The organism is Aeromicrobium changchenzhani (assembly GCF_057586615.1).
On the sequence record NZ_CM172480.1, the window covers coordinates 1,415,792 to 1,530,536 of the forward strand.

General features: G+C 61.0%; 112 protein-coding genes and 1 pseudogene (2 of these 113 cut by a window edge). 84 read left to right on the plus strand and 29 right to left on the minus strand.

Translation table 11 applies throughout. The annotated features are described in order from the left end of the window. Together gatA and gatB are read left to right on the plus strand one after the other, a co-directional pair. A protein-coding gene (gene gatA, locus AC2YB9_RS07180) for an Asp-tRNA(Asn)/Glu-tRNA(Gln) amidotransferase subunit GatA (RefSeq protein ID WP_487268090.1) crosses the window boundary here: on the plus strand, positions 1-1,322 show its 3' portion. The gene continues 190 nt to the left of window position 1, outside the view; 1,322 of the gene's 1,512 nt are visible here — the last part of the coding sequence; its start codon lies beyond the left edge, outside the window; its stop codon occupies positions 1,320-1,322. Continuing rightward, the gene (gene gatB, locus AC2YB9_RS07185; RefSeq protein ID WP_487268091.1) at positions 1,319-2,818 is read left to right on the plus strand and encodes an Asp-tRNA(Asn)/Glu-tRNA(Gln) amidotransferase subunit GatB; all 1,500 of its coding nucleotides are present in this window, start codon (positions 1,319-1,321) and stop codon (positions 2,816-2,818) included. The genes gatA and gatB overlap by 4 nt, the downstream gene beginning before the upstream one ends. 131 nt (positions 2,819-2,949) lie before the next feature. Here the strand turns inward: gatB and AC2YB9_RS07190 are convergent, their stop codons facing one another. Together AC2YB9_RS07190 and AC2YB9_RS07195 are read right to left on the minus strand one after the other, a co-directional pair. Beyond that, complete coding sequence (locus AC2YB9_RS07190) at positions 2,950-3,858, minus strand: alpha/beta fold hydrolase (RefSeq protein ID WP_487268093.1); 909 nt, start codon at positions 3,856-3,858, stop codon at positions 2,950-2,952. An 88-nt stretch (positions 3,859-3,946) separates the two neighbouring features. After that, complete coding sequence (locus tag AC2YB9_RS07195) at positions 3,947-4,792, minus strand: ATP-grasp domain-containing protein (protein WP_487268094.1); 846 nt, start codon at positions 4,790-4,792, stop codon at positions 3,947-3,949. A 76-nt stretch (positions 4,793-4,868) separates the two neighbouring features. Here AC2YB9_RS07195 and AC2YB9_RS07200 point away from each other — a divergent pair, with 76 nt between their 5' ends. From AC2YB9_RS07200 to AC2YB9_RS07220, 5 genes are all read left to right on the plus strand, one after another. Further along, on the plus strand, positions 4,869-5,519 hold the full coding sequence (locus AC2YB9_RS07200) for a SatD family protein (protein ID WP_487268095.1): 651 nt from the start codon (positions 4,869-4,871) through the stop codon (positions 5,517-5,519). Beyond that, positions 5,516-6,223 (plus strand): hypothetical protein, encoded by a 708-nt coding sequence (locus AC2YB9_RS07205; RefSeq protein ID WP_487268096.1) that lies wholly within the window; start codon positions 5,516-5,518, stop codon positions 6,221-6,223. Before AC2YB9_RS07200 ends, AC2YB9_RS07205 begins: the two co-directional genes overlap by 4 nt. A 58-nt stretch (positions 6,224-6,281) precedes the next feature. After that, positions 6,282-7,955: a dihydroxy-acid dehydratase gene (gene ilvD, locus AC2YB9_RS07210; RefSeq protein ID WP_487268097.1), complete on the plus strand. Its 1,674-nt coding sequence runs from the start codon at positions 6,282-6,284 to the stop codon at positions 7,953-7,955. Positions 7,956-8,097: 142 nt separating this feature from the next. Beyond that, on the plus strand, positions 8,098-9,480 hold the full coding sequence (locus tag AC2YB9_RS07215; protein ID WP_487268099.1) for an SDR family NAD(P)-dependent oxidoreductase: 1,383 nt from the start codon (positions 8,098-8,100) through the stop codon (positions 9,478-9,480). Positions 9,481-9,499: 19 nt separating this feature from the next. After that, a complete protein-coding gene (locus AC2YB9_RS07220; RefSeq protein ID WP_487268100.1) occupies positions 9,500-10,822 on the plus strand; it encodes a M15 family metallopeptidase in 1,323 nt (440 codons plus the stop codon). Positions 10,823-10,900: 78 nt separating this feature from the next. On the opposite strand, the gene AC2YB9_RS07225 is transcribed toward AC2YB9_RS07220, so the two are convergent. Then, entirely contained in the window at positions 10,901-11,206 is a 306-nt protein-coding gene (locus AC2YB9_RS07225) for a hypothetical protein (RefSeq protein ID WP_487268102.1), read from the minus strand. 273 nt (positions 11,207-11,479) lie between these two features. Between AC2YB9_RS07225 and AC2YB9_RS07230 the strand changes: the two genes are divergently transcribed. From AC2YB9_RS07230 to ilvC, 3 genes are read left to right on the plus strand one after another with little or no spacing between them, the layout of a single operon-like run. Next, positions 11,480-13,309, plus strand: a complete 1,830-nt coding sequence (locus AC2YB9_RS07230; RefSeq protein ID WP_487268103.1) for an acetolactate synthase large subunit — start codon at positions 11,480-11,482, stop codon at positions 13,307-13,309. Between the two features lie 43 nt (positions 13,310-13,352). Further along, on the plus strand, positions 13,353-13,880 hold the full coding sequence (ilvN, locus tag AC2YB9_RS07235) for an acetolactate synthase small subunit (protein WP_487268105.1): 528 nt from the start codon (positions 13,353-13,355) through the stop codon (positions 13,878-13,880). Positions 13,881-13,929: 49 nt separating this feature from the next. Further along, complete coding sequence (gene ilvC, locus AC2YB9_RS07240; protein WP_487268106.1) at positions 13,930-14,958, plus strand: ketol-acid reductoisomerase; 1,029 nt, start codon at positions 13,930-13,932, stop codon at positions 14,956-14,958. A 51-nt stretch (positions 14,959-15,009) separates the two neighbouring features. Here the strand turns inward: ilvC and yczR are convergent, their stop codons facing one another. Further along, positions 15,010-16,452, minus strand: a complete 1,443-nt coding sequence (gene yczR, locus AC2YB9_RS07245; RefSeq protein ID WP_487268107.1) for a MocR-like transcription factor YczR — start codon at positions 16,450-16,452, stop codon at positions 15,010-15,012. A 60-nt stretch (positions 16,453-16,512) separates the two neighbouring features. On the opposite strand from yczR, the gene yczE reads away from it, so the two are divergent. Further along, on the plus strand, positions 16,513-17,157 hold the full coding sequence (yczE, locus tag AC2YB9_RS07250) for a membrane protein YczE (RefSeq protein WP_487268108.1): 645 nt from the start codon (positions 16,513-16,515) through the stop codon (positions 17,155-17,157). Positions 17,158-17,162: 5 nt separating this feature from the next. Here the strand turns inward: yczE and AC2YB9_RS07255 are convergent, their stop codons facing one another. Further along, positions 17,163-17,726 (minus strand): O-methyltransferase, encoded by a 564-nt coding sequence (locus AC2YB9_RS07255; RefSeq protein WP_487268109.1) that lies wholly within the window; start codon positions 17,724-17,726, stop codon positions 17,163-17,165. Positions 17,727-18,239: 513 nt separating this feature from the next. Between AC2YB9_RS07255 and AC2YB9_RS07260 the strand changes: the two genes are divergently transcribed. From AC2YB9_RS07260 to moaA, 6 genes are all read left to right on the plus strand, one after another. Further along, positions 18,240-19,304, plus strand: coding sequence for a 3-isopropylmalate dehydrogenase (locus AC2YB9_RS07260; RefSeq protein ID WP_487268111.1), 1,065 nt, complete (start codon positions 18,240-18,242; stop codon positions 19,302-19,304). Positions 19,305-19,347: 43 nt separating this feature from the next. Beyond that, positions 19,348-20,442 carry a branched-chain amino acid aminotransferase gene (locus tag AC2YB9_RS07265; RefSeq protein ID WP_487268112.1) on the plus strand — a complete coding sequence of 365 codons (1,095 nt, stop codon included), beginning with the start codon at positions 19,348-19,350 and terminating at the stop codon, positions 20,440-20,442. A gap of 112 nt (positions 20,443-20,554) precedes the next feature. Continuing rightward, positions 20,555-21,991 carry an aspartate ammonia-lyase gene (locus tag AC2YB9_RS07270; protein ID WP_487268113.1) on the plus strand — a complete coding sequence of 479 codons (1,437 nt, stop codon included), beginning with the start codon at positions 20,555-20,557 and terminating at the stop codon, positions 21,989-21,991. 63 nt (positions 21,992-22,054) lie between these two features. Continuing rightward, on the plus strand, positions 22,055-22,912 hold the full coding sequence (fdhD, locus tag AC2YB9_RS07275) for a formate dehydrogenase accessory sulfurtransferase FdhD (protein ID WP_487268115.1): 858 nt from the start codon (positions 22,055-22,057) through the stop codon (positions 22,910-22,912). Continuing rightward, complete coding sequence (locus AC2YB9_RS07280) at positions 22,909-25,230, plus strand: FdhF/YdeP family oxidoreductase (RefSeq protein WP_487268116.1); 2,322 nt, start codon at positions 22,909-22,911, stop codon at positions 25,228-25,230. Before fdhD ends, AC2YB9_RS07280 begins: the two co-directional genes overlap by 4 nt. Before the next feature lie 4 nt (positions 25,231-25,234). After that, complete coding sequence (moaA, locus tag AC2YB9_RS07285) at positions 25,235-26,281, plus strand: GTP 3',8-cyclase MoaA (protein ID WP_487268118.1); 1,047 nt, start codon at positions 25,235-25,237, stop codon at positions 26,279-26,281. Between the two features lie 21 nt (positions 26,282-26,302). On the opposite strand, the gene AC2YB9_RS07290 is transcribed toward moaA, so the two are convergent. Genes AC2YB9_RS07290 through AC2YB9_RS07310 form a run of 5 tightly spaced genes read right to left on the minus strand, consistent with a single transcriptional unit; the run spans position 26,303 to position 30,204 of the window. Further along, the gene (locus AC2YB9_RS07290) at positions 26,303-27,496 is read right to left on the minus strand and encodes a molybdopterin molybdotransferase MoeA (protein WP_487268119.1); all 1,194 of its coding nucleotides are present in this window, start codon (positions 27,494-27,496) and stop codon (positions 26,303-26,305) included. Next, positions 27,489-27,803 carry a DUF6457 domain-containing protein gene (locus AC2YB9_RS07295; protein ID WP_487268120.1) on the minus strand — a complete coding sequence of 105 codons (315 nt, stop codon included), beginning with the start codon at positions 27,801-27,803 and terminating at the stop codon, positions 27,489-27,491. The genes AC2YB9_RS07290 and AC2YB9_RS07295 overlap by 8 nt, the downstream gene beginning before the upstream one ends. Continuing rightward, entirely contained in the window at positions 27,803-28,420 is a 618-nt protein-coding gene (gene mobA, locus AC2YB9_RS07300) for a molybdenum cofactor guanylyltransferase (RefSeq protein WP_487268121.1), read from the minus strand. The genes AC2YB9_RS07295 and mobA overlap by 1 nt, the downstream gene beginning before the upstream one ends. Before the next feature lie 57 nt (positions 28,421-28,477). Continuing rightward, the gene (locus AC2YB9_RS07305) at positions 28,478-29,167 is read right to left on the minus strand and encodes a hypothetical protein (RefSeq protein ID WP_487268122.1); all 690 of its coding nucleotides are present in this window, start codon (positions 29,165-29,167) and stop codon (positions 28,478-28,480) included. Next, the gene (locus AC2YB9_RS07310; protein WP_487268124.1) at positions 29,164-30,204 is read right to left on the minus strand and encodes an NADP-dependent oxidoreductase; all 1,041 of its coding nucleotides are present in this window, start codon (positions 30,202-30,204) and stop codon (positions 29,164-29,166) included. The genes AC2YB9_RS07305 and AC2YB9_RS07310 overlap by 4 nt, the downstream gene beginning before the upstream one ends. Positions 30,205-30,351: 147 nt before the next feature. Here AC2YB9_RS07310 and cimA point away from each other — a divergent pair, with 147 nt between their 5' ends. The 5 genes from cimA to AC2YB9_RS07335 all read left to right on the plus strand — a co-directional run bounded on the left by cimA (position 30,352) and on the right by AC2YB9_RS07335 (position 34,886). Then, entirely contained in the window at positions 30,352-31,938 is a 1,587-nt protein-coding gene (gene cimA, locus AC2YB9_RS07315; RefSeq protein ID WP_487268126.1) for a citramalate synthase, read from the plus strand. A 42-nt stretch (positions 31,939-31,980) separates the two neighbouring features. Then, positions 31,981-32,751 (plus strand): hypothetical protein, encoded by a 771-nt coding sequence (locus tag AC2YB9_RS07320; protein WP_487268127.1) that lies wholly within the window; start codon positions 31,981-31,983, stop codon positions 32,749-32,751. Between the two features lie 102 nt (positions 32,752-32,853). Continuing rightward, a complete protein-coding gene (locus tag AC2YB9_RS07325; RefSeq protein WP_487268129.1) occupies positions 32,854-33,531 on the plus strand; it encodes a TetR/AcrR family transcriptional regulator in 678 nt (225 codons plus the stop codon). Then, positions 33,528-34,457, plus strand: a complete 930-nt coding sequence (locus tag AC2YB9_RS07330; RefSeq protein WP_487268131.1) for a TIGR01777 family oxidoreductase — start codon at positions 33,528-33,530, stop codon at positions 34,455-34,457. The genes AC2YB9_RS07325 and AC2YB9_RS07330 overlap by 4 nt, the downstream gene beginning before the upstream one ends. A 90-nt stretch (positions 34,458-34,547) precedes the next feature. Beyond that, the gene (locus AC2YB9_RS07335) at positions 34,548-34,886 is read left to right on the plus strand and encodes a hypothetical protein (protein ID WP_487268133.1); all 339 of its coding nucleotides are present in this window, start codon (positions 34,548-34,550) and stop codon (positions 34,884-34,886) included. A 37-nt stretch (positions 34,887-34,923) separates the two neighbouring features. Here the strand turns inward: AC2YB9_RS07335 and AC2YB9_RS07340 are convergent, their stop codons facing one another. Continuing rightward, complete coding sequence (locus AC2YB9_RS07340) at positions 34,924-35,310, minus strand: hypothetical protein (RefSeq protein WP_487268134.1); 387 nt, start codon at positions 35,308-35,310, stop codon at positions 34,924-34,926. Between the two features lie 409 nt (positions 35,311-35,719). On the opposite strand from AC2YB9_RS07340, the gene AC2YB9_RS07345 reads away from it, so the two are divergent. From AC2YB9_RS07345 to AC2YB9_RS07355, 3 genes are read left to right on the plus strand one after another with little or no spacing between them, the layout of a single operon-like run. Then, positions 35,720-36,013 carry a hypothetical protein gene (locus tag AC2YB9_RS07345; RefSeq protein WP_487268135.1) on the plus strand — a complete coding sequence of 98 codons (294 nt, stop codon included), beginning with the start codon at positions 35,720-35,722 and terminating at the stop codon, positions 36,011-36,013. Further along, positions 35,985-36,293 (plus strand): hypothetical protein, encoded by a 309-nt coding sequence (locus tag AC2YB9_RS07350; protein ID WP_487268136.1) that lies wholly within the window; start codon positions 35,985-35,987, stop codon positions 36,291-36,293. The genes AC2YB9_RS07345 and AC2YB9_RS07350 overlap by 29 nt, the downstream gene beginning before the upstream one ends. A 13-nt stretch (positions 36,294-36,306) precedes the next feature. Beyond that, positions 36,307-36,813: an HNH endonuclease signature motif containing protein gene (locus AC2YB9_RS07355; protein WP_487268138.1), complete on the plus strand. Its 507-nt coding sequence runs from the start codon at positions 36,307-36,309 to the stop codon at positions 36,811-36,813. Positions 36,814-36,821: 8 nt separating this feature from the next. Here AC2YB9_RS07355 and AC2YB9_RS07360 read toward each other — a convergent pair whose 3' ends face one another. From AC2YB9_RS07360 to AC2YB9_RS07380, 5 genes are read right to left on the minus strand one after another with little or no spacing between them, the layout of a single operon-like run. After that, on the minus strand, positions 36,822-37,289 hold the full coding sequence (locus AC2YB9_RS07360; RefSeq protein WP_487268140.1) for a GNAT family N-acetyltransferase: 468 nt from the start codon (positions 37,287-37,289) through the stop codon (positions 36,822-36,824). Continuing rightward, positions 37,286-37,681: a Fur family transcriptional regulator gene (locus AC2YB9_RS07365; protein WP_487268141.1), complete on the minus strand. Its 396-nt coding sequence runs from the start codon at positions 37,679-37,681 to the stop codon at positions 37,286-37,288. The genes AC2YB9_RS07360 and AC2YB9_RS07365 overlap by 4 nt, the downstream gene beginning before the upstream one ends. Further along, positions 37,674-38,549 (minus strand): metal ABC transporter permease, encoded by an 876-nt coding sequence (locus AC2YB9_RS07370; RefSeq protein WP_487268142.1) that lies wholly within the window; start codon positions 38,547-38,549, stop codon positions 37,674-37,676. The genes AC2YB9_RS07365 and AC2YB9_RS07370 overlap by 8 nt, the downstream gene beginning before the upstream one ends. Beyond that, complete coding sequence (locus AC2YB9_RS07375; RefSeq protein ID WP_487268143.1) at positions 38,549-39,313, minus strand: metal ABC transporter ATP-binding protein; 765 nt, start codon at positions 39,311-39,313, stop codon at positions 38,549-38,551. Before AC2YB9_RS07375 ends, AC2YB9_RS07370 begins: the two co-directional genes overlap by 1 nt. Then, on the minus strand, positions 39,310-40,209 hold the full coding sequence (locus AC2YB9_RS07380) for a metal ABC transporter substrate-binding protein (RefSeq protein WP_487268145.1): 900 nt from the start codon (positions 40,207-40,209) through the stop codon (positions 39,310-39,312). Before AC2YB9_RS07380 ends, AC2YB9_RS07375 begins: the two co-directional genes overlap by 4 nt. Positions 40,210-40,400: 191 nt before the next feature. On the opposite strand from AC2YB9_RS07380, the gene AC2YB9_RS07385 reads away from it, so the two are divergent. From AC2YB9_RS07385 to dusB, 3 genes are all read left to right on the plus strand, one after another. Continuing rightward, positions 40,401-41,789: a glycine--tRNA ligase gene (locus AC2YB9_RS07385; protein ID WP_487268147.1), complete on the plus strand. Its 1,389-nt coding sequence runs from the start codon at positions 40,401-40,403 to the stop codon at positions 41,787-41,789. A gap of 25 nt (positions 41,790-41,814) precedes the next feature. Continuing rightward, positions 41,815-42,387, plus strand: a complete 573-nt coding sequence (locus tag AC2YB9_RS07390) for a hypothetical protein (RefSeq protein WP_487268149.1) — start codon at positions 41,815-41,817, stop codon at positions 42,385-42,387. Between the two features lie 105 nt (positions 42,388-42,492). Next, the gene (gene dusB, locus AC2YB9_RS07395) at positions 42,493-43,635 is read left to right on the plus strand and encodes a tRNA dihydrouridine synthase DusB (protein WP_487268151.1); all 1,143 of its coding nucleotides are present in this window, start codon (positions 42,493-42,495) and stop codon (positions 43,633-43,635) included. A 90-nt stretch (positions 43,636-43,725) separates the two neighbouring features. Here dusB and AC2YB9_RS07400 read toward each other — a convergent pair whose 3' ends face one another. Then, positions 43,726-45,009 carry a PH domain-containing protein gene (locus tag AC2YB9_RS07400; protein WP_487268152.1) on the minus strand — a complete coding sequence of 428 codons (1,284 nt, stop codon included), beginning with the start codon at positions 45,007-45,009 and terminating at the stop codon, positions 43,726-43,728. Further along, positions 44,993-45,484 carry a PH domain-containing protein gene (locus tag AC2YB9_RS07405; RefSeq protein WP_487268154.1) on the minus strand — a complete coding sequence of 164 codons (492 nt, stop codon included), beginning with the start codon at positions 45,482-45,484 and terminating at the stop codon, positions 44,993-44,995. The genes AC2YB9_RS07400 and AC2YB9_RS07405 overlap by 17 nt, the downstream gene beginning before the upstream one ends. A 114-nt stretch (positions 45,485-45,598) precedes the next feature. Here AC2YB9_RS07405 and AC2YB9_RS07410 point away from each other — a divergent pair, with 114 nt between their 5' ends. The 3 genes from AC2YB9_RS07410 to AC2YB9_RS07420 all read left to right on the plus strand — a co-directional run bounded on the left by AC2YB9_RS07410 (position 45,599) and on the right by AC2YB9_RS07420 (position 49,920). Next, entirely contained in the window at positions 45,599-45,799 is a 201-nt protein-coding gene (locus AC2YB9_RS07410; RefSeq protein WP_487268156.1) for a hypothetical protein, read from the plus strand. Positions 45,800-45,865: 66 nt separating this feature from the next. Beyond that, on the plus strand, positions 45,866-49,471 hold the full coding sequence (gene smc, locus AC2YB9_RS07415; protein WP_487268157.1) for a chromosome segregation protein SMC: 3,606 nt from the start codon (positions 45,866-45,868) through the stop codon (positions 49,469-49,471). After that, on the plus strand, positions 49,468-49,920 hold the full coding sequence (locus AC2YB9_RS07420) for an acyl-CoA thioesterase (RefSeq protein ID WP_487268158.1): 453 nt from the start codon (positions 49,468-49,470) through the stop codon (positions 49,918-49,920). The genes smc and AC2YB9_RS07420 overlap by 4 nt, the downstream gene beginning before the upstream one ends. Positions 49,921-49,980: 60 nt before the next feature. Here AC2YB9_RS07420 and AC2YB9_RS07425 read toward each other — a convergent pair whose 3' ends face one another. Continuing rightward, positions 49,981-50,745 carry an IclR family transcriptional regulator gene (locus tag AC2YB9_RS07425; protein ID WP_487268159.1) on the minus strand — a complete coding sequence of 255 codons (765 nt, stop codon included), beginning with the start codon at positions 50,743-50,745 and terminating at the stop codon, positions 49,981-49,983. Positions 50,746-50,934: 189 nt separating this feature from the next. On the opposite strand from AC2YB9_RS07425, the gene AC2YB9_RS07430 reads away from it, so the two are divergent. Next, positions 50,935-51,651 carry a CoA transferase subunit A gene (locus AC2YB9_RS07430; protein WP_487268160.1) on the plus strand — a complete coding sequence of 239 codons (717 nt, stop codon included), beginning with the start codon at positions 50,935-50,937 and terminating at the stop codon, positions 51,649-51,651. A 3-nt stretch (positions 51,652-51,654) separates the two neighbouring features. After that, complete coding sequence (locus AC2YB9_RS07435; protein WP_487268161.1) at positions 51,655-52,293, plus strand: CoA transferase subunit B; 639 nt, start codon at positions 51,655-51,657, stop codon at positions 52,291-52,293. A gap of 62 nt (positions 52,294-52,355) precedes the next feature. Here the strand turns inward: AC2YB9_RS07435 and AC2YB9_RS07440 are convergent, their stop codons facing one another. Continuing rightward, on the minus strand, positions 52,356-54,197 hold the full coding sequence (locus AC2YB9_RS07440; protein WP_487268162.1) for a sigma-54-dependent Fis family transcriptional regulator: 1,842 nt from the start codon (positions 54,195-54,197) through the stop codon (positions 52,356-52,358). A 169-nt stretch (positions 54,198-54,366) separates the two neighbouring features. Between AC2YB9_RS07440 and AC2YB9_RS07445 the strand changes: the two genes are divergently transcribed. From AC2YB9_RS07445 to AC2YB9_RS07465, 5 genes are all read left to right on the plus strand, one after another. Then, complete coding sequence (locus AC2YB9_RS07445; protein ID WP_487268164.1) at positions 54,367-56,217, plus strand: hydantoinase/oxoprolinase family protein; 1,851 nt, start codon at positions 54,367-54,369, stop codon at positions 56,215-56,217. Positions 56,218-56,271: 54 nt separating this feature from the next. Next, positions 56,272-56,718, plus strand: coding sequence for an acetone carboxylase subunit gamma (locus tag AC2YB9_RS07450; RefSeq protein WP_487268165.1), 447 nt, complete (start codon positions 56,272-56,274; stop codon positions 56,716-56,718). A 2-nt stretch (positions 56,719-56,720) separates the two neighbouring features. Beyond that, positions 56,721-58,847, plus strand: coding sequence for a hydantoinase/oxoprolinase family protein (locus AC2YB9_RS07455; protein ID WP_487268167.1), 2,127 nt, complete (start codon positions 56,721-56,723; stop codon positions 58,845-58,847). Between the two features lie 51 nt (positions 58,848-58,898). After that, positions 58,899-61,232, plus strand: coding sequence for a hydantoinase B/oxoprolinase family protein (locus AC2YB9_RS07460; RefSeq protein ID WP_487268169.1), 2,334 nt, complete (start codon positions 58,899-58,901; stop codon positions 61,230-61,232). Positions 61,233-61,308: 76 nt separating this feature from the next. After that, positions 61,309-62,124, plus strand: coding sequence for a hypothetical protein (locus AC2YB9_RS07465; RefSeq protein WP_487268171.1), 816 nt, complete (start codon positions 61,309-61,311; stop codon positions 62,122-62,124). A gap of 35 nt (positions 62,125-62,159) precedes the next feature. Here AC2YB9_RS07465 and AC2YB9_RS07470 read toward each other — a convergent pair whose 3' ends face one another. After that, positions 62,160-63,044 carry a M56 family metallopeptidase gene (locus AC2YB9_RS07470; protein ID WP_487268173.1) on the minus strand — a complete coding sequence of 295 codons (885 nt, stop codon included), beginning with the start codon at positions 63,042-63,044 and terminating at the stop codon, positions 62,160-62,162. Beyond that, on the minus strand, positions 63,041-63,415 hold the full coding sequence (locus AC2YB9_RS07475) for a BlaI/MecI/CopY family transcriptional regulator (RefSeq protein ID WP_487268175.1): 375 nt from the start codon (positions 63,413-63,415) through the stop codon (positions 63,041-63,043). The genes AC2YB9_RS07470 and AC2YB9_RS07475 overlap by 4 nt, the downstream gene beginning before the upstream one ends. 87 nt (positions 63,416-63,502) lie before the next feature. On the opposite strand from AC2YB9_RS07475, the gene AC2YB9_RS07480 reads away from it, so the two are divergent. The 20 genes and pseudogenes from AC2YB9_RS07480 to AC2YB9_RS07575 all read left to right on the plus strand — a co-directional run bounded on the left by AC2YB9_RS07480 (position 63,503) and on the right by AC2YB9_RS07575 (position 83,406). Beyond that, on the plus strand, positions 63,503-64,918 hold the full coding sequence (locus AC2YB9_RS07480) for a cytochrome ubiquinol oxidase subunit I (RefSeq protein ID WP_487268177.1): 1,416 nt from the start codon (positions 63,503-63,505) through the stop codon (positions 64,916-64,918). 12 nt (positions 64,919-64,930) lie between these two features. Further along, positions 64,931-65,944, plus strand: coding sequence for a cytochrome d ubiquinol oxidase subunit II (gene cydB, locus AC2YB9_RS07485; RefSeq protein WP_487268179.1), 1,014 nt, complete (start codon positions 64,931-64,933; stop codon positions 65,942-65,944). A 4-nt stretch (positions 65,945-65,948) separates the two neighbouring features. After that, a complete protein-coding gene (gene cydD / locus AC2YB9_RS07490) occupies positions 65,949-67,577 on the plus strand; it encodes a thiol reductant ABC exporter subunit CydD (RefSeq protein WP_487268180.1) in 1,629 nt (542 codons plus the stop codon). Beyond that, a complete protein-coding gene (gene cydC / locus AC2YB9_RS07495; protein WP_487268181.1) occupies positions 67,574-69,169 on the plus strand; it encodes a thiol reductant ABC exporter subunit CydC in 1,596 nt (531 codons plus the stop codon). Before cydD ends, cydC begins: the two co-directional genes overlap by 4 nt. 17 nt (positions 69,170-69,186) lie before the next feature. Continuing rightward, complete coding sequence (gene ftsY, locus AC2YB9_RS07500) at positions 69,187-70,323, plus strand: signal recognition particle-docking protein FtsY (protein ID WP_487268182.1); 1,137 nt, start codon at positions 69,187-69,189, stop codon at positions 70,321-70,323. A 181-nt stretch (positions 70,324-70,504) separates the two neighbouring features. Then, on the plus strand, positions 70,505-71,791 hold the full coding sequence (locus tag AC2YB9_RS07505; protein ID WP_487268183.1) for an ammonium transporter: 1,287 nt from the start codon (positions 70,505-70,507) through the stop codon (positions 71,789-71,791). A 2-nt stretch (positions 71,792-71,793) separates the two neighbouring features. Then, positions 71,794-72,132, plus strand: coding sequence for a P-II family nitrogen regulator (locus AC2YB9_RS07510; RefSeq protein ID WP_487268184.1), 339 nt, complete (start codon positions 71,794-71,796; stop codon positions 72,130-72,132). A gap of 2 nt (positions 72,133-72,134) precedes the next feature. Continuing rightward, positions 72,135-72,581 (plus strand): DUF294 nucleotidyltransferase-like domain-containing protein, encoded by a 447-nt coding sequence (locus AC2YB9_RS07515; RefSeq protein WP_487268185.1) that lies wholly within the window; start codon positions 72,135-72,137, stop codon positions 72,579-72,581. A gap of 109 nt (positions 72,582-72,690) precedes the next feature. Then, positions 72,691-74,223, plus strand: coding sequence for a signal recognition particle protein (gene ffh, locus AC2YB9_RS07520; RefSeq protein ID WP_487268186.1), 1,533 nt, complete (start codon positions 72,691-72,693; stop codon positions 74,221-74,223). A gap of 52 nt (positions 74,224-74,275) precedes the next feature. Beyond that, positions 74,276-74,905, plus strand: coding sequence for a hypothetical protein (locus AC2YB9_RS07525; protein WP_487268188.1), 630 nt, complete (start codon positions 74,276-74,278; stop codon positions 74,903-74,905). A gap of 78 nt (positions 74,906-74,983) precedes the next feature. Next, the gene (locus AC2YB9_RS07530; RefSeq protein WP_487268189.1) at positions 74,984-76,717 is read left to right on the plus strand and encodes an ABC transporter ATP-binding protein; all 1,734 of its coding nucleotides are present in this window, start codon (positions 74,984-74,986) and stop codon (positions 76,715-76,717) included. Next, positions 76,714-78,624: an ABC transporter ATP-binding protein gene (locus AC2YB9_RS07535; RefSeq protein ID WP_487268190.1), complete on the plus strand. Its 1,911-nt coding sequence runs from the start codon at positions 76,714-76,716 to the stop codon at positions 78,622-78,624. The genes AC2YB9_RS07530 and AC2YB9_RS07535 overlap by 4 nt, the downstream gene beginning before the upstream one ends. A gap of 365 nt (positions 78,625-78,989) precedes the next feature. Then, a pseudogene (gene rpsP, locus AC2YB9_RS07540) lies at positions 78,990-79,448 on the plus strand (30S ribosomal protein S16); the annotation flags it as partial. Between the two features lie 299 nt (positions 79,449-79,747). Next, positions 79,748-79,999 carry an RNA-binding protein gene (locus AC2YB9_RS07545; RefSeq protein ID WP_487268191.1) on the plus strand — a complete coding sequence of 84 codons (252 nt, stop codon included), beginning with the start codon at positions 79,748-79,750 and terminating at the stop codon, positions 79,997-79,999. Then, positions 79,980-80,543 (plus strand): ribosome maturation factor RimM, encoded by a 564-nt coding sequence (gene rimM, locus AC2YB9_RS07550; protein ID WP_487268193.1) that lies wholly within the window; start codon positions 79,980-79,982, stop codon positions 80,541-80,543. Before AC2YB9_RS07545 ends, rimM begins: the two co-directional genes overlap by 20 nt. Then, on the plus strand, positions 80,540-81,229 hold the full coding sequence (gene trmD / locus AC2YB9_RS07555; RefSeq protein ID WP_487268194.1) for a tRNA (guanosine(37)-N1)-methyltransferase TrmD: 690 nt from the start codon (positions 80,540-80,542) through the stop codon (positions 81,227-81,229). The genes rimM and trmD overlap by 4 nt, the downstream gene beginning before the upstream one ends. Positions 81,230-81,392: 163 nt before the next feature. Next, the gene (gene rplS / locus AC2YB9_RS07560; RefSeq protein WP_487268195.1) at positions 81,393-81,743 is read left to right on the plus strand and encodes a 50S ribosomal protein L19; all 351 of its coding nucleotides are present in this window, start codon (positions 81,393-81,395) and stop codon (positions 81,741-81,743) included. Positions 81,744-81,779: 36 nt separating this feature from the next. Further along, positions 81,780-82,457, plus strand: coding sequence for a signal peptidase I (lepB, locus tag AC2YB9_RS07565; RefSeq protein ID WP_487268196.1), 678 nt, complete (start codon positions 81,780-81,782; stop codon positions 82,455-82,457). Next, positions 82,454-83,098, plus strand: coding sequence for a ribonuclease HII (locus AC2YB9_RS07570; protein WP_487268197.1), 645 nt, complete (start codon positions 82,454-82,456; stop codon positions 83,096-83,098). Before lepB ends, AC2YB9_RS07570 begins: the two co-directional genes overlap by 4 nt. Then, positions 83,095-83,406: a DUF2469 domain-containing protein gene (locus AC2YB9_RS07575; protein ID WP_487268198.1), complete on the plus strand. Its 312-nt coding sequence runs from the start codon at positions 83,095-83,097 to the stop codon at positions 83,404-83,406. Before AC2YB9_RS07570 ends, AC2YB9_RS07575 begins: the two co-directional genes overlap by 4 nt. A 43-nt stretch (positions 83,407-83,449) precedes the next feature. On the opposite strand, the gene cobS is transcribed toward AC2YB9_RS07575, so the two are convergent. Next, positions 83,450-84,175: an adenosylcobinamide-GDP ribazoletransferase gene (gene cobS / locus AC2YB9_RS07580; protein WP_487268199.1), complete on the minus strand. Its 726-nt coding sequence runs from the start codon at positions 84,173-84,175 to the stop codon at positions 83,450-83,452. Positions 84,176-84,307: 132 nt separating this feature from the next. Between cobS and AC2YB9_RS07585 the strand changes: the two genes are divergently transcribed. Genes AC2YB9_RS07585 through AC2YB9_RS07600 form a run of 4 tightly spaced genes read left to right on the plus strand, consistent with a single transcriptional unit; the run spans position 84,308 to position 88,321 of the window. Continuing rightward, complete coding sequence (locus AC2YB9_RS07585; protein ID WP_487268201.1) at positions 84,308-84,670, plus strand: YraN family protein; 363 nt, start codon at positions 84,308-84,310, stop codon at positions 84,668-84,670. Continuing rightward, the gene (locus AC2YB9_RS07590) at positions 84,670-86,250 is read left to right on the plus strand and encodes a YifB family Mg chelatase-like AAA ATPase (RefSeq protein WP_487268202.1); all 1,581 of its coding nucleotides are present in this window, start codon (positions 84,670-84,672) and stop codon (positions 86,248-86,250) included. Before AC2YB9_RS07585 ends, AC2YB9_RS07590 begins: the two co-directional genes overlap by 1 nt. After that, the gene (gene dprA / locus AC2YB9_RS07595) at positions 86,247-87,383 is read left to right on the plus strand and encodes a DNA-processing protein DprA (protein ID WP_487268203.1); all 1,137 of its coding nucleotides are present in this window, start codon (positions 86,247-86,249) and stop codon (positions 87,381-87,383) included. Before AC2YB9_RS07590 ends, dprA begins: the two co-directional genes overlap by 4 nt. 26 nt (positions 87,384-87,409) lie before the next feature. After that, positions 87,410-88,321, plus strand: a complete 912-nt coding sequence (locus AC2YB9_RS07600; RefSeq protein ID WP_487268204.1) for a tyrosine recombinase XerC — start codon at positions 87,410-87,412, stop codon at positions 88,319-88,321. Between the two features lie 8 nt (positions 88,322-88,329). Here the strand turns inward: AC2YB9_RS07600 and AC2YB9_RS07605 are convergent, their stop codons facing one another. Next, positions 88,330-89,220, minus strand: a complete 891-nt coding sequence (locus tag AC2YB9_RS07605) for a peptidoglycan DD-metalloendopeptidase family protein (protein WP_487268206.1) — start codon at positions 89,218-89,220, stop codon at positions 88,330-88,332. Positions 89,221-89,536: 316 nt separating this feature from the next. Here AC2YB9_RS07605 and rpsB point away from each other — a divergent pair, with 316 nt between their 5' ends. From rpsB to rlmN, 6 genes are all read left to right on the plus strand, one after another. After that, complete coding sequence (rpsB, locus tag AC2YB9_RS07610) at positions 89,537-90,544, plus strand: 30S ribosomal protein S2 (protein ID WP_487268208.1); 1,008 nt, start codon at positions 89,537-89,539, stop codon at positions 90,542-90,544. A gap of 61 nt (positions 90,545-90,605) precedes the next feature. Beyond that, a complete protein-coding gene (gene tsf / locus AC2YB9_RS07615) occupies positions 90,606-91,421 on the plus strand; it encodes a translation elongation factor Ts (protein WP_487268210.1) in 816 nt (271 codons plus the stop codon). Positions 91,422-91,516: 95 nt separating this feature from the next. Further along, positions 91,517-92,224, plus strand: a complete 708-nt coding sequence (gene pyrH, locus AC2YB9_RS07620) for a UMP kinase (RefSeq protein ID WP_487268211.1) — start codon at positions 91,517-91,519, stop codon at positions 92,222-92,224. 26 nt (positions 92,225-92,250) lie between these two features. Continuing rightward, positions 92,251-92,805, plus strand: a complete 555-nt coding sequence (gene frr, locus AC2YB9_RS07625; protein ID WP_487268577.1) for a ribosome recycling factor — start codon at positions 92,251-92,253, stop codon at positions 92,803-92,805. Further along, entirely contained in the window at positions 92,795-93,637 is an 843-nt protein-coding gene (locus AC2YB9_RS07630; RefSeq protein ID WP_487268212.1) for a phosphatidate cytidylyltransferase, read from the plus strand. The genes frr and AC2YB9_RS07630 overlap by 11 nt, the downstream gene beginning before the upstream one ends. A 52-nt stretch (positions 93,638-93,689) precedes the next feature. Beyond that, the gene (gene rlmN, locus AC2YB9_RS07635; RefSeq protein WP_487268213.1) at positions 93,690-94,820 is read left to right on the plus strand and encodes a dual-specificity RNA methyltransferase RlmN; all 1,131 of its coding nucleotides are present in this window, start codon (positions 93,690-93,692) and stop codon (positions 94,818-94,820) included. 15 nt (positions 94,821-94,835) lie between these two features. On the opposite strand, the gene AC2YB9_RS07640 is transcribed toward rlmN, so the two are convergent. Continuing rightward, positions 94,836-96,557: a TIGR03767 family metallophosphoesterase gene (locus AC2YB9_RS07640; RefSeq protein WP_487268214.1), complete on the minus strand. Its 1,722-nt coding sequence runs from the start codon at positions 96,555-96,557 to the stop codon at positions 94,836-94,838. 98 nt (positions 96,558-96,655) lie between these two features. On the opposite strand from AC2YB9_RS07640, the gene AC2YB9_RS07645 reads away from it, so the two are divergent. Together AC2YB9_RS07645 and AC2YB9_RS07650 are read left to right on the plus strand one after the other, a co-directional pair. Beyond that, positions 96,656-97,369, plus strand: a complete 714-nt coding sequence (locus AC2YB9_RS07645) for an enoyl-CoA hydratase (protein WP_487268216.1) — start codon at positions 96,656-96,658, stop codon at positions 97,367-97,369. Continuing rightward, positions 97,366-97,812, plus strand: coding sequence for a hypothetical protein (locus tag AC2YB9_RS07650; protein ID WP_487268217.1), 447 nt, complete (start codon positions 97,366-97,368; stop codon positions 97,810-97,812). Before AC2YB9_RS07645 ends, AC2YB9_RS07650 begins: the two co-directional genes overlap by 4 nt. 90 nt (positions 97,813-97,902) lie before the next feature. Here the strand turns inward: AC2YB9_RS07650 and AC2YB9_RS07655 are convergent, their stop codons facing one another. Continuing rightward, positions 97,903-98,556 (minus strand): response regulator transcription factor, encoded by a 654-nt coding sequence (locus tag AC2YB9_RS07655; protein ID WP_487268218.1) that lies wholly within the window; start codon positions 98,554-98,556, stop codon positions 97,903-97,905. Continuing rightward, positions 98,553-99,710: a sensor histidine kinase gene (locus AC2YB9_RS07660; RefSeq protein ID WP_487268219.1), complete on the minus strand. Its 1,158-nt coding sequence runs from the start codon at positions 99,708-99,710 to the stop codon at positions 98,553-98,555. The genes AC2YB9_RS07655 and AC2YB9_RS07660 overlap by 4 nt, the downstream gene beginning before the upstream one ends. Before the next feature lie 129 nt (positions 99,711-99,839). Between AC2YB9_RS07660 and AC2YB9_RS07665 the strand changes: the two genes are divergently transcribed. Genes AC2YB9_RS07665 through AC2YB9_RS07710 form a run of 10 tightly spaced genes read left to right on the plus strand, consistent with a single transcriptional unit; the run spans position 99,840 to position 109,288 of the window. Next, positions 99,840-100,754, plus strand: a complete 915-nt coding sequence (locus tag AC2YB9_RS07665) for an ABC transporter ATP-binding protein (protein WP_487268220.1) — start codon at positions 99,840-99,842, stop codon at positions 100,752-100,754. Continuing rightward, positions 100,751-101,548: an ABC transporter permease gene (locus AC2YB9_RS07670; RefSeq protein ID WP_487268221.1), complete on the plus strand. Its 798-nt coding sequence runs from the start codon at positions 100,751-100,753 to the stop codon at positions 101,546-101,548. Before AC2YB9_RS07665 ends, AC2YB9_RS07670 begins: the two co-directional genes overlap by 4 nt. A gap of 32 nt (positions 101,549-101,580) precedes the next feature. Next, entirely contained in the window at positions 101,581-102,792 is a 1,212-nt protein-coding gene (gene dxr / locus AC2YB9_RS07675) for a 1-deoxy-D-xylulose-5-phosphate reductoisomerase (RefSeq protein ID WP_487268223.1), read from the plus strand. Beyond that, positions 102,789-104,087, plus strand: coding sequence for a M50 family metallopeptidase (locus AC2YB9_RS07680; RefSeq protein WP_487268224.1), 1,299 nt, complete (start codon positions 102,789-102,791; stop codon positions 104,085-104,087). The genes dxr and AC2YB9_RS07680 overlap by 4 nt, the downstream gene beginning before the upstream one ends. Next, positions 104,084-105,226: a flavodoxin-dependent (E)-4-hydroxy-3-methylbut-2-enyl-diphosphate synthase gene (ispG, locus tag AC2YB9_RS07685; protein WP_487268225.1), complete on the plus strand. Its 1,143-nt coding sequence runs from the start codon at positions 104,084-104,086 to the stop codon at positions 105,224-105,226. Before AC2YB9_RS07680 ends, ispG begins: the two co-directional genes overlap by 4 nt. 11 nt (positions 105,227-105,237) lie before the next feature. Beyond that, positions 105,238-106,062 (plus strand): GNAT family N-acetyltransferase, encoded by an 825-nt coding sequence (locus AC2YB9_RS07690; RefSeq protein ID WP_487268227.1) that lies wholly within the window; start codon positions 105,238-105,240, stop codon positions 106,060-106,062. 30 nt (positions 106,063-106,092) lie between these two features. Then, positions 106,093-106,860 carry a polysaccharide deacetylase family protein gene (locus tag AC2YB9_RS07695; protein WP_487268228.1) on the plus strand — a complete coding sequence of 256 codons (768 nt, stop codon included), beginning with the start codon at positions 106,093-106,095 and terminating at the stop codon, positions 106,858-106,860. A gap of 12 nt (positions 106,861-106,872) precedes the next feature. Further along, on the plus strand, positions 106,873-107,136 hold the full coding sequence (locus AC2YB9_RS07700; RefSeq protein WP_487268229.1) for a Calx-beta domain-containing protein: 264 nt from the start codon (positions 106,873-106,875) through the stop codon (positions 107,134-107,136). A 27-nt stretch (positions 107,137-107,163) separates the two neighbouring features. Next, entirely contained in the window at positions 107,164-107,526 is a 363-nt protein-coding gene (locus AC2YB9_RS07705) for a DoxX family protein (protein WP_487268231.1), read from the plus strand. A gap of 16 nt (positions 107,527-107,542) precedes the next feature. Next, positions 107,543-109,288 carry a proline--tRNA ligase gene (locus AC2YB9_RS07710; RefSeq protein ID WP_487268232.1) on the plus strand — a complete coding sequence of 582 codons (1,746 nt, stop codon included), beginning with the start codon at positions 107,543-107,545 and terminating at the stop codon, positions 109,286-109,288. Between the two features lie 17 nt (positions 109,289-109,305). On the opposite strand, the gene AC2YB9_RS07715 is transcribed toward AC2YB9_RS07710, so the two are convergent. Beyond that, positions 109,306-109,716: a DUF4439 domain-containing protein gene (locus AC2YB9_RS07715; RefSeq protein WP_487268234.1), complete on the minus strand. Its 411-nt coding sequence runs from the start codon at positions 109,714-109,716 to the stop codon at positions 109,306-109,308. Continuing rightward, entirely contained in the window at positions 109,713-110,216 is a 504-nt protein-coding gene (locus tag AC2YB9_RS07720) for a hypothetical protein (RefSeq protein ID WP_487268236.1), read from the minus strand. The genes AC2YB9_RS07715 and AC2YB9_RS07720 overlap by 4 nt, the downstream gene beginning before the upstream one ends. Positions 110,217-110,304: 88 nt before the next feature. Between AC2YB9_RS07720 and rimP the strand changes: the two genes are divergently transcribed. The 4 genes from rimP to infB form a co-directional block, all read left to right on the plus strand. Further along, positions 110,305-110,757 carry a ribosome maturation factor RimP gene (rimP, locus tag AC2YB9_RS07725; RefSeq protein ID WP_487268237.1) on the plus strand — a complete coding sequence of 151 codons (453 nt, stop codon included), beginning with the start codon at positions 110,305-110,307 and terminating at the stop codon, positions 110,755-110,757. Position 110,758: 1 nt separating this feature from the next. Continuing rightward, on the plus strand, positions 110,759-111,781 hold the full coding sequence (gene nusA, locus AC2YB9_RS07730; RefSeq protein WP_487268239.1) for a transcription termination factor NusA: 1,023 nt from the start codon (positions 110,759-110,761) through the stop codon (positions 111,779-111,781). Positions 111,782-111,783: 2 nt separating this feature from the next. Then, entirely contained in the window at positions 111,784-112,062 is a 279-nt protein-coding gene (locus AC2YB9_RS07735) for a YlxR family protein (protein ID WP_487268240.1), read from the plus strand. A gap of 139 nt (positions 112,063-112,201) precedes the next feature. Next, positions 112,202-114,745, plus strand: the 5' portion of a protein-coding gene (gene infB, locus AC2YB9_RS07740; protein WP_487268241.1) for a translation initiation factor IF-2. It continues 222 nt past the right edge of the window; the window shows 2,544 of its 2,766 coding nt (coding positions 1-2,544); it begins with the start codon at positions 112,202-112,204; its stop codon lies off the right edge, out of view.

Here is a 114,745-nt window from a genome sequence, read left to right on the forward strand (position 1 = left end):
CCAGCGGCGAGTCGCTGCACGCGCTGGCCGGCATACCGATTGCAATCAAGGACATCGTCGCCACGAAGGGGCAACCGACGACGTGTGGTTCAAAGTTCCTTGAGGGCTGGATTCCGCCCTATGACGCAACGATTATCCAACGCATCCGTGCCGCTGGGCTGCCGATCCTTGGCAAGACCAACATGGACGAGTTCGCGATGGGTTCGTCGACCGAACACTCCGCCTACGGCCCAACTCACAACCCGTGGGATCTCGGCCGAATCCCCGGTGGCTCCGGCGGCGGTTCAGCCGCTGCCGTCGCTGCTTTCGAAGCACCGTTGGCAGTGGGCACCGACACGGGCGGATCAATCCGCCAGCCCGGCGCGATGACCGGGACGGTCGGCGTCAAGCCCACCTACGGCGGCATCAGCCGCTATGGCCTCGTGGCGATGGCCAGCAGCCTCGATCAGGCCGGGCCGGTTACCCGTACTGTCCTCGATGCCGCGCTGTTGCACGAACTTTTGGCCGGCCATGATCCGATGGACTCCACCAGCATCGACGAACCAGCACCCGATGTTGTGGCGGCCGCGCGTCGCGCCGATGTCAAGGGTCTGAAGATCGGCATCGTCAAGGAACTCGGGGGCGCAGGCTTCCAATCGGGCGTGTCCGAGCGTTTCAATGAAGCGGTTGAACTCTTGACTCAGGCCGGCGCCGAAGTCGTCGAGGTTTCCTGCCCGAGCTTCGACTATGCGCTGGCCGCCTATTACCTGGTCATGCCATCTGAGGTGAGCAGCAATCTCGCCAAGTTCGATGCGATGCGTTATGGCCTCCGTGTGGGTCCGGCCGGAGTCGCCAGCCCCGACGCCGAACAGGTCATGGCCGCCTCGCGCGACGCTGGCTTCGGCGCCGAGGTCAAGCGCCGCATCATCTTGGGCACGTATGCGCTCTCAAGCGGCTACTACGACGCCTACTACGGTTCGGCACAGAAGGTACGTACGCTGATCGCTAACGACTTCAGTGCCGCGTTCGCCAAGGCCGATGTGCTCATCTCTCCAACGTCGCCGACGACCGCATTTCCGCTCGGGGACAAGCTCGACGATCCGTTGGCGATGTATCTCCAAGACGTTGCCACCATCCCGGCCAATCTCGCCGGTGTACCCGGATTGTCGTTGCCTGCGGGTCTTGCTGCCGAGGATGGTTTACCAGTGGGATTCCAGTTCTTGGCGCCCGCGAAAGCCGACGACCGGCTCTACAACGCGGCCGCGGCGCTCGAAGCGTTGCTCGAAGATTCTTGGGGCGGCCCCTTGCTTGACCGGGCGCCAACCCTCGAGGAGGCACGATGACCAGCACCGAAACACTCGTCGATTTTGACGAAGCACTGACCCGCTATGACCCGGTCATGGGCCTGGAAGTCCACATCGAACTCAACACCGTAACCAAGATGTTCTGCGGTTGCCCGACCGTGTTCGGCGCCGAACCCAACACCCAGACCTGCCCGATCTGTTTGGGCCTGCCCGGTGCGCTTCCGGTCGTCAATGCGAAGGCCATCGAGTCGGCAATACGTATCGGTCTCGCGCTCAACTGCGAGATCGCCGAATGGTGCCGTTTCGCGCGCAAAAACTATTTTTATCCTGATCAACCGAAAAATTTCCAGACGTCGCAGTATGACGAGCCGATCGCCTTCGAGGGTTGGACCGATGTCGAGGTTGACGGCACGACCTATCGCATTGATATCGAACGTGCGCACATGGAAGAAGACACCGGCAAGTCGTTGCATGTTGGCGGCTCGACCGGCCGCATCCATGGCGCCGATCATTCGCTGGTCGACTACAACCGCGCCGGCATACCGCTGATCGAAATCGTCACCAAGACGATTGGGGTCCCCGGTGACGTCGCCCCCGCGGTGGCTCGCGCCTACGTCGCACATTTGCATGACTTGATCGGTGGGCTCGGCGTCTCCGACGTCCGTATGGATCAGGGCTCGCTGCGCGCCGATGTGAACTTGTCGCTCAAACCGAGCGGATCTGATGTTCTTGGCACCCGCAGCGAGACCAAGAATGTCAACTCGTTCCGTTCGGTCGAGCGCGCGGTTCGGTTTGAGGTTGGCCGCCACGCTGCGGTGCTCGATGCCGGCGACAAGATTGTTCAGGAAACCCGGCATTTCCATGAGGACACCGGTACTACATCCTCAGGCCGCGAGAAGTCCGACGCCGAGGATTATCGCTATTTCCCCGAGCCTGACCTGGCGCCGGTTGCGCCGTCACGTGAGTGGGTCGAGCAGATCCGCGCCACGATGCCCGAGCAGCCCGCCGTACGCCGTGCACGCCTCGCCACCGAATGGGGTTTCAACGACCTCGACATGCGTGATGTGGTCGGTGCTGGCGCGCTCGAACTCGTCGTTGAGACGGTTGAAGCCGGCTCGTCGCCGCAGGCCGCCAAGAAGTGGTGGCTCACCGAGATGGCACGCCGCTCGAATGAACAGGGTGTCGACATCACTGAGCTGGCCATCACTCCGGCCCAGGTTGCTGAGATCCAATCGTTCATCGATGCGGGTCGTATCAACGACAAGATTGCCCGCGAACTGTTCGACGGCGTCTTTGCTGGCGAAGGCACTCCCGAGGAGGTCATCACCTCGCGTGGGCTCGAGCTCGTCTCTGACGACGGTGCGCTAGGTGCCGCCGTCGATCGGGCGATCGAAGCCAATCCTGCGGTCGCGGACAAGATCCGCGACGGCAAGCAGGCCGCCGCCGGCGCGCTGATCGGCGCAGTTATGAAAGAAATGCGCGGACAAGCCGACGCCGGACGAGTACGCGAGCTGATCCTGGAGAAGCTCAGCTGAACCAGCCGCCCGCACCACGCTCCTCGCGAGTGGCGCAGATTCGGGGCTTTTGTCGTCGAAAAACCCCAAACTTGCGCCACTCGGCGACAAACTTGCGCCACTCGCGGTGGCGTGGGAGTTGTGACTCAGGCTCAGGACTTGGCGCGCTCGGCTTTGAGCTGGGCAACGCGTTCAATCAGCGCAAGCAGTTCGTCGTGGATGACACCCGGCTGTTCAAGCGGGAGAAAATGCGATCCCTTTAACTCCATATAGGTGGAATCGAGGATCCGCTCGGAGGCGCTCTTCATATCGCGGGCGCCGGTGAGGATGTCACCTCGACCGGCGATAAATGTGACTGGAATCTTGATCCCCGACAGCGGTATCCGGTCGCTTTGAGCGATGCTGAGCGCGAGATGGGCATACCAGCGCGGATTTGTCGTGCAGAATTCGCTGAGCATGACTTGCACGTCTCGCGGATCGGCGCGTTTGCCGACGAAGCCGGTCATCTGCACAGCACGCGCCGTCAGATTGGTCCACGGGATTGACTTGACGAGCGGGCCGAGCGCATTGCCGGCCAGATATCCCACTCGAGTGGTGTTGATCATGATCTGCTTCGCGATCGGCCGCGGCAGATGGAGCGGTGCCAGCATCGTCGCAAATGTGTTGCCAGGGACGCCCGCGACCGCGAGGATGCCATCGATTCGGTCGGGGTATCGGGCCGCCAGCTCGAACGCGATCGTCACGCCGTGCGACCACGAGGCGACGGCCGCCGACTCGATGCCGGCGTCGTCCATCACCGCAATGGCGTCTTCGATGTATGAGTCGATATCAGCCCGTTTGCTGGCCGGACGCTCGGAGCCGCTGACGCCACGGTGGTTCCACGAGACGATACGAACGCCACAATTGCGGTCGAGGAAGGCCGGCCAGGAATGTGGATTGGTGCCAAGCCCGTTCGACAGGAGGACAACTGGCCCATCGGCGTCGTTGGTCCAGGCGCGGAGCCGGGTCCCGTCGGGGCTGCGGACGTCGTAGTAGCGCACGTACTGGACTATCGGGGTCACGGCCTGATTGTGCCGTCGATGGCGTTGAGCTGCAACGTGATTGTGAAAATTCAGCGTATGACATTGCCGATACTCAACCGACGATCAATCACGATTCGAGTGCTCGTATGAGTCGCTCGGCGCCGCCCTCGCTGTGGATGAGGAACAGGCTCGGCTCGGTGAGTTCAAGCTCGATCACGAGTGGGTTGCCATCGGATGCGGTAACCAGGTCAACGCGGGCATACAGCAATCCTGCTGGTTGGCCGGTGATCTGGTTGGCGGCGACGAGCGCATTTGCTGCGACCTCGTGCTGAGTGGCGGTCGGAGCACGCGGCGTGATTTGTTCGTCGGTGTGTTCCACGGTAGGGACGCCCGCGCCGCTGTGTAGCAGTTGGCCCTTGCGGATGGCATGGGAGAACGCTCCACCAATGAACAGCATGGCGGTTTCGCCCTCGCTGTCGACCGACTGGATATAGGGCTGGACCATCGAGGTGCGGCCGGCCGAGGTCAGTGATTCGCTGTGCGCGTAGATATCGGTGGGCTTGCCCCAGCGGGCGGTGTCGCGCGCGCTGGCCGAGATTGACGGCTTGCAGACCCACTCGGTGTGGTTGCCGATGTCGTCACCGGCCTGGACATTCCAATAGGTCTCGATGATCGGGACTCCCGCAGCTGCGAGCTCGCGAAGGTAGGTCTTATCGGTATTCCACGCGATGACCTCGGCGGGATTCTGTAGCGACGGTACCGATTGCGTCCACGCCAGATATTCGGCCCGGCGATCGGTGTAATCCCACGTCGAACGAATGACGACGTGGTCGAAACTGGACCAGTCGACGGTGGGATCGTCCCAGTTGAGCAGCTGGGCCCGATGGCCGCGGGCGGTGGCGGCGGCCAGAAGCAGCGGCAGATCAGGGTCAAGGCTCTGGGCGGGGGCGCTGGTGGCAAAAGCTAGATACACGCGTGCCATTCTGTCAGCCGAAACTGTTTGAGCGTGGGACTTACATCTTTAGAAAGTAAGCCATATACTTACAAATATGAAAATGAAGCAGCAGGCTGGAATTGCGTTGATCGGTGATGTGGTTGGTTCACGCACCCACCGCGATCGCGAGGCCCTGCAACGCACGCTCGAAGCGGTGCTCGCCGGTCTCAATGAGCGCATCCCGGCCCGGCAGCCGCTTGCCCCGACGGTTGGCGATGAGTTCCAAGCGATGTATGACGATGTTGCCACCGCGATCGATGTGACTCTGCGGCTCCGGTTGCACCTGCCCGACGGACTGGATTGTCGTTTCGGGCTCGGCGCGGGAACCTATGCGCATGTCGGTAGCTCGTCGTACGGTGTCATGCAGGACGGTCCGGCTTGGTGGGCGGCGCGCGACGCCATCGTCATCGCCAAGGATCGCGAGCACCGCAAGAATGGCACGCTCCGCACTTGGTTCTGTGCCGAGGATCAACTGGGGGACCATGACATCGCAACAATCAACGCGCATCTATTGTGCCGCGACCAACTCGTCGGCAGCATGAGTGCGCGCCGCCGGCGTCTGTTGCTTGGCGTGATCGACGGTCGCACCCAGGCCGTGCTGGCGCAGGACGAGGGCATTTCCGCGTCGGCGGTTTCCCAAGCGCTGCATGCCTCCGGCGCGTATGCGGTCCTGTCCGCGCGTGAGCTGATCGGAGCCTCCGCATGACGCTGCTCGGACTATTCCTCACGATGATCGGTGCTGCCGATCTCGCGCGCTACGGCATATCCGGTGCCGGAATGCGCCGACGGATTGGGGCCGTGGCCGTGGCGGCCATCGTCGGTCTGTTCGGTTTCTGGGGTCTGGGTCGACCGGTCGATGACCTCGCGGTTCTGCTGCTGGGCGTCCTGCTCATCACCGTCTGGATTTTCGCCGTGAGCCTCCCATCCCATCGCAGCGAGCGCTTCGCCCTCGGTGGCCTGATCGCGGGCATCCTGGCTTTGCTCGGTTTCGGACAACACCTCGGGGTCACTGATGGCTGGCTGCAGTCTTGGTATTCCTCGCTGACGATCGACGGGCTTGTCGACGTCAGATTCGACCAATTCGCGCTCGCTTTCGGCTGCTTTCTCGTGCTGCAGAACACTGCGAATCTGATCGTTCGCTTAGTTCTCGATGGTGCGGGTCCGGGTGTCAGCGCTTCGGCCAAAACGCTTAAGGGTGGTCGAATTCTGGGCCCATTGGAGCGTTCCTTCATCTTCGCGATGGCGCTGTCGGGTCAGTTCACCGCAGTCGGCGCGGTGATCGCGGCCAAGAGCATTCTGCGATTCCCGGAGATCTCGCGCGCCGACGACGACGGTGACATGGCCGAGTACGTCTTGGTGGGCAGTTTCGCCAGTTGGGTGCTGGCCTTGGTGTTCATACCGCTGTTCTGATCGGGTCGAGCGGCATACCGCGTTAATCCACGGCGCACTGACGTCGTAATCTCATGGCATGGCCCCTGACATCAAACCCCGCAGTCGTACTGTCACCGATGGACTCGAAGCAACCGCATCACGCGGGATGCTGCGCGCGGTGGGCATGGGCGACGAAGACTGGGAGAAGCCGCAGATCGGTGTGGCTTCCAGCTGGAATGAGATCACCCCGTGCAACTTGTCGCTTGACCGGCTCGCCAAAGCGGTCAAACAAGGCGTGCATGCTGGCGGCGGCTACCCGCTTGAGTTCGGCACCATCTCGGTGTCCGACGGTATCTCGATGGGGCACGAGGGCATGCATTTCTCGCTCGTGAGCCGCGAGGTCATCGCTGACTCGGTCGAGACCGTCATGATGGCCGAACGGCTCGACGGTTCGGTGCTCCTCGCCGGTTGTGACAAGAGTCTGCCTGGCATGTTGATGGCTGCCGCCCGTCTCGATCTGGCCAGTGTCTTCCTGTATGCCGGTTCGATCATGCCCGGCAATGTCGATGGCAAAGACGTCACAATCATTGATGCCTTCGAGGCAGTCGGCGCCTGCCGCAAGGGCCTCATCACGCGTGACCAGGTCGATAAGATCGAACGCGCCATCTGCCCCGGTGAGGGTGCCTGTGGTGGCATGTACACCGCCAACACGATGGCCTCGGTCGCTGAAGCGCTTGGCATGAGCCTGCCTGGCTCGGCCGCCCCGCCAGCCGTGGATCGTCGCCGTGATGGTTTTGCCCACAAATCGGGTGAGGCCGTTGTCGAATTGCTCCGTAAGGGCATCACCGCTCGGCAGATCATGACCAAGGAAGCATTCGAGAACGCGATCACCGTCGTGATGGCGCTCGGCGGATCGACCAATGCAGTGCTGCACCTGCTGGCGATTGCCAATGAGGCCGAGGTCGATCTGACGCTCGCTGACTTCAACCGGATCGGGGACCGAACCCCACACTTGGGTGACTTCAAACCGTTCGGTCGATTTGTGATGAATGATGTCGACCGTGTCGGTGGCATCCCGGTCATCATGAAAGCACTCCTCGACGCCGGTCTTATGCACGGTGATTGCCTTACCGTGACTGGCAAGACAATGGCGGAAAACCTTGCTGAGATCGACGTCCCGGTTGACGGCAAGATCGTCCACACACTCGACAACCCAATTCACCAGACGGGTGGGCTCACAATCCTGCACGGCTCGCTCGCTCCCGATGGCGCGGTGGTCAAGAGCGCTGGCTTCGACTCCGACGTCTTTGATGGCACCGCGCGGGTCTTTGATGGCGAGCGCGCTGCACTCGACGCGCTTGCCAACGGCACCGTGGTCGCCGGCGATGTCGTCGTCATTCGCTACGAGGGCCCCAAGGGTGGTCCGGGTATGCGCGAGATGCTGGCGATCACCGGCGCAATCAAGGGCGCTGGACTGGGCAAGGACGTCCTGCTGCTCACGGACGGCCGGTTCTCTGGCGGCACCACCGGTCTGTGCGTCGGCCACATTGCGCCCGAAGCTGTCGATGCCGGACCGATTGCGTTCCTTAAGGACGGCGACCGGATCACGCTCAACATGACCGACCGCACACTTGACCTTGGCGTCGATGCGGCCGAACTCGAGGCTCGTAAGGTCGGCTGGGCGCCGCCGGAGCCCAAGTACAAGCGCGGGGTGCTCGCCAAATATGCCAAGGTCGTGCACTCGGCCGCGGTTGGTGCGGTCTGCAGCTGAGACTGTCCACAACTGACGGGGGCAATCGACCGGTATCCTGATTGCGGCACATTCCGCACTTCACGCATCCCTGGAGAGATCGATTTCTGACGCGCAGCACGAAACCATCGATCCCGATCAACTGGCGATTGCGCTGGCGGTCTTGGCCGCAGCTGAACGCCTTGATGAGAATGATCCGGACTATGTCGCACTGCGCCGGGCTTGCGGGAAGTTCTACAAGAACGTCAAGAAGTATCGCCGGTTGGCTAAGCGCGCCGAAGTTGCTGCCGCCGATCGCGCGGTGGTCTCGGCGACAGCAACCGGCTCCAACCAGCGGATCGATGATGAGACTGCCGGCATCCTGCTGACATCGAACGCCCCAGGCGCGGTCGCGGGCGAGCTTCAGGTCGCTCGGTCGTGTTATATCTGCAAGCAGAAATACACGCTGGTGGATGCGTTTTATCACCAGTTGTGTCCGGAATGTTCGGCGTTCAATCACGCAAAGCGTGATGCCACAACCGATCTGTCTGGCCGACGCGCGCTCCTGACCGGTGGCAGGGCCAAGATCGGCATGTACATCGCACTGCGATTGCTGCGCGATGGCGCCCATACGACGATCACGACCCGATTCCCGCACGACGCGGTGCGCCGATTCACGGCCCTTCCCGATAGCAGTGACTGGCTGCATCGGTTGCGGATCGTCGGTATCGACCTGCGCGATCCGGCGCAAGTGGTCGCGCTGGCCGACTCGGTCGCGGAGCAGGGACCGCTCGACATCCTGATCAACAATGCCGCCCAAACCGTACGCCGGTCGCCGGGTGCCTATGCGCCGCTGGCCGCGGCCGAGTCGGCGCCGCTGCCGACGGGCCCGCTGCCTGAGCTCTTGACCTTCGGCCACACGAGTGATGCGCATCCGGCGGCACTCGTCGGTTCGGTTGGTAACCATCCGGTACTGGCCGGCGACACCCATACCGCCGACGAATTGACTGCCCTGGCAATGACTGCGGGCAGCGCGGATCTCGACCGGATCGACGCTGGGGGGTTGGTGCCCGATGCCGTCCACAGCAACAGTTGGACTCAGCACGTTCATGAGGTCGATGCGCTTGAACTGCTGGAGGTTCAACTTTGCAATATGACCGCGCCATTCATCCTGGTTAGCCGGCTCCGACCGTCAATGGCTGCGGCCGCGGCGCGGCGAAAATATGTCGTCAATGTGTCCGCGATGGAAGGACAGTTCGCGCGCCGCTACAAGGGCCCGGGGCATCCGCATACCAATATGGCTAAGGCCGCGCTGAACATGATGACGCGGACCAGCGCGGCGGAGATGCTCGAGACTGATGGCATCTTGATGACCGCAGTTGATACCGGCTGGATCACCGATGAGCGACCCCATCATACGAAGGTGCGGCTGGCCGACGAAGGCTTCAGAGCGCCGCTAGATCTAGTTGACGGCGCTGCTCGTGTATATGATCCGATCGTGCGCGGAGAAGCGGGCGACGACATTTACGGCTGCTTTGTGAAAGACTACGCACCCTCGCCTTGGTAACCCGACCTGAAGGGCCTCTATGCGCCGCCTGTGGACAATGGTTGCTGCCCTAACACTTGTTATAGCGCTGGGGAGTGCAAGCCCGGCATTAGCTGCTGCGGATGGGTCGTCGCTCGCGGTAACTGCGCCATCGACCGCGATCGCTGGTCAGCAGGCAACGATTGAGATTCAACTCCATGATGGAACACCTCCGTACGAGATCGTCCGTTTACAAAAGCACAACGGGACCACATGGGACGATGTCGCTTCCAAGCAGGTCGATGACAATGGTCATGCCGTCGTTTCGACCGCAGTTGCGGTCGGAAACAACGCGTTTCGAGCGGTGTATGGACCACAAGATACCCAGCTGGTCAAAGAGTTCTCGATCACCGGCACGCGACCGGCCCTCGAGCGAACCGCCGCAGTCATTTCGCTGACGTTGCCGAAAACCGTCGTGGACGAGAAGACCGCAAAGCTGGTCATAACTTGGCAGAACAAAACGGCGGTCAAACAATCTGGCACCGTGAAGATCGAGCGTCATTCGAGGACCAGCAAAACCTGGCAACCGTATAAGTCGGTCAAGGTCGCCAACGGATCTGCGACGGTGACCGTTGGCCCACGGGTGTTGACCTATTACCGAGTGCTAACGCCGCAAACTGTCACTGCGCTTAAGGGCATATCGAAGACTGTTTACATCAAGAATTTACCGCCGGGCGCGGTAGTAAAATTCCCCAAAAAAGCACCCAAGCCAAAAATCAAATTGCCGGCCCAACCACGTGCAACCGCACCGGGGGCCCACGCGGTCATCCATAAACTGAGCAAGAAGGTGTTTGCGTCGATGAAGGGGCGATCGTGGCACAAAGGATGCATAAGTCCTAAAAGCCTGCGTCTGATCAACGTCAATTACTGGGGCTTTGATGGCTACCGCCGCCGCGGCGAGATCGTTGTCAACAAGTCGGTCGCGAAGAATGTCGCCGGCATCTTTACTGATCTGTACGCGAAGCGAGTTCCCATCCGCGCCATGTATCGCGTTGACAGGTTTGGTTATTCCAAGCGGGTCAAGGGCGCCAACGACTACAAATCAATGGAAGCGGACAACACATCGGCGTTCAACTGTCGCAATGTGGTTGGCCGACCGGGTGTTCGGTCGCCGCACGCCAGCGGCCGTTCAATTGACATCAACACGTGGGAAAACCCCTACAAAGTTGGTGGCAAGGTCTATCCCAACTCTTACTGGGCCAAGCATAAGTCGCCCAAATCGGTCGTATGGCGATCCAAGAAGCATCCAGTGGTCAAGATTTTCGCCAAGCATGGTTACCGGTGGCTCGGGTCTTTCGACACGCAGCATTTTCAGAAGAGGTAGCCCGCTGCTGATTTGGTGATGGCATGACAAACCGGGCTGGGGATTGATTCCTCAGCCCGGTTCACATCGATCACTGTGCTATTTGATGGCGCACTTCGTTGCGACCTTGGAGAAGGCCGTGGTCAGCGCTTTGCCTTCGCTCTTTGAGCCTTCGTAATCCTTGTCGTTCTCAGCAAGCGCCTTGAGCGTCTTGTCCGCGACCTTTGAATCGACCAGGATCTTCGAGGCGCAATCAGCCTGAGGTTTCGTGAGCGCCGTGCCAATCACGCTGTTCTTGTTGCTCAGCGCTTTCGACAGATCGTCCGCCGATGGCCGACCGGAGCCGCCACATGCGGCCGTCGACGCGAGACCGAGGGCAATCAGGGTTATCCCGAGCTTCTTCATATATTTGGTGTCCTCAAAATTTGATCAGGTTGTCGGCACCATCAAACCAGTTGACCGCCGAATGGGGCGAATTTAGGGGGCATTCGGGCCTCCAATATTTGGGATACCCGTCTCATATCGTGGGAACACTGAGGGGTAGACTTGCGTAGGTCAGGCGCGGCAGGGGACTCTGTTCATATGCAGTATGAACTCCTTGTAGTACGCAACTGACGCGTTCGCCTGAAACCGGCTCCCGCGTCTCCCTCGTTTGCCTGATGGCCGAGGGATTTTTTTGTGGGAGAACGAACAGCGCCGCGCGGCAATCGCGACAGACGACACAACCGAAGGGCAGATGCAATGACCGAACAGCTCACGGGGGCACAGTGCCTTGTTCGTGCGCTGGAGCTTGCCGGTGTGGACACCATTTTTGGTATCCCCGGTGGCGCCATCTTGCCGGCATACGATCCGCTTTTCGACTCGAAGCAGATCCGCCACATCCTCGTACGTCACGAGCAGGGCGCAGGCCATGCTGCACAAGGCTATGCGATGGTGACTGGCAAAGTCGGCGTGTGCATGGTCACATCCGGGCCCGGAGCCACGAACTTGGTGACCGCAATCGCCGACGCGCACATGGACTCGGTGCCGATCGTCGCAATCACCGGCCAGGTCGCCAGCGGCTCAATCGGTTCTGATGCATTTCAGGAAGCTGATATCCGCGGCATCACGTTGCCGATCACCAAACACAGCTATTTGGTCACCAAAGCTGAGGACATCGCACGTGTCATTGCCGAGGCGTTTCACATTTCGCTCACCGGTCGTCCCGGACCAGTGTTGGTCGACATTGCGAAGGACGCACTGCAAAATCTGACCACGTTCGAATGGCCCAATGAGTTGGCGTTGCCCGGCTACCGGCCGACGACACGTCCGCATGGCAAACAGGTTCGTGAGGCGGCGCGACTCATCGCGGAGTCGAAGCGTCCGGTTTTGTATGTCGGTGGCGGTGTGATTAAGGCTGATGCGGCAGCGGAGTTGAAGGTGCTCGCCGAACTGACCGGGATCCCGGTCGTCACGACGCTTCAAGCACGTGGTGCGTTCCCTGATTCGCATGAGTTGCACATGGGCATGCCGGGTATGCACGGCACTGTCGCGGCGGTCGGCGCGTTGCAAAAGTCGGATCTGTTGATTTCGCTCGGCGCCCGGTTCGATGATCGTGTGACCGGCGTGTTGAGTTCGTTTGCGCCCGAGGCAAAAGTCATTCATGCCGATATTGACCCGGCCGAAATTTCAAAGAATCGTGCTGCCGATGTTCCGATTGTCGGTGACTGCCGCGAGGTGATCGGCGATCTGATCCTCATGCTCAAGAAGCAGACTGACGAGGACGGAGTCACCGGCGACTATTCTGCGTGGCGTCAGCAGATGCTTGCGATCAAGGCGAAGTACCCGGTCGGCTTTGAGAAGCCCGCTAAGGGGCTCGCGCCACAGATGGTCATTCAACGCATCAGCCAGATCGCTGGCCCCGAAGCCACCTACGTATCAGGTGTCGGGCAGCACCAGATGTGGTCGGCGCATTTCATCGACTTTGAACGGCCGCGGCAGTGGCTCAACTCCGGCGGCGCCGGAACAATGGGTTATGCCGTGCCGGCAGCAATGGGCGCACAGGTTGGGCTTCCTGGCGAAGTGGTGTGGGCCGTCGATGGTGACGGCTGCTTCCAGATGACGAACCAAGAGCTCGCAACCTGTGCCATCGAGGGCATCCCGATCAAGGTAGCGATCATCAACAATCAATCGCTCGGCATGGTTCGCCAATGGCAGACCTTGTTCTATGACGGCCGTTACTCCAATACCGATCTCAATACCGGTAGCGAAGAGAGCGGTGGGCGTCGAATCCCCGATTTCGTCAAGCTTGCTGATGCCTATGGTTGTGTGGGTCTCCGCTGTGAGACCGAAGCCGATCTTGACGCAACCATCAAGCAAGCCATGGCGATCAACGATCGCCCGGTCGTGATTGATTTTACCGTCGAGCGCGATGCGATGGTGTGGCCGATGGTCGCTTCCGGCACTGGCAACGACGCGATCAAGATCGCCCGCGACATGGCACCGATCTGGGACGAGGACGAACTGTGAGTAACAAGATTCTCGTCAACATGACACGAAAGGCGGCGTAACCATGCAACATACGTTGAGCGTCCTGGTGGAGAACACCCCCGGCGTGCTGACCCGTGTCTCGAGCCTGTTCATGCGTCGTGGCTTCAATATCCATTCGTTGGCGGTCGGCCCGACTGAAATCCCCGAGATTTCGCGTATGACGATCGTCGTCGACGTCGATGACCCGTCGCTCGAGCAGGTGACCAAGCAACTCAACAAGTTGGTCCACGTACTTAAGATTGTTGAGCTCGAGCCCGAGTCCGCGGTTGAACGTGAACTCATGCTGATCAAGGTCAAGGCCGACTCACAAACGCGTAGCGATGTCCTCGAAACGGTGCAGTTGTTCCGCGCCAAGATCGTCGATGTCGCGACCGATGCGGTGACGATCGAGGCAACGGGCGACGCGCGCAAACTTGAGGCGATGCTCAACGTTCTCGAGCCCTTCGGGATCCGCGAAATCGCCCAATCGGGACGCGTGGCCATTGGCCGCGGCGCCCGTTCAATCACCGACCGCAGCCTGCGCGCCGTTCTTGGCGCCCAGGTCGGCTGAACCACATCAAACCCCAACACAAGAAACCCCAACACAAGGAGAAACACCCGTGGCCGAGTTGTTCTACGACGACGACGCAGACCTGAGCATCATCCAAGGACGCCAAGTGGCAGTCCTCGGTTATGGCAGCCAGGGTCACGCGCATGCTTTGAATCTGCGGGACTCGGGCGTCGACGTACGCGTCGGTCTGCTCGAAGGTTCCAAGAGCCGCCCCAAGGCCGAAGCGCAAGGACTTCGCGTTCTTACCCCCGCAGAAGCTGTCGAGGAAGCCGATGTCATCGTCGTCCTCGCTCCCGATCAAGTTCAGCGCACCCTGTATGCCGACTCGATCAAGGACAACCTTGTCGCCGGCGACGCCTTGGTCTTCGGCCATGGCTTCAACATTCGCTTTGGCTACATTGAGGCGCCCGAGGGCGTCGATGTGATCATGGTTGCGCCCAAGGGCCCCGGTCACTTGGTTCGCCGTGAGTTCGTTGACGGACGCGGTGTCCCCGACATCGTGGCGGTTGAGCAGGATGCCACCGGCAAGGCCTGGGATCTGGCGCTGTCATATGCCAAGGGCATTGGTGGCACGCGTGCCGGCGTTATCAAGACCACGTTCACCGAGGAGACCGAAACCGATCTCTTTGGCGAGCAGAGCGTCCTGTGTGGCGGTGTCTCGCAGCTGATTCAGTATGGTTTCGAGACCCTGACCGAGGCCGGTTACCAGCCTGAGATCGCGTACTTTGAGGTCCTCCACGAGCTCAAGTTGATCGTCGATCTGATCAATGAGGGCGGCATCGCCAAACAGCGCTGGTCGGTCTCCGACACGGCCGAATACGGCGATTACGTGTCCGGCCCGCGGGTCATCGATCCGAGTGTCAAGGAGAACATGAAGGCGGTTCTGGGCGACATTCAGAACGGTTCGTTCGCCAAGCGCTTCATCGATGATCAGGACAACGGCGCGAAAGAGTTCCTTGAACTCCGTGCCAAGGGCGCAGCCCACCCGATCGAGGCTGTCGGCAAGCAGCTTCGTGGCCTGATGTCCTGGGTTAAGACCGCGGACACCGACTACGTCGAAGGCCAAGCCGGCCGCTGACGAGTCGCTCACGTGCGCCGAGGAGTCACTCACAAGTGACTCCTCGGCGTTTTAAGCGATGAGGTTCAGTGCGGTTGGCCGAGCGTTCGTGGCTTCGGCGCCGGCGGCCTTCAGTTCGTAGGCGTCGCGGAGACGACGTACTGCTTCGCTGAGAACCTCGGTCGAATGTGTGTATGGCAGCCGGAGGTGGCGTTCGCCGACCGCCGCGTGATGAGCGAAGAACCGGGGGCCGGGCGTCAGGATCAGGTCGTGTCGAGCTGCCTCGGCGACCAAGGCAGTCGACATACGGCGGGGAAGTGTGAGCCACAGGCTCATGCCGCCGGGGGAGCGTGGCGCACGGAAATCGGGCAACTCCTGCTCGATCAGATTACGAAGGTGCGATCGTTGCCGGCGGAGGGCATCGAGTGCAGCCGCCTCGATCTCGTCCGGCGCGGCCAGAATCTCCGCGAGTACGAGTTGTTCGAAGGCAGCTGAGCCGAGGTCACTCGACATCCGCGCTTGGATCAGCGGCGTCACGAGGTCAAATGGCGCGCGAATCCAGCCGATACGAAGTCCACCCCAGTATGTTTTGGCGGCCGAGCCGACCGTTATGGCACGGTCATCGTGAGCAGCAAATGGTGGCGGCATCGCGACCCCGTCAAGATTCACCCCACTCATGGTTTCGTCGATGACCGGCACCACACCCGCCTTGCGAAGATTGCTGGCCAGTCGTTCCCGACCGGTTGTGTCGAGCAGCGCCCCAGTTGGATTGTGAAAATCAGGAATCAGGTAGGCGAAGCGATGCGCGCCACCGCGGAGAACCGCGCTGACCGGATCCTCATCCCATGGTGTGTCGCCCACCGGCAGCGGAGTAAGTCGTGCACCGGCTTGGGTCCAGGTGTCGAAGGCATGGGGATACCCGGGACTCTCGACGATCACGCGATCGCCACGATTGAGCAGCGCGCGGGCGATGAGTGACAATGCGCCCATTGCTCCGCTGGTCACAATGATTTGCTCTGGGATGGTTCGAAGCCCTCGGGCCGTGTAGTGCTCGGCGAGACGTTCGCGCAGGATCGGCAAACCATCGGGAAGGTAGCCCGTCGTGGCGAGCAGCGCCGGCAATCCGTACATAGCGGCTTCGTAGGCGCTGCCGATCCCGGCCGGCGCCACGCTGGCAGCATTTGTCAACGACACGGACGTGTTGTCCGGCCCGTGTGGAAGCAGTGAGCTCGTGCTGGACGCAACGTACGGAACACGGATTACGCTGCCGGAGCCGCGGTGTGACTCAAGGAAGCCGCTCTCACGAAGTTCGGCGTAGACTCGTGCGATCGTTGTGCGGCTGACCCCTAGGGCTGCGGTCAATTCACGTTCGCTCGGTAGCCGGGTGCCGTGCAGCAGCCGGCCATCGAGGATCAGTAGCCGGACCCGATCGGTTAGATCCCGATAGGCTGGGCCGTCGAAGTGGAGCTCACCAAGAAGATCACGCAGACGTTTGGCGGAGACGAGAACAACCACGAGGCCACCATGTCACAATTGGCTATGTATTAACAGTCCACTTTCGACGAGGATGGAGCCATGGCCCAATACCTTGATCTCGGACTCACCTCGCGTGAGCAGATCCGTGCCGGGCGGCTTGGCCGTCGTATACCGCAACTTCTCTTGGGCCTGATCCTGTTCGGTTGGTCGATGGCGATGATGGTCGAATCTAATCTCGGGCTGATGCCGTGGGACGTCTTTCATCAGGGTGTTGCGAAGCACGTGCCGTTGTCCTTCGGCGAGGTCGTGATCGTGGTTGGTGCACTGGTCCTGCTGTTGTGGATCCCGTTGCGGCAGTGGCCCGGGCTGGGCACGATCCTCAATGTAGTTCTGATCGGCATCGCCGCCGATGTCGGCCTCAACGTCATGTCTGAGCCAGGCGCATTGTGGGTGAAGGCGGCACTGCTAGTTGGTGGGATCGTCCTCAACGGGATCGCCGGCGCGCTCTACATCGGCGTGCATCTGGGGACCGGGCCGCGCGACGGATTGTCGATGGCACTCAATCGGATCACCGGTCGCAGTGTGCGGCTGATGCGTACGGGTGTGGAGATCATTGCTCTGCTGGTCGGGATCGTGCTCGGTGGAACCGTCGGGATCGGTACTGTCCTGTATGCATTCGGCGTTGGCCCCTTGCTGCAGTACTTCCTGCCCAAGGTCCAGGTGAACCTCGCAGACCGGCGTTGATTGGCCTAGCGTCGTGTGGCGATGATGACTGACGTACCGGCGTCGATCAGCATTTCGACTGCGGTGAAGCGTTCGTCGGTCAACCATTCCTCACGAACCGTGTCGACGCGACCTTCGAAGATCGGCGGCCAATAGTCCGACGGCGTGAAGTCGTCCAGCACTGCGATGCCGCCGGGCTCCATCAGATCGGCGACGATATCGACGCTCCGCTTGACGTCACGGACGTCCACGAACAGCAGCGAAAATGGTGCGTACCGCTCCAATGTCGACCAGTCACCTGAGGTCACTTCGACATTGTCGACATCTTTGAACAGGTTCTGTACGACCTCGGCAAGCTTGGGATCCAATTCGGCACTCACGATTCGTGAACCCTTGGCCGCTCCTGTCGACAACCACGCCGAGCCCACGCCGCAGCCGGTGCCGAGTTCGGCAAGAGTTCCGGTCCGTGAGGCGGCGAGCGCAGCCAGCAGTCGACCGGTCTCGTGTCGAGTAGAGGTGATGAAGCCGCGCTGGCGGGAAAGATCGAGCGCTTTTGCGACGAGGGGTGGGATTTCGGTAGGAGCGCTCACCCGGTCAGTGTTTCATGAACACGAGGTGCGCATCTCATATCCGCGCGTACGTGTCTCGGAGAATGAGACATGTGCGTGAATCTCCCACGAATTGTGAATCAGCGTATTAAGGTGGATGTGTGCGGAAGCTTGTACTCGTAATTGCTTGCCGCGGCAGGGCCTCTTAGGGCCTACACCCTGCCGCGGAGTTTGGCGTTTGGCCAAGAGTTCCGCCGCAGGGGATGTGTGGTCGCCACCGCGATCCAATCCTTCGCCGTTCATCTCGCATCGATGTGATCCATCAATTCGGAATCCCGCGGGCTGGTTGGGCTCTTGCTCCAAGCGCCGAACTCCGCGGCAACCAATCCGAAGGACAGCATCATGAATGAAGACATGTCGATCGAGTGGGGACCAGCGCATCTGCGTGAGGATGCGCCGACGGCGACGTACGAATTTACCGAACGTCCCGACGACAACTGATTCTCAATAAATCGTGAGACACCGGTTTCATATCCTGAGATCGCGCTGTCTAGAATGGCGATCATGACCCGCAATTTTTCCCTCGCAGTTGTGCCCGGAGACGGCATTGGCCCCGAGGTCACCGCGCAGGCGTTGGCTGTCCTCAACCTGGTTGCCCCCGATCACGGCCTTAGCTTTGCCGCGACCGAGTATGACCTCGGCGCACGCCGCTACCACGCGACAGGGGAGACCTTGCCGGCATCGGTGCTTGCCGAGATCAGCCAGCACGATGCGATTCTGTTGGGCGCCATCGGCGATCCGAGCGTGCCGTCGGGAGTTCTGGAGCGAGGACTCCTGTTGAGATTGCGGTTCGAACTCGATCATTACGTCAACCTCCGCCCGTCCAAACTGTTCCCCGGCGTACCCACGCCGTTGGCGAACCCTGGTGCGATCGACTTTGTCGTGGTTCGTGAGGGCACCGAAGGCCCGTATGTCGGCAACGGTGGCGCGATCCGCGTTGGGACGCCGCACGAGGTGGCTACCGAAGTCAGCCTCAATACGGCCTTCGGCGTTGAGCGGGTCGTTCGCGACGCGTTCGCTCGTGCGCAGGCTCGCCCGCGCAAGAAGTTGACGCTCGTGCACAAGAACAACGTTCTGGTGCACGCCGGCCATCTGTGGAGCCGCACAGTTGACACGGTTGCGGCGGAGTTCCCCGATATTGCGGTGGACTACCTGCACGTCGACGCGGCCACGATCTTCTTGGCGACCGATCCCTCGCGTTTCGATGTCATCGTGACAGACAACCTTTTTGGCGACATCCTCACCGATCTCGCCGCCGCCATCACCGGTGGTATTGGACTTGCTGCCAGTGGCAATATCAATCCCGACCGCACCTCGCCGAGCATGTTCGAGCCGGTTCACGGCTCTGCGCCCGACATTGCCGGTCAGAGCAAGGCTGATCCAACCGCTGCGATCCGCTCCGGCGCGATGCTGCTGGACCACCTGGGCTTCCCGGCAGCGGCGGCCTGCATCGAGGCCGCAGTTGAAGCGGACATTGCCGAGCGCAATGGCGCCAGAAGCACCGAAGCGGTCGGTGCGGCCATTTCTTCGCGGCTGGCCGAGGGTGTATCGGTCGGTTAACGACCATTTACCTTCGACCCTCGAAAGCGTTAGTGTGAGCATCATGAATTCAACACCGTTCGTCAGCCGCCTCGAAACGAATCCAAACCCGCGGTCGGCTGCGGAACGGGCCGAAATTCTTGCCAATCCCGGCTTCGGCGACTACTTCACCGATCACATGTTTATGGCCGAATGGACTCCGGCGACTGGCTGGGCAGATGCTCGCGTCGTGCCATACGGTCCGCTGTCGCTCGACCCGGCGACGGCAGTCCTGCACTATGCGCAGGAGGTCTTCGAAGGCACCAAGGCATACGTTCACGCTGATGGTTCGGTGTGGACGTTCCGGCCCCGCGCCAATGCGGCCCGTATGCAGCGGTCAGCTCATCGTCTTGCCCTGCCTGAACTGCCGATCGATTGGTTCATTGGCTCGATCGAAGCGCTGGTCAGTGCGGATCGGCAATGGGTTCCCGGTGGCGAAGAGCGAAGCCTCTACATTCGGCCGTTCATGTTCGCCTCTGAAGTGTTCCTCGGCGTGCGCCCTAGCCAGCACGTCACCTATTCAGTCATCGCATCGCCAGCGGGTGCCTACTTTAAGGGCGGACTCAAGCCGGTGTCGATTTGGCTGTCGACAGAATTTTCCCGCGCGGGAACCGGTGGCACTGGAGCGGCCAAATGCGGCGGCAACTACGCCGCAAGCCTCCTCCCGCAGCAGGCGGCCAGCGCACAGGGTTGTGACCAGGTGGTGTTCCTCGATTCGACCGAGCATAAGTGGGTCGAGGAGCTCGGCGGGATGAACCTCTATTTCGTGATGGCTGACGGCAGTATCGTGACGCCGGAGCTGTCCGGCTCAATCCTCGAAGGCATCACGCGCGACTCGATTATGAAGTTGGCTGTTGATTCAGGGCATCAGGTCATTGAACGCAAGGTTTCGATCGACGAATGGCGTGACGGCGTTGCATCGGGCACGATCGTCGAGGTCTTTGCCTGCGGAACTGCTGCGGTCGTAACGCCGGTCGGCACGCTTAAATGGGATGGCGGAGAAGTGTCGATTCCTGGGGGCGAGGCCGGCAAGGTGACATCCGAGCTTCGGACCGCACTTGTCGATATTCAGTATGGGCGCGCCGAGGACCGACACGGGTGGATGCACCGGTTGGTTTGACGGTGCGCCGTGGTTTGATTGTGAGAGTGATCCACATCACGCTCTCCGCGATCCGGGGAGTTCCTGATTCTCGGAGGACCCATCCCATGCCCTCCACACTAGGAGGCAATTGATGACGACCGCGACTCGTGTCGAGCATGATCTGATCGGTAATCGCGACGTTCCCGTCGATGCGTACTGGGGAGTGCACTCGCTTCGTGCGATGGAGAACTTCCCGATCACTGGTATTCCCATCGGCGACAGCCCGTTCCTTGCCGAGGCATTGGCATCGGTCAAGGCGGCTGCAGCGGCTGCTAATCACGAGCTCGGGCTGCTTGACGATGAACGATTCGAGGCCATTCGGGCGGCCTGCGAGGAGATTCGCACTGGTGCACTGCACGATCAGTTCGTCGTGGATGTCATCCAAGGTGGTGCAGGTACGTCGACCAATATGAACGCCAATGAAGTCATCGCGAATCGGGCGTTGGAGCTGTTGGGCCGTGACAAGGGCGATTATGCATTCATCCATCCCACTGAGCACGTCAATTTAAGCCAGTCGACCAACGACGTCTATCCGACTGCGGTCAAGATTGCTGTCATCATGGCGGCCCACTCGCTGCTCGATGCGATGGAAGTTCTCGAAGCGAGCTTTGCCGCCAAAGCCGATGAGTTCCACGACGTACTTAAGATGGGTCGGACCCAGCTTCAGGATGCCGTCCCGATGACACTCGGGCAGGAGTTCCGCACCTACAGCGTCATGATCGGCGAGGACCGCAGCCGGCTGTCCGAAGCGGTGCTGATGCTCCACGAGATCAACCTCGGCGCGACGGCGATCGGCACCCAACTCAATGCGCCTGTGGGTTACGTACCCATTGCCTGTGAGCAGCTGGCGAAATTAACTGGTCTGCCCTTAGTAAGCGCGGTTGATCTGATCGAGGCCACCCAGGACTGCGGCGCGTTCGTTCAGCTGTCTGGTGTGCTCAAGCGCGTTGCGGTCAAACTGTCCAAGATCTGCAACGATCTTCGGCTCTTGTCGTCGGGTCCGCGGGCTGGGTTCTGCGAAATCAATCTGCCGGCAGTTCAGGCCGGGTCGAGCATCATGCCGGGCAAAGTCAATCCGGTCATTCCTGAGGTCGTCAATCAGGTGGCCTTTCAGGTCATCGGCCACGATGTCACAGTCACGATGGCCGCTGAGGCAGGCCAGCTGCAGCTCAATGCATTTGAGCCGATCATCTGCTATTCGCTCTCGGCCGGTCTGGCCCGGCTCAAAGAAGCAGTCCTGACGCTCGCGACCCGCTGCGTCGACGGCATCACGGCAAATGTCGAGCTCATGCGTGCCGAGGTGGACAACTCGATCGGTCTGGTGACCGCGCTCAATCCTTACATCGGTTATCGCGCCGCCACTGAAGTCGCCAAGGAAGCACTCGCGACCGGTCGCGGGGTTGCTGAATTGGTGCTCGAGCGGGGTTTGCTGCCACCGGAGAAGCTTGAATTGATTTTGCGGCCGGAGACGCTTGCGAATCTGACGCCACGGCCCAAAAAAACGAACGTCGAGTCCGTCGGTAGTTGAGCGATTTGTCATAAGTGAGGTATGAGCCTTGTATAACCTTCAACCAACTGATAGTTCTTGTCAGTGAGCCGAATCACTTCGCGTCGCCGCATTATCCGCCTGGCCACGGGGGAGACTCGTGTGGTGCGAGAAGACGTCCTCGCAGTTGAGGAACCACTTGAGATTCGTGTCGGCGGCCGTTCGCTGGCCATCACGATGCGCACCCCTGGACACGACGTCGACCTGGCCGCAGGTTTTCTCGTGTCTGAAGGAGTGATCGCGCGATGCGACGACTTCGGTGCGGCGCGTTATTGTGCCGGTGCGACGGTCGACAACCTCAACACGTACAACGTCTTGGACATCACGCTCGGCGTCGGTGTGCCGGCGCCGGACCCCAGCCTCGAACGCGCGTTTTTCACGACCAGCTCCTGTGGACTGTGCGGCAAGGCCAGTATCGATGCCGTTCGTACGAAATCGATGTATGTGGTGGGAGCAGACGGGCTGCGAATTGATCCGGACGTTCTGGTCACGTTTCCGGGCCGACTTCGCGCAGGACAAGCGGTCTTTGAGAAGACCGGTGGGTTGCATGCGGCCGCACTCTTCGACGGCGCGAGTGGCGAGTTGCTGGTTCTGCGTGAGGACGTCGGTCGACACAATGCCGTCGACAAGGTTGTCGGCTGGGCGCTCAAGGAGGACCGGCTGCCGTTACGCGGCTGTGTCCTCATGGTGTCGGGGCGGGCCAGCTTCGAACTTACGCAAAAGGCTTCAATGGCTGGCATACCATTTCTTGCCGCGGTTTCAGCGCCGTCGTCGTTGGCGGTCGAACTGGCCGAAGAATTGGGCATGACCTTGGTCGGTTTTCTGCGTGAAAACTCCATGGTGATCTATTCCGGCGACGAGCGTGTCGCCGACAAACTAGTAGAAGACGGTAGTGCGCTATGACTCGCAAAGCACCAATCCAGGATGTCAACGACGACAAAATGTCGGTGAGCGAACCCGAAACCTGGGCCGCAGGCGTCCCGGGTGTACTGCACTCGATGGGACCGGCCTTCAAAGGCATGGGTATTCGCCGTAGCCTGCAAACGCTCACCTCGATGAACCAAAAAGATGGCTTCGACTGCATGAGTTGCGCGTGGCCCGATCCGGACCATCGCAAGACCCTGGAGTTCTGCGAAAACGGCGCGAAAGCGCTGACCTGGGAGGCCACTCAACTCACGATCCCGACGGACTTTTGGGCCGAACACTCGATCAGTGACCTGCTCACGAAGTCCGAGTATTGGCTGGGTATGCAGGGCCGTCTTGTCGAACCGGTATTCAAGCCGGCCGGCAAGGATCACTATGAGCCAATCAGTTGGGACGCGGCATTCACCAAGATTGCCGAAAAGCTCAACGGTCTCGATTCGCCGAATGAAGCGGCGTTCTACACCAGCGGTCGCACCGCCAACGAGACAGCGTTCGCCTATCAGTTGTTTGTGCGCGCCTATGGCACCAACAACCTGCCGGACTGCTCGAATATGTGCCACGAATCGACCGGCCTGGCGATGGCCGAAACAATCGGTATTGGCAAGAGCACGATTGCCTACGGCGACTTTGCCAAGGCCGATTTGATCATCGTGATGGGCCAGAACCCCGGCACCAACCACCCACGCATGCTGACTGCGCTGGAGGAGGCCAAAGAAGCCGGCGCCGAGATCGTCGCGGTCAACCCGCTGCTCGAGGCCGGACTCATCCGCTACAAGAACCCGCAGCGGGTCAAGGGCATTCTCGGCAAGGGCACGGGGTTAGCCGACCAATATTTACAGATTCGGCTTGGCGGCGATGGCTGGCTGATGAAGGCCATCTCCAAGCGTGTGCTTGATGCCGAAGCAAAGAATCCTGGCACCGTTCTCGATCACGATTTCCTCGACGCGCATTGTGAAGGCTTGGCCGAGCTCACCGAGCATCTCGCTGACCTTGACGAGCAGGGCGTACTCGACGCGACTGGGCTGACCGTCGAGGAGATCGATGAGTTGGCGGCACGCTACCTCAAAGCCGACCGGGTCATCATCACCTGGGCGATGGGGCTCACCCAACACAAAGAAGCTGTTCCCACGATCAAGGAAGTCATTAACCTGCTGCTGTTGCGCGGCAACATCGGCAAGCCCGGTGCTGGTGCGTCGCCAATCCGCGGTCACAGCAATGTTCAAGGCGACCGCACGATGGGTATCTGGGAGCAGATGCCGGCGGTATTCCTCGATGCGATCGAGAAGGAGTTCGGCTTCAATCCGCCGCGCGAGATCGGCGTTGATGCGGTCCAGGCGATCCGGGGGATGCGCGACGGCAAGATCAAGGTCTGGCTCGCGCTGGGTGGCAATATGGTCGCCGCAGTGTCGGATACCGAGGCCGCTGAGGCTGCCTTTCAGAACACCGAGATGACGGTCCAGATTTCGACCAAGTTGAACCGCAACCACATCATCATCGGCGCTGAGGCGCTCATCCTGCCGACGATGGGGCGAAGTGAGATCGACCTGCAGGCGACCGGTCCGCAGTTCCTCTCGGTCGAGGATTCAGTATGTGCGGTGCACTCGACGAAGGGCCGCATCGACCCGGTCGATCCCCGGTTGTTGTCCGAGCTGTCCATTTTGACTCGGCTCGCGCGTGCAGTGCTCGGCAACAAGAGCGACATCGACTGGGCGGCAATGGAAGCTAATTACGATGTCGTGCGAGACCACATTTCACAGGTTGTCCCGGGCTTTGACAACTTCAATCAGAAGATCCGTCAAGACGGTGGCTTTGTCCTCCCACACGGCCCACGTGACTCGCGTAAGTTCACGACGCCCAGCGGCAAAGCCATGATCACGGTTAACGAACTCAAACACATCGCCTGCCCGCCGGGCCGGCTGTTGTTGCAGACGATGCGTTCGCACGACCAATTCAACACCACGATCTACAGTCTCAACGATCGTTACCGGGGCATCAAGAAGGGACGCAAGGTGATTTTTGTTCATCCCGATGACCTTGCCGAGCTCGGTTTTGCCGATGGGGATTCAGTTGATGTGCACAGCGAGTTCGCTGACAATGTCGACCGTGTTATTCGTGCTTTTCGGATAGTGGCGTTTCCGACAACACGCGGCTGTGCGGCGGCCTATTTTCCCGAGGCAAATGCTTTGGTTCCGTTGGATTTCACCGCCGAAGGCAGTGGCACGCCGGCCTCGAAGTCGGTTGTCATACGGCTTGAGCCCGCGGGCGACGGCACCGTACTTGTTCCACAGGTACGGTAGCAGCATGACTGTCCTTGATACACGAAACCGGGCGCTGCGGGATCTGCGGATCTCGGTGACTGACCGGTGCAATTTTCGTTGTGTCTATTGCATGCCCAAGGAGATCTTCGGGCGTGACTTTGAGTTCATGCCCCGTGCCATGCTGCTGAGCTTTGAGGAGATCACCCGCATTGCTCGCATCGCAGTCGCCCACGGGGTCGAGAAGATCCGACTGACCGGCGGTGAGCCGTTGTTGCGTGCCGGGATCGAGGATCTCATTGTCATGCTGAATGAGCTTAAAACGCCTGAGGGGCATGACCTTGACCTCGCGTTGACGACGAATGGTTCGGCGCTCGCCCATAAGGCTCAGGCGCTTAAGGATGCTGGCCTCAAGCGGATCACGGTGTCGCTGGATTCGCTTGACGATGAAAAATTCAAGGCCCTCAACGGCGTTGACTTCCCGGTCGCCAAGGTCTTGCATGCGATCGATGCCGCCCATGAGGTCGGTTTGGGGCCGATCAAGGTCAACATGGTCGTCCAGAAGGGCAGCAACGATCAAGACATTGTTGCAATGGCGCGCCACTTCAAGGACACCCCCTATATTTTGCGCTTCATCGAATTCATGGATGTCGGCTCGACCAACGGCTGGGAGATGGGCGAAGTTGTCCCCTCCGCCGAGGTCATCAAGATGATCGACGCAGAGCTCCCGCTCGAGGAGGTTGCGCCCAATTACACCGGCGAGGTGTCGGCACGATGGCGTTACCGCGACGGGAGTGGTGAGATCGGCGTCATCTCGAGCGTCACGCAAAACTTCTGTTCGACCTGCAATCGCGTACGAATCTCCTCAGACGGTTCCTTGTATACGTGCCTATTCGCGACCAAAGGCCATGACCTCCGCGGCATGCTGCGTGCAGGTTGCACCGATGACGAACTCGCCACGAAAATGTCCGACATTTGGCGGGTTCGCACCGACCGCTACTCCGAGCTCCGCAGCAAGAACACCACAACGCTGTCGGACCCAACTACTGACAATGGCCCGAAGCGGGTCGAGATGCATTACATCGGCGGTTGAATAGCGCGTCGCCTCAGCGTGTCATCGCCACGGCAACGTAACCGTTTCGACCGATTCGCCGGCGCTTGCACCAACAGGCGGTATGACCAGAATGCCATCGGCTTCGGCCAGCCCACGCAGCATCCCCGAACCGGTCCACGCGCTCTTGGTTGCAAGGCCAGCGTGCAAACGGTAGGGGATCAGCAGGTCGATGCCGTGCTTACCGGCCAGATCTTGCCCGGTGACGACCGAGCCAAGCGCCGGTGCGGCAGCCCCGGAGAGCCCTGCCAACAGCGGTTCAAGCAGCGTCAGGACGCCAATCATGGCCGCCAGCGGATTGCCGGGCAGCCCGACTAGGAAGCGACCATCGGGCAATCGGGCCACCAGATTCGGTGCACCTGGTCGCATCGCCACGCCATCGATCAGGAGTTCGGCGTGTAGTTCGCGTAGCACCGCATGTAGGTGATCGACCGATGAGCCGCCGGTTCCGCCGGTGGTTACGAGCACGTCCGCATCGGTCTCGGCGACGGCGGATCGCAGCAGCGATAGGTCGTCGGGCAAATGTTGGCTCGATGTGACGGCGCCGCCCAGCATGGCTACCAAACTCGGCAATAGCGGGCCGAATGAGTCTCGAACGCGGCCGGGCGAGGGCACGCCCGCCAGGACGACTTCGTTGCCGGTGAGGATCAGGCCAACTGTCGGTCGTCGAATGACCGCAACCGAGTCGTGGCCGCAGCCGGCGGCGACAGCCGCATGCACAGGATTGAGGACCGTGCCCGCAGGAATGACGATTTCGTCCTTGGCGATCTCCTCGCCAGCGGGGCGAATGTGTTCGCCGACCTGAGGTTCACCTGCCGCGGCCTCCGAGTTCGGCGTGAGGACCGTCGAGGCGTCGGTCGTCAGGCACTGCCCGTGCTCGTGCCGCAGCACGCCCAAGGCTTGATCTGGGATTAGGCCACCGGTGACAATCTCCGTGGCCTGACCGGGCTCGAGTCGTAGTCCTGTGACAAGCAGCCAAGGCGCTGGCCCGCATACTGCCCAGCCATCCATCGCTGATGAGGCATAGTGCGGCACGTCGCAGCGAGCGGAAATATCGCTGGCAGCGGTGCGGCCGGACGCCTGCTCGAGAGGGACATCGTCGGCAGGCAGAGCGGCTGCGACGTGATGGCAGTAGCTTCGGGCAGTATGCCAATCAGGTCGCTTGCCCGGTGCAATCGGATCGGGGCGGTCAGTCATCGAGTTGCTCGCGGCACTCCCGGTCGGCAACGGCGAACGCCTCGGTGACTGCCGCTTCGTTGCTAATCGACCGGTGCGCTGCGGCCTGCCCAGCGGCGTAGCCGGCGATAAAGGTGGTCAGAGGAGCCGCGGGACGGAGCACCGAATGCGCGGCGCGGCCGGCGAGGCTCAGCACGGCGTGGATGTCGACCTCAAGGTCGTCGATCTCGTGTGCTGCGAGCAGTCGCGTGCACCAGTCGCGCAAGATTTCATCCTGGCTTGCCTCTGCACGTTGGCGATCTTCGGGTGATTGTTCGCTGTCCTTCATCAATTCTCCTTGGCGATGTCGGTGCGGGCCAGTCCGAATCGGGCAGCATCGGCCCATGTGTCGATGTCCTCGGTGGCGTGGTCAGCTACGGGCGTTTCATGCAGGTTGAGCGTGCCTATTAGAGCGAACATGGACAGGCCATCAAGACTGTCGTGATCTCTTTGTGACCTGATCGCCGCGGTCAATCCAAGCGTGGCGTAAATCGCGGCTAACGGCTGACGGTGCTGTGCCGCATCGAGCGCGATCACTCCATCGGAGTCCGGCGCGCTCGACAGCGCCGCTAGCAGTGCCACGACCGCCAGATCTATTCGCGGCATGTCGCAGGCCAGCACAACGGTGAAGTCACTGGGCGTTGCACGTATCGCGGCCAGTGCATCGAGTCCTGCTCCGATTGCGGCGGCGGGACCAGCGAAGGGCGGGTCCTCGCGTGCGAGCAGGATGTCTTCGGGCAGTGCATCGGGTTGGATCGGGCCGACGACAACGGTGCGACGAGCCATAGCGATGGCGCCAACCGTACGCGCGACAAGCGATTGTTGACGGTACTGGAGTTCAGCCTTCGCGACCGAATCGAGACGTCGCGAACGGCCGCCAGCCAGAACGATCGCATCGATGATCACGTTCACACCATACTGAGATGATTTTCCGCGGCGTGCTCGGACAGCGCGGCCAACCGATCAGTCCTGAAACAGACTGGTTGCCGGGTCGTCATGCAAGGTCACGAGCAGTTCGTGCACATCCGCGTCATACGTCAGCGTCACATCGACCGACCGGTCATTCGGCGTCGAATCCGCGGCTGGATCGCCATACCCGAAGGCGATGTCGCGCAGCGTGATGGTTGCCGGACCGGCTGGGTCATGGCTCGGCCATTCCTCAATTAGCCGATAGGCGATCCCGGTCAGGACCGCGTCATACATGGGGCGCTGGTTCTTTGAGATAGCGAAACTGTGCAACTCGGGCAGCCCAAAAATGTCGAGCCCATGCGTGAGCACATCACCTTCGGCGTCGACGTCGTATTCGAAGACGAACCACTGGGAGGCGTGGGCACGCGATGTCGCAGACGCGCCGTGCTCAATAACTCGGGGCAATAGCATATCGACGACGACCCCGTCGTTGGCTTCGGCGATTTCAAGCGCCTCAGCACGCGTGCGTACGGCCATGTCCCCCGCTCCAGCCGTGTTCGACTCGCCACGAATGAGGGCTTGGAACGGACGCTTCTTGAGCCGCTGCATGCCGACATCAGACGAGCCACGTAGCCGCAATAGGAAATCCAACGGCATCGTGACGTGATCTGCTTGTTCAAGCGGATGGGAGGTCATGACCGCGTAGATGGCCGAGCAGACCTTGGGGATCGGAACGGTGCTCATCGAGTGGGGTCCGCACCGACCTGGACGAGAAGCTTGCCGAAATTTTTGCCGGTCAACATACCGAAGAAAGCTTCGGGAGCATTCTCAAGCCCTTGGACGATGTCCTCGCGGTAGGCAAATTCATCCGCAGCGATCCAGCCCGATACATCCTTCTGGAAGGCCTTGTAATGGGTCTTGACGAACTCGTTCTGGATGAAACCTCGCATCGTGATGCTCTTGGTCAGAATCATGCGCATCAGAGCGGCGGAACGATCCGGGCCGGTCGGCGGCTCGGTGTCGTTGTAAGTCGAGACTAGGCCGCATACCGGCACGCGCGCGTAGGTATTGAGTCGCGGGCGGACCGCGTCCCAGACTGCGCCGCCGACGTTCTCGAAGTACACGTCGATGCCATCGGGCGAGGAGGCTTTGAGATCCTCACGGAAGGTGGAGGAGCGGTGGTCGAGGGCGACGTCGAAACCGAGTTCGTGGAGATAAGCCACCTTGGCCGTGCCACCCGCAATACCGATTGTGCGTGCACCCTTGATCTTCGCGATCTGTCCGACCGCTGAACCTACCGGACCGGTAGCTGCTGCGACCGCAACGGTTTCGCCTGGCTGAGGCCGTCCGATCTCAAGGAGGCCTGCGTACGCGGTGAACCCGGGCATGCCAAGCACCCCGACTGCGGTCGAGATCGGCGCACGCTGTGGATCGAGTTTGCGCACATGTGCTGCGTTTTGTACGCCGTGGGATTGCCAGCCGAGATAGGACAGGACGATGTCGCCCACCGACAACGACGGGTCGTTGGACTCGATGACCTCGGCGACTGTGCCGCCCTCCATCACGGCGCCAAGCTCGACCGGCGCGGCGTAGGACTTGGCGTCGTCCATACGACCGCGCATGTAGGGGTCTAGGGACAGGTAGATCGTGCGCAAGAGAACCTCGCCAACGCCCGGTTCCGGGATGTCGGCGGTGCGGATCGTGAAGTTATCGGCAGTGGGTTCGCCGTGCGGACGGGAGGCAAGCAGAATCTGCGTATTCAAGGTGGGGGTAGCGCTCATAAGGTGGCCAGTCTAGACTGGCAGCATGCAGAACATCGTGATCATTATTGACAGGCGCGTCTGACCTCATCCGTCAAACGCGCAGCCTCCCGATCTTTTGGGAGGCTTTTTTGTTGCCGATGATCACCCACGATTAAGGAACCGACCGTGAGCACCAGCGAATTTCACGTCTACGACACGACATTGCGCGATGGCGCCCAGCAAGAAGGGCTCAATCTGTCCGTCCAGGACAAGATGAACATTTCGCGGCATCTAGACGACCTCGGCGTGGGCTTCATTGAGGGCGGCTGGCCTGGCTCCAACCCCAAAGACACGGAGTTCTTTGCTCTGGCGGCCAAGGAACTCGAACTGAAGCATGCGACCCTCGCAGCGTTCGGCGCCACCCGGCGGGCAGGTGCGAAGGCTGCGGACGACCCGCAAGTTGCCGCGCTTCGTGATTCGGGTGCATCGGTGGTGACGCTGGTTGCCAAGAGCCACGATCGGCACGTCGAGCTTGCCCTGCATACGACGCTCGAGGAGAATCTCGCGATGGTGCGCGACACGATCGAGCATCTGCGCAGCGAAGGTAAGCGCGTATTTCTGGATTGTGAGCACTTCTTCGACGGCTACCGCGCCAACCGCGACTATGCACTGGAGGTTGTGCGTACGGCGGCCGAAGCAGGGGTCGAGGTCGCGGTCCTATGCGACACCAACGGTGGAATGCTGCCGCACTGGGTCACTGAGATCGTCCAGGATGTAGCAACGCTTGGCGTTCGGCTCGGGATTCACGCCCACAACGACACTGGCTGCGCAGTTGCCAACTCGATGGCTGCGGTTCAGGCGGGCGCCACGCACCTCCAGGGTTGTGTCAACGGCTACGGCGAACGCACTGGCAACGCCGACTTGCTGACCTGTGTTGCCAACCTCGAACTCAAACTCGGTATGCCGGTCATGCCCGCGGGCGCGTTGCGGGATTCGACTCGGATTGCGCACGTTATCTCCGAAGTCACGAACTATCCGCCGGTCGCACGGCAGCCCTACACCGGCGTTTCGGCCTTCGCGCACAAGGCCGGCCTGCATGCCAGTGCGATCCGCGTCGACGCAGGTCTTTATCAACACATCGACCCCGCGCTCGTTGGCAACGACATGCGGCTGCTCGTCTCGGAGATGGCTGGCCGCGCGACGATCGAACTCAAAGGCAAAGAGCTTGGCTATGACCTCGCCGGCGACTCTGAGCGGCTGTCACGGGTGACCGATCGGGTCAAATCGATGGAACAGTCCGGTTATACGTTTGAGGCCGCGGATGCGTCATTCGAACTCCTGCTTGCCGAGGAGATGGAGGGGAAGCGTCCCGCCTATTTCGCGATTGAATCGTGGCGCGCTATCACCGAATCCAATGCCAGCGCGGACGCGATCGCGGAGGCCGTCGTCAAAATCAGGGCTGGCGGCAAGCGCCTTGCCGTGATCGGTGAGGGCAATGGTCCGGTCAACGCGCTCGACCATGCGCTCCGCCAGGCCATTGAGCAGGTCTACCCCGAAGTTGCACAATTCCATCTGACCGATTTCCGGGTACGTATCCTCGATCAAGGACACGGAACAGATGCGGTGACACGGGTACTGATCGAGACATCGGACGGCAAGAACTCTTGGGTTACGGTCGGCGTCGGCGCCAACATCCTTGAAGCGTCCTGGGAAGCGCTCATCGATGCGGTGACATACGGTCTTCGCAGTCACGGAACCGTGTCTAGTATGTGAGCGCGTTTGACTGGCAGCCCCGCGATTTGGCACTCTATTGACATGAAATCTCGGGGATTGTTTGTCGGCATCATTGCGTCCGTCTGCACTTTGGCGCTCATCGCGGTGATTATCGTGGCCGCGATGGTCGGTACGAATCTCAGCCATTCGCATCAGGTTGATCGAGCCAATGAGGCGGCCTCGCGATTTACGGTTGCGCAGACGCGATATCAGGCCACGGTGAAAACGACGTTGGATCAGATTAGTTCACGTGACCCGAAGGCGGGATTGCGCACGCTCGAAACGGATGTTCCAAAGCCGCCGAAGCTGATCAAACTTTCTGGCTACGGGCCGAAGCATTCTCGCACCTATAAACGAGCGATGACCGGTCAGACCACGCCGAACTTCGATGCCATCCGAAGCGCGTTGAAGAATGTTCAGGTGGCGGAAACATGGTCCAAGGTCGCCGACAAGATGCTCGTGTCAGTGGACTCATACGGCGTCAATGGTCCGCAACGAAGTGGCGCCAAAACGCGCGACAAAGTCTTGAACCCGATGAAGAAGAAGTTCAGCGCTTATAAGGCGACGGCCGTGCCATCTGGTAGCGAGTCGCTCGACAAGCAAATTCGTTCGGAAGTCACCAAGGTGCTCAAGAACGTTAAGCGCGGCGCTGATCGGCTTGATTCAGGGCGTAATGCGCCAGGTTTTCGCTACCCCTTTCCACGCCTCAGGCTCTTGGTACTCGGGGAAGTGGCCAAAGCACGCTCCGCAGTGAGCACTGCTGTGGAGGCTGCGAAGGATCCGCGCAGTTCATCGGGTGACGGTTCGATCTAGGGCGGTTCTCGTGGGTTGAGGTCGATCGGGCTTTCAATTTCTTGAACGCGTTCAATAATTTCTGCTAGCCTCTATTTGAACACGTTCAAATAAGGAGCAGTCGTGAGCGCCACTAGCAATGAAACTCGAGAGCTATTGATTGAAACAGCTTTACGGCTGTTCCGCGAGCAGGGCTTCCAGGCGACGACGATGCGTCGCATCGCAAGTGAAGCGGGAGTCTCGCTCGGCAACGCGTACTACTACTTCGCCGGCAAAGATGAACTCGTACATGAGTTATATGTCGTTATCCAGCGTGAGCATCGGGACCGGGTGCTGCCGCAACTGCGCGATGATGCGCCGTTGGCGGACAATCTGCGCACCGTGCTTCACAGCGGGCTCGATGTCATGGCGGCCTATCACGGCTTCGGCACGTCATTCGTGCAGATTGCGCTGCCCGCCTCGGCCCGGACCAGTCCATTTTCGGCTGAGTCCAGTGTGGCCCGGGAGATGGCTGTCGACCTGATGCGACAGGTCGTGGAGCGGTCGCATCAGCGTCCGCCAGGTGCGCTCCGTGAGCAACTGCCTTCGCTGCTGTGGCTCGTTTATCTCGGGATCACCTTGCACTGGGTCATCGATAGTTCGCCCGATCAGCAACGCACGCGGACACTCGTCGACGGGGTGGCGCCGATCATTGCCAAGACGATCGGCCTGTCGCGCCTGCCCTTCGCCCGCAGTTTGGTCGAGGATGTGGTCACGTTGATGACGGGGCTCGGTCGGACGCCTCAGGCGGTGACACGATGAGCGCGCTTCATACGGCCGTCATTGCAGGTGCTTCGGGCTATATCGGGCAACATCTGCGTAATTCCCTTGAGGCGGATGGGGTGCGCGTTCGTACGATTGGCCGTGGGCCGTCCAGCGACGCGATGTGGGGTGACCCGAAAAGCCTCATCGACGTACTTGATGGCGCGGATCTCGTCGTCAACCTAGCCGGTCGTTCGGTCAGTTGTCGCTACAACAAGCGCAATGCCGATGCGGTCCTCTCCTCGCGAACCGAAACGACTGCGGCGCTGGGGTACGCAATTGCGGAAACGTCGGTGCCGCCTGCGTTGTGGATCAATTCGAGCACTGGGACGATCTACCGCGACGCGCGTGATCGCGCGATGGATGAGAAAAGTGGCGAGCTCGGCTCGGGATTCTCAGTGGCGGTGGCACGTGCTTGGGAGCGCGAATTGTTCGACGCACCAGCTGCCATACGGAAAGTTGCGCTGCGGATGTCGATTGTCTTGGGTGCCGGGGGTGGTGCGATCAATCCGTTCATCAACCTCGCACGGATCGGGTTTGGCGGCCGGATGGGTGACGGTGGCCAGATGTTCAGCTGGATCCATGTCGACGATGTGGCCCGCGCAGTCGTCCATCTTTTCGAGCACGATGAAATTTCTGGACCGGTGAATGTTGCGGCTCCACAGGTGCTCACGAATGCTGCGATGATGCGGGACGTGCGCGCAGCGCTAGGTCGGAACAGGGGAGTGCCGGCTCCACGGTGGGTCCTCGAGTTCGGCGCCCGCGTGATCCGTACCGAGACCGAACTTGTCCTCAAGAGTCGATGGCTCGAGTCGAAGGTTCTGGTTGACTCGGGCTTCGATTTTGCCTATCCGACCTTGCCACTCGCACTTGCTCAGATCGCCGACGAGACTCCGCGCGGATTGCTTCCCGTGGCGCTCGGCTAGCACTAGTTGAGGAGCACGAAAGCAGCCAGGCCCGGGGTGTCGCTAGTGAGATAGCGCGTGGGTCAGTCCCATGACATTAGGATCGTCGACATGATCCTCAGAGGCCTCCTGCTAGCTGCATTGGCTTCGGCAATGCTCGTGGGATGTAGTGGAAACACGGACTCGTGCGCGGAGTCGAAGCCGATGACAAGTGGGGAGTCCGCGAAGGTGTCAGTCGAGGTCGTAACGAAGCCGGGTTTGGGGGCAAACATCGTCGGAACCCTCGATGTGAACGGCGGGCTGTACACGATGCCGGTCAAGGACCTCGGGCCTGAAACAGATCTGCCGGTTGGCACCTACGACGGCGTCGTGCGCAAGCACAAGGGCGACCTGACGCTTGATATTGAAGGTGAGTCGCTTCGATTATCAGGACCGGAAGACTGCGACTGAACCAGTATTGCCGCCGCAGCAGTCTCTCCCGATACGTCTAGTGCGGAGCGATGCCCGCGCGCTCATTAGTCGACCTTCGTCGACGAACGCTGGCGAAGACAAAAGCCACCGCGAACGGGACCACCAAGCCCACACCCACGCCGGAATAGGCATAACGATCCGACTTACTAGCGCATGCTGAATCAATTTTTTCTTGGTTCGGCGGATACTCGCCGCCCATGGAGCCGTTTTGTTTTAGGAAGGTGACGTCGTACGCGGAGCCGCAGAACGAGTCAGCGGTGGAACCGTTGCCTCGGATGGGTACGTGGATATCCGCAGTGAGTAAAAGCAAGCTGCCCACAATCGCGATGGGCGCCAGTAGCAGGGCGATCAGTGCGGGCGGCGTTAACCGTCGTGCGTGGCCGGGCTCGATCATGGGCTTCACTATCCCACCGTTAATCCCAGTGGATGGCCTAACTCGCGTTCGGCTACCTACTTGGTGATAAACGTCCTACTTTTCCACTGATTGTCTGGGCCGGATTGTTGGTGTGGGTGGCTGTCAGTGGGGGCGGCTAGCGTGTAGGTATGTTCGAAATCGTGGCTTCGGGAGCGGTGCTGGACACCGTCCAGAGTCATGACTTTGATAGCCCAGATGACCCGATGGGGGCTGAGCGAATCGATGCGATTACCGCCCTCGATCGGGCGATTAGGGCAGCGCAGGCCGAGCAAGCTGTGCAGGTCGCGGCATTGCATGATTCGCGTTCTGCGGCGGCCAAGATTGCGCGTGAAGACCCATCGCTGTCGGTGGGGGCACCTCCCTGGACGCAGTCCTTGGGGGAATCGGCGAACTCGGCATGGCACGCAACATCTCACCATCAGCGGCCGCAACCCACTACGGCTTCGCAGTCGGCCTCGCACGGCTTCCCAAGATCGCTACGGTGTTCGCAGCTGGCGGGATTAGCGAGCAGGGCGCAAAGCTGGTTGTGAAAGAGTCCACCGGGCTGACCCTGGTGCAGTGCGGAATGCTCGATGAGCGTCTTGCTCCACGCCTCGCTGGTATGACGGCTCGTAAGGCTCAGAGCCTGGCCCGGTCTGGGGGCACCTCCCTGGACGAAGTCCTTGGGGGGCACGATCAGTATCGATGCTGATGCCGCCTACGAACGCGCCAAGGCCAACCGTCTGGATCGGTTCGTTTCGTTGTTCGGCGACCGTGACGGCACCGCAATCCTCCAAGTCCGTGGACCCGCAGAACAACTCGTGGCCACCTACAAGTCACTCGATGCGGCCGCAGCCTCGGCCAAAGCCGCTGGCGATCCCCGCACGCGCGGACAGGTGTGGGGGCACCTCCCTGGACGAAGTCCTCGGGGGATTCGACGAGATGGTTCTCCGCACGACTGGTCAGAAAACTGTCGACGGCGCGAACATTGAACTCGGTGTCGTCATGAGCGTGGGCACCATGTTTGGGACCGAACAACTACCCGCTATTCTCGCTGGCTATGGCCCGATCCCCGCCGACCTGGCCCACGACCTGGTCGCCGCCGGCCATCAGGCCTGGATCCGCAGACTGCTCACCGACCCGGCCACCGGGTCACTGGTTGATTGCGACCCCAAACGACGCCGCTTCACCGGCCCACTCAGGCACCTGATCTCGACCCGCGACCGCACCTGCCGCCAACCGGGCTGCACGTGTCGGATCAGTCAATATGACCACATCCGACCATTTCACGGCGACAACGGCCCCACGACCCTCGACAACGGTCAAGGCCTCTGCACCAGGTCCCACACGTTGAAACATTTGCCCGGCTGGAAGATCACCGGCAATGGCTCGGGCGACATCGTGTGGCGCACCCCAACCGGCCACAACTACACCTCAAAACCAGAACCAATCATCGAATACCAACCCCGGCCACCCAAACCACCACGCCCACCCGGCCACCTACGCCAATAGGCCAGTTTTTACGAACAGCTGGATCTTGGTGGCACACGAGTCATGGGGACATGATGGATACCGGCCTCATCGAAGTTGGGACCGGAGCGAACGTAGCCGAAACGCTCGTACCAGTGCTCGAGATAGGCCTGCGCGTTGAGTTTGAGGACACCGGCGCCAAACCGGTCCGACACCTCCTGCATCAATCGTCCTGATAGGCCCTGGCCTCGGATGTCCTTACGGGTACACACGCGACCAATTTTCAGGTAGCCATCGCCAGCGAGCATTCGCAAATAGCTGGTCGGCCCGGAATCATCACTGAGCCAGATATGGATTGTGTCGGCGCACAGATCGAGGTCGTCGACATCGACGTCCTCGACATGTTGCTCGAATGCGAAGACCGCATCACGGACCTTCCAGATCGCATAGACCTCGGCGGCGGTCAACTCATTGCCACGGCGGCAGCAGCTGGGGTCAGCGATGGGGTAGCCGTTCATGCTTTCGGGACGCAGTCCGCGCAGGTGCCAAAGACCTCGAGGGTATGGGCAACATCGACGAAGCCGTGTTCGCCAGCGATCTTGTCGGCCCAACGCTCGACCGTTGGCCCGTCAACCTCAACTGCACGCCCGCAGGAGCGGCATACTAGGTGATGATGATGGCCCGAACTGCATTGGCGATAGAGCACTTCGCCCTCGTCATTACGCAGCGCATCGACCTCAGCGGCATCGGCCATCGCCTGCAGATTCCGGTAGACGGTGGATAGCCCGATCGACTCGCCACGATGCTTGAGCGCGTCATGGATCTCCTGTGCACTGGAGAACCCTTCGAGGTCGGCAAGAATCGCGACGACAGCACGGCGCTGTCGAGTGTTGCGTGGTATTTCAACCATGACTGATCCTCCCCATCGGTGTAGCTGAGTTCAAATCTAGCCGGGCCAGCCGGCGGTGACGAACTGCACGTACGAACCCGCCAAGGGGTGTGATGACGGCGAAGACTGCGAGCGCGAGGATCACGATTGTCGGTCCGGGCTGGGTGTCGAACTGATAACTCGACATAACGCCGAAGACTGCGGCGAACAGCCCGAGAATCATGGCGAGACCGAAAGTTGTGCGAAAGCTCCGGGTCAACTGCTGGGCGGTTGCCACTGGAACGACCATGAGTGCCGACACCAGCAACAGCCCGACCGTGCGCATCGCCACCGCGATCGTAACTGCCGCCAGCACCGCGATCAGAATCCCATAGAAGCGCACCGGAAGTCCGCTGACCTTGGCGTGTTCCTCGTCCTGACACACCGCAAACAACTGGGGCGCGAGGCCGATCGTGAGCACCAGCACCACGACGCCAAGCACACCAACGATCCACAGATCGATTGGTTTGACCGTGATGACGGAGCCGAACAGGAAGTTGTTGAGGGTGGCCGCACCGCCACCGGCGAGGTTGATCAACAGAACACCGCCGGCAATACCGCCGTAGAACAACATTGCTAGGGCGACGTCGCCGCTCGTACGTCCATAGGCGCGCAGCAATTCGATGACAATTGCGCCGACCGTGGCGACGGCGACGGCCGTGAGCAGGGGTGCGACATTGGTGAGCAGGCCAAGCGCGACACCGGTCAGCGCGACGTGGCCGATGCCGTCGCCGAGCAGCGCCAACCGTCGTTGCACCAAATAGGTGCCGATCGCCGGTGCGGTCAGCCCGGTGAACAACGCGGCAAGTAGCGCGCGTCGCATGAAGTCGTGGTGGAGCAGTTCGAGCATCAGCGCCAGATCCCTTCGGGACTTAGCGTGCGGGTGGTCGGCGGCTGGCCGGTATGGGCATGGACGTGACTGTGTTCGGGGTCGTTGATGCCGCTCACCGAGCCGGAGTATTCGACCTGACCGTTGTGCAGGACAACGGCGCGATCGATCAGCTGCTCCATCGGGCCGAGTTCGTGCGCGACCAGAAGAACCGACGTGCCCGAATCGACCAGTCCGCTGAGTAGCTCAGCCAGCGACTCCTGGTTGTCGTGATCCACACCGGCAGTTGGTTCGTCCATGACCAGCAAGTCTGATTGGGCTGCCAGTGCGCGAGCGATGAGCACTCGTTGTTGCTGTCCACCAGACAGATCGGTGACCGAATCATGCAGCCGATCGGCCAGTCCCACGCGTTCGACCGCATCGAGCACGGCGTCGCGGTCGACGTCATTGCGTCGGGTGAAGAGCCTGCGCCGCGCAAGCCGCCCGCTCATGACGACTTCCTCGACCGTCGATGGGACGCCCGAGGTGGCCGCCGAGTGCTGTGGCACGTAGCCCAGCCGTTGCCATTGCGAGAACTGCGCCAGTGGAGTCCCGAACAATTCGATCGAGCCAGACGCAAGTGGCACGAGACCGATCGCCGCACGGACAAGGGTTGACTTGCCCGAGCCGTTGGTTCCGAGCAGAGCCACGAACTCGCCTGCGGCGACGTCGAGATCGACATGATGGAGCACCGGGCGCCCACCCAGGTTAACCACGGCATCACGGATCTTCAATGGCGCGCTCATCGGCAAGCCTTCTCAAGGGCGGCGAGGTTCTTGGCCATCAGCGTCAGGTAAGTCTCGTTTGCGGTTTTGTCGCTGAGCCCCTCGATCGGGTCAAGTACTGCGGTCTTTGCTCCCGTCGAGCGCGCGACCGTCTCGGCAATTGCCGGGCTGATGAGCTCCTCAGTAAAGATCGTGGTGATTTTCTCCTTACGCACGAGTTTGGTGATGTCGGCGAGTTGGGCCGGTGACGGTTCATTGCTGGGGTCGATGCCGGCAATCGGGACCTGTTCGAGTCCATAACGGGCGGTGAGGTACCCGAACGCCGCATGGGTCGTGATGATTTTACGAATCCGGCAGTTGGCCAGGCCGCTCTGAAACGAGTCGTCGAGTTGTTGGAGCTTGGTGATCAAAGCCGTGGAATTGGCGGCATACGTCGAAGCGTGTGCGGTGTCGAGCGCTGACAACTTGGCGTCGACTGCCTTCGTCACCGCGATCATGTTCTGTGGATCGAGCCAGAGGTGCGGGTCGTCGCCATGTTCACCGCTTCCGGCTGCGCCCTTCTTCAGGGGTCGCATCGTAACAAGTTTGGTGACGTCGATGGTGGTCGAGTTGGACCGATCCGCAATGTCGATCGCACTGTCGACAGCCGCCTGGAAGTGTTTCGTGTAGATCACCAGATCGGCGTTTTGCACGGCACCGACCTGCTTGGGCTTGAGTTCGAGATCATGCGGCTCGACCCCGGGAGAGGTGAGATTCTCGACGTTGACTAGCGTTCCACCGACCTGCTCGACAATGAACGCGAATGGATAGAACGAGGCGACAACCTGTGTCTTGTCACTGCTACCCGTTGGCGACGAACCACAACCTGCGACCATGAGAAGCGCGGTGGCTAGAGCCGTAAAAATCTTGATCTTCATGACAATGATTCTCATCTATATTGGGAATGATTGTCAAATGGAGGAGCAGAACATTTCTAGGATTCGCGGCTGGACAGCGCGGAGATGGGCAAATTTCGAATAGATGTGGATCACGATAGGCTGGGCAGACCTTGGGCGTACGTGGTTCCGACGACGTACTCAGGCCCACCGACACCCAGCCGGAGGAACACATGGCTCCCTCAACCGTCGATACCGTCGTCAGTCTCTGCAAGCGCAGGGGCTTCGTCTACCAATGTGGAGAGATCTACGGCGGTACCAAGTCCGCTTGGGACTACGGACCGTTGGGCGTTGAGCTCAAGGAGAACATCAAGCGCCAATGGTGGCGCTCCATGGTGCAAGGCCGCGACGATGTCGTCGGCCTCGACTCGTCAGTCATCTTGCCGACTGCAGTGTGGGAGGCCTCCGGTCACCTCGCTGCCTTCGTCGATCCACTGATCGAGTGCCAGAGCTGTCACAAGCGTTACCGCCAGGATCACCTCCAGGAAGCGTATGCAGAGAAGAAGGGCATCGCCGATCCAGACACGGTCGACGTTGCGCTGATCGCCTGCGCCAATTGCGGCACCAAAGACGCCTGGACTGAGCCGCGTATGTTCAACGGCCTGCTCAAGACCTTCCTCGGACCAGTCGAGTCGGAGGAAGGGATGCACTATCTGCGACCCGAGACAGCGCAGGGCATCTTCGTCAACTTCTCCCAAGTCATGACGAGCGCACGCAAGAAGCCGCCCTTTGGAATCGGCCAGATCGGCAAAAGCTTCCGCAACGAAATCACCCCCGGCAACTTCATCTTCCGCACCCGCGAGTTCGAGCAGATGGAAATGGAGTTTTTCGTCAAGCCCGGCACCGACGAAGAGTGGCATGACACGTGGATTCAAACCCGGATGGACTGGTACACCGATCTGGGCATCGACCCGGAAAATCTGCGCCTGTTCGAACACCCGCAGGAGAAGCTGTCGCACTACTCCAAGCGGACTGTCGACATCGAATACAAATTCCAGTTTCAGGGTTCGACCTGGGGCGAGCTCGAGGGCGTCGCTAACCGTACGGACTTTGACCTCAAGACTCACAGTGAGCATTCCGGGCGGGACCTGTCCTACTTCGATCAGGCCAACAACGAGCGCTGGACGCCATACGTCATCGAGCCGGCTGCTGGCGTCAACCGGTCGATGATGGCGTTCCTCGTGGATGCGTACGCCGAGGACGAAGCGCCCAATGCCAAGGGCGGCGTCGACAAGCGGACCGTGCTCAAACTTGATCCGCGCCTCTCGCCGGTCAAGGCGGCCATCTTGCCGCTTTCGCGCAATGAAGCGCTGTCGCCGAAGGCCCGTGACCTCGCCACCGAGCTGCGTCGCTGCTGGAATATTGATTTCGATGACGCGCAAGCGATCGGTAAACGCTACCGCCGGCAAGATGAGATCGGTACGCCGTTCTGCATCACGGTCGACTTCGACACGCTCGACGACCAGGCTGTCACGGTGCGCGAGCGCGATTCGATGACTCAGGAACGGGTCGCCCTGGATCAGATCCAGGGCTACCTAGCGGCGCGCCTCATCGGTTGTTGAGCCAAATCTGGGCGAGACTGGCAGCGTGAAAATGACACGTGTTCTGGTGCTGGTGTTGGCGGTCCTGCTGGTGGCTGGTGGCTGTTCCAAGGCCGAGAAGAAAGTCGAAACACCGGTCCCGAAGGGTTTTGAGTTGCCGAGCGGGGTCACGCTGACCAAAGGCGGCAGCGCTATGGCACCAGGCAAGCCCGCAACGGTCATCTACAAGATTGCGGACCAGACACGAAGCGTCATCACAGTCGCGGTTGATTCGATCAAAAAAGGCAAAATTAAGGACTTCAAGTTCTTCTCCCTTGATGACGACACCTTGGCCTCAACGCCCTACTACGTCACCGCATCGATCAAGAACCTAGGCCCGGCGGGTCTCGGCGGATCGCCAGTTCCGCTGTATGCCCATGATTCGACTAACTCGATTGCCCCGCCAAATCAGTTGGTCGGCGACTTTGCGCCTTGCCCGCGCGGTGCACTGCCGTCGAGTTTCTTGCCTGACGCCACCGCTAAGGTGTGCCTCGTCTACCTGATCCCCAAGGGTGCGACTCTCCAAACGATCGACTTGCAGACGGCCGACCAAAAGGATCCGATCACCTGGCAGCCATGACACCCGTTCATCGGACTGCGCATTTGGCGTCGTTGCCGGCATGACTCGGGGGTGCTGGTTGGCCGGGATTGGTGAGGACCGAGCGACACTGCGATAATTGGGGCCATGACCATATCCACGTTGCCCGGGCCGTTGCGCCTCGGCGGCCTCGAAGTCGAGACGCCCGTCGTACTCGCTCCGATGGCTGGTGTGACAAATGCGTCCTTTCGGCGGTTGTGCAATGAGCAAGGCGCGGGCCTGTATGTCTGCGAGATGATCACCTCACGTGGAATCGTCGAGGGCGATAAGACCAGCATCGCGATGTTGGCGTTCGACGCGAGTGAGAAGATCCGCTCGGTCCAGCTATATGGGATCGACCCGGTCTACATCGGCAAGGCAGTCGAAATCCTGTGCGCCGATCATGGTGTGGACCACGTCGACCTGAATTTCGGCTGTCCGGTCCCGAAGGTCACCCGTAAGGGTGGGGGAGCGGCGTTGCCGTGGAAGTCCACGTTACTCGGTGAGATTCTCGCCGCTGCAGTGTCTGCGGCCGCGCCATATGGCGTTCCGGTCACGATGAAGACGCGCAAGGGTATCGACGACGACCACCTGACCTTTCTTGACGCCGGTCACATCGCCGAGGACACCGGATGCGCGGCGATCGCGCTGCACGGTCGTACGGCGGTGCAGCATTATTCGGGGCGGGCCGACTGGTCATCGATCGCGGAACTGAAGGCCGCGGTGGGCATACCGGTGCTCGGCAACGGCGATATCTGGGAAGCTGCTGACGCGATCCGTATGGTCGAGGAGACCGGCTGCGACGGGGTTGTCGTCGGACGGGGCTGCCTTGGTCGGCCCTGGCTGTTCCGCGATCTTGCGGCCGCCTTCGCGGGCAAGGATGTGCTCGAACTGCCCGCACTCGGCGCCGTCATGACCGTCATGCGGCGGCACGCGCACCTGCTGGGGGAACTGATGGGCGAGGAACGCGGTTGCGTTGAGTTCCGCAAACACATCGCTTGGTATCTCAAGGGATTTCGCGCCGGCGGCACCGTCCGAAGCCAATTGGGGATGGTGTCCTCCTATGATGCGCTTGACGAACTTCTCGACCGGCTCGATCCGACCGAGCCGTATCCGATTGCCGAACTCGGCACCCCCCGTGGGCGCCAGGGCAGTCCCAAACGAGTCGTCGTCCCCGACCATTGGCTCGACAGCCGGGAGTTGACCGGTGCGATGGATCCTGCGGCAGAAGACGGCACGTCCGGCGGCTAACCCTCGCCATCGCCAAGATTTGGCGGATTTGAACCCGAAATCCGAAGAAAAACCCCGGAAAATGGGATAAAACCCGCCAAATCTTGGGGACTAGCGGGCGCGGGCGACTCGTGCGCGATCGAGTTGGGCGAATGTCTCATCGCGGGCGTCGGCCAGATCGAGGTGGCGGCAGCCCGCATTGACGGGGCCCTTTGGGCTGTGGACCTCAAGCGAAGCGACCCCACGCCAGCGTTGCAGTGGTCCCTGGCGGACTGCCACGGACTGTGTTTTGTGGTGCGGCACGATGTCGGTCGTACGCTGGATCCAGCCAGTGCGCGAAACAAAGTTGTCGTCATCGGCACCAACGCCACGAAAGCGCCAACCGATCGGAGCGAAGATCCACGACCGCTTCGGCACCGGTATCAGCTGAATCGTTTGTGGATCGGCACCTCGCAGCAAGCGGCCGATGACATCGACCGCGAGGGCAGGGTCGGCGATCGGCAGCAGCGTCGAATCGGCGTTCGAGCCCGAATCGCCGCTCTCATTCGCATAGCCGGCGACGTCGACCTCAAGACGTTGCCAGCCAAAGTGGCGCCAGACGAACGGCTCTTTGATTGCGATGCCTTGCACGCGCCCGGTCGGGATCGTTTGGGAAGTCCGTGAGAACAGACCGCGTTGTATTCGCAGCCCGCGCGAACTCCGGGTGAGGGTGAATCCCCACTGCTGCAGCACCCGGTGCGCAATGATCTGCAACAACCAAGATCCGAGCGGAATAATGCCGCCGAGCACGGCGAGGATCTGGCCGAACCACAGACCCAGGACGACGAGCGCGACCGCAGCGATCGTCGCGAACAAGAAATCCAGCGACAGAATCGTGCCGATCATGATCCGTTCGGGTGGGACCACCGCGATCACGTCGTGCGGCGCTACTTCTGTTGTCTCATCCGGCGCCGTGCCATGCGCGTGATCAAGCAACACAGTACGCAGTGATCGGGCATCGGCGAGTTTCAGGAAACGCAACGTCATACGCGAATCCTTGCCGCCGGCCATCTCGATACGGAGCTCGGCGAGGCCAAGAACCCGCGCGATCAATGGTTCGGCGATGTCAACCGATTGAATCCGTTCATACGGCATCCGACGTGACCGTTTGGTGAGGAAGCCCGAATTAATCCGAAGTTCCGTACCGTTGATTGTGTAGTGGGTGAACCACCAGCTGATCAGCCCTGCGCCTAATCCGAGGACGAGGCCGCCGGCAACGCCAATCAAGATGCCAAGGAATCCATTGCCATTTGTGATCGAACCGATGAGTCCGGCCGACGCGGCAACCGCCCACAGTGCGCCTTGGACGATCCCGGTCAGCGGGTGGGTCCGCAGGCCTTCAGAGTCCGGCGCCATGTGATTCACCCAGTTCGGTGAGCCGATTGCGCAGCCGGGTGGCCTCATCGGCGCTCAGGCCGGGAATGTCCGCAGCAGTCTCGCTACTCGCGGTGTGCAGAGTGACCGTCGCGATGCCGAACAGCCGATGTATCGGTCCGGCATTGACGTCGACGAACTGCATACGCCCGTAGGGCACGGCGACAAGGCGCTTGAACATGACTCCGCTGGTCACCAGCAGATCGTCATCACGTTCGGCGTAGCCCCAACGCGCGGTATTGCGCCCGGCCCAGAACCAGATCCATGCAGCAACCAGCCCAGCAAGGAGCGCAATCAGAATGACGAGCCACCACCAGCCAAGGACCACCGCGACAACGATGATTGCAACGAGGGCGACGAGCGCCAACGGAATAATGATGAGTATGCGCCGTACGGTGGCAAGTCGCGGTGAAACACGTTGCCAATTGCCGGCCGGGGGGCTGAAGAGATCATCCACGTTCCCAGCCTATGGCACGCGCTCAGTTGACCGTGACGGCCCGAAAGTGGGATATTGAGAGACGCAGAGGATCACTCTGCCCTTCCCCTTGAGCCCCATACCCGGAGGCATGTCATGGCCAAAGCCCTTGTCGGCTTCATCGGCGGACCTACGCTGGATCAAATCCGCGAGACCGCCCGTTTGCGCAACCGCATCACCGATCTCGAGACCGAGGTCCTGAGACTGAAGAATGAGAACGACGGACTGAATCGGGCCTTGGCCCAGCGCGTCGAGGAGTTCACGACAGCTGATTTGTTCGAGCCTGTCGCCCATTGACGCACTGAACCTAATAAGGTGGCTCCATAGTTCGTGCGCCGCTAAACCGCCGATCAGGAGTCAACGTTGTACCTTAAGAGCCTCACGCTGCGTGGGTTCAAGTCGTTTGCGTCCTCGACGACTTTGCAACTTGAGCCGGGCATCACCTGTGTGGTCGGCCCCAATGGCTCGGGCAAATCAAACGTCGTTGACGCGCTGTCCTGGGTCATGGGCGAGCAGGGCGCCAAATCGTTGCGCGGCGGCAAGATGGAAGACGTCATTTTCGCCGGTACGTCGGGCCGTCCGCCGCTCGGGCGGGCCGAGGTCGTTCTGACGATCGACAACGCCGATGGTGCGCTACCGATCGACTATTCCGAAGTCACAATCACTCGCACGATGTTCCGCAACGGCGGTTCGGAGTATGCGATTAACGGCAGTCATTGTCGGCTGCTTGACGTGCAGGAACTGTTGAGCGATTCAGGCATCGGTCGGGAGATGCACGTCATCGTCGGTCAAGGACAGCTTGACAGCGTGCTCCGTGCGACTCCCGAGGAACGGCGCGGTTTCATCGAGGAGGCCGCGGGGGTACTCAAACATCGCAAACGCAAGGAAAAGGCGGTCCGCAAACTCGATGCGACTGCCGGCAATCTGACCCGTCTCAACGACCTCTTGACCGAGCTTCGACGCCAGCTCAAACCACTGGGGCGTCAGGCCGAAGTGGCCCGCCGTGCCGCGGTCATTCAGGCCGATGTACGTGATTCGCGCGCACGCCTGTTGGCTGATGACCTAGCGACCGCGACCAAGGTACTGACCGAAGATCTGGCCGACGAATCGGCGCTGAAAGCGCGCCGCGCTTCGCTGGACTCCTCGATCGAGGCGGCCCGCAAGCAGGAAACCGGCTTCGAAGACCAATTGCGCACCGATTCGCCAGCGCTCTCGGCCGCCCAAGAGACCTGGTACAACCTCTCAGGACTGCGTGAACGTCTACGCGGTACCGCTGGGCTGGCCAATGAACGTGTCCGCGTTGCCGCGGTCGAGATCGATGAACGCCAGCACGGCCGCGACCCAGAGGAGCTTGAAGCCGATGCCGCGCAGGTTCAGGATCAACACCGGGCGATGACCGCGGCAGTCGCTGCTGCCACCGACGGGCTCGAGCGCGTAATCGCCGAGCGCGGCGAGGCCGAGACCGCTTACGCCGCTGAAGAACGCCGCGTGGCTGGCCTGCTGCGCGCCGCCGCGGATCGCCGTGAGGGACTTGCCCGATTGCACGGCCAGGTCAACACCCTCAAGAGCCGCGCCGAAGCCTCCGAACAAGAGATTGGCCGGTTGGATGCATCGCGCGCGGCAGCGCAAGAACGAGCGACGTCCGCGCGCAAGGAATTCACCACGCTTGAGAACAAAGTCGCCGGACTAGATGCCGGCGAAAGTGGCCTTGATGAGGAACATGAGGCTGCCGAAGACGAGCTCGCCAATATTTCAGCTCAGTTGTCGGCGATCAGCGTGAGGACCCAGGAAGCCGAGCGTGCCAATGCCGCGCTAGGCGCACGCAAGGATGCACTCGAGCTCGGGATGTCGCGCAAGGACGGTGCGGGCGCATTGCTCGCCGCAACCGACAAGGTCAGCGGACTGCTTGGTTCGGTGGCCGCGTTGTTGACGGTGCGAGACGGCTATGAAGCCGCGGTGGCCTCTGCGCTTGGTGAGGCCGCCGACGCGGTTGCCGTGGATCGACTGGACTCTGCTGTTTCGGCTATGCAACGGCTCAAGTCCGAGGATCTCGGCCGTGCCGGTCTGCTGCTTGGCGGCGGGGAGATCGACGATTCGACCTGGCCCGGGCTGCCCGATTATGCGACCTACGCGGTCGACATCATCGATGGGCCGAAGGCCCTGCAGGGCGCATTGCGCCGGCTCCTGTTCAAAGTCGCGGTCGTTGAGGATCTCGATGCGGCAAAAGCCTTGATCGAGCACGCCGCTGATGTTGTTGCGGTGACGCGCGACGGCGACCTTTTGGGCGCCTATTTCGCCTCTGGCGGTTCGAGCTCCAAGCAGAGCCTCATCGAAGTGCAGGCCGCGATCGACAAGGCCACCGTCGATCTTTCCGAGGCCACAGCGACATTGGAACGGCTCCGCTTTGAGCGGGCCGGGCTTGAGGTTGGTCAGGCCGAAGCGCAGAAACGCGCTGACGACGCCCTGGCCAAGCTGCACGAGTCGGATGCGACGATGGCCGCTGTCGCAGAAAATTTGGGCAACCTGCACGCCGCAGCTAGGAATGCCACCGCCGAGGCCGAGCGGCTGGCCACATCGATCGCCGCGGCCCAAGAAGCGCGCGACCGTGATGTCTCGGGTCTCGTCGAACTCGAGGATCGTCTTGAGCAGGCCGAACAGGCGCCCGATGAGGAACCCGACACCACAGTCCTCGAAGAGCTCGCTGAGGCTGCCGCAGGACACCGTCGAGCTGAGACCGATGCGCGACTGGCGCTGCGTACGAATGAGGAACGCGCGAAGTCACTAGCGGGCCAAGTGGAAGCCCTGTTTAAGGCCGCCGAGGCCGAACGCGAAGCGCGCATTGTGGCCAAGGAACGGCGCGAACGACAGATCCGGGAAGCCGCTGTGGCTCGGGCGGTCATCGCCGCCAGCGAGGTCGTGCTCGCGAAACTGGAAGTTTCGATCGGTCGGGCCGCCGAGCTCCGTACCGAGATTGAGACCGGCCGCGCCGGCCGCGAGGAGCAATTGCGCGTCGTACGCCAACAACTTCGTGATTTGAGCCTTGAGCTTGATCGGCTGACCGACACGGTTCACAAGGACGAGATGGCGCGCGCCGAACAACGGATGCGGATCGAGGCGCTGTCCCAACGCGCGCTGGATGAATTGGGGCTGGCCAGCGAAGCGCTGCTGAGCGAATATGGGCCGGACACCTTGATTCCGGCGCCACCGGCCGAGGATGCTGCTGAACCGGGTGACCCGCAGCCCGGTGAACTGCAGCCAGCTGAGCCGCAACCAGCTGAGCCGCAACCAGCTGAGCCGCAACCATATGTGCGCGAAGAACAACTCAAACGGCTCAAACTCGCCGAACGCTCAATGGCGATGCTAGGCAAGGTCAACCCGCTGGCGCTCGAGGAGTTCTCCGCATTGGAGGAGCGGCACAAATTCCTGTCTGAACAGTTGGAGGATCTGCGTAAGACTCGCCAAGACCTACTTGAAATCGTTGAGGAAGTCGACGCAAAAGTCGAACAGGTATTCACCGAGGCTTGGTACGACGTCGAACGTGAATTCGCCGATGTGTTCGCGCGACTATTCCCCGGTGGCGAAGGGCGAATCATGCTCACCGATCCGCAGAACATGCTGACTACCGGAATCGATGTTGAGGCCCGTCCACCGGGCAAGAAAGTCAAACGGCTGTCACTGCTGTCCGGTGGTGAACGTTCACTCGTTGCCGTGGCATTCCTGGTGGCGCTGTTCAAAGCCCGACCCAGCCCGTTCTACATTCTCGATGAGGTCGAGGCGGCGCTTGATGACACCAATCTCGGTCGATTGCTGGAGATCTACGAAGAGCTGCGAGCCGACTCCCAACTCATCGTCATCACGCACCAGAAGCGCACGATGGAAGTTGCCGATGCGCTCTATGGCGTCTCGATGCGCGGCGACGGAGTTTCGGCCGTCATCAGCCAGCGGCTTCGAGAGAATGACTCGGCATGATCGATCGGCGCGCGACCCGCGATCGCCCCTATAGGCAGTCCGATTTCGCGGTCCTGCAGCGCATCAGCACGCGCTGGGAGGATGAGGACATCTATGGGCATATCAACAATGTTGTCTATTACTCCTTCTTCGACACGGCGGTCAACGGTTATTTGATCGAAGCGAGCGAGACCGACATTCGCCGCCTTGCGGCGGTTGGTGTGGTCGCTGAGACGCGTTGCGAGTTCCTGCATCAATTGCGTTTTCCTGGCGAAGTGCGTGCGGGTATCGCGGTCGAGAAAATCGGCACCTCGAGCATCGTCTACCGGCTTGGCCTGTTCGCGAGTGAACAGGAAGAGCCAGCAGCGATCGGCCGCTTCGTGCATGTCTACGTCGATGCCGTAACCCGTGCGGTCACTCCGATTCCGCAATTGATCCGGGCTGTCGTCGCGCCGCTCGAGTTCGGCTAATTGGATGTCCCGGCAGACTCTAGAAATCGAGTCGCTCGCCGAATCTGGGCTAGGACTAGTTCAGCCTGAATGGTGGGTCATCTGTTTGCTGAGCGCGTGGGCTTCGTCGAGCAGAAGCTTACTGAGAATTGGTTGTCGTTTAGGTGAGAAGCGAGTTTGGATGCCGGTGAGACTGAGCGCCCACTGGGGGGAACCTGCGGTATCGAAGACTGCGGCGGCCATGCCCCAACTTCCTTCGACGATAAGCCCGGGGTTGAGCGAGCAGCCGCGCGAGCGGGCTTGTTCAACGCGTTGGAGGATCTCACCGGTGCTGTGATGAGTTCCCCAATCTTGTTCAAGCTGGGCTTGTTCGAGATGGTCTTGGATCTCACAATCTGGGAGGAACGCCAAGATAGCGAGCCCGGCCGAGGCGACGCCGAGTGGGAATCGGATTCCCTCGTGCAGGACATGGGAGCGGACTGGGAAGCTGCCGTCTTCACGAATCAGGCAGACCGTTTCGGGTCCGCGACGCACGGACAGGAATGCGCTTTCGCCGGTGTTGGCGGCAAGTCGACTGACGCTCGCACGTGCCCGGGTAGTGATGTCGTAACGGTTGGCGGCCGCGGCTCCCAGTAGATAAAGCTCGGCACCGAGGAACCAATCGCCGCTGTGTCGGTCACGATCGACGAACCCTTCAGCAAGGAGTTGATTGAGTTGCCGGTGGATAGTGGGCCGCGGGATGCCGATCGCCCGCGCAATGTCCGTGGTTGCCGCGCCGACATTGCCGGTGCGTGCGAGGTGGCGCAAGATTTGGCTGCTGCGTCCAAGCACGCTGACCGCATTCATCTGAACATCCTTCCGGTCATTGAGTGAACGTTTATCTGGCGCTTGTTCGAACAGCGAGAAGATTTCTTGCACTGTGCAGGTCCCATAGCATCATAGTCCCAGTTAATAGAGCCAGTTAATAGAGCTAGTTTTCCGCCACGTCGATAGCGTTCATTGAATGACCGTGCGGATGTTAAAAGGAGAGTTGTCATGGCCAAAAGAGCAACCGATGCTCGAGAAGTACTTGCTGCTGTCCTGCACGATGGGATGACAATTGCCGTTGGCGGCTTTGGCTTGTGTGGTGTGCCGAATGATCTGATCGAAGCAGTACGCGACTCAGGCGTACGTGATCTCACGCTGGTATCAAACAACATGGGCATTGACGGCAAAGGTCTCGGCATCTTGTTGGACAATAATCAGGTCAGCAAAGTCATCTCGTCCTATGTGGGCGAAAACAAACTCTTCGCCCGGCAATACTTGGACGGCACTCTGCAAGTCGAGTTCGCCCCACAAGGAACGCTTGCCGAACGGTTACGTGCCGGTGGCGCAGGTATCGCCGCGTTCTACACTCCGACGGGTGTCGGGACCCCGGTCGCTGATGGCAAACCCACCGAAGTCTTCGATGGAAAGACATACGTGCTTGAGCGCGGAATCATCGCTGATGTGTCTCTGGTCCATGCCTACCGCGCTGACCTCGAAGGCAACCTCCTCTACCGTATGGCCGCGCGCAATTTCAACCCTTTGGTCGCGACCGCGGGACGCGTCACCGTGGTCGAAGCCGAACATGTGACTGCCGAATTTATCGATCCCGACCGTGTCATGACACCGGGCATCTTCGTCAATCGGATCATCGAAGCACGGCCGCGGGTCAAAGACATCGAACAACGCACCGTGCGCCCGCGCACGGCCCAACGAATTGAGGCATGAACCATGGCATGGACTCGTGAACAGATGGCAGCAATCGCCGCCCACGAACTCAAAGACGGAGACTACGTCAACCTCGGGATTGGCATCCCAACACTGGTCGCTAACTACGTCCCCGAAGACATGAAGGTCTTTCTGCAGAGCGAGAACGGACTGCTCGGTATGGGACCGTTCCCCTTCGAAGGCGACGAAGACCCTGATCTGATCAACGCTGGCAAACAGACTGTGACCACCCTCGATGGCGCAAGCTTCTTCGACTCGGCTACGTCCTTTGCAATGATCCGTGGCGGACACGTCGACCTCTCTGTCTTGGGCGCACTTCAGGTTTCCGCCAACGGTGATCTGGCGAACTGGACCGTGCCTGGCAAACTTGTCAAAGGCATGGGCGGCGCCATGGACCTTGTCGCGGGCAGCCGTCGCATCGTGGTGCTTACCGACCATGTTGCTAAAGACAGCACCCCAAAGATCGTCGAAACCTGCACGCTACCGCTGACTGGCGCCGGCGTCGTCAACCGCATCATCACCAACCTGTGTGTTCTCGACGTCACCAACCAAGGGCTGAAACTAGTCCAGACCTGCCCGGGCATGGACCACACAAAGATCCAACAACTCACCGGCGCAGCAATTGCAAAGATCGCTGCCTGATTGGGCGACAACTTAAGCCGCCCGACGAAAGTCCCCGTACCAACCGCGACGGCCGAACCCGTCTAGACCGACGTAATACCGAAACTTTTTAGCTTGCGGTAGAGCGATGAACGGGCGATGCCGAGCGCAGCGGCGGCATGTACGCGGTTGCCCGCAGTATCGCGCAATGCCGACACGATCATGTCGCGTTCCATCGATTCCATGCCCGAAAGCTGCCTAATGGAGCCGCTGTGGCAATAGCCGGGAAGGTCGTCGACCTGTATCTCGCCGACCGGCCTACGCGAAAGCGCTTCGGTTAATGCCGACTCGAGATGGCGAATGTTGCGCGGCCACGTGTAACGAGCAAGAACTCGCATGGCCGCCGGGCTTATGGTCACGTGCTGTTGGCCTGCGAGGCGTGTGATGAGCTGGTCGACGACTGCTGGTAGGTCAGCCAACCGGTGACGCAGGGGTGGGACCGTAACAGCGCTCGTGAAAGCGGGCAGTAGCCGGCGAAACGGCAATGCCGACTCAAGATTGGCATCGTTGATAGTGGCTGCGTACCGTGTTGTCGGATGCTCTGCACCGATCGCGGTGAGCCATGCCTGGAGCGACTCTATGGCCTGTTCATGCAGCAAATCGAAGTTTTTCAGCACAAAGAGGGTTGGATTAGATTTATCTGCCGGAGAGAGGCGAAGCTCTGTGGCGCACTCCATCTCCTCGGGCTGGATCACGGTCACGGTGCCTTCGGGGTGCAACCGCATGAAGATCTCGGTTGCCAGGGAAGCCTTGCCACAGCCCTGCTCGCCCATCAAGAGGAGGCCTCCTTCGTGGGCCATCGCTGCCGCGACTCCATCGCTGGCCTTCGTCCACAATGCTGATTGTCGATCTCGCGCTGCGCTGCTGATTTTGTTGTTCACTGCGGCGTGCTTTGCCGCCACTGCCGCGCTGGTCGGCACGTCAACGAAGTGATCGCCGAGAAGCGAGGTGTCGATGGCACTCGAAGTCAGCTCAGCCACGATGTCGACGGCGACCACGATCCCGGCAATATCGGCACCCACGACAATGCGCGTCCCGCGGACCCGCGCTACCTTTCCGGAAGGCAGCTCGATCTGCTCCACTGACTGGTCGTGTCGAAGCATCAGCCAGCGGGCGTGCTCGTGGATCATGCTCTGTTCCTCGGCGTCGAACAGGCTTTGAGCCATGGCGTTGCCCATTACAACAGTTCCTCCGATGGCCATGACTGCACCACGGGTCCGAGCGTCTAGCCGGATGAAGGTCTCGAACAAGGCCTGTTGGCACTGGCTTCGGTCGACCAAGAGATTGCGCTCAATGTCATGTGCCGCCGACATCGCCAGTGAGTGCATCAGTGGACTCGAATCCTCGGTCAGGCAGCTGATATCCAGCACTCCCTCGACACGCCCGGTCAGCGGATCACGAATGGGACTGCCCGAGCACGCGAAAGGCTGCAGTTGCTCGTTGAAGTGCTCTGGCCCGACGATCGTAACGGGCTTGCCGGATTCGAATACCGTGCCGATACCGTTGGTCCCGATCGAACCCTCTGCGTAGTTGAAACCGGGAGCGAGCGAGATGCTGTCAAGCCTCGCCCCGATTTTCGGGCCGCTGTCGGACCGGCTCAGGATGCGCGCTTTGTTGTCGGTCAGCACAATGCTGAGCGAAATACTCGAAGTCTCGTTCTCGAGGCGATCGATCACGGACTGTGAGCACCGGACCAGCCTGCTGGAGACGTCCAGATCCTGGTGGTAGATCGCTCGAGCGTTCGACGCGTCCACACCTGCAGAGACAGATCGCGCCCATGAGGCGGCGACAATGGCGGGGACCGCGTCCGGACTCGTTCGGCCGGAACTCAGGAAATCGGCACGTGCGTCGGCAACCTCGGTCCATCGTTTGGCCAACTCGCGCATACGCCCTCCTCAGGGGGTTGTCCTCGGTAACCATCCTCTAGTCCTGCCGAATTGCCAAGAAACCTCGGTGTCCGAATGTGAGACAGGTCACGGGATGAGACCTGGGTCACGGTGGGTATGTCGCAAACATCCGCAGCGATTCGACCCGCGCATCATGCAAAGGACTCTCATGGAACGGCTCATCAACATCGACAACGGTGGGACTCTCACCGATATCGTCGTGGGTAGTGGAGTGGACTTCACATTCACCAAGACACTCACCACGCCCGTCGATCTCTCGCAGTGTCTCTTCGACGGGATCACGAAGGCGTCTGCCGAACTCTTCGGCGAGGCTGATCTGCCGCGGCTCCTGCACTCGACCCGTCACATCCGCTACTCGTCTACCCAAGGGACCAACGCTCTTGTCGAGCGCAAAGGCCCACTTATTGGTCTCATCACCGACGATGCCGGGCTGGCCGACGCGTTACGATCGTCGACAGAATCGCGCTCACTATTCGACGACCTGATCGGTACCCGAATCTCGGTGCTACCCGCGTCCGAAGACGAGGACGAGCTGATCGCGACCCTTGTGGCGGAGATCAACCGGTTGACCACAGCGGGCGCTGAGCGACTCGTCGTCGCAGCAAGCAGCCTTGAACGGGAGCATTTGTACAAGCGTGCAATGCTCAAGAATTTCCCGCGTCACCTCCTTGGTTCCGTGCCAATTCTCTTTTCGTGGGAGTTTGCCAGCGACACGTCGCGGGAGCGTCAGATATGGTCCGGCATCATCAACACGTTCCTGCATCCCACGGTTGAACGGTTCCTCTACAGCGCCGAGCACCGCCTGCGTGCACACAAGGTCAAGAACCCGCTGTTGATCTACCGCAACGACGGCGCGTCATCTCGGGTGGCGAAGTCTGTGGCGCTCAAAACATACTCGTCTGGCCCGCGCGGCGGTCTAGAAGGAACACGAGCCCTCGCCGAGGCATACGGGCTAGAAAACGTCCTCATGATTGACGTCGGCGGCACGACGACCGACGTCGGCACCGTCAACCACTTTACGATCGCAGCGGACCGGCGCGGTTCGGTCCGCGGGGTCGACATTTCCTACGAGATGAGTAACGTGCGTTCGGCGGGTATCGGCGGCAGCTCGATCATCGAGGTACGTGACGGCGAAATTACGGTGGGACCGGAAAGCGTTGGGGCGGCGCCGGGGCCAGCCTGCTTCGGATTCGGCGGCACCCAAGCAACGATCACCGACGTCAATCTGTTGTTGGGCGTGCTGGATCCGACGACATACCTCAACGGTGAGATGGCGCTGGATTCCGATCGTGCAAGAGCTGTGGTCGCTACGACCATCGCCGAGCCGCTCGGCATCAGCGTCGAGGAGGCGCTCGTGCGGATGGAAGCGACCTACTCGCGTGTCATGTCGGAGTCCTTCGCCGATCTTGTAAGCAACGCCGACACTACTGTGGCTGCTTTTGGTGGCGGAGGTCCGATGAACGCTTGTGCTGCAGCAAGAATCGCGGGGGTTCATCAGGTCCTGGTTCCGCGTCTGGCGGCCGTCTTCTCAGCGTTCGGGATCAGCTTCTCCGACATCGCCCAGAGTTACGAGAGCAACGTGTCCGGACAGAGCGTCGAGCAACTCGCTGAAACACGCAAAACGTTGGAGGCCAAAGCCTCGCGCGACATGTTCCAGGAGGGCCATGACCTGGCCGCCTGCGACTTGAAATGGGACATGCTGACCGAAGACGGTCAACAGATTCTCTCGCTCAAGGCGACTTTCGCACTGCCACACCCCACCATTCTGGGCGGTTTGCCCGACATCAAGAGCGATGCCGTGCCATCTGGCACCCGGCAGGTCCGCTCCTCGGCGACACAGGTCGATGAGGTGGTGGTCTACCAGCTCGAGGACCAGGTTCCCGGAGCCGCGGCGTCGGGCCCCGCAATTGTAGAAGGCCCCTTCTTCACCGCGCGTGTGCCGCGGGGATGGGCTTTAGACGTCTCCGCGGCCGGCGATCTGCTCCTGACCGACAACTGACCATCCATAACCATCCATCTGAACACCACCATGCTGACGAAAGGCACGGACACCATGCGCGTTCCTATGACCGAGTACCTGTTCATCGACCTCGACACCGAACGGTGGGTCTGCCGCATATGCAGCCACGACCTAGGCGACGCTCGAGGTAACTACAAGGAGGGAACGCTCGTCTACGACCGCGACCCTCGCGAGATCCACCCGCCCATCATCGATCCAGCGAAGTATGAGTTCACCTTCTCACCAGATCCGGCGTTCTGCCGGATTCTGGAGTACTACTGCCCGACCTGCGGCACGCAGATCGAGGCCGAATATCTTCCGCCTGGACATCCACCCACGGTCGACATGCTCTGGGACATCGACTCCTTGAGAGAGAAGTGGGAAGTTCACGGCGGCAATCCCGAGGAAGTCATCAACTACGGTCCCGGCGAGAACGCCGTCACCGATCTCAGCGCCCGGTTCGAGTCGGCCGGACACACTCACACGAACGGCGGTCACTGACCATGAAACGAATCTCAGTCGACATCGGTGGAACTTTTAGTGATTGCTTCTTCGTGTGGGATGGCCTTTACATCGAGTCCAAGGCACTGACCACCCACCACAACTTGGCATTGGGCTTTAACGAAGCCCTCGACCGCGCCTGCGAGCGGGCCGGCGTCAGCCGCGAGACCGCGCTGCGGGAGGTTGACTCGGTCAGGTACGCGACTACCCTCGGCACCAACGCGCTGATCGAAGGCAAGGGCCCCCGTGTTGCTGCCTTGGTGACTCACGGTTTCGAGGACACCATCCCGCTGTCGCGCGGTCGCGGCTATGGTGAAGGGCTCGATGGCGTCAAGCAGGGCGACATGCCTGATGCGCAGCGACCTGAGCCGCTCGTTCCCCGGCAGCTCATCCGCTCGATCAAGGAGCGCGTCGACTCCATCGGTGAGGTGCTCGTGCCACTTCGGTATGAGGACGTGCGCAGTCAAGTGCGTGAGTTGGTCGACGCAGGTGCCGAGGCAATCGTCGTCGCGTTGACTAACGCGACCGAGAACTCGGTACATGAGGAACGTGTCCTAGAAATTATCCTCGACGAGTATCCAACGCACGAGCTCGGCTCGATCCCGGTGCTGCTCAGCAGCCAGGTCTCCGGTCGTAAAGGTGAGTACGTCCGGGCCATGGCCACCATCGTCGACGCTTTCCTCCACGAGACGATGTTCCACGCGCTCAATCAACTGTCGAACAATCTGCGCGATTCCGGCTATGACAAACCGATGCTAGTGATCCACAACTCAGGCGGCATGGCGCAGCCGAACTCGACCGACGCCCTGCAAACAATTCATTCGGGTCCGATCGCTGGGGTTGGGGCAGCCCAGCATCTTTCAGAATCGACTGGCCTCGGCGACGTTATCTCGATGGACATGGGAGGCACATCATTCGATATCGGTCTCGTTCCCGAGGGCGGCGTCCGCCACTACGACTTCCAACCGACGATCGGGCGCTGGATGGTCTCGGCACCGATGATCCACCTCAATACTCTAGGAGCGGGTGGAGGGTCAATCGCTTCGTACAACCGGATCCATCACTCAATTCAGATCGGCCCCGAGTCGGCAGGCTCTGACCCAGGCCCCGCGTGTTACGACCGCGGCGGACTCCATCCCACCGTGACCGACGCCGATCTCGTACTCGGTTATCTCGATCCCGACAACTACGCGAACGGTCACATCCAGCTGAATCCGAAACGCTCGGTCTATGCAATCGAAGAGGCCTTTTGTGACGAGATGGATCTTGATCATGTCGAGACAGCGAAGATTATCAAGAGCACTGTCGACGAGCAGATGGCGATCGGCATCGAGAAGGAGTTGCGATCACGTGGAGGCCTGATTGAGGACTATACGATGCTCGCCTATGGCGGAAACGGGCCTTTGCACGCCTGTGGCATCGCTTCTAGTGCCGGGATTAAGAAGATCCTATTCCCACCGTTCGCATCGGTATTCTCCGCACTGGGAGCGGGCAACATGCGTCCTCTCCACATCCACGAACGCAGTGCGTACGTGGTGCTTTACGAGCCGCTGAAACGGAGCCTATATTGCGAGTACAGCGCGATGAACGATTATATCGAGGAGCTCGAGGCTAAGGGCGCTGAGGACCTAGTGCGCCAGGGCTATGACAAATCAGACGTCCGGTACCGCCTTGAGATGGATATGCGTTACGGCAACCAGCTCGTGACCACCGCGGTGGCCTTCGATATCAATCGGGTCGCTGGAGTTGCCGACGTTCTGCACCTGATCAAGACGTTCTCGGACATCTTCGGCGAACGCTACGGTCAAGGTACCCAGGCTCCCGAAGCCGGAATTCGGGTCCAGACGATCCGGGTGGCCTCATTCATCGAGGGCGAGGTTGTCAAGTTTGACTCCATCCATGCCGGCGGCGACAAAACCCGACCGGACGCAGTGTCTAGTCGGGAAGTGCACTTCCCGGGCGTGGACGGGGCAGTAGACACGCCCGTCTATGACGCGGACGCGATCAAGCACGATTTCGTCATCCATGGCCCGGCCATCGTCACGACCGAAAACACGACCTATCTAGTGGAGCCCGGCTGGCGGCTGGAGCCCACGATCCAGGGCGCTGTGTGGTTGCTCAGCGACTGACCATCAAACCATCCATCACCTCACGTTGAGAGCACAAGGAGCGTAAGAGCAATGACACTGACTACTCAGGACACCACGGCACCAGAAGACAGTAACGATGACACCCAACTGCTGAGCTCGCAGGAGCAGGAGTGGGTCGACAAGTTCATGGATGAGACGACTCTCTTCCTCGGCCCAGACCCGGCGATCATGCGCCACCACGAGATCATGCCGCGGACTGAATATGAGCAGGAGTGCATCGGGAAAGGGATCGACACGATCGAATTCGACCGGATCCGCAAGCGGCTCGCCGGCGCGCTCGACGAGGCCTTCGAGATGTGCGAGAGCATGGGCGCCGCGCCCGGTGCTAAATGGGCAGACCTTTCGTGCGCGGTGTACACGGCCGAAGGTGACGTGACGTATCTGTCGAACCGCGGCGTCATCGCCTTCTCCGCCGTACTGCACCACCCCATCCGCTACATCATGAAGAACTGGAAAAACGAACCAACCGTCGGGATCCGAGCCGGCGACGGCTTCTTCCACAACGACTCCCGCTTCGGGATGGTGCACAACACCGACCAGTCGATGCTCGTCCCCGTCATGCGTGACGGGGTCATCATCGCATGGGTCGGTGCCACGATCCACGAGGGCGAGAACGGTGCGTGCGAGCCCGGCGGGATGCCTTCGGGCTCGGAAACGCCGTTCGACGACGGACTTCGCGCCTCGCCGATCAAGATCGTCGAGGAGGGACACCTGCGGCGGGATCTGCTGACGTTCCTGCAGCACTCAACTCGCGATCCTAAGCTGATGCTCGCGGACATTAAGGTCAAAATGGGAGCTGTTCGCCGCATCATGGACACCGTTGACCGCCTGATTGAGGAAGTGGGCCAGGAAACCTTCGTTGCTGCGCTACGGGTGACCGTCGAAGACGTCGAGCAGGAGGTTCGCCGACGCATCACCGATCTGCCGGACGGCACGGTGACGTTCAATCAATTCGTCGACTCGACGCTGAAAGAAAACATTCTCATCAAGTTCGCCTGCAAGATCACGATCAAGGGTGACCGCATGATCGTCGATCTGACCGGTACTGGTCCGGAGATTCTCAACCGGGCAATCAACTCGCCGCTCGCGTCGACGAAATCTTTCATGGCGCAAGCGATCCTGTCCTACTACTGGCCAGATCTGCCGCGCAGCACTGGCGCACTCTCGCCGATTGAGGTCATCACCGAGGAGCACAGTTGGGCTGACGCCGGCTATGACGCGCCGGTCGGACAGTCCCTTCAGGCATCCTTCCGTGGCTTCTCCGCGCTGCAGACGGCGTTCGCCAAGATGCAGTTCTCAGCACCTCAGAAGTACTCGAACGTGGTGGCCCCGTGGTTCAACCAAATCAACGACTTCCTGTGGGGAGGCACGACTCAGAACGGTGAGCAAGTCGGCAACTTGTGCGCAGACCTCAACGGTATGGGCGGTGGGGCCAAGGCTTTCCGTGACGGTGAAGACGCCGTTGCGCCGTTGTTCTGTGCGATGGCGGACATCGGTGAGCAGGAGGTCATGGAGGAAGAGGTTCCGTTCCTCCAACTCGTGAGTAAGCGGATCGTTCGCGACAACCAAGGCTTTGGCAAGTTTCGGGGTGGCATGGGTTACGAGATGATCGTGGCCTCGCGCGGTACTCCGAGTTGGGGTTTCATGACGGTTACGTCCGGATCAAAGTTCTCTTCGGTACCTGGAATGTTCGGCGGTTACGGCTGCCCGGTGTATCCACTGGCAATGGTCAAGGGCATCAATATCTACGACATCATTAAAGCTGATCCGGAAGAGTTCGACCTCTCGATGGAACGCGTCATGAATGAGCAGCCCTATGAGGGCGCCGACTACCAGTCGGCCCACATGGGCCTGCAGTTCGACGTCGCCAAGGAGGGCGAGATGTACATGATCGCCCAAGGATCGGGCGGCGGTTACGGTGACGTGCTCGAGCGCGATCCGGAAATGGTTGTGACTGACCTCCAGATTGATCGAATCTCGGCTCAGGTGGCTACCGACATCTACGGTGTCGTGTGGATTCCCGAGACCTTCGTCGTTGACGAGGAGGGCACCAAGGAGCTCAGGTCGAAGATCCGTCAGGATCGAATCTCGCGAGGCAAGCCGTACGCCGAATTCGTGAAGGAGTTCGTCCAGCCCGAGCCGCCGAAGGAGCTGTTGTACTACGGCTCTTGGGGACAGGACGACGACGAAGAGCTATTCGCCACGCATTGGGGCGGCATCGAGCCGGAACGCGTCAAAGGCAAACTCGCCGAACTGCCGCTGATCATGGTGCCGGACCGCCGCGTTCTCAAGATCGGCCAGCTCGAGGCACGTGTGCTTGAACTCGAGGAAAAGTACGGCGAGACGGTCTCGCATAAGTCCTGAGCGCCAGCTTGGGCGGTTGGCCGCGTTGCCTCAGGGCTGCGTGGCCAACCATCATTTCATCATCAAGGAGGATCTCGTGACTACAGGCCTGAACGCTCTCATCGCACAACCGCCATCCGGGCGCCGGACGGCCGTCCTTCTAGACGCGCACGACTGGGCGCAGGCTGTGATTTTACAAGGCAAAGACGTCCCGTGGCGCGACACGATGGCGTACGTCAACTTCGTGAGTCAGGCGCAGGGGCTGCTCGACCCCGATGCGACATTGGTCGCACTTGACCGCTTTTATGACTTCCTGGTGTCGTCGGACGAGCGACTGAGAGCGTCCATGGGCGTCAAGAAACGTACGGGTTACGCGCTGCGCACCCTGCTCGCTGACTCTGAGTCGAATCGGCGTGTGCTGGAGCTTGTCACGATCTTTACCAAGACCCAACGACGCCCGGTAATTCTGCACATTCCGTCGCCGCGCCGCTGGCTAGAACGAACGCATATTTTCTCCGGCGTGACCACGATTGATGCGCTCGACAGCGATGCCGCTGAAAATGCGTCAATGTACGTCGCAGACTGGCTGAGAAATTTCGCTGCCCTTCCCATCGCCGCAGTCATGCTCGATGACCGTAACGCCGGTTCCAGTGGAGTACCAGTGCCATTGTCGGCCTATACGCCGTTGGCGAATGCGACCTCAAACTACGGCTGGGGCCTTGCGATGCGAGATGATGATCGCGTTCAACTCTGGGATAGCGATACGCAGGGGATTCTCATTGCGCCAGATTTCTGGTCGGCTACTGACGGAACGCTTCCGTCGGGCGACTTCCTGCTCGGCACCATCCCCGCGACCGCTGTGCCCGAGCGCGTCCGGGCCAAGATCAGCGAGATGGTGACTGCCACCGCCTGATCCGCTGAACTGCTGCTTGGCTGAGCCAGCCTAAATCAGGCCAGAATCTGCCAGGCATGCGCGATCCACGGCACGGCGAGCCCTACTGTCGGAGTAATGAGGACCGTGGAAGAGACGATGTAGGCGAAGAGCGCCCACCCGGTATGTTCGCCGGAACCACGTTCGAGGCGTTCGAGGCGTAGTGCAGTCGCAGTGCCAACGCCAAGGCTGCCTCGCGGGATCGGACCGGCCGCCAGCGCGACCAGAGCCTGCGCCAGTGGCGTCGGACCGATACGGCGCAGAGCAGCATCATCGGCCAGCAACTCGATCAAAATCTGACTCTGTCGCCGTGCACTGTCAGCGCCATGCATACGCGGGAAAGCGCGGTGCAGGATCAGGAATCCTTCAAGGACGAGATCGTGGCGGCGCCGTACGTGGGCTCGTTCATGCTCGAGCACGGCTTCGAGCTGCTCGGCGGAGAGATTGTCGAGCGCGCCACGCGACACGATGACACGGGCGTGGGCCCGGTCGGGCAAGCAGAATGCGACTGGGGTCTCTTCCTCAAGGATGCGCAAACCGGGGACCGCTCCGTCGGGAGTGGCAAGCAGATCGAGCAGATTGCGGTGCCGGCGGCGGCGCGACCGGGTCTCGCGGACCACCGTGACGAGGCTCCAACTGATCCGCAGAGCGACCGTGGCGGTGAGAGTCAATACGGCGAAATGGATCAGGATTTTCCAGGTCGCCAACGTGCCGGTCGTGACGAGCCACAGGGCGGTTGACAAGCCGGCACCGAGCACGGCAAGAATCGCCGCGATCGCCAGCGATTGCCACAGAAAGATCGCAGCGCGTGGCGCACGGTAGGTCCACTCGGCGCGGCCAAGCGCACGCGCCGCGGGATAGGCCAAAACCAGTCCGATGAGGCCCAGCAGGAGTGGGGTCATGCCTTCGGTTTGTCCTTGGCGACGATTCGATCGAGCGTTGCCCGCATGGCCGCGGCTTCTTCCGGTGTTACGCCCGCAGCGAAGTGCACGAGTGCGGCTGTACGGTCCGGTCCGGCGCTGTTCAGCGCGGCGTTCATAAGCTCGCTTGTAAGTTCGTCGCGGCCATGGGCGGGGGAGTAGAGGAACGCGCGGCCCGATCGAATGCGGGTCACCAGATCTTTGCGTCCGAGCCGATCCAGCACCGTCATGACGGTCGTGTACGCGAGGTTTCGGTTTGCCAGCAATTTCATCACCGCACGCACGGACAAGGGTGCATCAGCGGCCCACAACTGATTCATGACTTCGCGTTCGAGCTCTCCCAACGTGTTCATGACTCAGATAATACGACGCGGTGTAGTAGTTGCGCATTTCGTAGTACTACTGTGTGTCGTAGTTACTTTCGATTGAAGGGAAGCGCCATGGAAGCGCTGGAGATCGCCCGCTGGCAATTCGGCATCACGACCGTCTATCACTTCTTCTTTGTCCCCATCACAATCGGGCTGTCGTTCCTGATTGCGGGATTGCAGACCGCTTGGCATCGCACCGGCAACGAGGAATATCTCAAGCTCACCAAATTCTTCGGGAAACTGTTCCTGATCAACTTCGCAATGGGCATTGCTACCGGGCTCGTCCAGGAGTTCCAGTTCGGCATGAACTGGAGCGCCTACTCGCGCTTCGTCGGTGATATCTTCGGCGCTCCGCTCGCAATCGAGGGCTTACTCGCATTCTTCCTTGAATCGACGTTCCTCGGTCTGTGGCTCTTCGGCTGGAACCGGCTCAAGCCCGCAGTTCACCTGGCCACCATCTGGATCGTTGCCGTCGGTACGCTCCTGTCCGCGTTCTTCATCCTCGCCGCGAACTCCTTCATGCAGAACCCGATCGGCTATCGCCTCGATGGCGCGAAGGGCCGGGCCGAACTGACCGACTTCATGGCAGTGTTGAGCAACAAAGTCGTGCTGACGACATTCCCGCACCAGATCGCCGCCTGCTTCATGGTCGGCGGCGCATTCATGGCCGGCATCGCGTTGTGGCATCTCATGCGGCACCCCGACCGTGACCCCGGTGCGTTCCGAAAGGCGGTCAAACTCGGTGCCGTAACTCTGCTGATTGCTGGTATCGCCACGACAATCACCGGCGACATCCAGGGCAAGGTCATGACCGAAGTCCAGCCAATGAAGATGGCCGCAGCCGAGGCGCTGTATGAAGACGCGCAGCCAGCGCCGTTCTCAATCTTCACAGTCGGCAGCCTCGACGGCTCGAAACCGCTCTACCAACTCGAGGCCCCCCGGCTGCTGTCCTTCCTGGCGACCGGCACATTTACCGACAATGTGCGCGGCATCAACTCGCTCCAGGCCGAGTATGAGAATACCTACGGGCCGGGGGACTACACCCCGAACATTCCAGTCAGTTATTGGACGTTCCGTGCCATGATCACCGCAGGTGGAATCGCCATGATGGTGGCACTCTGGATGTTGTGGGCGATTCGGCGTGGCCGAATCCCCCAAATCAAGGGCAGGCATGGGAAATGGTTGCTGCGCTCCGCGATCGTGATGCCACTCATACCGCTGGCTGCCAACTCATTCGGTTGGATCTTCACCGAAATGGGCCGTCAACCTTGGGTCGTTTTCGGGTTGATGAGGACGCAGGCTGGCGTCTCACCGGGCACCACCACCTTCGAGGCAGCGGCATCCCTCACCGGGTTCACGATCTTGTATGGCGTGCTCGCCATCATCGAGGTCCGGCTGCTACTGCACTACATACGAGAAGGATTGCCCGAACTCGATCCGCCCGTCGACCCCGACAACGCTGACGCCCCGTTGGCGTTCGCCTACTGAGCAGGAGTAACCATGGAACTCACCACCGTCTGGTTCATCCTCATCGCTACGATGTGGACTGCTTATCTCGTCCTTGAAGGCTTCGATTTCGGCGTCGGCATGCTGATGACGATCTTGGGCCGTAATGACGTCGAGCGGCGCGTCATCCTTAACACCATCGGGCCGTTCTGGGATGGCAACGAGGTCTGGCTGGTCGTTGCTGGCGCCGGGACATTCGCAGCTTTCCCCGAGTGGTACGCGACGCTGTTCAGTGGCTTCTACTTCCCGCTGTTCCTCATCCTCGTCGCACTGATCATCCGGGCCGTCGCCATTGACTATCGGGGCAAACGTGAGGGTACGCGTTGGCGGCGCGGCTGGGACGCGGCAATATTTTTTGGTTCCTTCCTACCCACCATCTTGTGGGCGGTGGCACTGGCGAACATCGTCCATGGCGTCCCGATCGATGCAAACAAGGAATATGTGGGCGGCTTCTTCAACCTACTGAACCCGTATGCGCTACTCGCCGCCGTGACCGTGCTGGGGCTATTCCTGACCCACGGTGCGGTATTCATCGGCCTCAAGACAACCGGCGACGTGCGGGAACGGGCCAATCGCTTCGCCTTGCGCGGGGCACTGGCGACCGTGGTTCCAGCGGTCGCGTTCGTCGCGTGGACGACAATCGATGCTGGCAAGGCTGCCGTGACGATCGTGGGTATTGGGGCGTTGGTGGCGTTTGTGTGTGCGGTGTTCGCCGTGTTCAAGGAGCGTGATGGCTGGGCCTTCCTCGGAACGGCGTTTGCCATCGGGCTGGCCGTAATCATGCTGTTCCTAGCCTTGTTCCCGAATGTGATGCCATCCTCGCTCGACCCGGCATGGAATCTCACGACAACCAACGCTGCCGCGACCGATTACACGCTCAAAATCATGACCTGGGTCGCGGTGTTATTCACCCCGCTGGTCGTCCTGTATCAGAGTTGGTCCTACTGGGTGTTCCGCAAGCGGATCGGAGTCGAACACATTCCGGCAGTCCAGCCGAGTCAAGTTTAGTGACGTGAAGCCGATCGAGCCGCGTCTGCTGCAACGATCGCAGCCAGTGCGTAGATTGCTGGTTGTCGGTGCGGCGCTCGGTACGGTGTCGGCACTGTTGATCGTCGCGCAGGCGTGGTTCATCGCAGCCCTCGTGGCGCGCGGATTTGCCGGCGAGGGCCTCACCTCGGTAACGCTCCAAAATGCCGTTTTGGTTGGTGCAGTGTTCGCTGCTCGGGCCGCGATCACGTGGCTGCAGCAGGTCCTCGCTGCTCGGGCCGCGGTGCGGGTCAAGTCGCAGCTCAGGGCTGAACTTGCCGAGGCGGTTCTCGATCCGCGGCGGGCTTCGATCACGCCTGACACAAGTCGGGTCGTCACGCTGTTTGGTTCGGGGCTGGACGCGCTCGACGCCTATTTCGCGAAGTACCTGCCGCAGTTGATCCTCGCGATCAGTGTGCCGCTGGTTGTGCTTGTTGCGGTGGTGTGGGCCGATCCACTGTCAGCGCTGACGATTGCGGTCACGCTGCCACTCATCGTCGTCTTTATGGTGCTGGTCGGCTGGCTCACCAAGGAGAAAACCGATCGGCGTTGGGCGGCGCTGCAGACGTTGAGTCACCACTTCCTTGACGTTCTCGACGGCCTAGTCGTACTCAAGGTCTTCGGACGGTCCCAAGTCGCCGGCCTAAGACGAGTAGGTGAACAACATCGACGCGAATCGATGACTGCCTTACGGCTCGCATTCCTGTCCTCATTCGTCCTTGACCTCTTCGCGACCCTTGCTGTCGCGTTGGTGGCGGTCAGCGTTGGACTTCGCCTCGTAGAGGGGCACCTTGGCCTCCAGATCGCGATGTTTGTCCTGCTTCTGACGCCGGAGGCATTCACCCCGATGCGGCAGGTCGGCGCACATTTCCATGACAGCGCCGAAGGAGTCGCGGCGGCCCAAGACGCCTTTGACATCCTCGACACTGCGACCGTGCACGCTGGGACAGCAGCAGCACCGAATCCTGCCACCAGCCGAATCAGCATCGAACAACTTGAGGTTCGCTTTCCCGAACGTACCCGCGCGGCACTGCCCGCGACCGATGCGGTGATTGCGCCGGGGGAGTTCATCGTGCTGACCGGGCAATCGGGGTCGGGCAAGTCGACCCTGCTCGGGGTGCTGTTGGGATTCGCGGCACCGACTGCCGGGCGTGTGATGGTGGGCGACGTCGACCTAGCGGACGTCGACATCGCACAGTGGCGCCGTCACATCGCGTGGGTTCCGCAGGTTCCCGGTCTGATCGAAGGGACGATCGCAGACAACGTACGGCTTGGTTCGATCGATGCCAGCGACGCGGATCTGCGCGCAGTGTTGGACGAAGCGGGAGCGGCCGGGCTATCTGCTGATCGGCGGATTGCCGAGGACGGGCAGGACGTATCGGCGGGCGAACGGCGGCGGATCGGTATCGCGCGCGCGCTGCTTCGGGTGCGACTGGGGCATGCCACATTGCTCCTATTTGATGAGCCGACCGCCGGTTTGGATGCGGCAACCGAAGACCACATCATCGACGGGTTGAAGGCCGCAGCAGTCACTGTCGTCGTGGTCACGCATCGGTCAGCGGTACGTATGCGCGCTGATCGGGAGATTGTCCTCGATGAGTTGGTGCTCGTATGAAGCGACGACTCCTAATCGGCTGGACAATGGGCGTCGCGGCTCAACTCAGCGTGATCGGCCTCCTGCTCACCTCCGCGTGGCTCATCTCGCGGGCTGCCGAGCATCCGCCGGTGTTATATCTCATGGTGGCGATTGTCAGCGTGCGTGCATTCGGCCTTGGCCGCGCGGCACTCCGCTATGGCGAGCGACTGCTGACCCATGACGCTGCATTCGCCATGTTGACCCGAGAACGGGTTGCCGCTTATGTCGCACTGGATCGGGCGGCACCGGTCGGCATGGCTAATGTCCGCCGCGGCGATGTGGTCAACCGAGTCGTGGCCGATATTGATGCGTTGCAAGACCGTCAGCTGCGGGTCCGGCTGCCAATGACGATCAACCTCTGCGCCGAGATATGTGTGATCGGGTTGGTGGCTTGGTTCGACCTACGGACCGGCCTGCTCCTGGCGGGGGTCGTTGCGGCATTGCAGTTGGGCATTCCGTTGCTGATCGCGCATCAGGGCGGTGTCCAGGAGCGATCGGTGGCCGGTCTGCATGGACAAATGTCCGCCCAGCTCACGGAGGCGGTGACAGCGGCACCAGATCTGGTTGCCTATGACGCGGCTGGCTATGTTCATTCGCGGCTCGGCGACACTGATCGCCGGTTGGTCGACGCCCAGCTCAAAGCGGCCTGGCTCAATGGTTTGGGCTCTGCGCTGGTGCTGATCGGGGTTGGCCTTGCGGTCGCGCTCTCGGCGTTGACCGCATCGGCGGCAGTCGCCGCTGGCGGATTGCGGCCCACACTTCTGGCCGTTCTCGTGCTTGCTCCAGTCGCCTTGTTGGAACCCCTCGACAGCATCCCGGTCATCGAACAACAACGACAGCGGATTCGTTCCTCGGTGGATCGGATCCGGGCCCTTGCAAGTCTGCAGAGCCCCGTGGTTGAGCCCGCGAACCCCGAACCACTTCGCAGCGATGCCACGCTGATCGTCCGGGATCTGTCAGTCGGCTGGCCGGGACATACCGCGGCGTCCGGGATCGACTTCGTCGTGCGCCCGGGGGACGTCATTGCGCTGGGCGGGCCGAGCGGCAGCGGCAAGAGCACCTTGGCGATGACCCTCCTCAAATTAATCGAACCGCGTGGCGGCACGATCACGCTCGGCGGCGTCGATCTGAAAGATTGCGCGGGCAACGACATTCGTGAGCGGATCGGGTTGCTGCAGCAAGATGGACACATCTTCTCGACCTCGATCCGTGAAAATCTGCGAATCGCCCGGCCCGATGCGAGTGACGACGCATTGTGGGAGGCGCTCGAACGTGCGGGTTTGCGCGACTTCGTACGAACCCTTCCGCGCGAATTGGACACCGAGGTCGGTGAGAACGGCAGCCGGATTTCCGGGGGCGAGCGACAACGACTGGGGCTGGCACGTTTGTTGCTGGCTGAGCATCAGATCCTGGTTCTTGATGAACCCACCGAGCACCTCGACCGTGCCACGGCAGAGGCGCTGCTCGAGGATGTGTTGGCGTTGAGCCCGGCTCGGAGCATCATCGTAATCACACATGCGCAATGGGTACGTGAACGGATCGGAATGTCGGTCACGCTTCAGGCAGCCTGACTGCATAGGATCGGGGGGTGACCAATACTTCGTTGATCCTGTTCATCGCGATCGCTGCGGTCGTCATTCTGCTGGGCGCCAGCATCGCGCTCAGCATTGCGCGCGGCCGCAAGGAATTGCCGCCGGCCGATGTACTCGATGAAATTACCGAGGCGACGATCGAGCATCCGGAGGAACACGCTCCGGATCTGGACGAGGAATCAGAGGCTCCGGCCGCGACGATCGAACGGCCAGAAACGCCGCAGGGCCGGCTCGTACGGCTGCGTTCGCGCCTCGCCAGATCGCAGGGCACCCTCGGCAAGGGGCTGCTCGCCATCCTCGGCCGCGGCACACTCGATGATGCGGCGTGGGAAGAAATCGAGGACACCCTGCTCGGCGCCGACGTCGGTGTCGGGCCGACCCAAGAATTGGTCGACAAACTGCGCACTCGCCTTCGGGTTGAGGGCGTCGACAGCGCGGACGCCGCCCGTACGGTCCTGCGTGAAGAACTCGTTGCTCTCGTCGGCGCCAATCTTGATCGTTCGCTCCGGAGCACGGGGACGGATGGCGATCCAGGGGTCGTGCTCGTCGTCGGCGTCAACGGCACCGGCAAGACGACGACGGTCGGGCGAATCGCACGCGTGCTGGTCGCCGAAGAAAAGACCGTCCTACTTGGCGCCGCCGACACCTTCCGCGCCGCTGCAGCGGATCAACTGCAAACCTGGGGCGAACGCGTCGGCGTCGACATCGTGCGTGGCCCCGAGGGGGGCGATCCGGCCAGCGTCGGTTTCGAAACCGTCCAGCGCGGCAAGGCCGAAGGCATCGACACAGTTCTGGTCGACACCGCCGGCCGACTACATACAAAATCCGGCCTCATGGATGAACTCGGCAAGGTCAAACGTGTCATCGAGAAGCAGGCTCCGGTCACCGAAGTCCTTCTCGTCATCGACGCGACGACCGGCCAGAATGGACTCACCCAGGCGCGTGTTTTCAGCGAGGTTGTTGACGTCACCGGCATCGTGCTGACCAAGCTCGACGGCACTGCAAAGGGCGGCATTGTGATCGCCGTCCAGCGCGAATTGGGCGTCCCGGTCAAGTTCGTCGGGCTCGGCGAAGGTGCTGATGATCTTGCGCCATTCGATCCGGCCGAGTTCGTGGACGCGCTGCTGTCCTGAGCATGCCGCGCGGGTCTGCATTGATCTGAGCAGCCGGTGAGCACGTAACGCACTGTTAACAATTCCGCCGAAGTTGTGACAGTTTCGCAATCTCCAAGCACCGGAATCGAAATCGTCGACCGTCACAGTGTTGAGCAATGACACGGAGCACCGCGTCAGAGTATTCGACTCCGGAGGCGCAATGAATACCGGTGACACAGGATGGATTCTTGTCAGTTCGGCCCTAGTCCTGCTCATGACGCCTGGCTTGGCCTTCTTCTATGGCGGCATGGTGCGGGCGAAGAGCGTCCTCAACATGATGATGATGAGCTTCCTCGCGATGGCGATTGTCCCGATTCTGTGGGTGTTGTATGGCTACAGTCTCGCCTTCGACGATGACGCCAAGGGTGGATTGATCGGCAAACTAAATCTGGTCGGACTTAAGGACATCACGCAGAACTCGCTGACCGGAACTCCCGGTCATCAATATCCCGTGTATGTGTTCGTGGCCTTCCAACTCATGTTCGCGATCATCACGGTCGCGTTGATCAGCGGCGCGGTCGCCGATCGCGTCAAGTTCTCCGCATGGACGGTGTTTATCGCGGTGTGGGTCTCGCTCGTCTACTTCCCAGTTGCACACTGGGTGTTTTCCTTCAGCGGCGACAACGTCACCGGCGGCTGGATTGCCAGCAAACTCAAGGCGTTCGACTTCGCCGGCGGCACTGCCGTTCACATCAACGCTGGCGCGGCGGGTCTGGCACTCGTACTCGTACTGGGCAAACGGGTCGGCTGGAAACGCGATCCGATGCGACCGCACAACCTGCCCTTCGTGCTGCTCGGCGCAGGATTGCTGTGGTTCGGTTGGTACGGCTTCAATGCGGGCTCAGCGCTGGGTGCCAACGGCCTCGCCGCGCTTGTCTTCGTCAACACGACGATCGCGACGGCGGCTGCCATGATCGGCTGGTTGTTGTTCGAAGTGCTGCGTGACAAGAAGGGGACGAGCCTCGGCGCGGCCTCCGGTGCGGTCTCGGGACTGGTTGCCATCACGCCCGCTTGCGGCGCGGTTTCGCCGATCGGCGCGATCGCGATCGGATTGATTGCCGGTGCATTGTGCGCGTGGGCGGTCGGCTTGAAATACCGCTTTGGTTTCGACGACTCGCTCGATGTTGTCGGCGTTCACCTCGTTGGTGGAATCATCGGTACGTTGCTGATCGGCTTCTTGGCCACGAAGGGGAACACAGGCGGGGTCGGCAGCATCTTCTACGGCGGCAATTTTGCACAGTTGGGCCGCCAGGCCATCGCGGCGGGGGCCGTGCTCGCGTACTCCTTCAGCCTCACCTATGTCATCGCGGCCGCAATCGACAAGACGATTGGCTTTCGCATCGGTGCTGAGGACGAGATCACTGGAATTGATCAAGTCGAACATTTGGAAACCGCGTACGATTTTGCTGGCTCCGCCGGTGGCTCATACTTCTCGAAGGGACTCTGAACATGAAGCTCGTCACAGCGGTAATCAAACCGCACATGTGGGAGGAAGTCAGTGAAGCAGTGGCTGCCGCGGGAATTGCCGGCCTGACGGTAACCGAGGCCAGTGGGTATGGGCAACAAAAGGGTCATACCGAGGTCTACCGTGGCGCGGAGTACGAAGTGAATCTCGTGCCGAAGCTTCGGCTGGAGATTGTCGTTGACGATGTTGATGCCGACATGGTCGTTTCGACGATTGTCTCGGCCGCGCAGACTGGCAAGATCGGCGACGGCAAGGTTTGGGTGACCCCGGTCGAATCGATCATTAGGGTGCGCACCGGTGAGACCGACGAGGCCGCGCTCTGAGGATGGTCAGTTCGGCGGACCTGGCGCAGCGCCGCAGCGAGCGCACGCACGTAGCTGATGAATTGCTGCGCCGTGCCTTCATCAGCGCGATTGCATCACCCGCCAGTCACGACGCCAATCAGTGCGACGGGCGCAGGATGGCGCTCGTCGCTGTCGGCGGCTACGGGCGATCCGAACTGTCGTTGCACAGCGATCTTGACGTCGTCCTGCTCCACGACCCGTCAACCGCGGCGGCAAATGTTGCCGACGTTGCGAATGCCAGCTGGTATTCGCTGTGGGATCGCGGGATCCGGCTAGCCCACGCGGTGCGGGACACCGCTCAGATGCGTGCGGTCGCGAACGACGACTACCGGGCTGCCACCGGAATGCTCGAGGCGCGCGCAGTTGCCGGTGACTTGGTGCTCGTGTCGTTCAACCAGTCAAGCGTCAAATGGGCCGTAGATCGGTAATTACTTCGTCGGATTCCTCGACCAACGGGTCCGCAGCGCCGGTCTCCTCGAATTGAACCGTTAGTCTTGTGAGCAACACATTTTTCAACCTGAGGATCGCCACCGCGCCATGTTCGACACTCTGCAAGATCGCCTTCAGTCCGCGTTCAAGAACCTCCGCGGCAAGGGCAAGCTCTCCGAAGCCGATATCGATGCCACCGCGCGCGAGATCCGCATCGCCCTGCTTGAGGCTGATGTCGCGCTGTCGGTCGTCAAGCAGTTCATCGCGAACGTCAAGGAGCGGGCGCGCGGTGCAGAGGTCAGTGGCGCGCTGAATCCGGCTCAGCAGGTCATCAAGATCGTCAATGACGAACTCGTGTCGATTCTCGGTGGCGAGACCCGCCGGTTGCAGTACGCCAAGAATCCGCCGACCGTCATCATGCTCGCCGGACTCCAAGGCGCTGGCAAGACAACACTCGCTGGGAAGCTCGGACTCTGGCTCAAGGGCCAGGGCATGTCCCCAATGCTCGTCGCGGCCGATCTGCAACGCCCCAACGCAGTGACTCAGCTCCAAGTGGTTGGCAAACAAGCCGGTGTGACCGTGTTTGCGCCCGAGCCAGGCAACGGTGTTGGTGATCCAGTCGTTGTCGCAAAGGCTGCGATCAAGGAAGCAACTCACACCCTGCACGATATCGTCATCGTTGATACCGCCGGTCGCCTCGGCATCGATGCCGAATTGATGCAGCAGGCCGCCAACATCCGCGATGCCGTCGATCCCGATGAAGTGCTGTTCGTCGTCGACGCCATGATTGGCCAAGACGCCGTACAAACCGCGATGGCGTTCATGGATGGCGTCGGTTTCACCGGTGTCGTGCTCTCCAAGCTTGACGGCGATGCCCGTGGCGGTGCCGCGCTCTCGGTTGCTTCAGTGACCGGCCGACAGATCATGTTCGCTTCCAATGGCGAGAAGCTGACCGACTTCGACGTCTTCCACCCCGACCGTATGGCGTCACGCATCCTCGACATGGGCGACGTGATGACGCTCATCGAGCAGGCCGAGAAGGTCTTTGACGAGGAGGAAGCTCAGCAGGCCGCGGATAAGTTGCAAGGCGGCTCGTTCACGCTCCAGGACTTTCTCAAGCAGATGGAAGCCATGGCCAAGATGGGTTCCATGAGCAAACTCATGGGCATGCTCCCGGGCATGGGCCAGTTCAAGGAGCAGTTGGCCAATTTCGACGAACGTGAGGTCGACCGAATCAAGGCAGTCATCTTGTCGATGACACCGGCGGAGCGGGACAATCCGAAGATCATTGACGGTTCGCGTCGCCTACGTATCTCTAAGGGCTCGGGAACCCAAGTCAAGGACGTCAATCAACTGGTCGACCGGTTCTTTGATGCCCGCAAGATGATGCAACAGATGGCCAACGGTGGCAGCGTGCCCGGTATGCCGGGGATGCCCGGCCTGCCTGGCGGCAAGCGTGCTGGGCCAAAGCAGCAGCCCAAGAAGGGCAAAAGTAAACGCGGTTCAGGCAATCCGGCCAAACGCGCAGCTGAGGCCAAGCAGGCTGCGACTGGGCCAGCCGACGGCGCCAGTGCCTTCGGTTTTGACTCGGGGTCGGCCGACGACTTCGAGCTGCCGAAAGAACTGAAAGACCTGCTCTAGCCGGGCGCGTGTCCTCAACGGTTTGATCGCCCCAACGACTTAACCTTGAGACATGGCCAATCGATCCTCTTCCCGTCGTCGTCAACGCCGCATCCGGATCACTGTCGCGATTGCGCTGTTGGTGTTTGCTGCCGCTGTCGCGATACCTGCGCTCGTGCTTCAGACACCGACGCTGCTCAGCATCGTGGTCGTTGTTGTCTTCCTCTGCGGCGCGTCGGCGGCTCGCATCGTTCATTCCGAATTGGTCGTAAACCGCCGGCGCTACGCGGTCGAACGTACCGAAAGCGCCTCCGATTATCGACGACTCGCAGTGACACAATCGCGCGAAAACACCGCATTCGCCGACTCGATGGCCGACCGGGTTGCCCAGCGTGATGCGGTGATCGACGAACTTCACAGCACAGTTCAACAGGTAGAAACGCGTGCGACCGCAGCCGAACAGCGTGCCGGGATTGCTGAACGGCGTGCGGTTGTTTCGGAACGGCGAGCGGTCGATGAAGGTTTACGTGCTGATCAGGCGACTGAGGCGCTGATCGAGCTGCAACGCGATATTGAGGCCGATGAATCTGCACTGATCGAGCAATTGGGCAGTGGCAGTCTTGAGACAGTTGATTTGTTGAAGTGGGAAGAGAAGGTCATCGCGCTCGGCGCCCACTCTGGCCGGTTGCCCAAGCACGCCTGAATCTTGTCGACAGCAACGTTGTCGAGACTAGGGCACCTGGCCCAGAAGCAGTTTGACGACAGACGATAATCTCTCCTCATGCTGCTGCCACTCTTGCGCCGATACTTGGCGCCTTACAAGTGGCCGATCGCTTTGGTTCTGGGGTTTCAATTCATCCAGACGATTGCGAATCTGTACCTCCCCGGTCTGAACGCCGACATCATCGACAAGGGTCTGGTCACCGGCGACACCGGCTACATTTTGCGCACTGGCGGCGTAATGCTGGCGATCACGGTCGTTCAGATCGCCTGCACGGTCATCGCCGTCTACTACGGAGCTCGCACGGCGATGGCTCTTGGGCGCGACCTGCGAGCCGCCGTATTTGCCAAGGTCGGAACCTTTGCAGCCCGTGAGATGACGCAGTTCGGCGCGCCGACGCTGATCACTCGGTCGACCAATGACGTCCAGCAGGTCCAACTCATCGTTTTCATGGCGTTGACGTTGCTGGTCGCCGCGCCGATCATGTCGATCGGCGGCATCATCATGGCACTGCGACAAGATGTCCAGCTGTCCGCGTTGCTGCTGCTGGTGGTGCCGACGCTGATCGTATGTATCGGAATGATCATTCGTCGGATGCGACCGCTGTTCCGGCTCATGCAGACCAAGATCGATGCGATCAATGGCGTCATGCGTGAACAAATCATGGGCATTCGCGTGATCCGGGCTTTCGCCAAGGAGGATTACGAGGCCGAACGATTTGGTGTCGCCAATAATGAAAATCGTGACGTTGCGATCGCGGTTGGCCGGCTGATGGCGATGATGTTCCCGACCGTCATGCTGATCATGAATGTCTCGGTCGTCTTAACGACATGGTTTGGCGGGATTCGCATCAACAGCGGCGGTATGGGTGTGGGTACATTGATCGCTTTCCAGCAATACCTGATCCAGATCTTGATGGCAGTCATGATGGCCACCTTCATGCTGATGCTCTGGCCGCGTGCCGAGGTCTCGGCCGAACGCATCAGTGAGGTCTTGGATACCGAGCCCAGCGTCGAAGCACCTGCCAATGTCGTTGCGCATCGTGTGACCGGCGGCCAGGTCGACATACGGAATGCGTCGTTCGCATATCCGGGCGCGGAACAAAATGTCCTCGACAGCGTCGACCTGATCGCCCGGCCGGGGGAGACCACCGCCATCATCGGCTCGACCGGCAGCGGCAAGTCGACGTTGCTCGGGCTGATCCCACGGTTGTTCGATGCGACCGGCGGCTCGGTGTCGCTTGACGATCGCGACGTACGAACAATGGCACCCGACGATGTGTGGGCCGGCATCGGATTGGTGCCACAACGGGCGTTCCTGTTCTCCGGCACAATCGCCTCCAATCTGCGTTATGGCAATCCTGATGCAACCGACGCCGATTTGTGGAATGCCCTGGCCATTGCGCAGGCGAAGGAATTTGTCGAGCAGATGCCCGGCCAACTGACGGCACCGATCGCGCAGGGTGGTGCCAATGTTTCAGGTGGCCAGCGGCAGCGCCTGGCAATCGCCCGTGCGATCGTGAAACAACCCAAAATTTATCTATTCGACGACTCGTTCTCGGCCCTCGACTACGGCACCGATGCCGCATTGCGAGCCTCGCTCGCGCCGGTGACGACAGAATCTGCGGTCATCATTGTCGCCCAACGAGTGAGCACGATTCGGGCCGCCGATCGGATTGTCGTTCTCGAGGAGGGCCGGGTGGTTGGCACTGGTCGGCATACCGAGCTCATGAATTCTTGTCCGATTTACCGAGAGATCGTTCTGTCCCAACTCAGCGAGGAAGAAGCCGGATGAGCGCCCGGTTTGGCGCGGTTGCTCAGGCGCCGCGGAAGCCCAAAGATTTTAAGGGGTCATTTCGACGCTTGGCGCGCAGGCTGTTGCTGGAACGCGCACTGGTCTGGCTGATCGTCGGTTTCGGCGCAGTTGCAACGCTGATGTCGGTACTCGGGCCACGAATTTTGGGGCACGCGACCGACATCGTCTTCAACGGTTTCATGTCGAGCCAGTTCCCAGCCGGCAGCAGCAAGGCGGAGATTGTCGCGGGCCTCAAGGAGAAAGGCGACGGTCGCATTGCGTCGATGGTCCAGTCGATGGACCTCAACCCTGGCGGCGGTATCAACTTCACCGCGCTCGGCTGGGTCCTGGTGCTGGCGATTGTGCTGTATGTGTTGTCGTCGTTGCTGCAGTGGCATCAGGGCCGTTTGACGGCAATTGTCGTGCAACGTATGGTCGCCAGACTCCGCGACGATGTCGAAGACAAAGTCAATGCACTGCCGCTGGCGTACTTTGACACCGAGGAACGCGGCGAGGTGTTGTCGCGTACGACAAATGACATCGACAACATCGCGCAGTCGTTACAACAGACCATGAGTCAGATGCTCACCTCGGTCCTGGTCGTGATCGGTGTCCTCGTCATGATGTTGACGATCTCGCCGCTACTGACGCTGATCGCAATCTTCACGATCCCCGTGGCGATCCTGATCTCACGCGTCATTATGAAACGGTCGCAACCGCAGTTCATCGAGCAATGGGCCAGCACCGGCCGGCTCAATGGTCATGTCGAAGAGGTCTTCACCGGCCACGAGATCGTCAAGGTTTTTGGACGTCAGAAAGAGGCCGGCGAGACCTTCGATTGGCACAATGATGCGCTGTACCGATCGGCGTTCAAGGCTCAGTTCGTGTCCGGCCTGATCCAACCACTGATGATGTTCGTGTCGAATTTGAATTACGTCGCAGTCGCCGTCATCGGCGTGCTTCGGGTGTCGACCGGAACCCTCAGTATTGGTGAGGTGCAGGCGTTCATCCAATACTCGCGCCAGTTCACCCAGCCGTTGACGCAGATCGCGGCCATGATCAACCTGCTGCAATCGGGGGTCGCGTCGGCCGAGCGGGTGTTTGGGCTGCTCGATGAGCCAAATGAACGCCCGGACGAACCCGATGCGCCGTTCCCCGATCCAGTGCGCGGGCGCGTGGTCTTCGACGATGTCACGTTCGCGTATAAGCCCGATGAGCCGTTGATCGAGCATCTCGATCTGGTCGCCGAGCCCGGCCAGACCATTGCCATCGTCGGGCCGACAGGGGCTGGCAAGACGACGCTGACTAATCTCATTCTGCGCTTCTACGATGTTCAGGGCGGTGTCATAACCCTCGATGGCACCGACATCGCGCGCATGGATCGCGGACCGTTACGACGCAACTTCGGTGTCGTCCTGCAGGACACCTGGCTGTTCAAGGGCACGATTCACGACAACATCGCCTACGGTGCCGACGCCGCCTCCCCTGAAGCGGTTCAGCAGGCCGCCGAGGCGGCATACGTTGATCACTTCGTACGCACCCTGCCCGACGGCTATGACACGATCATCGAGGACGAGGGCTCCAATGTCAGTGCCGGGCAGCGACAACTGCTGACCATCGCGCGCGCCTTCCTAGCCGATCCGGCCATTTTGGTGCTCGATGAGGCCACGAGTTCGGTTGACACCCGCACCGAAGCACTCGTTCAACAGGCGATGGCACAGCTGCGTACAGGTCGCACCTCATTCGTTATCGCGCACCGGCTATCGACCATCCGCGATGCTGACCACATCGTGGTTATGGAGCACGGTCATATCGTTGAACAAGGCACCCACGACTCATTGCGTGCCGCCGGTGGAGCCTATGAGCGGCTGTATGCCGCACAGTTCGCTGCGCCGGCCGTCTCGTAAGTCCTTGTGGTCGTTCACGGTTGCGTCATAAAGAATGAGGTCCATGACCCACGTTCTTTATGACGCAACGGACAATATCTGCTCGACAGCGCGCTTAACGCTGAGGGGCGAGCGGGGGTTCCGATCGTGTTCGCCGAAGGCTCATCTGGGGCGTAACGCTTCGCTGACGGTGCCGGTAGACATGGCCAATTCTGAACCCAATTGGAGCCCGGCCTCGCATTCTGGCAGAATGATCCATTGCGTCTGATTCATCAATGGACCCTCTCAGCCGGAGAAGATTCAGATCCATCGATTTCGTCGTGTCCGTGTCCCCACGCGGACATGCAAGATCATCAACTTCAAGTTCCCAAGGAGACACCACAACCGTGGCAGTCAAAATTCGTTTGAAGCGTATGGGCAAGATCCGTACGCCGTTTTACCGCATCGTCGTCGCCGATTCGCGCGGCAAGCGCGATGGTCGTGCCATCGAAGAGATCGGCACCTACAACCCCAAGGCAGACCCCTCGATCATCACTGTGGTGTCCGACCGTGCGCAGTACTGGCTCGGCGTTGGCGCTCAGCCGACCGAGGCGGTTGTCGCGCTGCTCAAGCTGACCGGTGACTGGGAAAAGTTCTCCGGCGAGAAGCAGGAGCGCCAGCTCGAGGTTGCCGCGCCCAAGCGTGACAAAGCGGAAATCTTCGATGAAGCGTTGAAGGATCTGCACGCAGGCGAGGCCAAAGCCGAAGCGACCACCAAGAAGGCCGCTGCTGCGAAGAAGAAGGCCGACAAGCCAGCCGATGAGGACGCCAAGGCTGAGAAGAAGGCTGAGAAGAAGGCCGACGCGCCCAAGGCCGACGCGCCTGCTGAAGTCAAGGCCGAGAAGAAGGCCGACGCGCCTGCTGAAGTCAAGGCCGAGAAGAAGGCCGACGCGCCTGCTGAAGTCAAGGCCGAGAAGAAGGCCGACGCGCCTGCTGAAGTCAAGGCCGAGAAGAAGGCCGACGCGCCTGCTGAAGTCAAGGCCGAGAAGAAGGCCGACGCGCCTGCTGAAGTCAAGGCCGAGAAGAAGGCCGACAAGCCTGCTGAAGTCAAGGCCGAAGAGCCCAAGGCTGACAAGCCTGCCGCTGACGAAGCCAAGGCCTGATCTTGGCTACGCCAATCGATGACGTGATCGAGCATTTGGTCACCGGCATCGTTGAGCATCCTGATGACGTCGACGTGCGCTCCAAACAGGGACGACATGGCGACTTGTTCGAGGTTCGGGTCAATCCCGACGATCTCGGCAAAGTCATCGGACGCCAGGGCCGTACCGCGACAGCGATCCGCAAGGTCGTCAACGCGATAGCTGGCAAGGGTGGCGCACGCATCGACTTCGTCGATGTCGATCGTCGCGCCTGAACGACACATGTTGGTCGTCGTCGGCCGCATTGGCCGTGCCCATGGCATCCGAGGTGATCTCGGCGTCGACATACGCACTGACGAGCCCGAGCGCAGGTTTGCGCCGGGCTCGTCAGTCGTTGCTGGCACTCGTACGCTCACGATTGTGTCGACCCGGCAGCACAGCGGTCGGCTAATCGTTCGGTTTGATGGAATCAATGACCGTACGGCCGCCGAAACTCTCCATGGCACGGTGCTTGAGGCCGAAGTCGCCGCCGACGAGATGCCCGAAGATCCAGAAGAGTTCTACGACCATCAGTTGATCGGTCTGGAAGTTCGCTCGGGCGATACGGTCGTCGGCACAATCACACAGGTGATCCATCTGCCTGCGCAGGACACCCTCGCGGTCAAGGCAGGGGAGCGGGAGATTCTCATACCGTTTGTTCTGGATCTTGTCCCTGAGGTTCACGTGGCCGAGGGCTACGTTCTCGTTGCCGATCTTCCGGGGCTGTTGGACCCCGATGAAGCTGTGAATGCGGCACCAGATCTGACCGATCCGGCATGAGGATCGACGTCGTCTCGATCTTCCCCGACTATCTGTCGCCGTTGGAATTGTCACTCGTGGGCAAGGCGCGCGCTGCCGGCCTGCTCGAGGTTGGCATTCACGATCTGCGTGACTTCACCACCGATAAACATCGCAGTGTCGATGACACTCCGTATGGCGGCGGGGCTGGCATGGTCATGAAGCCCGAGCCCTGGGCCAACGCGTTGGAGGCGGTGGCCACTTCAGCCGCAGTTGTCGTCGTGCCGACGCCAGCGGGCAAGCCATTTGTCCAAGCCGATGCGGTGCGCCTGTCAACGGCTTCCCAGTTGGTCTTCGCCTGTGGGCGCTACGAGGGTATTGACCAACGCGTTATCGATGAGGCCGCGTCGCATTGGTCCGTCGAGGAGATCTCCCTCGGTGATTTCGTGCTCAATGGGGGAGAAGTGGCCGCGTTGGCAATCATCGAGGCGGTTGTCCGGCTGATTCCGGGCTTCATGGGCAATCCTGAGTCGCTGGTCGAGGAATCCCATGGGACCGACAACTTGCTTGAATATCCGGTCTACACGAAGCCTTCGTCTTGGCGCGGCCGGGACGTGCCCGAAGTGCTCCTGTCGGGCAACCATGGGCTCATCGCGGGGTGGCGTCATGCGCGGTCACTCGAACGTACGAAGTCCCGCCGACCCGACCTGCGGCCACCGACTGCCTGACCCGTCGGCCCGATTTCAGCCGGAACGGGTCGCTGTGGCAAGATGGATACTCGGTGTCGACCGACTGCCACAGGGGTCTAGGTCAGCTAAGCACCGCACTCATACTCAGCAAGACCGACATCACCGTGGGTGGCCTGTGGCACCGGCGAGGGAAGAGACCATCATGGCCAACATCATTGACGAAGTCGCAGCCGCATCGTTGCGCGACGACCGCCCCGCATTCCGCGCCGGCGATACGCTCAAAGTTCACGTTAAGGTCATTGAAGGCAGCCGCTCGCGCGTCCAGGTCTTCCAAGGCATCTGCATCAAGATCCAGGGTTCAGGCGTCGGCCGCACCTTCACCGTCCGCAAGGTCAGCTTCGGCGTCGGCGTCGAGCGTACGTTCCCGCTGCACACCCCGATCATCGAGACGATTGAGGTCGTCACCCGTGGCGATGTGCGTCGCGCAAAGCTCTACTACCTGCGTAGTCTTCGTGGCAAGGCCGCGAAGATCAAGGAAAAGCGCGAAGTCTGATTCGGGTCATCAGGCCCTGCAGGCTAGGCTCGCTCCGTGACTGAGGCTGCGAGCAAGAAGCGACAACTCCCGCTGTGGCAGGAATCGATTCTTCTGGTCGTGATCGCGCTCGTGATGGCGGTTGTCGTCAAGACTTTCCTCGTCCAGGCGTTCTACATCCCGTCCGGATCGATGGAGCCAACAATGCTGGTCAACGACCGCATTTTGGTCCAGAAGGTGTCGTTCTGGGGTGGCAAGGACGTTCAGCGCGGTGACATCATCGTGTTCAACGACCCAGACCACTGGCTTAACGCCGAGGAATCGCGTCAGCCGCACAATGCGGTGCAGCGTGGGCTCGAACTCTTCGGGCTCTTCCCGACTGGTGGACACCTGATCAAACGCGTTGTCGGGGTTGGTGGCGATCACGTCAAATGCTGTGACAACACGGGGCATCTCGAGGTCAACGGCACGTCACTCACCGAGCCATATGTGCTTGACCAGTCACTGACCCGCGATGAGCCGTTCGACGTCAAGGTGCCCAAGAACCATGTGTGGGTTATGGGCGACAATCGTGGCAATTCCAGCGACTCGCGCGCGCATATGGGCTCACCCGGTGGTGGCTTTGTGCCGGTGGAAAACGTCGTCGGCGAGGCGTGGCTGCGGGTATGGCCGTGGAACCGTGCGGGCTTCATCCACGCCCCCGAAACGTTCAAGTCGCTCAACGCCAAAAAATGACCAAACTGCCCAAGGGATCCACTGTACGACGTGATGCCGGGCTGTACGGCTATGAACGCGCGCTGACCCGACAAGGCCTCACTCCGATCGCCGGAGTCGACGAGGCCGGCCGTGGGGCCTGCGCTGGACCGCTTGTCGCGGCCGCGGTGATCCTCAAGGGCAAAATCCCCGGGCTTGCTGACTCCAAGTTATTGACCGAGCGGCGTCGTGAGGCGTGTTTCGCGCTGATCATGGCGCGCGCCGTTGCAGTCGAGGTTGTGTCGATTCCGCCGGCTGAATGCGATCGAATCGGACTGCAACGTGCCAATATCATGGCGCTGCGCAGGGCGCTGGCCCGATTGACCCCGCAGCCCGCATACGCGCTAACCGATGGCTTTCCCGTTGACGGGCTCGGCATGCCGGGGCTAGCGATGTGGAAAGGGGACCGTGTGTCCGCCTCGATCGCGGCGGCATCGGTGATCGCTAAGGTGACACGTGACCGGGTCATGGTGCAGTTGCACGAGCAGTTTCCCGAATACGATTTTGCTACCCACAAGGGTTATGTCACGGCTGCCCATGAAGCGGCGATTCGTGCACATGGGCCTTGCCCGGAGCATAGATTCAGTTATGCCAACGTTCGAGCCGTTCAGGAGACACGATGAGTTCAGAAGATCTGGAGCGCTACGAGTCCGAGATGGAACTCTCGCTGTATCGCGAATACCGAGATGTCGTTGAGATCTTCAAGTACGTTGTGGAGACTGACCGCCGGTTCTACCTGTGCAACGCCGTTGATGTGAAAGTTCGCTCCGAGACCGGCGATGCTTACTTCGAGGTGTCGATGACCGATGCCTGGGTTTGGGATATTTTCCGCCCCGCGCGCTTCGCCAAGAACGTGAAAGTTCTGACTTTCAAGGACGTCAACGTTGAAGAACTGTCTAAGTCTGATCTGAAGATGCCTACGACGCCTTGACCGCCCTTGCGTCATAACGAACGAGGGTTATTGGCCTCAAATTTTATGACGCAACGGACACACAGATCAGGAGTGCGCCAAGCAGTAGGCTCTCGCAGACCTCGATGCTCGCGCCGAGGCAATCGCCGCTGATGCCGCCGATGCGTCGCCGCCAATAGACGATGACGACGCCACTTAGCGGTATCGCGAGGAGCAACGCCGGGGCAAACCAGCTGCTCGCGGCGCCGAGCGCCAGCGCCCAGAAGATGATCGTCGACGTGCGGATCTGCCAGGCGAAACGGTCGGCAAGGCCCGGCTGGATCGGCGGCGTATACCGGCTGAGTACGAGCGTTAACCAGCGCGTCCAGGCCGGTATGAGAACGACCGCCCAGACGTAATCGCTGCCGACAAGCGAGACAAGAAGCACCAGTTTGGTGATCAACTGGAGCACCACGGCCACGACGCCGAACACGCCCATATGCGGATCTTTGAGCACTTCGAGAAAGCGTTCGGGGACACGATGAGCGGCGCCGAAAGCGTCGGCGACATCGCCAAGCCCATCAAGGTGCAGCGCGCCGGTGACGGCCACCCACAGCAGTAGCGACAACCACCCGGCAACCAGCGGTCGTGAATCGACGACATACAGCGGCCAAGCGACGAGCGCCCCGATCACAAGTCCAACGACCGGGAACCAGACGCTGCTCCGACTCAGGCTGCGGTCGTTGAAGTTGCGGACCTGTGGCGTCGGTATACGCGTAAGAAACTGGAACGCCAAGATCAAGCCGGTCATGGGCGCACACTATCGGCGCCGCGGCCGCCGGTTTTCCACAGACCCACCGACGTGCTTACTTGTCCACAGCTTTCGAATCGACGCTGGCGCGCGTTGGCCTGGACCCATGACTGTGGTTGTGGAGGTCATTTCATGACGTATGCGCGCAATCAGGCTTTGGGTCACTATGGCGAGAACCTCGCCGCTGACCATCTCGAATCGCTCGGGATGATCGTCCTCGAGCGAAACTATCGCTGTCGCTTTGGCGAGATCGACATCGTCGCACGCGATGGTTCGACGCTGGTGATCTGTGAGGTCAAGACTCGGACCAGCGTCCGCTATGGGACACCGTTGGAAGCGATCACCGGGCAGAAAGCCACGCGACTCCGGCGGCTGGCGGCCCACTGGCTACAGGATCACGACGTGACACCGCCAAGTGTGCGAATTGATGTTGTGTCGGTGTTGGTGCCCGGCCGCGGCGCGCCTCGTGTCGAGCGCGTCTCTGGGGTGGCGTGATGCCGGCGTCGACTCGCTCGGTGACGCTCGACGGACTCAATGGCCGGCCGATCGAAATCGAAGTGGATATTTCGAATGGTTTGCCCGCCACGATCGTGGTCGGATTGCCCGATACGACGATCAACGAAGCGCGTGATCGGTGCCGCTCAGCAGTCGTCAACTCAGGCACCAGTTGGCCCGATCAGCGGGTGACGATCAACCTTGCGCCATCAACGCTGCCCAAATCTGGTTCGCACTATGACCTGGCGATCGCTTTGGCCGTCTACGGCGCGAAGAACCTTATTCCGACCGATGAGCTGCGCGATTCTGCATTTCTCGGCGAACTAGCACTCGACGGCCGGCTGCGCGCGATCCGTGGTGTTCTCCCGGCAACGGTCGCTGCCGTCGAAGCCGGCTTCACCAGGATCTTCGTGCCCGAAGTCAATGTCGAAGAAGCCGAGCTCGTCGAAGGCATCCAAGTGGTCGGCCTGCGCTCACTCCGGCAGGCAGTGGCGCTTTTGCTCGGCGAGGATGAACCGATCGACCCACCGGTGCCGCCGTTGGACCAGCCACATTCGCTCAATTGGGCCAGCAGCGAACGAATGCAAAATCTGGATCTGAGTGATGTTGCAGGGCAAGAGGAAGCACGGCTGTCGATCGTCGTCGCTGCCGCCGGCGGACATCATTTGTCGATGGTCGGACCGCCAGGGATCGGCAAGACGATGCTGGCGCAACGGTTGCCTGGGCTGCTGCCGGACTTGGGCTATGCGCAATCGATCGAGACGAGTGCCGTCCATTCGATTGCCGGAATACTCAGCTCGGATTCGCCACTGGTCAACCGGCCGCCATTTCTTGATCCGCATCACTCGGCGAGCGCGGTCGCGATTGTCGGGGGAGGGAGCCGGGTGATCCGACCCGGCGCGATGTCGCTGGCACATCATGGGGTTCTCTTCTTGGACGAAGCACCCGAGTTCGCGTCCAATGTTCTCGACGCCTTGCGCCAGCCACTGGAAAGCGGGCATGTTGTGGTCTCTCGTGCTGCGCAGACAGTTGCCTATCCGGCGCGCTTCCAACTCATCCTCGCCTCCAATCCCTGCCCGTGCGGGATGAGCGGTTCGCGTGGCGATCGTTGCCAGTGCACATCGCTGATGCGGCGGCGCTATCGCGACCGGATCTCCGGACCGATCCGCGACCGCATCGACATTCACCGCAATCTTTCCGCACTGTCTAGGCCAGAACTTGCCAATTCGATCAGTACCGCGAGATCGACTGCGGAGATTGCTCCGTATGTCGCTGCTGCCCGCAAACGTCAAGCCGAACGTTATGGGGAGACAAACTGGCGGCTCAATTGCGAAGTCCCAGGGGTTGAACTGCGTAAGCATTGGCCGATCGACGCGGACGGTCGTGCGCTTATCGATCAGCAAATGCGCGCGCAGAAGTTGAGTGCCCGCTCGGCAGATCGTGTCTTGCGACTTGCCTGGACGGTCGCGGATCTCCTTGGGAAGGACCATCCGGGTCTTGGCGAGGTCGATGCCGCGCTCGCGCTGCGACGATCAATGCCGCTGGGAAGCGAGTTGCGTGAGTTGGTGAAGGTGCCATGATTTCGGCCAGCCGCGCCTGCCTTGCACTCAGTCTAATTGCCGAGCCCGGTGATCCACGACTGCTTCAAATCGTTAACGACCGCGACCCGGTCGCGGCGCTGAGTTTGATCTTGGCGGGTCCGGACAGCCGCCATCCGTCAGCGTGGGGCGAACGGGCCCGTCGCCTTGACGAATTGGTGGCGACCGCCCTCGCACGGGCGAAATCGTCCGGCCTGCGCTGGCTCGCTCGAACCGATCGGGCCTGGCCGGAGCAACTGGACCACCTCAACCATGTCGAGCCGATCAACGGCGTGACGGGTGCGCCGCTCGGCCTGTGGCTGCGCGGCAAGGGTGATCTTGCGGACCTGACCGAACGATCGGTCGCGGTCGTGGGCGCGCGTGCCGCCACAACGTATGGCGCCGAGATCGCCGGTGACCTTGGCTCTGATCTCAGCGATTGTGGGTTCACTGTCGTGAGCGGTGCGGCCTACGGCATCGATGCGTGTGCCCATCGAGGCGCGTTGGCGATGGACAAAACGACAATTGCGGTGCTGGCTGGCGGTGCCGACATCGACTACCCAAAATCCAATGCGGCGCTGCTCGCTCGCATTGCGGCCACGGGGCTGGTCGTCAGCGAACAGATGCCCGGCGCGACGCCGCTGAAGGGCCGTTTCCTCTCGCGAAATCGGATAATTGCCGCGCTGACCCAGGGAACTGTTGTGGTCGAGGCAGCCCGGCGCAGCGGATCACTCAATACCCTCAATTGGGCCGATCAGTTGGGGCGTATGACGATGGGCGTTCCCGGTCCTGTGACCTCGCAGGCATCAGACGGCGTCCACGAAGCAATGCGCACGGGACAGGCAATGCTGGTGACGAGTGGCGCCGATGTGATTGAGGCGCTCGGCGAGCTGGGTGCGGTTGATTCGACACCGCCGAGAGCCGCCGAGACGGCTTACGATGCACTTTCGCCGGAAACCCGCCGAGTCCTTGACGCGCTGCCGTGGTCACCGCCGCGGCGCGTTGTCGAGATTTCTGATGAACTGCGGCTGACTGTGGCAGTGACCGAACGTGAGCTTAAACGCCTCGAATTGTTGGGCTACGCGGGTCAAATGACGCATGGCTGGGCATTGTTGCGGCGTGCCGACTTGGTGTGAGGGGCTGCGCGGCCGAAAGTGGTCCTATGGATGATCTGAGCGAGCGGTGGACGAGCGTGCTCGGCGACTACGAACGCCACTTGACTGCCGAGCGAGATCTATCCGCGCATTCGGTCCGCGCTTATCTGGGCGATCTTGAAGGGCTGGCTGCGCATGCGATAAAACTCGGGGTCGACGATCCGGCTCAGCTCACAGTTCGGTCATTGCGCAGTTATCTCGCGACCATGCAGTCCTTGGGCAAGGCACGTACGACCCTGGCGCGGCGGGCGACGTCCGCGCGGGTCTTCACCGCATGGCTGGTCCGAACCGGCCGCGCTGATGCCGATGCGGGGGCGCTGTTGGCGAGCCCCAAGCCGCATCATGATTTGCCGGTCGCGCTCAAACAGGCAGAGATCCGTGAACTTCTCGACGGCTCGGAGTTCGGCGACGACCCGGCCGGCCGCCGTGACCGCGCGATCATTGAATTGTTGTATGCGACCGGTATCCGAGTGGGCGAACTCGTCGGGATTGATATCGACGATCTGGACCGTTCCCGCAATGTTGTGCGAGTGTTCGGCAAGGGGCGCAAGGAACGCTCAGTGCCATTTGGCAACCCGGCGGCTGATGCCCTCGACGACTGGCTCAGGCAGGGACGTCCGCTTGTCGCCACAATTGCCAGCGGCAGCGCAACATTCTTGGGCGTGCAAGGTGGCCGGATCGACCAGCGTGCGGTCCGGCGGATCGTGCATAAACGTGTCGCTTCGATCGACGGCGCTCCTGACATGGGGCCGCACGGATTGCGCCATACCGCCGCGACTCATCTGCTCGAAGGCGGCGCCGATCTGCGTAGCGTACAAGAGATCCTCGGCCATGCTTCGCTGGCAACCACGCAGATCTACACCCACGTCAGCAACGAACGCCTGCGAAGCGCGTTCAAACTTGCGCACCCGCGTGCCTGAGCTTCGAATCACAATAACTTCATCGGGTTCATCGTCTTCCCATCCCGTTTGACCATGAAATGTAGATGGCATCCAGTTGCCAGCCCAGTCGCACCAACCTTGCCGACGACAGCACCCGCCCGGACTCGATCGCCGACCGAAACCGTCTGCCGGGACAGATGGTTGTACGACGTGGTGACCCCGCTGGAATGGCGAAGGATCACTCGCTTTCCGTACGCCGAGCTGTAACTGCGACCGATCACTACTCCCGTCGCGGCGGCGTGGACCGCCGTGCCGCAAGCCACGCCGAAATCGGTGCCGTCGTGGAGTTTGCGGACCCCCGTGATGGGGTGCACCCGCATGCCGTACGGCGACGTAATCGTGCCGCCGACCGGTCTGCGCATTGCTCCTGAACCGGTGTACGGCGGCTTGGGCGGCGGACCGTCGGGGTTAATGAGGCGGATTTGGCCGGTTGTGGCCATGAGCGTGAGCGGATCGAGGTAATGATCGCCGGCCTTGCGACCCAGGTGTAGGCAGACCGTGCCGGGGCAGTGTCCACCGATGGCCAGCAGCGTCCCGATCGGCTGACCGGCGCCGATCGCATCACCGGTCGCCACCGATGCCGCGACCGGTTGGTAGGTCGAGCGTTCGGCGCCGTGATCGACCACCACAATCTGGATGTGGTTGATCGTGCCGACATACGACACCACCCCCGGGGCGACTGATCGGACAGTTTCGCCGATCTTGCCGGCCAGATCAACGCCGCGATTACCGGCACCATAAGGATTGGCTGGCAGATCGAAGGCACGGCCAACTTCATGGCCCGACAGCGGCCAGGACCAGTGCTCCGCGGCCACGGCCGGGTTGGGCTGCAGCACGGCGAGAATCAACAAGAGCGTGACGGTTGCGATTGACTTCATCTGATCAGCAAACGCCGGTACGGGCCACACGGCGAGGACATATTTCGGTGCTGGGGATAAACCATCCGATGGGTTGGATTGTGGACAAACTGCTCGATTGGCTCTGAGCGCCTCAATTGTCGTAGACTTGATCGGCACTCCTTCCGGAGTGACTTCGCGTACTTGTAGCCGTGTGACACGAAAGTTGAACACGGGCGCGGTCCTGGTCCCCTCGGGGTGGGCGGCGCATCTCACGATCAATTGCGAGTGCCAGGGCACCGGCAACCGTTGGTGCATCAACCAGGAATCGGCACTGTGTGCCGCAAGGAGAAACATCATGGCTGTAGTCACCATGCGTGAAATGCTGGAAAGCGGCGTTCACTTCGGTCACCAGACCCGTCGCTGGAACCCCAAAATGAAGCGTTTCATTTTCACCGAGCGCAACGGCATCTATATCATCGACCTCCAGCAGTCGCTGGCCTACATTGACGCCGGCTACGAGTTCGTCAAGAACACTGTCGCCCGTGGCGGAACGGTCCTGTTCGTCGGCACCAAGCGCCAAGCGCAGGAGCCGATCGAAGAGCAGGCCAAGCGTGTCGGTATGCCCTATGTCAACCAGCGTTGGCTCGGCGGCATGCTCACCAACTTCCAGACAATGCACCAGCGTCTTCAGCGCATGAAAGAACTCGAGCTCATCGACTTCGATGACGTCGCGGGTTCGAGCCGTACGAAGAAAGAGCTCCTTCAGATGCGCCGCGAATATGCGAAGCTGCTGAAGACCCTCGGCGGTATCCGTGAGATGGGCAAGGTTCCCGCCGCGGTCTGGATCGTCGACACCAAGAAAGAACACCTCGCGATCGACGAGGCCAAGAAGCTTCACATCCCGGTCGTGGCGATCCTCGACACCAACTGTGATCCCGATGACGTCGACTACCCGATCCCGGGCAACGACGACGCGATCCGCTCGGTTGGTCTGCTGACCCGTGTCATCGCCGATGCCGTTGCCGAGGGCCTGATCGCCCGTGGTGGCGCGAAGACTGCCGACGAGACGCCTGGTGCCGAGCTCGGTGCTGCCGAGCCGCTCGCCGAATGGGAACTCGAAGTCCTCAAGGGCAAGTCAGAAGATGGCAAGCCGGAAGAGGGTAAGCCGGAAGAGTCGGCAAAGACTGCTGAAGCTGCTGCTCCAGCTGCTGACGCTGCCGCGCCCGCCGCTGCTGCGCCTGCCGCTGACGCTGCCGCGCCCGCCGCTGCTGCGCCTGCCGCTGACGCCGCGCCTGCCGCTGACGCTGCTCCTGCGGAAACTGCTGCTCCTGCCGCTGACAAGGCGACTTCGACCGACGCCTGAAACTAGCTGACGGTGGGGTGCTTCGGCACCCCACCGCACAATCTGGAAACGAGAGATAACAATGGCAATTGCTGCCGTAGACGTGAAGAAGCTTCGCGACGCCACCGGCGCGGGCATGATGGACGCCAAGAAGGCGTTGACTGAAGCCGACGGTGACTTCGACAAGGCGATTGAGATGCTGCGTATCTCTGGTGCTGCGAAGGCCGCCAAGCGTGGCGCCGAGCGTGATGCCACTGCTGGCCTCGTCGCGACCTCGGGCAGCGCTCTGGTCGAGCTCAACTCAGAAACCGACTTCGTCGCTAAGAACGAACAGTTCATTGCGCTGGCCAACGAATTGGCCGTCGCAGCTGACGCCGCCAAGCCCGCTGACGCCGAAGCATTCGGCTCGGTCAAATTGGCCAATGGCAAGACCGTCACCGAGGCCGTGGCCGAGCTTGCTCGCGTCATCGGCGAGAAGATCGAGCTCGGCCGCGTTGCCGCGTTCGACGGTCAGGTCGCCACCTACATGCACCGTCGTGCCAGTGATCTGCCGCCTGCGGTTGGTGTCATGGTCGAGTTCGAAGGTGCCGATGCAGACGCTGCACGCGGCGCTGCCATGCAGATCGCGGCAATGCGTCCGCGTTACCTGACGCGTGAAGATGTCCCCGCTGATATCGTCGCCAAAGAGCGTGAGATCGCCGAGGCGACGTCACGTGAAGAGGGCAAGCCCGAACAAGCGATCGCGAAAATCACCGAAGGCCGACTCAACGGATTCTTCAAAGAAGTCGTGTTGCTCGAACAGGCTTCGGTCCAAGACCACAAAAAGTCGGTTAAAAGTGTTCTTGATGAAGCAGGTGTCACGCTCACGCGTTTCGCTCACATCGAGATCGGCGCCTGACTCACTCGCACAACATCCCTACAAGACGGAGGCCGGAGCCAGTGGACACAGCAAGAGAAGTCGACACTCCGGCCTCTGATCATTCTGCTTCCGATTTGAGTGGACGCCGAGTGCTGCTCAAGCTCTCCGGCGAAGTATTCGGTGGCGGCAAGATCGGCATCGATCCCGAAGTCGTCAATGCCATCGCCCGGCAGATTGCCCAGGCCGTTAACGAGGGCGTCCAAGTGGCGATTGTTGTCGGCGGTGGCAATTTCTTCCGCGGCGCGGAACTCGCACAACATGGCATGGACCGCTCACGTGCCGATTACATCGGCATGCTCGGCACTGTGATGAATTGTCTGGCGTTGCAAGATTTTTGTGAGAAGCAGGGCATTGAGACCCGGGTCCAGTCCGCCATCACGATGGGCCAGGTAGCCGAGCCGTACATTCCGCGCCGCGCGATCCGTCACCTTGAGAAGGGCCGTGTCGTGATCTTCGGTGCTGGCGCCGGTATGCCGTACTTCTCGACCGATACGGTGGCCGCCCAACGTGCACTCGAGATTAACGCGGAGGTGGTCCTGATGTCTAAGAATGGCGTTGACGGTGTCTATTCCGCTGATCCTCGCACTGACCCGGCGGCCAAGAAGTACGACGAGCTTTCCTTTGATGACGCGTTGCGACTCGGGCTCAAAGTCGTCGACGCGGCCGCATTTGCGTTGTGTATGGAAAATAAGCTCCCCATGATTGTCTTTGGCATGCAGGGTGAAGGCAATATCTCCCGCGTCCTTCGTGGTGAGAAGATCGGAACACTTGTCCGGGCCTGAGCTCGGACCCTCAAGGAGTAATTGTGATTGACGAAACGTTGCGCGAAGCCGAAACCAAGATGGCCAAGGCCGTCGAGCACTCGCGCGAGGAATTCGCCGCGATCCGCACCGGACGTGCACATCCGGCGATGTTTGCCAAGCTCACTGCCGACTACTACGGTCAGCAGACACCGATTAGCCAGCTGGCGGGTTTCACGGTGCCCGAGCCGCGCATGGTTGTCATCAACCCCTATGACCTCGGCGCGAAGGCCGCAATTGAGAAGGCCATCCGTGATTCGGATTTGGGCGTCAACCCGACCGATGACGGCAAAGTGTTGCGTGTGACCCTGCCCGAACTCACTGAAGATCGTCGCCGCGACTACGTCAAGTTGGCGCGCGCCAAGGCCGAGGACGGCCGCATTGCCGTACGCAATTTGCGACGTAGTGGCAAGCAGGCGCTGGACAAGGCCGAAAAGGAATCCGAAATCAGCAAGGACGACAACACCGGCGCCGAGAAGCGCCTCGACGGCCTTACGAAGAAGTACGTTGACACGATCGACGAACTCCTGAAGAACAAAGAGGCTGAACTCCTTGAAGTCTGACACGACGCAATCCGAAGCCAAATCCAGTCGTGCAGGACGAGATCTTCCTGCCGCATTCGGGGTTGGCATCAGCCTTGCGCTGTTGGTGATTGCGTCGCTGTATTTCTACAAGGCCGCGTTTATCGCGGTCGTGGTCGTGGCGCTGGGCATCGGCGCCTTCGAGATTTCCCGAGCCTTCAAGACCGCAGGCATCCAGATTCCGTTGCCACCGATTCTCACCGGCGGACTTGCGATGATGGTTGGCGGTTACTACGGCGGCGTCGAGACTGCCGCAGTAGCGATGGCGTTGACCGTCATCGGTACGCTCATCTGGCGATTGGCCGATGGGGCCGACGGGTTTGTCCGAGACACCAGTGCGGGCATTTTTGTGCTGTCTTACCTGCCGCTGATGGGTGTTTTCGTTGCGCTGATGTTGCACGAGAGTGATGGCGAATGGCGCATCGTGGCTTTCATCGTCGCAACAGTTGCCTCTGATATCGGCGGCTATACGGCCGGCGTACTGTTCGGCAAGCATCCGATGGCACCAACCATCAGCCCAAAGAAGTCTTGGGAAGGCTTTGCAGGCTCGATGACGATGGGCATGATTGCTGGTGTCCTGACCGTCATTTATGCCTTGGACGGACGTTGGTGGGTTGGCCTTATCCTGGGTGCAGCCGCCGTCATCATGGCGACCCTTGGTGATCTGAGCGAATCGCTCATCAAACGTGACATCGGCATCAAAGACATGGGCGATCTGCTCCCCGGTCACGGTGGCTTGATGGATCGTCTCGACTCGCTCATTGCGGTAGCGCCTGTTGCCTGGTTGATCCTGCACTATTTGGTGCCCGCATGATCACCACACAAAACTGCGCCGCTTACCCGTTTCGCTCGTGGGGGGACCCCGCATGACAGAAGAACCCATCAAGACGCTGCCGCTGGTTTTCAAGCAGCGCAAAGGACTCAAGAAGCCACCGCGCCACCTTGCCGATTTGAGCGCGGACGAGCGCAAGGCTGCTGCCGAGGCAATGGGCGAACCGGCATTTCGCGTCAAGCAGGTCGCCCAGCATTATTTCGGTCGGCTCGAACGCGATCCCGAGGCAATGACAGACCTACCGGCCGCGAGCCGCGACCGGATTGTTGCCGAGCTTCTGCCGACCCTGCTCAATTCGGTCAAGGTCCTCGAAGCGGACAAGGGCACGACTCGCAAAACCTTATGGCGGCTCTTCGACGGAGCGCTGGTCGAATCAGTCCTGATGCGTTATCCCGAACGTGCCACGATTTGTGTCTCCAGCCAAGCTGGCTGTGGCATGGCGTGCCCGTTCTGTGCGACCGGTCAGGGTGGTCTGCAACGCAATATGAGCACCGCTGAGATCATCGACCAAGTCGTCGATGGTGCCGGAGCGATGGTTCGCGGTGAGATCCCCGGTGGTCCGGGACGGCTCTCCAATGTCGTGTTCATGGGCATGGGCGAGCCGATGGCCAATTACAAGGCGGTTATCGGTTCCGTGCGCCAGATGGTCGCACCGGTTCCCGATGGGCTCGGCATGTCGGCCCGCAATATCACTGTCAGCACGGTGGGCCTCGTACCTCGGATGCTGCAGCTAGCTGAAGAAGGCATACCCGTCACGCTTGCACTGTCGTTGCACGCGCCCGACGACGAGCTCCGTAATGAGCTTGTTCCGATCAATACTCGGTGGTCGGTGCACGAGGCAGTCGCTGCGGCGTGGAACTACGCCAAGGTCACCAAACGTCGAGTCTCGATCGAGTACGCGATGATCAAAGACATCAATGATCAGGCATGGCGCGCCGACCTCCTCGGTGACGTCCTGCAGTCCTACGGCGATTGGGGATGGGTGCACGTCAACCTGATCCCGCTCAACCCGACGCCGGGCTCCAAGTGGACCGCATCGCGGCCCGAGGACGAACGTGAATTTGTGCGCCGGCTGATCGCCAAGGGCGTGCCGACCACGGTCCGCGACACGCGAGGCAGCGATATCGACGGCGCCTGCGGTCAACTCGCGGCAGTTGACAGCTGATCGGTTACCGACGACTCACAGCAGCGGGTTATTGACCAAAAGCTCGACATTGCGGGCGTTGAGCGTGCCCTCCTGCGCGCTCGTACGCTGCTGTGGATCGTTCATCGCGAGTTCGCGCGCCAGACCGGCCAATGCGGCCGGGCTACTGGTGACTCCGCCGTAGGCAGCCGGCCCGGAGTGGTCGACCATCGTGGTGAAGATCGACAGGGTGCTGTCCGCATTGTCGACGATCTCAATAAGCCGCGCCTGCTGCGGAAAGTCGACGTGCGAGGCAGTGTTGATCTCCCAGAAGCCGCTTGCGCCAGCTGGCGCAGGGCGTGCCCAAATCTGGTTCTTGTGGGTATGTCCATTGACCCACGCGACCACATTGGGGTTGGCATGCAGAAGGGCGACGACGGCCGGACCAAGCACCCGGGTGTTCGGATCGAGGCCGGTGACAACCAGCGGGTTGTCCATAGTCTCGGATGTGTGATGGCTGAAGATCAGTACGATCTTGTTCTTTGAGGCCGCCAGAAGTTTGGTCAACCACGTCATTTGCGGTGTGTCGATCGATCCGCTGTCGTAACCATTGGGATTGACCGTATCCAACACAACGCAGCGGACGTTGCCGCGATCAAATGTGTAGTAGGCGGTGCCGAGCCGCTTGTTTTCGGCCGTGAAGCCGTGCCCGATGGGTGATCCGGATGTCTTGAAATGTTCGGCAACGACCTGGGGGCGGGTGATCTGGCGTCGCTTCACATCCGGGGTCACCAGACGCACCGGCGCACCGAGGCCAAGGGCGCCCAAAAGCGGTGTGAGCTTGAGACCGTCGAGACCACTGACGACGTCGGCCTGGGAGACTCCCGGCGGTACCGCGGTGACTTTCAATGCGCCGGTCGAAATCAGGCTGAGCGGGAGACTATGCGGGAAGTTGCCCTGGACCAGTCCGTCGTGATTACCGAAAGCGGTGTACCAGGGCATGTGGAGTCCCTCCGTGACGAAGGGCTTGCGGGCGGCATCAAGGAGGCCGGGCACCTGCGGGAAGCCGAACATCGACTTGAACAGGTCAGGCTTCTTGCCGCTGCGCGGTGCATCGGGATGCCAGTAATGGACGTCATCGGTCTTGGCATCGGACACCCCCTCATACTTCGTCTTGTTGCCCGAATCTGCGGCGATGGTCTTGCCACCGTCCATGACATCGATGTTCCAGCGGAACTCGTTGAGCTGACAATTGTCCGAATTGTCACCGGTTTGCATCGCGAAGGCCAGCGTGCTTCCGCATACCGGGCCGCGGCCGATCGAGTTGATGGCACGCACCATGGCTTCGGCGACATGCACCGTGAGCATCTCGTGGGCACGATAGCTCGACTGCAGCAGATTGAGCGTCGGCGCATTGCCATAGGTGTCCTCCAGCCGGTCGACGTACTCGACCCGCATTGGCGACTGTTCGTCGATGAGGTGGACATCGGTCATGTGGGCGAAGGCCAAAATCGGTGTGCGGGTCGCCGTACGGTTGCTGCCGGCAGGAACGCCGAGATCAGTTCGCACCGTGTGCGGCTCGCCCGACTGCTGGACGACCGGAGCGTAACCGCCCGCGCCCGCCGTGCCCCGTACGAGCGTCATCGCAAGCGTCGTGTGTTGTGGCGCCACCGGACCGGCGGTTGCCCACGCGGCCGGGGAGAGTGCCATGTCGGTCAGCGCCACCGCGCCAGTGATGACCGCTCCGGACTGGATCAGCTTGCGCCGAGTTATCTGCATGCACGGATCAACGAGCCGATGGGGTGGAGGTCACACCGCAGTTCGGATGCGAAATACTGGGCAATTAGATTGATGTTTATGTGCGGCCAAGGAGAACCATGCTCGGAGTGACCAATGATGGCGCTGTCGTCATCCTCGAACTGCAGCGCGAAGATCGCCGTAATGCCTTGAACCTCGACCTGTGTCGAGCGCTCCATGCGGCGGTTGACCAGGCCGTCACCGATGGCGCGCGGGCGATCGTGGTGACCGGGGCCGGCACGGCGTTCTGCTCGGGTGCAGATCTTGGCGGCGTGTATGGCAATGAGTTCCTCGATGCGTTGTATGGAATGCTGCACCGGTTGACCGAAGTACCGGTCCCGCTGATTGCAGCGGTCAATGGACCGGCGATCGGCGCGGGTACTCAACTCGCAATCGCCTGTGATTTGCGGATTGCCGACGGGACTGCGAAGTTCGGAGTACCGACCGCACGCAACGGTATGGCCGTGGATGCGTGGACAATCCGCACGCTGGCCGATCTTGCCGGGCACGGGCCTGCGCGTCGGTTGATGATCGGTGCGGAGCTTCTCGACTGTCAGCAATCACTTGATGCCGGATTGGTCGATCGCACCGGCACGCTTAAGGATGCAATTGCCTGGGCGCACGAGATCGCCGCCCTTGCCCCACTGTCAATCGCGCACAACAAACTCGTGCTCAACGGCGGGAGTGATGCTGCCATCGCTGACAGCTTCGCCCGCTGCTGGGCGAGCGACGACGTGAAGGAAGCGGCCGCTGCCCGTAAAGACAAGCGGGCTCCGGAGTTCAGCGGCCGATGACGAGTCTCATCTTTCGGGCACTCGACACGCCAGTCATCCAGGGGCGCGCCGATGATCCGGCGTTTGATGACGGCTCCCTGGCTATGACGGTGGGTCGCTGCCTGGCCGAGTCAGCCGCAATTGCTGGCGGCTTGGCCTATCTCGGCGTCACCGAGGGCACTCGTGTCGCGATCAACGTTTCTGGCGGGAATCAGATCCTGGCGGTTCTCGCGTGCGCCCGCCTTGGCGCAATCCCCGACCCCGACGCTGCCATCGGGATCGTCGGTGAACCAGTGGTGGTCCGGATCGAGGACCAAGAACATGACTGGTCGACGGTGAACTCTGCTGGCCGACTGGACCCGATGCCGGCGCCCGAAGCCGATCCGCCCGGCTACGCCGAACTTCTGCTCGACGCCTATGGCCACATCTTCGAAGCGCTCCTGTCTGGGCGCTTGATTACCTGATCTGTTCGCGACGAGTTCGACGAGTTCGACGAACAATGAGGGTTTCGTGTCGTTGGTTGGTCGAAAACCCTCATCGTTGGTCGGATTGGCTCAGAGTTGGCCAGCGTCGTGCATCCGTATGGCCACCTGTACGCGGTTGCCGACATCGAGTTTGCTGAAAATGTGGGAGATATGGGCTTTGACGGTCGGAACGCTCATATGCAGATCGGTGGCGATTTCGGCGTTGGACGCACCTCTACCAACTGCGGTCGCGACCTCGTGTTCACGGTCGGTCAACACCTCGATTGATTGCTGGGCACTCAATTCGCGACCGTCGGGGGCGGCGTCGGTGACCTGACGGATGAGCTGCTCGGTCACGGTTGGGGACAGCATCGGCTCGCCGTCGTGAACGCGGCGGACCGCTGCGACGATATCGGCTGGGGGAGTGTCTTTCAGCAGGAAGCCGCTGGCGCCGTTCGCGAGCGCCCGTATGACGAAGTTATCCGCATCGAAGGTCGTCAGGACGATTATGTTGGCCGACGTCTCAAGAGCACAGATTTCTGCTGTTGCGGCAATTCCGTCGAGCACCGGCATACGGATATCCATCAGGACGACGTCAACATGGTTGCCGCGAACGAAGTCGATCGCTTCTCGACCGTTGGCGGCTTCGCCGATGACCTCGAGGTCATCGGCACCACCGAGGATCAGCGCGAGCCCAGCACGGACCAGCGGATCGTCGTCGGTGATCAACAGGCGAATTGTCATGCGGGCCACGGTAACCATGCCTGGAGGACAAAGATTCGCTCCGGGGTGATCGTGTGGGTCAAGGTGCCGCCGCTGAGCTCGGTACGCTCACGGAGCCCGATCAAACCCAGTCCAGAATCAGGCGCCTGCAGTCGAGCATCGCCGATCCGCAATGGATTGCTCACCACGCCGGAGATGCCGATACCAGGTGCCCCGGACACCGTGATCGTGATGCGCGTGTCGGTCGCATGTTTGCGCGCATTTGTGAGCCCTTCCTGGACGACGCGGTAGAGCGTACGGCCGATGCTGTCGGGCAATCCGACCGGAAGGTCAGCGGGGTCGAAGTCGATCCGCATCCCTGAGTCGCTGGCCTCCTCGACGAGCGCCGGAATATCGTCAGCCGACGGCTGTGGAAGTTCTGGTGCAGTATCGCTGGGATCGTTACGCAGCACTCCCAGGACCTCACGGAGTTCGATCAGCGCCTGGTGGGAGTTCTTCTGAATGATGTCAGCGGTCGCACGCATCTGGTCGGCGCTGAGATCGGTTCGATAGGTCAGCGCGCCGGCATGCATCGACACGAGCGAGATTCGATGCGCGAGTACGTCATGCATCTCCCGCGCGATCCGACTGCGTTCGGCAATGCGGGACTGCGCCACCTGGGCCGACTGCTCGGACTCGGCCCGCACGGCACGTTCGCGCAGGGTGGCAAGTAGCTCACGGCGGGATCCGATGTAGAGACCCCAGCCGATGCTGACCCCGATGCTCGACACGATCGCGGTGGCTGACAGCGCCCAAGGGTCGCTGGACTTGGGAGCGAGAAGATTGATACACGTGCTCGCCGCAACCGAGACGATCGCAACCGGAACAATTTCGCGCCACTTTCGCCGCGTGGACAGTGACACAAGTGCGAGGGTTGCCGGGCCGCCAGCGAGCGAGGAAATGCCGCTGGCTGCTGCGGTGAACAGTGCGATTGGCACCGGGAATCGGCGTCGCCAGAGCAGCAGGATGAAGCAGAGGACGCCAAGTGCTAGATCCACGCCGAACCACAGGTGGTTGTGATCTAACTGCCACTCGACGAACTGGGACCAGCCGAGCAGCGATAGCGCCAGGACTGCAATGGCTCGCCAAATCTGACTCCAACGGGAGAGACGTGGTTGATAAGCGGCCGGTTGCACAACCCAAGGCTAGAGCGTGCCTCGGTTTGGCGCGTCGGCCCAAGGTCGCTGACCGTCTCATACTTTCGACGCTCAAGTTCTAGCCGCAGGGTGGATGAAGTGTGCGGTGAGCACTGACAGGTTGGAGGCATGATCAAAGTAGAAGGACTTACCAAAACGTACGGTGGCTTCCGAGCCGTCGACGACGTCTCATTCGAATGCAAGCCCGGTACGGTCACCGGTTTTCTCGGGCCCAACGGGGCCGGCAAAACCACCACGATGCGGATCCTCGCCGGATTGACGCCAGCGGATCGGGGCTCAGCGACGATTTCCGGTGCTCGCTACCGTGACATCCCCAATCCAGGTACGCAGGTGGGAGTCCTGCTGGACGCGTCAGCACAGCATGCCGGCCGCACCGGCCGCGAAGTCCTCACCCTTGGCGCACTCACGATGGGCCTGCCGATGTCCCGCGTCGACGAGATGTTGGCGTTGGTGAGTCTCACCCCGGCGGAGGCGAAACGACGAATCCGCAATTATTCGCTCGGTATGCGTCAACGCCTCGGTATCGCCCACGCATTGCTCGGTGACCCACGGATCATGATTCTGGATGAGCCGGCCAACGGGCTCGACCCGGCCGGTATCCACTGGATGCGTGGACTGCTTCGCGAATACGCCAACCGTGGTGGCACCGTGTTGTTGTCGTCGCACCTGTTGCATGAGATCGAAGTCATCGCCGACGACCTGATCGTCATCGGGCAAGGCCGCATCGTCGTACAGGGCACGAAGGTCGAATTGCTCAAAACCGCCGGAACATTTGTCAAATCAGGTGATCCGGACGCACTCGTGCGATCTCTCACGGCCGCGGGCCTGAGTGCAGTGACATCTGGCGATGCCGGCTTGCGCAGTGATGCGACGCCTGAACAAGTCGGCAAGGCTGCGGCGGCAGCAGGCGTTGCACTCGTCGAACTACGGCCTGCCGATGGTGCCGGCCTTGAAGAAATGTTCCTCAACCTCACCGGCGACACCCAGCGTGAACAGCTGACCCAGCAAGGAGCGACCGCATGAGCACCGCAACGCAGTTCGAAACCATCGACCTCACCAAGACCGGCATCCCGATGACACGGCTGGTCAACGTTGAACTCCGCAAATTATTCGACACCCGCGCAGGTAAATGGCTGGTTATCAGCATTGCCGGGCTGTCCGCGCTCGTCATGATCATTATGTTGTGGGTTCTGGCAGCGCAGGACGGGCGCGCCACGTTCGAAGACTTTGTCGGGGCAATGAGCATCCCGATGAGTGTCCTTCTTCCGGTGCTCGGCATTATGTCGGTAACCAGCGAATTCGGGCAGCGGACCGGCTTGGTGACTTTCACTCTTGAGCCGCGCCGTAGCCGAATCATCACAGCGAAGTTGATCGGCGCGATCATTGTTGCGGTCGGTGCGCTCGTGGTATCGGTGTTGATTGGTGCGCTGGGCAATGTTCTATTTGGCGTTTTCACCGGCTTTTCGCCCGTTTGGAATGTGAGCATGGTGCAGCTGGGCGGATTCTTCCTGCTGCAGGTAATCGGTCTGGTGACCGGCTTCGCCTTCGGCATGGTGTTTCTCAACACCGCAGCCGCGATTGTGTTGTTCTTCGTCTATAGCTTCGTGCTACCCGGCATTTTTGCCGTCGGTGCCGCCCGGATGCACTGGTTCGAACAGGTCCAGCCGTGGATCGACTTCTCCTTCGCTCAGGGGCCGTTATTCGATGCCTCCATGACCGGCAAGAACTGGGCCGAGTTTGCGACATCGGGCCTGATCTGGTTGGTCCTGCCCATGACGATCGGCATCTGGCGGCTGTTGCGTTCGGAGGTCAAGTAGGTCCGGTAGGCGCGATACGCGAGAATGGCGACATGCATAGGCATGTCGCCATTCTTGGTTCCACGGGCTCGATCGGCACTCAGGCGCTGGAACTCATCAAAGCCAACCGTCAACGGTTCACCGTTGTCGCGCTGGCAGCCGGTGGCAATCACCCGAAACTGCTGGCCCAGCAGGCAATCGAGTTCGAAGTCCCGCTGATCGCGGTGGCCAACTCGACAGCGGTTCAAGACATTCAATTGGCGTTGTATGCGGAGGCGCAGAAACGTGGCTACTCCGAAGGGGACTTCACCTTGCCACGCATCATCGCCGGGCCTGATGCCGCGACAGAAGCGGCCCGTACACCGTGTGATGTTGTCCTCAACGGGATGACCGGGGCGGTCGGGCTCCTCCCGACCTTGGCGGCGCTCGAGCAGGGCACGAAGCTGGCGTTGGCTAACAAGGAATCGCTGATCATCGGCGGCGAGCTAGTGCTCGCTGCTGCCAAGCCGGGCCAGCTGGTTCCAGTCGATTCGGAACATTCTGCGCTCGCCCAGGCAATGCGTGGTGAACGGATCGAGGACGTCGCCAAACTGATCGTCACCGCGAGTGGGGGACCGTTCCGCGGTCGGACTCGGGCCGAATTGGTCGATGTGACGCCGACTCAGGCCGCAGCGCATCCGACCTGGGATATGGGCCCGGTCATCACCATCAACTCTGCGACATTGGTCAACAAGGGCCTTGAAGTCATCGAGGCACATCTGTTGTTCGGTATCGGTTTCGACCGGATTGAGGTTGCCGTACACCCGTCCTCGACCGTGCACTCGATGGTCGAGTTCGTCGACGGGGCCACGATGCTGCAGGCATCCCCGCCGGACATGAAGCTCCCAATCGCCCTTGGCCTGGCCTGGCCTGAGCGCATCGCGGGGGCGACTGCACCGTGTGTCTGGACCGAGCCAGCGACCTGGGAATTCTTTCCGCTCGACAACGAAGCGTTCCCAGCCGTCGAACTTGCACGCAAGGCTGGCCGCTTTGGCCGCACCGCGCCTGCTGTGTTCAATGCCGCCAACGAGGTGTGCGTCGACGCGTTCATTCGTGGCGATTTGGACTTCCTTGGCATAGTTGACACCGTTGCGGCCGTCGTCGATGAGCACCTGACCGATCCCAACGTACGATTGGGGGAGACCACACTGGACTCCGTTCTGGCCGCAGATGCGTGGGCACGTGAGCGCGCGAAAGCCCTGACCGAAGGAAGAACTACCTCGTGAATGCCCTGATCTACACGCTCGGCGTCGTCGTGTTCGTGCTCGGCGTGGCGATCTCGATCGGGCTGCACGAGGCCGGTCACATGTATCCGGCCAAAAAGTTTGGAATCAAGGTAACCCAGTACTTTGTGGGTTTCGGCAACACCATTTGGTCGTTCAAACGCGGCGAGACAGAATATGGCATCAAAGCCATCCCGCTTGGCGGCTACGTCAAACTGGTGGGCATGTTGCCGCCGGGCAAGGGGCAAGACCCCGATGAAATCCGCGACACCAATACGGGGATGTTCACGCAACTGATCGCCGATGCCAGGGATGCGGAGTATGAACATATCCGCCCTGAGGACCGTGACCGGCTGTTCTACCGCAAGGCATGGTGGCAGAAACTCATCGTCATGTCCGGCGGACCGGTGGTCAACATTTTCTTGGCAATCATGCTCTTCGCGATCGTGTTCATGGGCTTTGGCATTCAGACCCCCACAACGACAGTGCAAACAGTTTCCGATTGCGCCATCAGTGACGTTGAGGCAGGGCGGACGTGTACGCCATCGGATCCAGTCGCGCCAGCGAAGGCCATCGGATTGGAAAAGGGCGATCGGATCGTCGGCTTCAACGGCACCAAGATCAACGACTGGGATCAACTCACCGGCCTGATTCGGGCTAATGGGGCGCGTTCGGCAGACATCTCATTCATCCGCGGTGACACGACGCTTACCAAGACGGTCACGACCTCGGTCATACCGCGTCTCGCGGTCGACAATCCGGACAAAACCGTTGATGTCGGCTTCCTTGGCGTCGGCCCTACCCAGGTCAACCAACGCCAAGGTCCGGCGTTCGTCGGTGAGCAGATGTGGGTGATGACCAAGGGGACGACATCGGTCATCGTCCATCTGCCGCAGCGCATGGTCGCAGTCACCAAGGCGGCGTTCGGTGCGCAGCGTGAGGCAGACGGCCCGATCAGCGTCGTCGGCGCGAGTCGGGTGGCCGGCGAAATGGTCACCGTGGATAAGCCCACTTTGGCCCAGAGCACTCAGCGGATACTGAGCCTACTGGCCGCGGTCAATCTGTTCCTCGCATTGTTCAACTTCATCCCGTTGCTTCCGCTTGACGGCGGCCATATCGCAGGCGCACTGTGGGAAGCGGTGCGGCGTGGCTGGGCTAAGCTTAGAAGTCGGCCCGATCCGGGCTACGTGGACGTCGCCAAAATGCTGCCGGTGGCCTATGTCGTCGGCTCTCTCCTTATAGTCATGAGTGTGATTCTGATTTATGCCGATATCGTCAATCCGGTGAAACTGACATGACCGTTGACTTGGGACTACCCGAAGCGCCGCCGCCGGTTCTGGCCGAGCGCCGCAAGACCCGCCAGATCAAGGTCGGCAAGGTTCTGGTCGGCGGCGATGCCCCTATCTCGGTGCAGTCGATGTGCACGACGCTGACCTCCGACGTCGATACGACGCTTCAACAGATCGCCGAACTGACTGCGGCTGGTTGCGACATCGTCCGCGTCGCGTGCCCCAGTCAGGACGACGCCGAGGCGTTGCCACGTATTGCAAAGCACTCGCAGATTCCTGTTATCGCGGACATTCATTTCCAGCCCAAGTATGTATTTGCTGCGATTGAGGCTGGTTGTGCGGCAGTCCGGGTCAACCCGGGCAACATCCGCAAGTTCGATGACCAGATCAAAGCCATCGCGCAGGCCGCCAAGGACCACAACACCTCGATCCGGATTGGCGTCAATGCCGGCTCGCTCGACAAGCGACTGCTGGAGAAGTACGGCAAGGCCACTCCCGAAGCGCTGGTTGAGTCGGCCGTCTGGGAAGCGTCCCTGTTCGAAGAGCACGATTTCCATGACTTCAAGATCTCGGTCAAGCACAACGACCCGGTGATCATGGTTCGCGCCTATGAAATGCTGTCTGAACGTGGTGATTGGCCACTTCATCTCGGGGTTACCGAGGCTGGGCCCGCGTTCCAAGGAACGATCAAGAGCGCGACGGCTTTCGGAGCACTCCTGAGCCAGGGCATTGGTGATACGATCCGCGTCTCGCTGTCCGCGCCGCCGGTTGAAGAGGTCAAGGTCGGTATCCAGATCTTGCAGTCGCTCAACCTGCGCCCACGCAAGCTCGAAATCGTTTCCTGTCCGTCTTGTGGACGTGCCCAGGTGGATGTTTACACGCTGGCCGAGCAAGTCACCGCTGGCCTCGAAGGCCTTGACGTGCCGCTGCGTGTTGCCGTGATGGGCTGCGTCGTCAATGGACCGGGCGAGGCGCGTGAAGCCGACCTCGGCGTTGCGTCGGGCAACGGCAAGGGGCAGATCTTCGTCAAGGGCGAGGTCATCAAGACGGTCCCGGAGAGCAAGATCGTCGAGACTTTGATCGAAGAGGCGATGCGGATCGCCGAGAGTATGGAATCGGGCGACGGCCCCGTCGTATCCGTCAGCTGACGGACCGCAACATGTTGCGCAACCTGGGAACGGGCGATCTTGCCCCGCTTCGGGAGCTGCTCGCCGACGACCCGTTGGTCAATTTGTTTGTTGACTACCGAGTGGCGACAACACATCTGCAGCCGAGTTGGCTCGGTGGCGCAATTTGGGGATATTTCGAAGCGGGCGAGCTTATTTCGGCGTGTCACGCGGCGGCCAATCTCATACCGGCGCAGGCGACCCCCGAGGCATTGGCCGTATTTGGTGAACATGCATTGGCGACCCGGCTCAAGTGTTCGTCGATCGTAGGTCTGCAGTCGAGCGTCCTGGCATTGTGGGACATCCTGGGGCCGTCCTGGGGACCAGCGCGTTCACCCCGGACCAATCAGCCGTTCATGGTGCTTGAAACCGACAGCGAACTCGAGCCCGACCCACGAGTCAGAAATGTTCGGATCGATGAGATCGAAACTCTGTATCCGGCCAGCGTTGCGATGTTCAGGGAAGAAATCGGCCTCGACCCCGAAGCGGGCAGCCGCACCGGCTATCGCGGACGGGTTACGCAATTAGTTGCTCAGGGTTGGTCATTTGCGATCATCGAGAACGATAAAGTCCTGTTCAAGGCGGAGATCGGGGCTGCCACCGCGAATGGTTGTCAGATTCAAGGCGTTTATGTCGATCCGGCGCATCGCGGCCAAGGGATCGCCGCACCGGCGATGGCGGCGGTGGTTCAGCAAGCTCGCGCACGGGTCGCACCGGCGGTGTCGTTGTACGTCAACCACCACAACATCCCGGCCCGCCGAACGTATGAGCGGGTTGGCTTCGAACAGCGTGCGACATTCGCAACAATTCTGCTGTGAATCCGTAACGAATCGGCCTATGGTTAACCGGTGATTCGTCTCTTTGTCGTGATCGCCGCGATTGTGGCGGGGACTCTCGTAGTTGTCGCTCCGGCCGATGCGATGATCGCTCCAGACACTCGGTGCCGTTCCGGGTCGGTCGCGATCACTTTTGACGACGGACCGCACCGGACGTTTACGCCGAAGCTGCTCAAAGTCCTACGGGCCAATCATGCGCAGGCCACGTTCTTCGTCCAAGGCAGGAACGCCAAGCGCTATCCGGAACTCCTTCGCGCCGAGATCGCGGACGGCCACGCAGTAGAGAATCATTCTTGGGACCATCCGCAGCTGACCCGTTTATCGAGCGCCAAAGTCAGCAGCCAGATCGCCCGTACGACGTCGGTAATCCGCCGGGCAACGGGCATCATGCCCAAATTCGTACGGCCGCCATACGGTGACACCAACGTACGGGTCAGAAAGGTCTTCAGGCAGCGGCAGCTGAAGCAGGCGCTCTGGACGATCGACACGAACGACTGGCGCGGCGGTAGCTCGGCGACGATCACAAAGGCAGCACTCAAGGGGCTTCGCAAGCACCGGTCCAACGTGATCCTGATGCACGATGCGGTCAGGAACTCCCCGCGCACCATCAAGGCGGTGCCGGGCATCGTCAAGGGATTGCGAAAGGCCGGCTATTGCCTCGTCCCGTTGCAGGTAACCGCTCCACCTTCACGCATCTCAGCGCACAGCGTGTCGGTCAATGAGGGCACGTCTGCTACCACCAAGACAACAGTCACCTTCGCACTGGATACGCCGTCATAACGTAATGCGAGTTTGCGGGTCTATACGGTAGATGGCACCGCGGTCGCCGGCAAGGACTACACCGCTGTCCGCAAAGTTCTCGCGATTAAACGTGGTGCTACGAAAGTGTCGACCGTGATAACAATTATCGCCGATCCGAAACCGAGTCCGAACAAAACCTTCAGCCTGATGCTCGATCAGTCCAAAAATGTGAAAATCGGGACGCCCAAAGTCACGATCACGGTGGCCGACAACCCTGACTGGGCCGCGCGGCGGAGCGCTCTCATCGGGCCGTAATCGGACCGCGCCGCTAGGCTCGGATTCATGAGCCTCAGCATCAAGGCGCTTGCCGCCATGTTCTCCGCGTCGGCGGTCATCCACTTCGTCCGGCCCGAGACCTTTGAGTCGGCGGTGCCGAAACCGCTGCCCAAGAAGCGTGAGCTCGTTTACGTCTCAGGGGTCGCTGAGGTCGCCTGCGCCGCGATGCTCGTCCACCCGCGTACGCGCCGGATCGGCGGAGTGCTCTCGGCGGGTCTGCTCGCCGCAATCTTCCCGGCGAATGTGCAGATGACCGTTAGCGCTCTGCGCAGCTCCAAAGCGTCGACCTGGTACAAAGTCGCGACGATCGTGCGCCTCCCGTTGCAGTACACCCTAATCCGCACAGCCCTCGGAGCGGCCAAGTCGTGACGGATAGGCTTCGGGCATGCGTATGTCCAAGCTCTTTGTCCGAACCCTGCGTGATGATCCGGCCGATGCCGAAGTCCCCAGCCACCGGCTGCTGACACGGGCCGGGTATGTGCGCCGCGCTGCCCCCGGGATCTACACATGGCTCCCGTTGGGGCTCAAGGTCCTGCGCAATGTAGAGAAGATCGTGCGCGAAGAAATGGACGGTATCGGTGCCCAGGAAGTTGAGTTTCCGGCGCTGCTCCCGCGCGAGCCCTATGAGGCGACGGGCCGTTGGGAAGAATTTGGTTCGAGCCTGTTTCGACTCAAGGACCGTCGGGGCGGCGATTATCTACTCGGCCCCACGCACGAAGAGATGTTCACACTTTTGGTCAAGGACCTCTACTCGTCCTACAAGGACTTGCCGCTGAGTCTTTACCAGATTCAAACGAAGTACCGTGATGAAGCACGCCCGCGCGCCGGTATTTTGCGCGGTCGGGAATTCGTCATGAAGGATTCCTACTCCTTCGACGTTGACGATGCCGGTCTCGAACAGGCCTATCAGGCCCACCGAGCGGCTTACATTCGGATTTTTGACCGGTTCGGTTTCGACTACGTCATCGTCAAGGCCACGGCAGGTGCGATGGGCGGATCGGCGAGCGAGGAATTCCTCGCGGTGGCCGAGAACGGCGAGGACACCTATGTGCGCTCGCCCGGCGGCTATGCCGCGAATGTCGAGGCCGTGACAACGCTCATTCCCGAGGCAGCGCCCTTTGACGGATTGCCTGCAGCCCATGCGGAGCAAACCCCGGCCACCCCCACGATTCAGACCCTTGTCGATCACATCAATGCGGAGTTCCCTCGCGCGGATCGACCCTGGACCGCCGCAGACACCCTCAAGAACGTCATCGTGATGTTGAAGCACCCGGATGGCACCCGTGAGCCGCTTGCGATCGGCGTACCCGGTGACCGTGATGTGGATGAGAAACGCCTGCAGGCACAGGTTGAGCCGGCCGAAGTCGAGGCATTTGATGCCGCCGAATTCGCCAAGAACCCGGCGCTGGTCAAGGGCTACATCGGGCCGGGCGCGCTGGGTCTGGAAGCAGCATCAGGCATTCGTTATCTGACCGATCCGCGCGTCGTTGCGGGCACCCGTTGGGTGACGGGCGCGGATATCGACGGTTCGCACGTCATCGATCTGGTGGCCGGTCGTGACTTCACCGGCGATGGCACGATCGAGGCAGCGACGATCCATCCCGGGGATCCCGCTCCCGATGGTTCGGGCCCGCTTGAACTCGCGCGCGGCATCGAAATGGGACATATTTTCCAGCTTGGCCGCAAGTATGCCGAGGCATTGGATCTCAAGGTGCTCGATGAGCACGGCAAGCTCGTCACAGTCACGATGGGCTCATATGGTGTAGGCGTTTCGCGCGCGGTGGCCGCAATCGTCGAGAACTCCCATGACGACATCGGCATCGTATGGCCGAAGGAGGTCGCGCCTTACGCTGTCCACCTGGTCATTGCCGGCAAGGACGAAGCGGTTGTTGCGGGCGCCGAGCAGCTGTATGCCGAGCTGGAAACGGCCGGGATTGGGGTTCTGTTCGATGATCGTATGGGCAAGGTCTCGCCCGGCGTCAAGTTCAAGGATGCCGAGCTTCTCGGTATGCCGACGATCGTCGTCGTGGGCAAGGGCTTCGTCGACGGGGTTGTCGAGGTCAAAGACCGTAAGACCGGTGACCGCCAGAACGTGCCGGTTGATGAGGTCGTTGCATTCTTGGCCACGTGAGCTGCGACGTGAACTGGTCAGTCCGGCAGGCCTGGGAATGCGGCTGGTTCAGCATGCCAGTCAAGACCTGCGAGCGCGGCTGCGCGTAGCTTTTTGACCGCAAATCCTCGGTCTGAGGCATCGCCGACGCCGATCACCGCGAGATAGGCGGCCTGGCATTTTGTTTCGATCGCCTGGGCAAGCGCCTCACCTTGCGCGGTAGTTTTGGTCGGGCTGACGGCATAATCGGAGCGCGGTCCCGGAAGCCTCAACCCCGCCAACATGGCTAACAGAGCGTCCCGGTTGCGGCGATGGCTTTTGTATGACGATTGCGCCCTGTTGTCGAGGGCATCGATGCGCGCGCCGATGACACCATAGAGCCACAGCGCTTCGTGCTCGATCGCAAGGCAATTATGCAATGCGGTGAGTGCTGCCTCCGAGCGGCTCATGCGTTCTGCTTTCGTATTGCCTTTAGCACCACGACAGCTTGGGCGAGGCCAGCGGACATGGCCCCGAGAACCTGCGCGAATTCACCCGAAACCGCGCTGAGCGCAGCGGTTGAACGGGCGTGTTCGGAACCGCGAAAGTCGGCAATTAACAGATCGAGTGCCGCTGTTGCATCGGTTGGTGCAGTCTTTTTGCCCGTGTCGGTGAGCGGACCGCCGAGTTGCTTGAGCTGGTTTTGGAGGTTGGCCAGCAGGGGAGTGAGCGATTTGGTGAGATCGATATGCGCTGCCGATACTGCGGCGGTCAGCGCGAGCAGTGCGTCCTGATCAGTCCGAGCACGTTTGAGGATCGCGAGATCGGCATCGGCCGCGCGCCGCTGTGGTTCGAGCCCGACCGTACGGGCCAGATCGTCGAGTCGATGCGTGCGGTCGCCGACGATGCCAGCGACCGCGAGCAACGCGATACCGGCTCCGGTGCCCATGAGTGCGCGTCGACTGATCACTACGGCAGGTTATACGTCCGGGATGCTCTAGGCTTGACCCGACACCGCCATAGTTGGCGTGCCGACAAAAGAAGATGGAGGAAGAGCCATGACCGACAGGCTCGAGACGCTAGTCGCCAAAATCGTGAGCGATCTGGGTTTCGACCTCGAAGCATCCGAACTCACCCCGGCTGGCAAACGGCGGGTCCTCCGCATCGCGATTGACACCGATGGCGGCATCACGATTGATCACATTGCCGCGGCAACCCGTGAACTTTCTGCCGCCCTCGACGAATCAGATGTGATGGGGTCGATGCCCTACACCCTCGAAGTCACGTCCCGTGGCGTCGACCGACCGCTGACCCTTCCTCGGCATTGGTCCCGTAATCAAGGACGCCTAGTCAAGGTGCATCTTGTTGACGGCAGCACGATTGAGGGCCGGATCCTCGCCGCTGCTGAGGACGACGTGCAAATCACCACCACTGGGGGCGAGCAGACCATCGCGTACGTCGAGGTCAGCAAGGCCCTCGTCCAGATCGAACTCAACCGGAAAGGCGTCTGACGTGGATATCGACATGTCGGCACTTCGTGCCCTCGAACGCGAAAAAGATTTGTCGTTCGACGTCGTTGTCGAAGCGATCGAACAGGCGCTCCTGTCGGCCTACTTCAAGACACCAGATGCGCAACACACTGCGCGCGTCGAGCTCGAGCGCAAGTCTGGCCATGTCACCGTCTGGGCACGCGAGCGTCTCGCCGATCTCGAACCGGTAGGCGAGGGCGAACGCCCACAGCCGCAGTTCTCTGAGGAATTCGACAACACCCCCGATGACTTCGGCCGCTTTGCCGCAACGATCGCACGCCAATTGATCATGCAGCGGCTCCGCGATGCTGAGGATGAACGTCAGTTCGGTGAGTTCTCCGGCAAAGTCGGCGACATCGTCTCCGGCATCATTCAGCAGGGGCGCGAGCCGGGCGATGTTCTGGTCGACCTCGGCAAGGTTGAAGCGCTAATGCCGATTGCTGAGCGCGTGGCAGAAGAAAAATACGTTCACGGCGAGCGCATAAAATGTTATGTCTACCTTGTCGAGAAGGGCATGCGCGGACCTCGCGTCAAGGTCTCCAGAACGCATCCACAGCTGGTCAAGTTGTTGTTTGCACTCGAGGCACCTGAGATTGCCGACGGCACCGTGGAGATTGTCGAAATCGCTCGCGAGGCCGGCCACCGCAGCAAGATTGCGGTGCGTTCGACGGTTCCGGGCATCAACGCCAAGGGTGCCTGCATCGGCCCGATGGGACAGCGAGTACGCAATGTTATGAGTGAACTGCACGGCGAAAAGATCGACATCGTCGACTACAGCGACGATCCGGCTGAGTTCATTGCGCAGGCACTTTCACCGTCACAGGTCAAAAGCGTGACGCTCGTGGACTTGCAGACTCGTTCGGCCCGCGTCGTCGTCCCAGACTTCCAGTTGTCGCTTGCGATCGGCAAGGAAGGGCAGAATGCGCGACTCGCCGCACGGCTCACCGGTTGGCGAATCGACATCCGCTCGGACACCGAGGGCGCGGAGCCTTCGCAGAAGGGTTAGACTTGTCCACGGTTGTTCGTACGTGCATCGGTTGTCGAGAGCGTGCGGACTCAGCCACTCTGGTGCGAGTCGTCGGGGTTCGGTCGTCATCTGTATGGGTGATCACACCGAATCCAAACGGATCGCTACCGGGCCGCGGAGCGCACCTGCACCCCACGGTCCAGTGTCTCGACCAAGCCATACGCCGCAAAGCGTTCGGCCGGGCCCTCCACCTAGAGGGCGCGATCGACACCGATTTGGTGGCTACGGCCATCCGGGATACAAATGAGCAGAAGAAATGACCGCCGAACGCAACCCTGCGTTCCCGAAAAGAATTCGGAGCACCCGCTCATGAGCACTCGATGAGTAACTCCAAATGATCTTGTACGTCAACTAGCGGTCTGTGCCCCTCCCAGGGTTCGGACCCCCTGAAGGAGAAAAGTGGCTGTAAGAGTCCATGAACTCGCACGCGAGTTCGGAGTCGAGAGCAAAGTCGTCCTGTCCACCTTGAAGGACATGGGCGAATACGTGAAGTCCGCGTCTTCCACTGTGGAAGCACCGGTCGTCCGCCGACTCAACGAAGAACATGGCGATACGTTGCGCGCCCAAGGCGCAGCCAAGAAGAAGCCGGCCAAGAAGGCTGCTGCCAAGAAGGCCGACGACAAGCCGGTCGAGGTTGCTGCCCCCACTGAGGCACCCGCCGACGCACCCGTCGAGGTGCAGGTCGAAGCACCTGCCGCCACGACCACAGCGCGGCCCGGGCCAAAACCCGGCCCTAAGGCGCCTGCAGCCGTCAAATCTGAGCTGCCTGCAGCCGAGCCGGTCGACGCGCCGGCGGCAAAGGCCGCACCAGAACCACCGGCTGATGAAATCCCGAAGCCACCGAGCGCAGCGACACCGGGCCCTCGTCCGGCCGCACCGGGACCGCGTCCTGCGGCCCCCCGTCCGTCGGGTGCTCGGCCGGGTAACAACCCGTTCTCAACCACGCAGGGCATGCGCAACACGGCGCCGCGTCCTCCGGCCGCACGCGAAGGTGGCACGCCGGCTCGTCCGGGTATGCCTCGCCCCAATCCGGCCATGATGCCCAAGCAGAGTTCACCTGCGCTTGGTGCTCGTCCGGCCCGTGGTGGCGGACCAGGTCGCGGTGCGCCCGGTCGTCCCGCTGGAGCCGGTCGCGGTGCGCCCGGTTCGACCGGCGACAACCGCGGTGGAGCAAGTCGTCCCGGTGGGTTCGCTGGTCGTCCCGGCGGCGGTGGACCACGCGGCAATAACCGTGGTGGCACGCAGGGCGCCTTCGGGCGCGCTGGTGGCCCGGTTCGTCGTGGTCGCAAGAGCAAGCGCGCGAAACGTCAGGAATTTGACCAGATGCAGGCGCCCGCCATTGGTGGCGTGCGCGTTCGCAGGGGCAACGGCGAGCCCGTACGTCTGACCCGTGGTTCGTCGCTCGGTGACTTTGCCGAGAAGATCGGTGTCGATGCGGCATCGCTCGTTGAAGTGCTGTTCCACCTAGGCGAAATCGTCACGGCCACGCAATCGGCCAATGACGAGACGCTGATGTTGTTGGGCGAAGAGCTCAACTACACGGTCGAGGTCATCTCGCCCGAGGACGAGGACCGCGAGCTGCTCGAATCCTTCGATCTCGAGTTCGGTGAGGATGTAGGCGGCGAGGCCGACCTGTACTCGCGTCCGCCGGTCGTCACTGTCATGGGTCACGTCGACCACGGCAAGACCAAACTGCTCGATGCGCTGCGTTCGAGCAATGTCATTGCGAAGGAAGCCGGCGGCATCACCCAGTCGATTGGCGCCTACCAGGTGACAACCGAGCTTGATGGCGCTGAACGCAAGATCACCCTGATCGATACGCCAGGTCACGAAGCGTTCACCGCAATGCGTGCCCGTGGTGCGCAGGCCACCGATATCGCGATCCTCGTGGTCGCGGCCGACGACGGCGTCATGCCGCAAACAGTCGAGGCGCTCAACCACGCCAAGGCTGCAAGCGTTCCAATCGTCGTCGCGGTCAACAAGGTGGATAAGCCCAATGCCGATCCGACCAAGGCTCGCGGACAGTTGGCCGAATATGGTCTGGTGCCCGAGGAGTACGGCGGCGACACGATGTTCGTCGACGTGTCAGCCAAGGCCGGCACCGGTTTGGAAGATCTGCTGGCGGCCGTGGTTTTGACCGCGGATGCTTCGCTCGATCTTCGTGCCAACCCATCGCAGCACGCCGAGGGCCTCGTCATTGAGGCGCACCTCGACCGTGGCCGTGGCCCGGTTGCCACCGTCCTCGTCCATCGCGGAACGTTGCGCGTTGGCGATTCGCTTGTCGCTGGCCCGGCCTTCGGCCGCGTTCGCGCACTGCTCGATGAGTACGGCAACAACATCGACGAAGCCGATCCGTCGCGACCGGCACTAGTTCTCGGCCTGACCGCCGTGCCTGGCGCCGGCGACAACTTCATGGTCGTCTCTGATGACCGCCTGGCCCGTCAGATCGCTGAGAAGCGTGAAGCGCGTGAACGCAATGCGCTCCTCGCCCAACGCAGTGGTCGACGTACCTTGGAGGACTTCATGTCCTCGATGGAGAAGGGCGAAGCCGACGAATTGCTGCTCATCCTCAAGGGTGACGGTTCGGGTTCGGTCGAAGCGCTCGAAGATGCGCTGGCCAAGATCGATGTGGGCGACGACGTCAGCCTGCGCGTCATTGATCGAGGTGTCGGTGCGATCACCGAAACCAACGTCATGCTGGCCGCAGCGTCCAACGCGATCATCATCGGCTTCAACGTCCGCCCGCAGGGCAAGGCCACCGAAATGGCCGACCGCGAAGGCGTCGAGATCCGCTACTACTCGGTCATTTACAACGCGATCGAGGAGATCGAACAGGCGCTCAAGGGCATGCTCAAGCCGATCTTCGAAGAAGCTCAGCTCGGCACCGCAGAGATCCGCGAGATCTACCGCTCGTCCAAGATCGGCAACATCGCCGGCTGTATG

Excerpts from the sequence above, each read along its gene's own strand:
- gatB (WP_487268091.1), top strand. The coding sequence starts at position 1,319 with ATGACCAGCACCGAAACACTCGTCGATTTTGACGAAGCACTGACCCGC.
- AC2YB9_RS07200 (WP_487268095.1), top strand. The coding sequence starts at position 4,869 with ATGAAAATGAAGCAGCAGGCTGGAATTGCGTTGATCGGTGATGTGGTT.
- AC2YB9_RS07205 (WP_487268096.1), top strand. The coding sequence starts at position 5,516 with ATGACGCTGCTCGGACTATTCCTCACGATGATCGGTGCTGCCGATCTC.
- ilvD (WP_487268097.1), top strand. The coding sequence starts at position 6,282 with ATGGCCCCTGACATCAAACCCCGCAGTCGTACTGTCACCGATGGACTC.
- AC2YB9_RS07220 (WP_487268100.1), top strand. The coding sequence starts at position 9,500 with ATGCGCCGCCTGTGGACAATGGTTGCTGCCCTAACACTTGTTATAGCG.
- AC2YB9_RS07225 (WP_487268102.1), bottom strand. The coding sequence starts at position 11,206 with ATGAAGAAGCTCGGGATAACCCTGATTGCCCTCGGTCTCGCGTCGACG.
- ilvN (WP_487268105.1), top strand. The coding sequence starts at position 13,353 with ATGCAACATACGTTGAGCGTCCTGGTGGAGAACACCCCCGGCGTGCTG.
- yczE (WP_487268108.1), top strand. The coding sequence starts at position 16,513 with ATGGCCCAATACCTTGATCTCGGACTCACCTCGCGTGAGCAGATCCGT.
- AC2YB9_RS07260 (WP_487268111.1), top strand. The coding sequence starts at position 18,240 with ATGGCGATCATGACCCGCAATTTTTCCCTCGCAGTTGTGCCCGGAGAC.
- AC2YB9_RS07265 (WP_487268112.1), top strand. The coding sequence starts at position 19,348 with ATGAATTCAACACCGTTCGTCAGCCGCCTCGAAACGAATCCAAACCCG.
- AC2YB9_RS07270 (WP_487268113.1), top strand. The coding sequence starts at position 20,555 with ATGACGACCGCGACTCGTGTCGAGCATGATCTGATCGGTAATCGCGAC.
- AC2YB9_RS07280 (WP_487268116.1), top strand. The coding sequence starts at position 22,909 with ATGACTCGCAAAGCACCAATCCAGGATGTCAACGACGACAAAATGTCG.
- moaA (WP_487268118.1), top strand. The coding sequence starts at position 25,235 with ATGACTGTCCTTGATACACGAAACCGGGCGCTGCGGGATCTGCGGATC.
- AC2YB9_RS07290 (WP_487268119.1), bottom strand. The coding sequence starts at position 27,496 with ATGACTGACCGCCCCGATCCGATTGCACCGGGCAAGCGACCTGATTGG.
- AC2YB9_RS07295 (WP_487268120.1), bottom strand. The coding sequence starts at position 27,803 with ATGAAGGACAGCGAACAATCACCCGAAGATCGCCAACGTGCAGAGGCA.
- AC2YB9_RS07305 (WP_487268122.1), bottom strand. The coding sequence starts at position 29,167 with ATGAGCACCGTTCCGATCCCCAAGGTCTGCTCGGCCATCTACGCGGTC.
- AC2YB9_RS07310 (WP_487268124.1), bottom strand. The coding sequence starts at position 30,204 with ATGAGCGCTACCCCCACCTTGAATACGCAGATTCTGCTTGCCTCCCGT.
- AC2YB9_RS07320 (WP_487268127.1), top strand. The coding sequence starts at position 31,981 with ATGAAATCTCGGGGATTGTTTGTCGGCATCATTGCGTCCGTCTGCACT.
- AC2YB9_RS07330 (WP_487268131.1), top strand. The coding sequence starts at position 33,528 with ATGAGCGCGCTTCATACGGCCGTCATTGCAGGTGCTTCGGGCTATATC.
- AC2YB9_RS07335 (WP_487268133.1), top strand. The coding sequence starts at position 34,548 with ATGATCCTCAGAGGCCTCCTGCTAGCTGCATTGGCTTCGGCAATGCTC.
- AC2YB9_RS07345 (WP_487268135.1), top strand. The coding sequence starts at position 35,720 with ATGGCACGCAACATCTCACCATCAGCGGCCGCAACCCACTACGGCTTC.
- AC2YB9_RS07355 (WP_487268138.1), top strand. The coding sequence starts at position 36,307 with ATGAGCGTGGGCACCATGTTTGGGACCGAACAACTACCCGCTATTCTC.
- AC2YB9_RS07360 (WP_487268140.1), bottom strand. The coding sequence starts at position 37,289 with ATGAACGGCTACCCCATCGCTGACCCCAGCTGCTGCCGCCGTGGCAAT.
- AC2YB9_RS07365 (WP_487268141.1), bottom strand. The coding sequence starts at position 37,681 with ATGGTTGAAATACCACGCAACACTCGACAGCGCCGTGCTGTCGTCGCG.
- AC2YB9_RS07370 (WP_487268142.1), bottom strand. The coding sequence starts at position 38,549 with ATGCTCGAACTGCTCCACCACGACTTCATGCGACGCGCGCTACTTGCC.
- AC2YB9_RS07375 (WP_487268143.1), bottom strand. The coding sequence starts at position 39,313 with ATGAGCGCGCCATTGAAGATCCGTGATGCCGTGGTTAACCTGGGTGGG.
- AC2YB9_RS07380 (WP_487268145.1), bottom strand. The coding sequence starts at position 40,209 with ATGAAGATCAAGATTTTTACGGCTCTAGCCACCGCGCTTCTCATGGTC.
- AC2YB9_RS07385 (WP_487268147.1), top strand. The coding sequence starts at position 40,401 with ATGGCTCCCTCAACCGTCGATACCGTCGTCAGTCTCTGCAAGCGCAGG.
- dusB (WP_487268151.1), top strand. The coding sequence starts at position 42,493 with ATGACCATATCCACGTTGCCCGGGCCGTTGCGCCTCGGCGGCCTCGAA.
- AC2YB9_RS07400 (WP_487268152.1), bottom strand. The coding sequence starts at position 45,009 with ATGGCGCCGGACTCTGAAGGCCTGCGGACCCACCCGCTGACCGGGATC.
- AC2YB9_RS07410 (WP_487268156.1), top strand. The coding sequence starts at position 45,599 with ATGGCCAAAGCCCTTGTCGGCTTCATCGGCGGACCTACGCTGGATCAA.
- AC2YB9_RS07420 (WP_487268158.1), top strand. The coding sequence starts at position 49,468 with ATGATCGATCGGCGCGCGACCCGCGATCGCCCCTATAGGCAGTCCGAT.
- AC2YB9_RS07425 (WP_487268159.1), bottom strand. The coding sequence starts at position 50,745 with ATGAATGCGGTCAGCGTGCTTGGACGCAGCAGCCAAATCTTGCGCCAC.
- AC2YB9_RS07430 (WP_487268160.1), top strand. The coding sequence starts at position 50,935 with ATGGCCAAAAGAGCAACCGATGCTCGAGAAGTACTTGCTGCTGTCCTG.
- AC2YB9_RS07435 (WP_487268161.1), top strand. The coding sequence starts at position 51,655 with ATGGCATGGACTCGTGAACAGATGGCAGCAATCGCCGCCCACGAACTC.
- AC2YB9_RS07440 (WP_487268162.1), bottom strand. The coding sequence starts at position 54,197 with ATGCGCGAGTTGGCCAAACGATGGACCGAGGTTGCCGACGCACGTGCC.
- AC2YB9_RS07445 (WP_487268164.1), top strand. The coding sequence starts at position 54,367 with ATGGAACGGCTCATCAACATCGACAACGGTGGGACTCTCACCGATATC.
- AC2YB9_RS07450 (WP_487268165.1), top strand. The coding sequence starts at position 56,272 with ATGCGCGTTCCTATGACCGAGTACCTGTTCATCGACCTCGACACCGAA.
- AC2YB9_RS07455 (WP_487268167.1), top strand. The coding sequence starts at position 56,721 with ATGAAACGAATCTCAGTCGACATCGGTGGAACTTTTAGTGATTGCTTC.
- AC2YB9_RS07460 (WP_487268169.1), top strand. The coding sequence starts at position 58,899 with ATGACACTGACTACTCAGGACACCACGGCACCAGAAGACAGTAACGAT.
- AC2YB9_RS07470 (WP_487268173.1), bottom strand. The coding sequence starts at position 63,044 with ATGACCCCACTCCTGCTGGGCCTCATCGGACTGGTTTTGGCCTATCCC.
- AC2YB9_RS07475 (WP_487268175.1), bottom strand. The coding sequence starts at position 63,415 with ATGAACACGTTGGGAGAGCTCGAACGCGAAGTCATGAATCAGTTGTGG.
- AC2YB9_RS07480 (WP_487268177.1), top strand. The coding sequence starts at position 63,503 with ATGGAAGCGCTGGAGATCGCCCGCTGGCAATTCGGCATCACGACCGTC.
- cydB (WP_487268179.1), top strand. The coding sequence starts at position 64,931 with ATGGAACTCACCACCGTCTGGTTCATCCTCATCGCTACGATGTGGACT.
- cydC (WP_487268181.1), top strand. The coding sequence starts at position 67,574 with ATGAAGCGACGACTCCTAATCGGCTGGACAATGGGCGTCGCGGCTCAA.
- AC2YB9_RS07505 (WP_487268183.1), top strand. The coding sequence starts at position 70,505 with ATGAATACCGGTGACACAGGATGGATTCTTGTCAGTTCGGCCCTAGTC.
- AC2YB9_RS07510 (WP_487268184.1), top strand. The coding sequence starts at position 71,794 with ATGAAGCTCGTCACAGCGGTAATCAAACCGCACATGTGGGAGGAAGTC.
- AC2YB9_RS07515 (WP_487268185.1), top strand. The coding sequence starts at position 72,135 with ATGGTCAGTTCGGCGGACCTGGCGCAGCGCCGCAGCGAGCGCACGCAC.
- ffh (WP_487268186.1), top strand. The coding sequence starts at position 72,691 with ATGTTCGACACTCTGCAAGATCGCCTTCAGTCCGCGTTCAAGAACCTC.
- AC2YB9_RS07525 (WP_487268188.1), top strand. The coding sequence starts at position 74,276 with ATGGCCAATCGATCCTCTTCCCGTCGTCGTCAACGCCGCATCCGGATC.
- AC2YB9_RS07530 (WP_487268189.1), top strand. The coding sequence starts at position 74,984 with ATGCTGCTGCCACTCTTGCGCCGATACTTGGCGCCTTACAAGTGGCCG.
- AC2YB9_RS07535 (WP_487268190.1), top strand. The coding sequence starts at position 76,714 with ATGAGCGCCCGGTTTGGCGCGGTTGCTCAGGCGCCGCGGAAGCCCAAA.
- rimM (WP_487268193.1), top strand. The coding sequence starts at position 79,980 with ATGTCGATCGTCGCGCCTGAACGACACATGTTGGTCGTCGTCGGCCGC.
- trmD (WP_487268194.1), top strand. The coding sequence starts at position 80,540 with ATGAGGATCGACGTCGTCTCGATCTTCCCCGACTATCTGTCGCCGTTG.
- rplS (WP_487268195.1), top strand. The coding sequence starts at position 81,393 with ATGGCCAACATCATTGACGAAGTCGCAGCCGCATCGTTGCGCGACGAC.
- AC2YB9_RS07570 (WP_487268197.1), top strand. The coding sequence starts at position 82,454 with ATGACCAAACTGCCCAAGGGATCCACTGTACGACGTGATGCCGGGCTG.
- AC2YB9_RS07575 (WP_487268198.1), top strand. The coding sequence starts at position 83,095 with ATGAGTTCAGAAGATCTGGAGCGCTACGAGTCCGAGATGGAACTCTCG.
- cobS (WP_487268199.1), bottom strand. The coding sequence starts at position 84,175 with ATGACCGGCTTGATCTTGGCGTTCCAGTTTCTTACGCGTATACCGACG.
- AC2YB9_RS07585 (WP_487268201.1), top strand. The coding sequence starts at position 84,308 with ATGACGTATGCGCGCAATCAGGCTTTGGGTCACTATGGCGAGAACCTC.
- AC2YB9_RS07590 (WP_487268202.1), top strand. The coding sequence starts at position 84,670 with ATGCCGGCGTCGACTCGCTCGGTGACGCTCGACGGACTCAATGGCCGG.
- dprA (WP_487268203.1), top strand. The coding sequence starts at position 86,247 with ATGATTTCGGCCAGCCGCGCCTGCCTTGCACTCAGTCTAATTGCCGAG.
- AC2YB9_RS07600 (WP_487268204.1), top strand. The coding sequence starts at position 87,410 with ATGGATGATCTGAGCGAGCGGTGGACGAGCGTGCTCGGCGACTACGAA.
- AC2YB9_RS07605 (WP_487268206.1), bottom strand. The coding sequence starts at position 89,220 with ATGAAGTCAATCGCAACCGTCACGCTCTTGTTGATTCTCGCCGTGCTG.
- rpsB (WP_487268208.1), top strand. The coding sequence starts at position 89,537 with ATGGCTGTAGTCACCATGCGTGAAATGCTGGAAAGCGGCGTTCACTTC.
- tsf (WP_487268210.1), top strand. The coding sequence starts at position 90,606 with ATGGCAATTGCTGCCGTAGACGTGAAGAAGCTTCGCGACGCCACCGGC.
- rlmN (WP_487268213.1), top strand. The coding sequence starts at position 93,690 with ATGACAGAAGAACCCATCAAGACGCTGCCGCTGGTTTTCAAGCAGCGC.
- AC2YB9_RS07640 (WP_487268214.1), bottom strand. The coding sequence starts at position 96,557 with ATGCAGATAACTCGGCGCAAGCTGATCCAGTCCGGAGCGGTCATCACT.
- AC2YB9_RS07645 (WP_487268216.1), top strand. The coding sequence starts at position 96,656 with ATGCTCGGAGTGACCAATGATGGCGCTGTCGTCATCCTCGAACTGCAG.
- AC2YB9_RS07650 (WP_487268217.1), top strand. The coding sequence starts at position 97,366 with ATGACGAGTCTCATCTTTCGGGCACTCGACACGCCAGTCATCCAGGGG.
- AC2YB9_RS07655 (WP_487268218.1), bottom strand. The coding sequence starts at position 98,556 with ATGACAATTCGCCTGTTGATCACCGACGACGATCCGCTGGTCCGTGCT.
- AC2YB9_RS07665 (WP_487268220.1), top strand. The coding sequence starts at position 99,840 with ATGATCAAAGTAGAAGGACTTACCAAAACGTACGGTGGCTTCCGAGCC.
- AC2YB9_RS07670 (WP_487268221.1), top strand. The coding sequence starts at position 100,751 with ATGAGCACCGCAACGCAGTTCGAAACCATCGACCTCACCAAGACCGGC.
- dxr (WP_487268223.1), top strand. The coding sequence starts at position 101,581 with ATGCATAGGCATGTCGCCATTCTTGGTTCCACGGGCTCGATCGGCACT.
- ispG (WP_487268225.1), top strand. The coding sequence starts at position 104,084 with ATGACCGTTGACTTGGGACTACCCGAAGCGCCGCCGCCGGTTCTGGCC.
- AC2YB9_RS07690 (WP_487268227.1), top strand. The coding sequence starts at position 105,238 with ATGTTGCGCAACCTGGGAACGGGCGATCTTGCCCCGCTTCGGGAGCTG.
- AC2YB9_RS07705 (WP_487268231.1), top strand. The coding sequence starts at position 107,164 with ATGAGCCTCAGCATCAAGGCGCTTGCCGCCATGTTCTCCGCGTCGGCG.
- AC2YB9_RS07710 (WP_487268232.1), top strand. The coding sequence starts at position 107,543 with ATGCGTATGTCCAAGCTCTTTGTCCGAACCCTGCGTGATGATCCGGCC.
- AC2YB9_RS07715 (WP_487268234.1), bottom strand. The coding sequence starts at position 109,716 with ATGAGCCGCTCGGAGGCAGCACTCACCGCATTGCATAATTGCCTTGCG.
- rimP (WP_487268237.1), top strand. The coding sequence starts at position 110,305 with ATGACCGACAGGCTCGAGACGCTAGTCGCCAAAATCGTGAGCGATCTG.